Annotated in this window: 103 protein-coding genes, 1 tRNA gene and 1 riboswitch (2 of these 105 only partly in view); of the genes, 47 read left to right on the forward strand and 57 right to left on the reverse strand. The window is 70.6% G+C overall.

Annotation, left to right across the window (positions count from 1 at the left end):
• On the forward strand, positions 1-633 hold the final stretch of the coding sequence (locus tag QNO11_RS08835) for an ATP-dependent DNA ligase (RefSeq protein WP_257508632.1). The gene continues 1,788 nt to the left of window position 1, outside the view; only the last 633 of its 2,421 coding nucleotides appear in the window; its start codon lies beyond the left edge, outside the window; it ends in the stop codon at positions 631-633.
• A 6-nt stretch (positions 634-639) separates the two neighbouring features.
• Here QNO11_RS08835 and QNO11_RS08840 read toward each other — a convergent pair whose 3' ends face one another.
• From QNO11_RS08840 to murI, 4 genes are all read right to left on the reverse strand, one after another.
• Complete coding sequence (locus tag QNO11_RS08840) at positions 640-1,548, reverse strand: cation diffusion facilitator family transporter (RefSeq protein ID WP_257508631.1); 909 nt, start codon at positions 1,546-1,548, stop codon at positions 640-642.
• A 73-nt stretch (positions 1,549-1,621) separates the two neighbouring features.
• On the reverse strand, positions 1,622-2,239 hold the full coding sequence (gene rdgB / locus QNO11_RS08845) for an RdgB/HAM1 family non-canonical purine NTP pyrophosphatase (RefSeq protein WP_257508630.1): 618 nt from the start codon (positions 2,237-2,239) through the stop codon (positions 1,622-1,624).
• Positions 2,232-2,981: a ribonuclease PH gene (gene rph, locus QNO11_RS08850; RefSeq protein ID WP_257508629.1), complete on the reverse strand. Its 750-nt coding sequence runs from the start codon at positions 2,979-2,981 to the stop codon at positions 2,232-2,234. Before rph ends, rdgB begins: the two co-directional genes overlap by 8 nt.
• Positions 2,982-2,994: 13 nt before the next feature.
• Positions 2,995-3,813: a glutamate racemase gene (gene murI, locus QNO11_RS08855; protein WP_257508628.1), complete on the reverse strand. Its 819-nt coding sequence runs from the start codon at positions 3,811-3,813 to the stop codon at positions 2,995-2,997.
• 39 nt (positions 3,814-3,852) lie between these two features.
• Here murI and QNO11_RS08860 point away from each other — a divergent pair, with 39 nt between their 5' ends.
• On the forward strand, positions 3,853-5,205 hold the full coding sequence (locus tag QNO11_RS08860) for a nicotinate phosphoribosyltransferase (protein ID WP_257508627.1): 1,353 nt from the start codon (positions 3,853-3,855) through the stop codon (positions 5,203-5,205).
• Positions 5,206-5,218: 13 nt separating this feature from the next.
• Here QNO11_RS08860 and QNO11_RS08865 read toward each other — a convergent pair whose 3' ends face one another.
• The 3 genes from QNO11_RS08865 to QNO11_RS08875 are packed head-to-tail and all read right to left on the reverse strand — an operon-like array spanning position 5,219 to position 8,445.
• Entirely contained in the window at positions 5,219-5,485 is a 267-nt protein-coding gene (locus tag QNO11_RS08865; RefSeq protein WP_257508626.1) for a DUF3039 domain-containing protein, read from the reverse strand.
• 39 nt (positions 5,486-5,524) lie between these two features.
• Positions 5,525-7,087 carry a hypothetical protein gene (locus tag QNO11_RS08870; RefSeq protein ID WP_257508625.1) on the reverse strand — a complete coding sequence of 521 codons (1,563 nt, stop codon included), beginning with the start codon at positions 7,085-7,087 and terminating at the stop codon, positions 5,525-5,527.
• On the reverse strand, positions 7,063-8,445 hold the full coding sequence (locus QNO11_RS08875; protein ID WP_257508624.1) for an ABC transporter ATP-binding protein: 1,383 nt from the start codon (positions 8,443-8,445) through the stop codon (positions 7,063-7,065). The genes QNO11_RS08870 and QNO11_RS08875 overlap by 25 nt, the downstream gene beginning before the upstream one ends.
• Positions 8,446-8,642: 197 nt before the next feature.
• On the opposite strand from QNO11_RS08875, the gene QNO11_RS08880 reads away from it, so the two are divergent.
• The 7 genes from QNO11_RS08880 (at position 8,643) to QNO11_RS08910 (ending at position 15,608) form a co-directional block, all read left to right on the forward strand.
• A complete protein-coding gene (locus QNO11_RS08880) occupies positions 8,643-9,335 on the forward strand; it encodes a phosphocholine cytidylyltransferase family protein (protein WP_257508623.1) in 693 nt (230 codons plus the stop codon).
• Positions 9,336-9,384: 49 nt separating this feature from the next.
• Positions 9,385-10,362 (forward strand): hypothetical protein, encoded by a 978-nt coding sequence (locus QNO11_RS08885; protein WP_257508622.1) that lies wholly within the window; start codon positions 9,385-9,387, stop codon positions 10,360-10,362.
• Positions 10,363-10,476: 114 nt separating this feature from the next.
• Positions 10,477-11,664 (forward strand): DUF4192 family protein, encoded by a 1,188-nt coding sequence (locus QNO11_RS08890; RefSeq protein ID WP_257508621.1) that lies wholly within the window; start codon positions 10,477-10,479, stop codon positions 11,662-11,664.
• 39 nt (positions 11,665-11,703) lie between these two features.
• Positions 11,704-11,925, forward strand: coding sequence for an SCO4848 family membrane protein (locus tag QNO11_RS08895; RefSeq protein ID WP_257508620.1), 222 nt, complete (start codon positions 11,704-11,706; stop codon positions 11,923-11,925).
• 51 nt (positions 11,926-11,976) lie between these two features.
• On the forward strand, positions 11,977-13,467 hold the full coding sequence (locus tag QNO11_RS08900) for an HNH endonuclease signature motif containing protein (protein ID WP_257508619.1): 1,491 nt from the start codon (positions 11,977-11,979) through the stop codon (positions 13,465-13,467).
• A 34-nt stretch (positions 13,468-13,501) separates the two neighbouring features.
• On the forward strand, positions 13,502-14,170 hold the full coding sequence (locus QNO11_RS08905; protein WP_257508618.1) for a hypothetical protein: 669 nt from the start codon (positions 13,502-13,504) through the stop codon (positions 14,168-14,170).
• Between the two features lie 55 nt (positions 14,171-14,225).
• A complete protein-coding gene (locus tag QNO11_RS08910) occupies positions 14,226-15,608 on the forward strand; it encodes a maltokinase N-terminal cap-like domain-containing protein (RefSeq protein ID WP_257508617.1) in 1,383 nt (460 codons plus the stop codon).
• 10 nt (positions 15,609-15,618) lie between these two features.
• Here the strand turns inward: QNO11_RS08910 and QNO11_RS08915 are convergent, their stop codons facing one another.
• Positions 15,619-16,896 (reverse strand): CDP-glycerol glycerophosphotransferase family protein, encoded by a 1,278-nt coding sequence (locus QNO11_RS08915; RefSeq protein WP_257508616.1) that lies wholly within the window; start codon positions 16,894-16,896, stop codon positions 15,619-15,621.
• Positions 16,897-16,937: 41 nt separating this feature from the next.
• On the opposite strand from QNO11_RS08915, the gene QNO11_RS08920 reads away from it, so the two are divergent.
• Positions 16,938-18,038: a glycosyltransferase family 2 protein gene (locus tag QNO11_RS08920; protein ID WP_257508615.1), complete on the forward strand. Its 1,101-nt coding sequence runs from the start codon at positions 16,938-16,940 to the stop codon at positions 18,036-18,038.
• A gap of 7 nt (positions 18,039-18,045) precedes the next feature.
• Here QNO11_RS08920 and QNO11_RS08925 read toward each other — a convergent pair whose 3' ends face one another.
• From QNO11_RS08925 to QNO11_RS08935, 3 genes are read right to left on the reverse strand one after another with little or no spacing between them, the layout of a single operon-like run.
• Positions 18,046-19,497 carry a CDP-glycerol glycerophosphotransferase family protein gene (locus tag QNO11_RS08925; RefSeq protein ID WP_257508614.1) on the reverse strand — a complete coding sequence of 484 codons (1,452 nt, stop codon included), beginning with the start codon at positions 19,495-19,497 and terminating at the stop codon, positions 18,046-18,048.
• Complete coding sequence (locus QNO11_RS08930) at positions 19,494-20,753, reverse strand: CDP-glycerol glycerophosphotransferase family protein (RefSeq protein ID WP_257508613.1); 1,260 nt, start codon at positions 20,751-20,753, stop codon at positions 19,494-19,496. The genes QNO11_RS08925 and QNO11_RS08930 overlap by 4 nt, the downstream gene beginning before the upstream one ends.
• A 43-nt stretch (positions 20,754-20,796) precedes the next feature.
• Positions 20,797-22,329 carry a trypsin-like peptidase domain-containing protein gene (locus QNO11_RS08935; protein ID WP_257508612.1) on the reverse strand — a complete coding sequence of 511 codons (1,533 nt, stop codon included), beginning with the start codon at positions 22,327-22,329 and terminating at the stop codon, positions 20,797-20,799.
• Between the two features lie 110 nt (positions 22,330-22,439).
• On the opposite strand from QNO11_RS08935, the gene QNO11_RS08940 reads away from it, so the two are divergent.
• Positions 22,440-23,642: a pyridoxal phosphate-dependent aminotransferase gene (locus QNO11_RS08940; RefSeq protein ID WP_257508611.1), complete on the forward strand. Its 1,203-nt coding sequence runs from the start codon at positions 22,440-22,442 to the stop codon at positions 23,640-23,642.
• Between the two features lie 12 nt (positions 23,643-23,654).
• On the opposite strand, the gene QNO11_RS08945 is transcribed toward QNO11_RS08940, so the two are convergent.
• Together QNO11_RS08945 and QNO11_RS08950 are read right to left on the reverse strand one after the other, a co-directional pair.
• Positions 23,655-24,464: a carbon-nitrogen hydrolase family protein gene (locus QNO11_RS08945; RefSeq protein ID WP_257508610.1), complete on the reverse strand. Its 810-nt coding sequence runs from the start codon at positions 24,462-24,464 to the stop codon at positions 23,655-23,657.
• The gene (locus tag QNO11_RS08950; RefSeq protein WP_257508609.1) at positions 24,461-24,973 is read right to left on the reverse strand and encodes a DUF6328 family protein; all 513 of its coding nucleotides are present in this window, start codon (positions 24,971-24,973) and stop codon (positions 24,461-24,463) included. Before QNO11_RS08950 ends, QNO11_RS08945 begins: the two co-directional genes overlap by 4 nt.
• Before the next feature lie 100 nt (positions 24,974-25,073).
• Here QNO11_RS08950 and QNO11_RS08955 point away from each other — a divergent pair.
• A tRNA-Met gene (locus QNO11_RS08955) sits at positions 25,074-25,150 on the forward strand.
• A gap of 51 nt (positions 25,151-25,201) precedes the next feature.
• Here QNO11_RS08955 and QNO11_RS08960 read toward each other — a convergent pair.
• Complete coding sequence (locus QNO11_RS08960; RefSeq protein WP_257508608.1) at positions 25,202-25,672, reverse strand: MarR family winged helix-turn-helix transcriptional regulator; 471 nt, start codon at positions 25,670-25,672, stop codon at positions 25,202-25,204.
• Between the two features lie 70 nt (positions 25,673-25,742).
• Between QNO11_RS08960 and idi the strand changes: the two genes are divergently transcribed.
• From idi to QNO11_RS08995, 7 genes are read left to right on the forward strand one after another with little or no spacing between them, the layout of a single operon-like run.
• Entirely contained in the window at positions 25,743-26,297 is a 555-nt protein-coding gene (gene idi, locus QNO11_RS08965) for an isopentenyl-diphosphate Delta-isomerase (RefSeq protein WP_257508607.1), read from the forward strand.
• Complete coding sequence (locus tag QNO11_RS08970) at positions 26,294-27,355, forward strand: polyprenyl synthetase family protein (RefSeq protein WP_257508606.1); 1,062 nt, start codon at positions 26,294-26,296, stop codon at positions 27,353-27,355. Before idi ends, QNO11_RS08970 begins: the two co-directional genes overlap by 4 nt.
• Positions 27,352-28,218 carry a phytoene/squalene synthase family protein gene (locus QNO11_RS08975; RefSeq protein WP_257508605.1) on the forward strand — a complete coding sequence of 289 codons (867 nt, stop codon included), beginning with the start codon at positions 27,352-27,354 and terminating at the stop codon, positions 28,216-28,218. The genes QNO11_RS08970 and QNO11_RS08975 overlap by 4 nt, the downstream gene beginning before the upstream one ends.
• On the forward strand, positions 28,215-29,774 hold the full coding sequence (crtI, locus tag QNO11_RS08980) for a phytoene desaturase family protein (RefSeq protein ID WP_257508604.1): 1,560 nt from the start codon (positions 28,215-28,217) through the stop codon (positions 29,772-29,774). Before QNO11_RS08975 ends, crtI begins: the two co-directional genes overlap by 4 nt.
• Positions 29,774-30,112: a lycopene cyclase domain-containing protein gene (locus QNO11_RS08985; RefSeq protein WP_257508603.1), complete on the forward strand. Its 339-nt coding sequence runs from the start codon at positions 29,774-29,776 to the stop codon at positions 30,110-30,112. The genes crtI and QNO11_RS08985 overlap by 1 nt, the downstream gene beginning before the upstream one ends.
• Positions 30,109-30,414, forward strand: a complete 306-nt coding sequence (locus tag QNO11_RS08990; RefSeq protein ID WP_257508602.1) for a lycopene cyclase domain-containing protein — start codon at positions 30,109-30,111, stop codon at positions 30,412-30,414. Before QNO11_RS08985 ends, QNO11_RS08990 begins: the two co-directional genes overlap by 4 nt.
• Complete coding sequence (locus tag QNO11_RS08995; protein WP_257508601.1) at positions 30,411-31,277, forward strand: prenyltransferase; 867 nt, start codon at positions 30,411-30,413, stop codon at positions 31,275-31,277. Before QNO11_RS08990 ends, QNO11_RS08995 begins: the two co-directional genes overlap by 4 nt.
• A gap of 9 nt (positions 31,278-31,286) precedes the next feature.
• Here QNO11_RS08995 and QNO11_RS09000 read toward each other — a convergent pair whose 3' ends face one another.
• Positions 31,287-34,202, reverse strand: a complete 2,916-nt coding sequence (locus tag QNO11_RS09000) for a UPF0182 family membrane protein (RefSeq protein ID WP_257508600.1) — start codon at positions 34,200-34,202, stop codon at positions 31,287-31,289.
• Between the two features lie 67 nt (positions 34,203-34,269).
• Positions 34,270-35,391, reverse strand: a complete 1,122-nt coding sequence (locus tag QNO11_RS09005) for a YlbL family protein (RefSeq protein ID WP_257508599.1) — start codon at positions 35,389-35,391, stop codon at positions 34,270-34,272.
• Positions 35,392-35,508: 117 nt separating this feature from the next.
• On the opposite strand from QNO11_RS09005, the gene QNO11_RS09010 reads away from it, so the two are divergent.
• A complete protein-coding gene (locus QNO11_RS09010) occupies positions 35,509-36,951 on the forward strand; it encodes a zinc-dependent metalloprotease (RefSeq protein ID WP_257508598.1) in 1,443 nt (480 codons plus the stop codon).
• Positions 36,952-37,720: 769 nt separating this feature from the next.
• Here QNO11_RS09010 and QNO11_RS09015 read toward each other — a convergent pair.
• Both QNO11_RS09015 and nudC read right to left on the reverse strand, forming a co-directional pair.
• Positions 37,721-39,478: an ATP-dependent helicase gene (locus tag QNO11_RS09015; protein ID WP_257508597.1), complete on the reverse strand. Its 1,758-nt coding sequence runs from the start codon at positions 39,476-39,478 to the stop codon at positions 37,721-37,723.
• Complete coding sequence (nudC, locus tag QNO11_RS09020) at positions 39,475-40,380, reverse strand: NAD(+) diphosphatase (protein WP_257508596.1); 906 nt, start codon at positions 40,378-40,380, stop codon at positions 39,475-39,477. The genes QNO11_RS09015 and nudC overlap by 4 nt, the downstream gene beginning before the upstream one ends.
• 127 nt (positions 40,381-40,507) lie before the next feature.
• On the opposite strand from nudC, the gene QNO11_RS09025 reads away from it, so the two are divergent.
• Positions 40,508-41,701 carry a phosphotransferase gene (locus QNO11_RS09025; protein WP_285169088.1) on the forward strand — a complete coding sequence of 398 codons (1,194 nt, stop codon included), beginning with the start codon at positions 40,508-40,510 and terminating at the stop codon, positions 41,699-41,701.
• A 7-nt stretch (positions 41,702-41,708) separates the two neighbouring features.
• Here the strand turns inward: QNO11_RS09025 and QNO11_RS09030 are convergent, their stop codons facing one another.
• Together QNO11_RS09030 and QNO11_RS09035 are read right to left on the reverse strand one after the other, a co-directional pair.
• Positions 41,709-44,996 carry an ATP-dependent helicase gene (locus QNO11_RS09030; RefSeq protein ID WP_257508594.1) on the reverse strand — a complete coding sequence of 1,096 codons (3,288 nt, stop codon included), beginning with the start codon at positions 44,994-44,996 and terminating at the stop codon, positions 41,709-41,711.
• The gene (locus QNO11_RS09035; protein ID WP_257508593.1) at positions 44,993-48,148 is read right to left on the reverse strand and encodes an ATP-dependent helicase; all 3,156 of its coding nucleotides are present in this window, start codon (positions 48,146-48,148) and stop codon (positions 44,993-44,995) included. The genes QNO11_RS09030 and QNO11_RS09035 overlap by 4 nt, the downstream gene beginning before the upstream one ends.
• 135 nt (positions 48,149-48,283) lie before the next feature.
• Here QNO11_RS09035 and QNO11_RS09040 point away from each other — a divergent pair, with 135 nt between their 5' ends.
• Together QNO11_RS09040 and QNO11_RS09045 are read left to right on the forward strand one after the other, a co-directional pair.
• Positions 48,284-48,508: a DUF3107 domain-containing protein gene (locus QNO11_RS09040; RefSeq protein WP_257508592.1), complete on the forward strand. Its 225-nt coding sequence runs from the start codon at positions 48,284-48,286 to the stop codon at positions 48,506-48,508.
• 4 nt (positions 48,509-48,512) lie between these two features.
• Positions 48,513-48,803 (forward strand): hypothetical protein, encoded by a 291-nt coding sequence (locus QNO11_RS09045; RefSeq protein ID WP_257508591.1) that lies wholly within the window; start codon positions 48,513-48,515, stop codon positions 48,801-48,803.
• 21 nt (positions 48,804-48,824) lie between these two features.
• Here QNO11_RS09045 and QNO11_RS09050 read toward each other — a convergent pair whose 3' ends face one another.
• On the reverse strand, positions 48,825-49,472 hold the full coding sequence (locus QNO11_RS09050) for a ferritin-like fold-containing protein (RefSeq protein WP_257508590.1): 648 nt from the start codon (positions 49,470-49,472) through the stop codon (positions 48,825-48,827).
• Between the two features lie 221 nt (positions 49,473-49,693).
• Here QNO11_RS09050 and QNO11_RS09055 point away from each other — a divergent pair, with 221 nt between their 5' ends.
• Together QNO11_RS09055 and QNO11_RS09060 are read left to right on the forward strand one after the other, a co-directional pair.
• Positions 49,694-51,130, forward strand: a complete 1,437-nt coding sequence (locus QNO11_RS09055) for a DEAD/DEAH box helicase (protein ID WP_257508589.1) — start codon at positions 49,694-49,696, stop codon at positions 51,128-51,130.
• 118 nt (positions 51,131-51,248) lie between these two features.
• Positions 51,249-51,674: a PLDc N-terminal domain-containing protein gene (locus tag QNO11_RS09060; RefSeq protein WP_257508588.1), complete on the forward strand. Its 426-nt coding sequence runs from the start codon at positions 51,249-51,251 to the stop codon at positions 51,672-51,674.
• 51 nt (positions 51,675-51,725) lie between these two features.
• Here the strand turns inward: QNO11_RS09060 and QNO11_RS09065 are convergent, their stop codons facing one another.
• Entirely contained in the window at positions 51,726-52,634 is a 909-nt protein-coding gene (locus QNO11_RS09065; protein WP_257508587.1) for a PfkB family carbohydrate kinase, read from the reverse strand.
• Positions 52,635-52,647: 13 nt separating this feature from the next.
• On the reverse strand, positions 52,648-53,514 hold the full coding sequence (locus QNO11_RS09070; RefSeq protein ID WP_257508586.1) for a PHP domain-containing protein: 867 nt from the start codon (positions 53,512-53,514) through the stop codon (positions 52,648-52,650).
• A gap of 81 nt (positions 53,515-53,595) precedes the next feature.
• Here QNO11_RS09070 and QNO11_RS09075 point away from each other — a divergent pair, with 81 nt between their 5' ends.
• From QNO11_RS09075 to QNO11_RS09090, 4 genes are all read left to right on the forward strand, one after another.
• Entirely contained in the window at positions 53,596-54,612 is a 1,017-nt protein-coding gene (locus tag QNO11_RS09075; RefSeq protein WP_257508585.1) for an endonuclease/exonuclease/phosphatase family protein, read from the forward strand.
• Between the two features lie 37 nt (positions 54,613-54,649).
• Entirely contained in the window at positions 54,650-56,077 is a 1,428-nt protein-coding gene (locus tag QNO11_RS09080; protein WP_257508584.1) for an aminopeptidase P family protein, read from the forward strand.
• A 2-nt stretch (positions 56,078-56,079) separates the two neighbouring features.
• Positions 56,080-57,909 (forward strand): gamma-glutamyltransferase family protein, encoded by a 1,830-nt coding sequence (locus QNO11_RS09085; protein ID WP_257508583.1) that lies wholly within the window; start codon positions 56,080-56,082, stop codon positions 57,907-57,909.
• Between the two features lie 123 nt (positions 57,910-58,032).
• Positions 58,033-59,367: an HNH endonuclease signature motif containing protein gene (locus tag QNO11_RS09090; protein ID WP_257508582.1), complete on the forward strand. Its 1,335-nt coding sequence runs from the start codon at positions 58,033-58,035 to the stop codon at positions 59,365-59,367.
• A gap of 135 nt (positions 59,368-59,502) precedes the next feature.
• Here QNO11_RS09090 and QNO11_RS09095 read toward each other — a convergent pair whose 3' ends face one another.
• A complete protein-coding gene (locus QNO11_RS09095; protein WP_257508581.1) occupies positions 59,503-60,216 on the reverse strand; it encodes an alpha/beta hydrolase family protein in 714 nt (237 codons plus the stop codon).
• The gene (locus tag QNO11_RS09100) at positions 60,213-60,887 is read right to left on the reverse strand and encodes a YflT domain-containing protein (protein WP_257508580.1); all 675 of its coding nucleotides are present in this window, start codon (positions 60,885-60,887) and stop codon (positions 60,213-60,215) included. Before QNO11_RS09100 ends, QNO11_RS09095 begins: the two co-directional genes overlap by 4 nt.
• Positions 60,888-60,960: 73 nt before the next feature.
• Between QNO11_RS09100 and QNO11_RS09105 the strand changes: the two genes are divergently transcribed.
• The 3 genes from QNO11_RS09105 to QNO11_RS09115 are packed head-to-tail and all read left to right on the forward strand — an operon-like array spanning position 60,961 to position 63,955.
• Entirely contained in the window at positions 60,961-62,247 is a 1,287-nt protein-coding gene (locus QNO11_RS09105; protein ID WP_257508579.1) for a magnesium transporter MgtE N-terminal domain-containing protein, read from the forward strand.
• The gene (locus tag QNO11_RS09110; RefSeq protein WP_257508578.1) at positions 62,247-62,810 is read left to right on the forward strand and encodes a DUF1003 domain-containing protein; all 564 of its coding nucleotides are present in this window, start codon (positions 62,247-62,249) and stop codon (positions 62,808-62,810) included. The genes QNO11_RS09105 and QNO11_RS09110 overlap by 1 nt, the downstream gene beginning before the upstream one ends.
• Complete coding sequence (locus QNO11_RS09115; protein ID WP_257508577.1) at positions 62,807-63,955, forward strand: P-loop NTPase; 1,149 nt, start codon at positions 62,807-62,809, stop codon at positions 63,953-63,955. Before QNO11_RS09110 ends, QNO11_RS09115 begins: the two co-directional genes overlap by 4 nt.
• Position 63,956: 1 nt before the next feature.
• Here the strand turns inward: QNO11_RS09115 and QNO11_RS09120 are convergent, their stop codons facing one another.
• Positions 63,957-64,334 (reverse strand): twin-arginine translocase TatA/TatE family subunit, encoded by a 378-nt coding sequence (locus QNO11_RS09120; protein WP_257508576.1) that lies wholly within the window; start codon positions 64,332-64,334, stop codon positions 63,957-63,959.
• 71 nt (positions 64,335-64,405) lie between these two features.
• On the opposite strand from QNO11_RS09120, the gene QNO11_RS09125 reads away from it, so the two are divergent.
• Complete coding sequence (locus tag QNO11_RS09125) at positions 64,406-65,041, forward strand: O-methyltransferase (protein ID WP_257508575.1); 636 nt, start codon at positions 64,406-64,408, stop codon at positions 65,039-65,041.
• A gap of 55 nt (positions 65,042-65,096) precedes the next feature.
• Here the strand turns inward: QNO11_RS09125 and QNO11_RS09130 are convergent, their stop codons facing one another.
• The 3 genes from QNO11_RS09130 to dapE all read right to left on the reverse strand — a co-directional run bounded on the left by QNO11_RS09130 (position 65,097) and on the right by dapE (position 67,639).
• Positions 65,097-65,270 carry a DUF3117 domain-containing protein gene (locus QNO11_RS09130; RefSeq protein ID WP_257508574.1) on the reverse strand — a complete coding sequence of 58 codons (174 nt, stop codon included), beginning with the start codon at positions 65,268-65,270 and terminating at the stop codon, positions 65,097-65,099.
• Positions 65,271-65,354: 84 nt separating this feature from the next.
• Positions 65,355-66,581 carry a putative hexosyltransferase gene (locus QNO11_RS09135; RefSeq protein WP_257508573.1) on the reverse strand — a complete coding sequence of 409 codons (1,227 nt, stop codon included), beginning with the start codon at positions 66,579-66,581 and terminating at the stop codon, positions 65,355-65,357.
• Positions 66,563-67,639 carry a succinyl-diaminopimelate desuccinylase gene (dapE, locus tag QNO11_RS09140; protein WP_257508572.1) on the reverse strand — a complete coding sequence of 359 codons (1,077 nt, stop codon included), beginning with the start codon at positions 67,637-67,639 and terminating at the stop codon, positions 66,563-66,565. The genes QNO11_RS09135 and dapE overlap by 19 nt, the downstream gene beginning before the upstream one ends.
• 43 nt (positions 67,640-67,682) lie before the next feature.
• On the opposite strand from dapE, the gene dapD reads away from it, so the two are divergent.
• Entirely contained in the window at positions 67,683-68,630 is a 948-nt protein-coding gene (gene dapD / locus QNO11_RS09145) for a 2,3,4,5-tetrahydropyridine-2,6-dicarboxylate N-succinyltransferase (RefSeq protein ID WP_257508571.1), read from the forward strand.
• A gap of 3 nt (positions 68,631-68,633) precedes the next feature.
• Here the strand turns inward: dapD and QNO11_RS09150 are convergent, their stop codons facing one another.
• From QNO11_RS09150 to QNO11_RS09230, 17 genes are all read right to left on the reverse strand, one after another.
• The gene (locus QNO11_RS09150; protein ID WP_257508570.1) at positions 68,634-70,238 is read right to left on the reverse strand and encodes an L-lactate permease; all 1,605 of its coding nucleotides are present in this window, start codon (positions 70,236-70,238) and stop codon (positions 68,634-68,636) included.
• A gap of 95 nt (positions 70,239-70,333) precedes the next feature.
• On the reverse strand, positions 70,334-71,644 hold the full coding sequence (locus QNO11_RS09155; RefSeq protein WP_257508569.1) for a citrate synthase: 1,311 nt from the start codon (positions 71,642-71,644) through the stop codon (positions 70,334-70,336).
• A 100-nt stretch (positions 71,645-71,744) separates the two neighbouring features.
• Positions 71,745-72,851 (reverse strand): succinyldiaminopimelate transaminase, encoded by a 1,107-nt coding sequence (dapC, locus tag QNO11_RS09160; protein ID WP_257508568.1) that lies wholly within the window; start codon positions 72,849-72,851, stop codon positions 71,745-71,747.
• A gap of 1 nt (position 72,852) precedes the next feature.
• Positions 72,853-73,170, reverse strand: coding sequence for a ferredoxin (gene fdxA / locus QNO11_RS09165; protein WP_257508567.1), 318 nt, complete (start codon positions 73,168-73,170; stop codon positions 72,853-72,855).
• Complete coding sequence (locus QNO11_RS09170; protein WP_257508566.1) at positions 73,167-73,571, reverse strand: DUF6113 family protein; 405 nt, start codon at positions 73,569-73,571, stop codon at positions 73,167-73,169. The genes fdxA and QNO11_RS09170 overlap by 4 nt, the downstream gene beginning before the upstream one ends.
• A gap of 21 nt (positions 73,572-73,592) precedes the next feature.
• Positions 73,593-73,907 carry an AzlD domain-containing protein gene (locus QNO11_RS09175; RefSeq protein ID WP_257508565.1) on the reverse strand — a complete coding sequence of 105 codons (315 nt, stop codon included), beginning with the start codon at positions 73,905-73,907 and terminating at the stop codon, positions 73,593-73,595.
• A complete protein-coding gene (locus tag QNO11_RS09180) occupies positions 73,904-74,629 on the reverse strand; it encodes an AzlC family ABC transporter permease (RefSeq protein ID WP_257508564.1) in 726 nt (241 codons plus the stop codon). Before QNO11_RS09180 ends, QNO11_RS09175 begins: the two co-directional genes overlap by 4 nt.
• Before the next feature lie 25 nt (positions 74,630-74,654).
• Positions 74,655-76,565 (reverse strand): translational GTPase TypA, encoded by a 1,911-nt coding sequence (typA, locus tag QNO11_RS09185; protein ID WP_257508563.1) that lies wholly within the window; start codon positions 76,563-76,565, stop codon positions 74,655-74,657.
• A gap of 109 nt (positions 76,566-76,674) precedes the next feature.
• Entirely contained in the window at positions 76,675-78,369 is a 1,695-nt protein-coding gene (locus QNO11_RS09190; protein ID WP_257508771.1) for an ABC transporter ATP-binding protein, read from the reverse strand.
• A 5-nt stretch (positions 78,370-78,374) separates the two neighbouring features.
• On the reverse strand, positions 78,375-79,427 hold the full coding sequence (locus tag QNO11_RS09195; RefSeq protein ID WP_257508562.1) for an ABC transporter permease: 1,053 nt from the start codon (positions 79,425-79,427) through the stop codon (positions 78,375-78,377).
• Positions 79,424-80,944 (reverse strand): ABC transporter permease, encoded by a 1,521-nt coding sequence (locus QNO11_RS09200; protein ID WP_257508561.1) that lies wholly within the window; start codon positions 80,942-80,944, stop codon positions 79,424-79,426. The genes QNO11_RS09195 and QNO11_RS09200 overlap by 4 nt, the downstream gene beginning before the upstream one ends.
• 92 nt (positions 80,945-81,036) lie before the next feature.
• Positions 81,037-82,776 (reverse strand): ABC transporter substrate-binding protein, encoded by a 1,740-nt coding sequence (locus QNO11_RS09205; RefSeq protein WP_257508560.1) that lies wholly within the window; start codon positions 82,774-82,776, stop codon positions 81,037-81,039.
• Between the two features lie 171 nt (positions 82,777-82,947).
• The gene (locus QNO11_RS09210) at positions 82,948-83,505 is read right to left on the reverse strand and encodes a PH domain-containing protein (RefSeq protein ID WP_257508559.1); all 558 of its coding nucleotides are present in this window, start codon (positions 83,503-83,505) and stop codon (positions 82,948-82,950) included.
• On the reverse strand, positions 83,502-85,181 hold the full coding sequence (locus tag QNO11_RS09215) for a dipeptide ABC transporter ATP-binding protein (protein ID WP_257508558.1): 1,680 nt from the start codon (positions 85,179-85,181) through the stop codon (positions 83,502-83,504). Before QNO11_RS09215 ends, QNO11_RS09210 begins: the two co-directional genes overlap by 4 nt.
• The gene (locus QNO11_RS09220) at positions 85,178-86,125 is read right to left on the reverse strand and encodes an ABC transporter permease (protein ID WP_257508557.1); all 948 of its coding nucleotides are present in this window, start codon (positions 86,123-86,125) and stop codon (positions 85,178-85,180) included. The genes QNO11_RS09215 and QNO11_RS09220 overlap by 4 nt, the downstream gene beginning before the upstream one ends.
• Positions 86,115-87,044 carry an ABC transporter permease gene (locus tag QNO11_RS09225; RefSeq protein ID WP_257508556.1) on the reverse strand — a complete coding sequence of 310 codons (930 nt, stop codon included), beginning with the start codon at positions 87,042-87,044 and terminating at the stop codon, positions 86,115-86,117. The genes QNO11_RS09220 and QNO11_RS09225 overlap by 11 nt, the downstream gene beginning before the upstream one ends.
• 161 nt (positions 87,045-87,205) lie before the next feature.
• On the reverse strand, positions 87,206-88,834 hold the full coding sequence (locus QNO11_RS09230; protein WP_257508555.1) for a peptide ABC transporter substrate-binding protein: 1,629 nt from the start codon (positions 88,832-88,834) through the stop codon (positions 87,206-87,208).
• A 143-nt stretch (positions 88,835-88,977) separates the two neighbouring features.
• On the opposite strand from QNO11_RS09230, the gene QNO11_RS09235 reads away from it, so the two are divergent.
• Positions 88,978-89,823 (forward strand): CPBP family intramembrane glutamic endopeptidase, encoded by an 846-nt coding sequence (locus QNO11_RS09235; RefSeq protein ID WP_257508554.1) that lies wholly within the window; start codon positions 88,978-88,980, stop codon positions 89,821-89,823.
• Positions 89,824-90,042: 219 nt separating this feature from the next.
• Entirely contained in the window at positions 90,043-91,038 is a 996-nt protein-coding gene (locus QNO11_RS09240; protein ID WP_257508553.1) for a type IV toxin-antitoxin system AbiEi family antitoxin domain-containing protein, read from the forward strand.
• Between the two features lie 109 nt (positions 91,039-91,147).
• Here the strand turns inward: QNO11_RS09240 and gcvP are convergent, their stop codons facing one another.
• The 4 genes from gcvP to QNO11_RS09260 all read right to left on the reverse strand — a co-directional run bounded on the left by gcvP (position 91,148) and on the right by QNO11_RS09260 (position 97,041).
• Positions 91,148-94,030, reverse strand: a complete 2,883-nt coding sequence (gene gcvP, locus QNO11_RS09245; protein ID WP_257508552.1) for an aminomethyl-transferring glycine dehydrogenase — start codon at positions 94,028-94,030, stop codon at positions 91,148-91,150.
• Positions 94,027-94,410: a glycine cleavage system protein GcvH gene (gcvH, locus tag QNO11_RS09250; RefSeq protein ID WP_257508551.1), complete on the reverse strand. Its 384-nt coding sequence runs from the start codon at positions 94,408-94,410 to the stop codon at positions 94,027-94,029. Before gcvH ends, gcvP begins: the two co-directional genes overlap by 4 nt.
• 23 nt (positions 94,411-94,433) lie before the next feature.
• On the reverse strand, positions 94,434-95,543 hold the full coding sequence (gene gcvT / locus QNO11_RS09255) for a glycine cleavage system aminomethyltransferase GcvT (RefSeq protein WP_257508550.1): 1,110 nt from the start codon (positions 95,541-95,543) through the stop codon (positions 94,434-94,436).
• A 168-nt stretch (positions 95,544-95,711) separates the two neighbouring features.
• Positions 95,712-95,808: riboswitch (glycine riboswitch) on the reverse strand.
• A gap of 39 nt (positions 95,809-95,847) precedes the next feature.
• Entirely contained in the window at positions 95,848-97,041 is a 1,194-nt protein-coding gene (locus tag QNO11_RS09260) for a MarP family serine protease (protein ID WP_257508770.1), read from the reverse strand.
• Between the two features lie 119 nt (positions 97,042-97,160).
• Between QNO11_RS09260 and QNO11_RS09265 the strand changes: the two genes are divergently transcribed.
• Genes QNO11_RS09265 through QNO11_RS09290 form a run of 6 tightly spaced genes read left to right on the forward strand, consistent with a single transcriptional unit; the run spans position 97,161 to position 103,681 of the window.
• Positions 97,161-97,838 carry an NUDIX hydrolase gene (locus QNO11_RS09265; protein ID WP_257508549.1) on the forward strand — a complete coding sequence of 226 codons (678 nt, stop codon included), beginning with the start codon at positions 97,161-97,163 and terminating at the stop codon, positions 97,836-97,838.
• A gap of 10 nt (positions 97,839-97,848) precedes the next feature.
• Positions 97,849-99,177, forward strand: a complete 1,329-nt coding sequence (gene nadA, locus QNO11_RS09270; protein WP_257508548.1) for a quinolinate synthase NadA — start codon at positions 97,849-97,851, stop codon at positions 99,175-99,177.
• A complete protein-coding gene (gene nadB, locus QNO11_RS09275) occupies positions 99,174-100,724 on the forward strand; it encodes an L-aspartate oxidase (protein WP_257508547.1) in 1,551 nt (516 codons plus the stop codon). Before nadA ends, nadB begins: the two co-directional genes overlap by 4 nt.
• Positions 100,724-101,578: a carboxylating nicotinate-nucleotide diphosphorylase gene (gene nadC / locus QNO11_RS09280; RefSeq protein WP_257508546.1), complete on the forward strand. Its 855-nt coding sequence runs from the start codon at positions 100,724-100,726 to the stop codon at positions 101,576-101,578. Before nadB ends, nadC begins: the two co-directional genes overlap by 1 nt.
• A gap of 7 nt (positions 101,579-101,585) precedes the next feature.
• The gene (locus QNO11_RS09285; RefSeq protein WP_257508769.1) at positions 101,586-102,728 is read left to right on the forward strand and encodes a cysteine desulfurase family protein; all 1,143 of its coding nucleotides are present in this window, start codon (positions 101,586-101,588) and stop codon (positions 102,726-102,728) included.
• Positions 102,725-103,681, forward strand: coding sequence for a glycosyltransferase family 2 protein (locus tag QNO11_RS09290; RefSeq protein ID WP_257508545.1), 957 nt, complete (start codon positions 102,725-102,727; stop codon positions 103,679-103,681). Before QNO11_RS09285 ends, QNO11_RS09290 begins: the two co-directional genes overlap by 4 nt.
• On the opposite strand, the gene QNO11_RS09295 is transcribed toward QNO11_RS09290, so the two are convergent.
• Positions 103,646-105,598 (reverse strand): ABC transporter ATP-binding protein, encoded by a 1,953-nt coding sequence (locus QNO11_RS09295; protein WP_374113807.1) that lies wholly within the window; start codon positions 105,596-105,598, stop codon positions 103,646-103,648. The two genes, QNO11_RS09290 and QNO11_RS09295, sit on opposite strands and share 36 nt — an antisense overlap.
• Before the next feature lie 42 nt (positions 105,599-105,640).
• Between QNO11_RS09295 and QNO11_RS09300 the strand changes: the two genes are divergently transcribed.
• Positions 105,641-105,826 carry a hypothetical protein gene (locus QNO11_RS09300; protein ID WP_257508544.1) on the forward strand — a complete coding sequence of 62 codons (186 nt, stop codon included), beginning with the start codon at positions 105,641-105,643 and terminating at the stop codon, positions 105,824-105,826.
• Positions 105,827-105,830: 4 nt separating this feature from the next.
• Entirely contained in the window at positions 105,831-107,309 is a 1,479-nt protein-coding gene (locus tag QNO11_RS09305) for a DHA2 family efflux MFS transporter permease subunit (protein ID WP_257508543.1), read from the forward strand.
• 9 nt (positions 107,310-107,318) lie between these two features.
• Here the strand turns inward: QNO11_RS09305 and QNO11_RS09310 are convergent, their stop codons facing one another.
• Positions 107,319-107,447 carry a hypothetical protein gene (locus QNO11_RS09310; RefSeq protein ID WP_257508542.1) on the reverse strand — a complete coding sequence of 43 codons (129 nt, stop codon included), beginning with the start codon at positions 107,445-107,447 and terminating at the stop codon, positions 107,319-107,321.
• A gap of 125 nt (positions 107,448-107,572) precedes the next feature.
• On the opposite strand from QNO11_RS09310, the gene QNO11_RS09315 reads away from it, so the two are divergent.
• Positions 107,573-108,121, forward strand: a complete 549-nt coding sequence (locus tag QNO11_RS09315) for a type 1 glutamine amidotransferase domain-containing protein (RefSeq protein WP_257508541.1) — start codon at positions 107,573-107,575, stop codon at positions 108,119-108,121.
• Between the two features lie 223 nt (positions 108,122-108,344).
• Positions 108,345-109,364, forward strand: a complete 1,020-nt coding sequence (gene adhP, locus QNO11_RS09320) for an alcohol dehydrogenase AdhP (protein ID WP_257508767.1) — start codon at positions 108,345-108,347, stop codon at positions 109,362-109,364.
• A 43-nt stretch (positions 109,365-109,407) separates the two neighbouring features.
• On the opposite strand, the gene QNO11_RS09325 is transcribed toward adhP, so the two are convergent.
• Positions 109,408-110,622 (reverse strand): trans-sulfuration enzyme family protein, encoded by a 1,215-nt coding sequence (locus QNO11_RS09325; RefSeq protein ID WP_257508540.1) that lies wholly within the window; start codon positions 110,620-110,622, stop codon positions 109,408-109,410.
• A 112-nt stretch (positions 110,623-110,734) separates the two neighbouring features.
• On the opposite strand from QNO11_RS09325, the gene QNO11_RS09330 reads away from it, so the two are divergent.
• A complete protein-coding gene (locus QNO11_RS09330) occupies positions 110,735-111,220 on the forward strand; it encodes an Lrp/AsnC family transcriptional regulator (protein WP_257508539.1) in 486 nt (161 codons plus the stop codon).
• 4 nt (positions 111,221-111,224) lie between these two features.
• Here the strand turns inward: QNO11_RS09330 and QNO11_RS09335 are convergent, their stop codons facing one another.
• From QNO11_RS09335 to QNO11_RS09350, 4 genes are all read right to left on the reverse strand, one after another.
• A complete protein-coding gene (locus QNO11_RS09335; RefSeq protein WP_374113806.1) occupies positions 111,225-111,542 on the reverse strand; it encodes a metal-sensitive transcriptional regulator in 318 nt (105 codons plus the stop codon).
• A 4-nt stretch (positions 111,543-111,546) separates the two neighbouring features.
• Positions 111,547-113,808, reverse strand: coding sequence for a heavy metal translocating P-type ATPase (locus tag QNO11_RS09340; RefSeq protein ID WP_257508537.1), 2,262 nt, complete (start codon positions 113,806-113,808; stop codon positions 111,547-111,549).
• Between the two features lie 10 nt (positions 113,809-113,818).
• The gene (locus tag QNO11_RS09345; protein ID WP_257508536.1) at positions 113,819-114,028 is read right to left on the reverse strand and encodes a heavy-metal-associated domain-containing protein; all 210 of its coding nucleotides are present in this window, start codon (positions 114,026-114,028) and stop codon (positions 113,819-113,821) included.
• Between the two features lie 218 nt (positions 114,029-114,246).
• On the reverse strand, positions 114,247-115,343 hold the 3' portion of the coding sequence (locus tag QNO11_RS09350) for a long-chain-fatty-acid--CoA ligase (protein ID WP_257508535.1). It continues 601 nt past the right edge of the window; only the last 1,097 of its 1,698 coding nucleotides appear in the window; its start codon lies off the right edge, out of view; its stop codon occupies positions 114,247-114,249.

Raw genomic sequence — 115,343 nt, forward strand, 5'->3', positions numbered from 1 at the left:
CAGCGCACCCCGACCGCCTGGTACCTGTTCGATGTGATCGCCTACGACGGCATCGATGTCGGCGCCCTGCCGCTGGCCGAGCGGCGCGCGCTGCTGGAGGCGCTGCCGGTGGCGCCGCCGCGCATCGACACGCCCCCCGTGCTCGACGACCTCGACATCGCGCTGGCCACCGCCCGCCGGCACAGCCTCGAAGGCGTCGTCGTCAAGGACCCGCAGTCGACCTACCGCCGCGGGCAGCGCTCCGAGCAGTGGCTCAAGGTCAAGCTCACCCACACGCAGGAGGTCGTGATCGGCGCGATCCGCCCCGGCAAGGGCGGCCGCAGCGGGTCGATCGGCTCGCTGCTGCTGGGCATCCCGGGCCCCGATGGCCTGCAGTACGTCGGCCGCGTCGGCTCTGGGTTCAGCGACCGCACGATCACGCGGCTGACCGAGACCCTCACGCCGCTGCGCGACACCGTCAATCCGTTCGTAGGCATCCCTCGCGCCGACGCCTCCGACGCGCTGTGGGTGCGCCCCGAGGTCGTCGCCGAGGTGGAATTCGCCGAGTTCACTCCCGGTGGCACGCTGCGCCACGCGCGGTGGCGCGGGCTGCGGCCGGACAAGTCCGCCGACGAGGTGACGCGCGAGTCCTGAGCGGGCTCAGGCGTGCGCGTCGTGCTCGATGTGCCCGGCCGGCTCCAGCTGGAACGTCGAATGCGCGACGTCGAAGTGATCCGACAGGCACTCCTGCAGCCGCGTGAGGATCCCGATGGCCCGCCCATCCGCCAGGCACGCGTCCTCCACGACGACGTGCGCCATGAACACCGGCGCCCCGCGAGTCAGCTGCCACACATGCACGTCGTGCACGTCGACGACCCCCGGCGTCTCGAGGATGTGGGTGCGGATCTGGGCGACCTGCATGCCGCGCGGCACGCTCTCGCCCAGCACGGATGCCACCTCGCGCAGCAGCGAGATCGCTCGCGGCACGATCATCGCGGCGATCAGCAGCGACGCCACGGCATCCGCCTGCGTCCATCCAGTCAGCACGATGATCACCGCCGCGACGATGACCGCCGCCGAGCCGAGCAGGTCGCCGAGGACTTCGAGGTAGGCGCCACGCACATTGATGCTGTGCCGCTGCGCCGCGCTCAGCAGCCACAGCGCCACCGCGTTGGCGATGAGGCCCACGATCGCGACGACGAGCATGAGACCGCCGGCGACCTCGGGCTGCTCAGGGCGCATCAGCCGCTGCACGGCCTCGATCGCGATCCACACCGACAGCGCGATCAGGATCACGGCGTTCGCCAGCGCCCCCAACACTTCGGCGCGCTGGTAGCCGAAGGTGGAGCGGTCATCGGCGGGCCGGGCGGCCACGGTGCTCGCCACCAGCGCGATCACCAGCGCCGCCGCATCGGTGAACATGTGTCCGGCGTCGGCCAGCAGCGCCAGCGACCCCGAGAAGATCGCCCCGACCACCTGCGCGACGAGCACGACCGACGTGATCGTCAGCGACACCGCCAGCAGGCGCCGGTTGCCGGCGCCCCGGATGCCGGGTGCGTGGTCGTGCATGATTCCACGGTACGGCGGCGCGGCCGGCGGCGCGCCACGGACGGCTAGTCGGGAATGAGTCTGGTTCTCAGTTTCAGAGGTCGGCCAGCAGCGGCGTGAGCGCGGCGAACGCGCGGGCGCGGTGGGAGGCGGCGTTCTTCTCCCCCGGTTCCCAGTCGCCGACGGTGCGCTCGGCACCCTCGGGCTGGTCGTCGGGGATGAAGATCGGGTCGTAGCCGAACCCGCCCGCCCCGGAGGCCTCGGTCGCCAGTCGCCCGGGCCACACGCCCTCGACGACGTGCGAGGGTCCGCCGGGGATCACCAGCGCGATCGTCGACATGAACTGCGCGGTGCGGTGCGGGTCGGCGATGTCGCTCAGCTGGTCCAGCAGCAACTCGAGGTTTGCGGTGGCATCCTTCGCGTGCCCCGCCCAATACGCGGAGAACACCCCCGGAGCACCGCCGAGCACGTCCACGCAGAGCCCGGAGTCGTCGGCCAGGGCCGGCAGCCCGGTGTGCGCGGCGGCGGCACGCGCCTTGATCAGCGCGTTCTCGGCGAACGTGACGCCGTCCTCGATCGGTTCGGGGCCGTCGTAGCCGATGACCTCGATGTCGGGGCGGGTGGCCCGCACGATCGATTGGAATTCCTCGACCTTGTGCGGGTTGTGGGTCGCCAGAACCACGCGCTGCGGCCGCGAGGTTTCCTCACTCACCGGCGGCCTCCACGGCCAGGGCGGCGGCCTGCAGGTCGCGCAGGTCGGCGCAGCCGTTGACGCCGAGTTCCAGCAGGGCATCGAGCTCGCGCTTGTCGAACGGCGCGCCCTCGGCGGTGCCCTGCACCTCGACGAACAGACCACGGCCGGTGACGACGACGTTCATGTCGGTCTCGGCGCGCACGTCCTCGACGTAGGCCAGGTCGAGCATCGGCGCACCGTCGATGATGCCCACCGACACGGCGGCGACCGAGTCGATCAGCACGTCCGAGCGCTGCGCGATGAACTTCTTCTGCTTGCCCCACGCGATCGCGTCGGCCAGAGCGACGTAGGCGCCGGTGATCGCCGCCGTGCGGGTGCCGCCATCGGCCTGCAGCACGTCGCAGTCGATCACGATCGTGTTCTCACCGAGGGCCTTGGTGTCGACGACCGAACGCAGCGACCGGCCGATCAGCCGCGAGATCTCGTGGGTGCGTCCGCCGACGCGGCCCTTGATCGACTCGCGGTCGTTGCGGGAGTTGGTGGCGCGGGGCAGCATCGCGTACTCCGCGGTGACCCAGCCCTTGCCCTTGCCGGTGAGCCAGCGCGGCACGCCGTTGGTGAACGACGCGGTGCACAGCACCTTGGTGCCGCCGAAGGAGATCAGCGCCGACCCCTCCGCGTGCGCGCTCCAGCCGCGTTCGATCGTGATGGGGCGCAGCTGGTCGACGGCGCGGCCGTCGGCGCGGGTGATGTCGGTCATGTCTCTCCTGAGTTCAGCGGGGCAAGTCGATGGCGCCGGTCTGCACGAGGCGCACGGTGCTGACCTCGCGCCCCATCAGCCGGTGCGCGAGGCGCAAGAAATCGTCGGCCGAGGATCCGGTGGCCTGGTAGTCATGGTGCGCTCTGGCATCCGGACCAGCCAGCAGATCGCGGGAAACCAGCTGCCGGTACACGTCCTTGGCCGTCTCGGTGTCGCTGGAGACCAGCGAGACGTCCGGACCCATGACGTAGCTGATCGCGCCCTCGAGGAACGGGTAGTGGGTGCAGCCGAGCACGAGGGTGTCGACGCCCGCGTGACGCAGCGGCGCGAGGTAGTCCTCGGCGACGGCGAGCACCTCGGGCGAATCGGTGACGCCCGCCTCGACGAACTCCACGAACCGCGGGCAGGCCTGGGCCGACACGGTGAGCTTCTCGTTGACCTCGAGCATGTCCTGGTACGCGCGGGACCCGATGGTTCCCTCCGTGCCGATCACGCCGATGCGGCCGTTCCGGGTCGTCGACATCGCGGTGCGCACGGCGGGGCCGATCACCTCGACCACCGGCACGTCGTAGCGTTCGCGGGCGTCGCGCAGCATCGCCGCGGAGGCGGTGTTGCACGCGATCACGAGCATCTTCACGCCTTCGTCGACGAGGGTGTCGAGCACTTCGAGCGAGTAGCGGCGGACGTCGGCGATGGGCTTGGGGCCATAAGGCGAGTGGGCCGTGTCTCCCAGGTACAGGATCGACTCCCGCGGCAGCTGCGCCGAGACGGCGCGGGCCACGGTGAGTCCGCCGACGCCGGAGTCGAAGATTCCGATGGGGGCGTCGTTCACATTCCCAGCCTACGCGAGCGCCTGGATAGGCTGGCCCGCATGACTGCCGCGCCCGACGCCACCGCCCGCGTGGCGAGCACCGCCTTGTTCACCGACCGTTACGAGCTGACGATGCTCGACGCGGCGCTGCACGACGGCTCCGCGCAGCGGCGCTGCGTGTTCGAGCTGTTCGGCCGGCGCCTCCCCGGTGCCCGCCGTTTCGGCGTGGTCGCCGGCACCGGGCGGCTGCTGTCGCTGCTGCAGGACTTCCGCTTCGGCGATGAGGAACTGCGCTTCCTCAGCGACAACAGGGTGGTGGATGCTGAGACGATCTCGTTCCTCGAGAACTACCGCTTCACCGGCACGATCACCGGCTACCGCGAGGGCGAGCTGTACTTCCCCGGCTCCCCCGTGCTCACCGTCGAGGGCACGTTCGCCGAGGCGGTCGTACTGGAGACCCTCGCGCTGAGCGTGCTCAACCACGACTCCGCCGTCGCCAACGCCGCCGCCCGCATGAGCATCGCCGCCGGTGACCGGCCGTTGGCCGAGATGGGGTCGCGCCGCGCGTCCGAGCACTCCGCCGTCGCCGCAGCCCGCGCGGCGTACATCGCCGGCTTCGGCGCCACCAGCAACCTCGAAGCGGGGCGCACCTGGGGTATCCCCACGATGGGCACCGCCGCGCACGCGTGGACACTGCTGCACGACAGCGAGGAAGACGCCTTCCGCGCGCAGATCGCCGCCCTCGGCACCGGCACCACACTGCTGGTGGACACGTACGACATCCGCGAGGGCGTTGAAACCGCGATCCGGGTGGCCGGAACCGGCCTTGGGGGTGTCCGCATCGACTCGGGCGACCTGCCGACGGTGGCCGCCGAGGTACGCGCCCAGTTGGACGCACTCGGCGCGACAGGCACGAAGATCACGGTGACCAGCGACCTGGATGAGTTCGCGATCGCCGCTCTGGCGGCATCCCCGGTCGACTCCTACGGTGTGGGCACTTCGGTCGTCACCGGGTCGGGGGCACCGACGGCGGGGATGGTCTACAAGCTCGTGGCGCGGCAGGACAGCGCCGGATCCTGGGTCGCGGTGGCGAAGACTTCGACCGACAAGGCCTCCAAGGGCGGACGCAAGGCCGCGTTCCGCACGCTCGAGCGCGGTGTCGCCACGAGCGAGCTCATCGCCGTGGCCGACGGGTTCGAGACGGTGCCGACGGGCGCGGACCACCCCGAAGCGCGGGCGCTGCACGTCACGCTCGTCGAGGCGGGCGAGGCGGATGCCGCGTATCTCGGCCACGACGGCGTCGACGCCGCCCGCGCGCATCACCTGCAGGTGAGGGAGGAGCTGCCCGTGCGCGCCCTTGCGCTCAGTCGCTCCGAACCCGCACTGCCCACCCGCTTCATCGACGTGGCCTGAGGCCACGTCGGGGTCAGGTGTTCAGCGACTCGTAGATCTCTTTGCAGGCGGGGCAGACCGGGAACTTCTCCGGGTCGCGACCCGGAGTCCACTTCTTGCCACACAGGGCCCGCACCGGCTTGCCGGTGATGGCCGATTCGAGGATCTTGTCCTTCTTCACGTAGTGCGAGAAGCGCTCGTGATCGCCGGGTTCGAGGTTCTCCTCGCGGATGAGCTCCTCGAGCTCGCGGTCGAGGGTCGCGAGACCCCCCTGGTCGGGGCTGTCGATGGGCGTGCTCATGGTCAGTCAGTCTATCCGCGGCATCCGCACCAGCGGGCCTCACGTCGCTTCGGCGAACTCCATCAGGCGCGTGCTGCCGCGATCGAAGACGCGGCCACCGATCAGGATGCCGGCGACGAGCACGAACACGCCGACCCCGGCGCCGGCCCACAGCGAGATCCACGCGTCGTCCGCGTCGCCGGTCAGGGCCAGCCAGGCCCACCACAGCGAAGGGGTGGCGGCGATCAGCGCGCCGGCGAGCACGAGTCCCTGTGAGAGCGAGCCGCCGGTGCGCTGCGGCTGCTGGAACGGGCTGTCACCGGGCCGCGACACCGCATAGGGGGCGGCTGCAGAGGCGATGCTCGACAGGCCGAGGCCGGAGAAGAACAGCGCCGCGCACACGCCGACGAGCGCGGGCAGCATCTCCCAGCGGCCGTGCACCCAGATCGACAGCGGCACGGTGACCGCGAGCAACGGCACCGCGATGAACAGCACCGGCACGAGCCGGCCGAAGCGCTCGGCGGCACCGCGCATGGCGCTGGCGATGTGCATCCAGATGGCGGTGTTGTCGTAGGCGAGGTCGTTGTGCGGCAGCCAGCCCAGGAACAGCGCCATGAGCGGCACCGGCACGAGGGCGATGACCGATGCCGGCACCCCGACGACGGCCAACGGCACGATCGTGAGGACGGCGGCGAAGGGGATCACCGCGATGTTGACGAGGTAGCGCCGGTCGCGCAACCAGTAGACGAGGCTGCGCGCAGCCACCGCGCCGCCTGGCGTGCCGGGCATGACGGTGAACCAGCCGAGGCCTCCGCGCTCGCGCACCGAGACGGGCCGCGCCGTGGTGGTGAGCATGCGCCGCACCAGCAGGAACCACACCCCGACCAGCACGGTGAGAGTCCCCAGCGCCACCAGGAGCGGCATCCAGAGCGCTCCGGCATCCTGAGCTGCCACGGCGGCGAGACCGAACCCGGCGCCCAGCGGGCTGCGGGCCAGAGCGTCGGCGACGCCGGCCAGCCGACGCGGCACACGCCCGCCCCATTCGAGCGAGGCGACGAACACCACGACCGGCACGACGACCACGAGCAGGGCGAGCAGGAACATGCCGGTCAGCTCACGCGACCGCCGCGCGTTGAACACCAGCGCGGCCACCGCGTGGGCGACCCGCGCCAGCAGCGCGCAGGTGGCGAGCCCGACGACGACGGCTAGCACGGCGATCCAGGGCGCGACCCCGTGAGCGATCCAGACGATGACGAGACTCACTGCCAGTGGGAGCAGCGCGATCATCGGCACGCTCAGGAACCCGGCGGCGATGAGCACCCCCGACAGTGCGCCCGGCGTCATGCCGAACACGGCGAACCGGCGTGGATCGAGCGGATCTTCGATGCCGGTCACCAGCGGTGCGATGGCGAACGCGAGGGTCACCGCGGAGCCGCAGAGGACGGTGACGGCCAGCGTCACGTTCGTCGGTGCATCGGACTGACCCAGCAGTCCCCAGCAACCTACGGCCACGGCGACGGCGAGCCCGACGAGGCCTGCGACGGTGCGAACCACGTGGCCGGTGTCGCCGCGCAGCCCGCCGATCAGCAGCGCGAGCCTCAGCCGGAGAACGTGTGCAGCCACTCCAGGCCCTCCACGTCGCTCAGCCCACCCGTGAGCTCCACGAAGCGCTGCTCGAGGGTCAGTTCTCCTCGCACCTCGTCGACGGTGCCCTCGGCGAGCACCTGTCCTGCGACCATGACGGCGACCCGCGAGCAGACGCGCTCGACGAGGTCCATGCCGTGGCTGGAGAGGATCACCGTGCCGCCGTGGGCCACGTACGCCCCGAGAATGTCGAGGATCACGGCGCTGGAGACCGGGTCGACGGCCTCGAACGGCTCATCGAGCACAAGCACGCGTGGCGAGTGGATCATCGCCCCCGCCAGCATGATCTTCTTCGTCATGCCGCCGGAGTAGTCCGACACCGGGCGCGACAGCGCGTCGGTGAGGTCGAATGCGCGCGCGAGGTCGGCGGCGCGACTGTCGGTGACGGCGGCGGGGAGCCCGCGCAGCAGGCCGTAGTAGTGCAGCAGCTGACGCCCGGTGAGCCGGTCGAACGTGCGCAGCCGATCGGGCAGCACCCCCATCAGCCGCTTCGCGGCGGCGGAGTCGGCTGCGGTATCCACCCCGTTGACCTGGATGCTGCCGCGGTCGGGCCGCAACAGCCCCGCGATCATCGACAGGGTCGTGGTCTTGCCGGCGCCGTTGGGGCCGACGAGGCCGTAGAACGATCCGGCGGGCACGGTGAGGTCTATGCCGTCGACGGCGGGGGTTCCGCTGAAGATTTTGGAGACGCCGCGCAGGCGCAGTGCGGGCAGGGCTGTCTCGGACACCGCGAGCGGCTCGTCATCCAGACCGGAGACGACCGCCGCGACGGCAGCGGCATCCGCTGCCGCGTCGGCAATCGCCTCGGCGTCGGGCTCGGCGATGTCGTCGAGGGTGCGGGGACCGCGCGGCACGGTCTGGAGGTCGGTCGCGGTGTCGACCACGGTCTCCGGCTCGATGAGAGCCGTGGCATCTTCAGCAGTCTGGGGGGCGATTCCCAGTTCCGCGAGCACTTCGGCGTCGGTTTCGAGGCTTTCGGCGTCGGTTTCGGGCTGCCACTCCTCGACAAGCGGCTCCGGCGCCGGCTCGGGCTCGGCGACGACGGGCGGCTCGGGCGCGGCGACGGGCTGCGCCAGACGCGCTGCCACTTCGGCCGCCGACTCCGCCGGCTTGAGGGGAAGCGCCCGCTGCACTGCGGCGAGCTCGGCCGGGACGGGCGGCAGCGGGGGCGGCGTCAGAACCGCCGCTTGAGCGGCATCCGACGCCCCTTGCTTCGCCTTCCGCGGGCGGGGCTTGCGGGGCGCGGTCGCGGTGCGAGGCCGCGGCTGCGCCACAATGAACTGCTCCGGAGCATCGTCCGAATCAGAGTCGTGGGGCAAAGGCAGCGACGCTGTCACGCGTCCACGGTATCAAGGAGAATCTTCCGCGCGACTGTGTCTCTCGCGCGGCGTCACACACTCGGCCGTTTGTCACGAAACGACAACGGAGGCGCTGCATTCTGCGCCTTCTCAGGACATTTCGCTACCATGAACCAGGCACGAAGGGGTGTCCTTTCGGTGAACCGATAGTGAACACAGACTTCAGGAGCAACCCCGTGACTCTTCAAACCGTCATCCTCGCCGCAGGCATGGGCTCACGCCTCGGCCGCAGCCTTCCCAAACCGCTGACCGAACTCGGCGATGGCCGCAGCATCATGCAGCAGCAGCACGACAACATCCGCGCCGCCTTCGGCAAGGCCGCCCGCATCACCACCGTCGTCGGCTACCGCGCCGAGACCATCGTCGAAGCGTTCCCCGACGCCGACTACGTCTACAACGACCGCTACGACCAGACCAACACCTCCAAGTCGTTGCTGCGTGCCCTGGCCGCCACCGGCAAGAGCGGTGTGCTGTGGATGAACGGCGACGTCGTGTTCGACCCGCGCGTACTCGGTCGGGCGATCGCCCTCATCGAGGCGGAGCGCTCGTTCGTGACCGTCAACACCGCCAAGGTGAGCGACGAAGAGGTCAAGTACACGGTGGACGCCGCCGGGTACATCAACGAACTGTCCAAGACCGTCTCCGGCGGCATCGGCGAAGCCGTGGGCATCAACTACATCTCCGCCGCGGACAAGCGTGCGTTCATGCGCCAGCTGTCCCGCGTCGACGACCAGGACTACTTCGAGCGCGGCCTGGAGCTGGCGATCATCGAAGACGGTGTGCGCCTGCAGCCGCTGGACATTTCGGACCTGTACGCGGTCGAGGTGGACTTCGCCGAAGACCTCGAGCGGGCGAACCTCTACGTCTGACCCTTCGCGCCCCAGCGTGCGCTCAGGGCGGCGCGCATAGGATCGGCCTATGGCCGACAAGGTGCACCGCATCCACACGCTCCCAGAGGACGCGCCCTGGACGGGCGGACTTCCGCCGGTGGGTTCCGACGAGCATCCGCGCATGGTGCGGGTGCTCGATCGCGTGCTGGCGGTCCAGCGACCGGTCGTCGTGGCACATCTGCGCAGCATTCGCCTGCGGCATCCGGATGCCACTAACGCGCAGATCGTGCGCATGCTCGAGCGCCGCTATCTCGCCGCCGTCACCACCGGTGGCGCGGCCGTGGGCGCCACTGCCGTCGTCCCCGGAATCGGCACGGGGGTGACCCTCGCCCTCAGCGGCGTGGAGACGGTGGGGTTCCTCGACGCGACGGCACTGTTCGCGCAGTCGATGTCGGAGCTGCACGGCATCCCGGTGGACAACCCCGACCGCGCCCGGGCGCTGGTGCTGACCCTCATGCTCGGCAAGGAGGGCGTCGACCTCGTGTCGCAACTGGCCGGTCAGGTGGCGGGCAAGGGTGTGACGCGCGACAAGTACTGGGGCGAGATGATCACCAAGACGCTCCCCCGCGCCGCCGTGGGTCCGCTGGTGGATCGCTTGAAGACCTCGTTCGTGCATCAGTTCGCCGCCAAGGGCGGCGCGTCCGTCGTCGGCAAGGCGATGCCCTTCGGCATCGGCGCGGCGATCGGTGGCACCGGCAACCACATTCTCGGGCGGCGCGTGCTCGTCAACGCGCGGCGCGGCTTCGGCGTGCCGCCGGAGCAGTACCCGCCGGCCCTCGAGCCGAAGGAGGGTGCCGCACGCCTGGAGCACGCGGCGGTGCGCGGGGTGCGACGCGCCGGCGACGCGGTCGCGCACGCCGGCATCGGCGCAGCGCACGGTGTGCAGCGCGCGGCGAAGCGGGTCGGTGGCGCAGTCCGACCGCGGCGGCGGCGCGCGATCACCAGCACGACATCGGATGCCGAGGCGCACGACGCCGCAACGCCGGACGACCTCGGCGACGACTGACAGCCGCCCCGCAGCATCCAGCGCCTCCTCCACAGGCGCGAATGTGGCGACGTTGTCCACGGAACCGGGGTTCGCCCCGGTCGCGGCCGCGGCGGCACGCGCAGCATGGTCGCCATGCCCAACGCCAAGCCGCACATCCAACGCAATGCCTCCACCGCCGAGCTGATCGCTGCCATGCCGTCGCTCACCGGCGTGCCGGTGCACAACAGCGTCGTGGTCGCCCCGTTCTGGGGAAAGCTCACCTCCAGCGCGATGCGCATCGATCTGCCCCACGAGCACACCAAGAGCGCGTACCAGCGCCATGCCGGAGCGCTGCTCGCGCACCTCAGCAGGCTCGATGGTTGCGACCGGGTCGCCGTCGCCGTCTACACCGACGAGTCCTATGACGCGGCGCTGCGCGGGTGGGAAGACATGCTCAATCACCTGCTCGAGCGAATCCACGGCGCGGGGTTCCACATCGCGGAAGCGGCGATCGTCGCCGCCGACGGCTGGGGCTGCTTTCTCGACGGGGCGACCAAGCGTGCGCTCGCCGAGCTCGAGGCAGCGGCGAGCCGCGCGCCGGCTCTCCCCGATCGCCCTGCATTGCACACCCTCCCGCCGGTCGACCCCGAACTGATGAGGACCGTGTCGCGTCACGTCGTGACGAGGGTGCTGATCGACATGGAGCACGACGCCTTCGGCAGCCTGCATCCGGCGCCACACCCCGAACCCATCGACCATCTCGAGCGAGCGCTCGCGGGCGACCCCGACCGCGTCGGGCCGGCGACGCTGGCCCGCATCATCACGCTCATGCAGTCAGAGGGGGCGGTCGATCGAACGGTGCTGCAGATCGCCTTCGGGAAGGACGTGGCCGCAGCATCGTGGGAGCTGACGCTTGCGACACGCGAGCGTGCTCGCAGGGCCGGGTGCGAGCCGGCAACGCTCCTCGCACGCGACTACCTCCAAGGCGACAGAACCGGCGAGCGTTTCGGCTGGATGCTGCTCGGTGAGACCGATGAGCGACCGTCTGCAGCGCGGCTGCGCAAAGGCGCCCTGCTGCTGGGTCGCGCGATCGCGCATTGCAACATGCCCGAGCGGGTGTGGGCGATGTGCGCACTCGGGTGGATCCGTTGGGCGCTCGGGCTCACGGCGGCTGCGGAGGAGATGCTCGACTCGGCCGAGTCGGTGAACCCGGACAACACCATGGTGCCCGTCTACCGCACCCTGGTCACGCACTGCATTCCGGCGTGGATCTTCGACCGCGCCCCGCAGCCGGGACTCAACCGCGCGGCTCGGCGAGCGGCGGCGCGCCACCGGAAGTGACGGCGGCCGGGCGGCCGGCCACGCCGATAGGCTCGATCGGTGGCAATCCTCCTCATCGCACTGCTCCTGGCCAACGCCGTCTTCAACGTCGTGGTGTGGCCCACGTTCTTCCGCCGAGTGGCGAAGGACCCGCGCGCGAAGGATGCCGCGGGCAAGCCGACGAAGTTCCTGATCGTGCACGCCGTGCTGATCGGCCTGGCCCTGCTGCTCGCGGTGGCCTCCGCGGTGGTCGCTGTGGTCGCCCTGCTCAGTCGCGGCTGAGCCCGGAGCGACATTATATTCGAATGTCGGAGGCCCGTCTTACCATGAAGCATGGCCTTCTTCTTCGAGACACAGGGACTGCTGGACAAGCTCCACAGCACGCCTGAACTCGACGTCGAGCACGCCTGCTTGGCGGCCGCGCTGCGTGAGCTGGACAGCGAGCGGGTGCTCGGCGTGTTGGCCGACGCGACGGCGCTGATCGACACCCTTGAGCACGTGCGCATCGCTGCGGCCGGCGTCGCCGCCGAGCGGTCCTCCCGCGACCGTGGCTACGGCGGGCTGGCACAGACGAAGGGCCACCGCACGCCGACCTCGCTGATCCAGTCGATCACGGGCCAGAGCATCGGTGAGGTGAAGCGTCACGTGCGGCTCGGCGAGGCCCTGCTCGACGGTGCCGACGCCGCTCCCCCGGCGCCGGTGGGGGCTGCGGATGCGGCCGGTGCGCCCACGCCACCGCCGCCGCCGTGGCACGAACCGCTGCGGACGGCGATGCTCGGGGGCATCCTGACCCCCGCGCAGCACGACGCGATCATGCGGGGCCTCGGCACCCCGCCGACGCGCGGTGCGGACGCGGCGGCCGATGAGACTACCGCCGCGAGCGAAGAGGCACAGTTCCGCGAGATCTGGCGCGTCGCGGCCGAACAGCTCATCGAGGAGGCACGCGACTGCACGGCGGAGGATCTGCTGCGTCGAGCGCGGTACCTGCGCGATCAGCTGGATGAGAGCGGCGCGGCCGACCGCTTTCAGCAGCGCTACGAAGCCCGGTCGTTCCGCATGTGGCAGGACGAACACGGTCAGCACCGCGCCCACCTGGTGCTCGACGACGAGATGGCCGCGTGGATCCGCGCGATGGTCGACGCGGCACTGCGCCCGCGTCGCGGCGGTCCCCGGTTCGTAACCGCGGAAGAGCACGAGACCGCCGACCAGCTGGTGGCCGACCCGCGCAGCAATGAGCAGCTCGAGTACGACCTGCTGATGGACACGCTCAAGGCCGGGTCGCTCGCCGCTGCGGAGGCGGTCTTCGGAGCCCGCCAGCCGGGCGTGCGCGTCGTGGTGACGGTCGAGGCGACCGGCCGCCGCGATGCGTTCGGCAGGGCGATCGGCGTGGGGCATCTCGAGGACGGCGGCGCTGCGGTCGCAGGTCCCGTGATCGAGCGCACGCTGTGCACGACGGGCTACCGCGAGGTGGTCGTCGACGGCTGCGGCAACCCGCTGGATCTCGGGCGTGAGCAGCGCCTGTTCTCGGCCAAGCAGCGGATCGCCATGGCGGTGCGCGACGGCGGCTGCATGGCCCCCGGCTGCCCGGTGCCGGCGTCCTACTGCGAAGCGCACCACTGCAACCAGTGGCAGCGCGGCGGCCGCACCGACGTGGACGAGGGCATCCTGCTGTGTCGGTTTCATCACATGCTGCTGCACAACAACGGGTGGTGGATCACCCGCGACGGGCTCGGGCCCTTCGTGCTGCACGCGCCGTCGAGCCTCGGGAGGGGACCCGTCGTCCTCCGGTCGAAATCGCCGCTGTTCCGACCACTCGTCGCGTGAGAACGAGAGGTCGGACCACTGCTAGCGTGAGCCCATGCAGACACGCCGCACCACCTGGACCATCGGAGGCCTGGGACTGATTGTGTGCGGGCTGCTCGCGATCTTCGAGTACGCCATCAGCCGCGGCCCGGGTGCCGCTCTATTCACTTTTCCCGGGGAGCTGCCGTTCGCCGCCATGGTGCTGCTGTTCGCGATCGGGCTGTCGCGCGAGGCGAGCGTGGTGAACCGCAAGCCGCTCGGGATGGCGGCACTGATCGTCGTCGCGGTGTGGCCGATCATCGCCTCGATGTTGCTGCCGATCCTGATCCAAGAGCAGACGTCGCCCGGCAACGGGCCGACCGTCTTCACCTACATCGACCTCATCGTCCGGGTCGCCGCCGGCGTGATCGCCGTGATCCAGATCGCTCGCGCCGGCATCGTCCCGTCTCCGTGGCGCTGGGCGCCGCTGTGGGCATTCGCCGCACATGCGGCGGTGTGGGTCGTTCTGCAGATCCTCCTGGTGGGCGCCGGCACCGCCGATCCGCAGGGGCTCGTGAGCCTGATCCTGATACTCAGCCTGGTGGCGAATCTTGTGGGGACCCTCGGGCTCGGCGTGATCGCCCTGGTCCTTGCGCTGCAATCGGGCGCCGAGACCGTCGAGGTGAACCGCTCCCCCGCACCCGCCGTCCACCCCGACGCCACGCTGCACAACGACGCACGCTGACGGCGCGCCGGGCGCCGCCTCGACACCGCGCCACCGCGGCAATACGCTCACGACTATGGACAGCACGCTGGCGTGCCTGGCTGCATGGATGCCACGTCAGCGCTGGTACGCGGCTAAGGGTCGCACTCTTCACCTGCGCTACATCGCGTCGTGGGACATCCCCACCGCCGAACCGGGCGTGCGCGTGCGCACGCTGCTCGTGGTCGACGAGGGCGCGCTGCCCGCCGTCGTCTACCAGGTGCCGCTCGTCGCCCGCGCCACCAGCGCGGTCTCCGCCGCCGCGGCGGCGCACATCATCGGCCACCCGGAACCGGGCACCACCCTCATCGACGGCCCGCATGACCCGGCCTACTGCGCGGCACTGCTGGGCCTGGTCACCGCCGGCGGCACCGCGCGCGGCCCTCGCACCGTCGCCACTGGGCGCCCCGTGACTGCGGCGTCGTACCCGGCATCGGCCACCGCCGACCATCAGGCCGGTGTCGTCACCGGCGAACAGTCCAACACCTCGATCGTCTTCCACTTCGCCGATGACACCCCACCGGTCATCTGCAAGCTGTTCCGGCAGGTGCAGCCGGGCCTGAACCCGGACATCGAGCTGAACACCGCGCTGAGCGACGCGCGATCGCCGCATGTACCGCGTGCGGTCGGCTGGCTCGCATGCGAGTGGCCCGACACCGCCACATCCGCCGGGGCTGTCACCGGTTCACTCGCCTTCGCCCAGGAGTTCTTCCCCAGCGTCGAAGACGCGTGGCGCGTCGCGCTGCGTTCGGCGGCGCACGGCGTGGACTTCGGGCAATCGGCCTACGACCTGGGTGCGGCGACCGCCGATGTGCACCGGTCCCTCGCACACGTCTTTCCGGCGGCACCGGCCTCCGCCGGCAACCGCGCTGCACTGCGCGACACGTGGCAGCGGCGGCTGGCCACCGCGATCGCCGAGGTGCGCCCGCTCGCTGAGGCGCGGCAGGCGATCGAAGCGGTCTACGACCGCGCCCTCGAGGTGGATTGGCCGCCCCTGCAGCGGATCCACGGCGACTATCACCTGGGCCAAGTGGTCCTGGTGCCCGACCGCGGCTGGGTGCTGCTGGATTTCGAGGGCGAGCCGCTGCGCGCGATGACGGAGCGGATGCTGCCCGACCTGGCGCTGCGCGACGTCGCGGGCATGCTGCGCTCGTTCGACTACGTCGCCGGGTCCATCCGCCTGGACCACCCCGACCGCTCCGCCGCCGTCCGCGACTGGGCGCGCGTCGCACGGGAGGGATTCCTCGCCGGCTACAGCCACCGAGCCGGGAGCCGCGTCACGACCACGGGTCCACTGCTGGACGCGCTCGAACTGGACAAGGCCGTCTACGAGGCGACGTACGAATCCCGATCCCGCCCCACCTGGGTCACCATTCCGCTGCGCGCCATCGAGCGACTCGTCGCCGCTCCCGCGATCTGACGCCGGCGCGTCACTCCGCGTCGTCTAGCTCGGCGTCGTCCTGGTCCTCGTCGACCGGTTCCCCGGCCGTCAGTGCGTGCCAACGGTCCCACTCCGCCATCAGCTGGCGGATCGCGGCGTGGAAGCGCGCGGTGGCGGCCCCGGGCGTCGTGTCGCCGAAATAATGGCGCACCCAACCCTCGAGCCGAGCGGCGGACTCCGGATCGGACAGCACGCGGCCGGCCTCGACAAGGATTTCGCCGGCCTTGTCGGCATCCAACCAGTCGCAGGCCGACAGGTAGCCGTGCGTGTCGATGCTCGCCTGCGGATCGACCGGACGGGTCACCAGCAGCGGGCGACCGGCGGCCAGCCGGTCGTAGACCATCGCCGAGATGTCGACGACCGCCACGTCGGCCGCCGCGAGCTGCCAGCCGAGGTCGGGAGCGTCGTCGAAGACGTGCTGCGCGGTCGGGTCGGCGACATTGGCCGCCGCGATCGCCGCGATGATGCGGTTGTTGGCCGCGCCGTACTGGTCGTCCACGACGCCGGAACGCGGATGCGGGCGGTAGATGAGCCGGTGCGTCGAGCTGTTCAGCACCGCGCGGGCCAGTGCCTCGCCGTGCGACGCGATCGAGCCGTAGTGCGCCGAGGGGCGGTCACCCTCCCACGTGGGCGCGTACAGCACCACGATGCGCCCGTCGGGCGTGTAGGGCAGCACGCCGGAGTAATGGTCGGCCTGCGGCCGGCCGATCTCGATCGCGCGGCGCTCTAGGTCGTAGTCCCACAGCACCCGGCCGAGGCGCTCGCGGGCGGCATCCCCTGCCACCAGCGCGTAGTCGTACGCCTTGAACTGGTTGGTGGTCATGTACATCTTGTCGGACTCGCCGTGGTTGATGAACACGTGCCAGCGACGCCCGTAACGGAACATCTGGAAGTTGCGCGTGTTCTGGTTCACGTACAGCACGACGCGGATGTCCTGGTCGGCGATGAACCGCTCGAGGTCGCGGACGGTCGGCACGAACGCCACCGGCAGCGCGTCGTCGCCCACCAGCGCCCGCGCACCCGTCGCCGCGCGGCTGAGCACCACGACGGGCCACTGCTTGGCCAGCTCGGCGAGCGGCTTGTACCACTGCCGCATCTGGTACATGTTGACCGCACCGTCGGCGAAGTAGACCGCCACCCGGTAGTGCATCAACGGATGCGGTCCGCGTGCGGTCAGCTCGCGGCGCACCTCCCGCACGGCGGTTCTATGCTCGAGTGCCCTTCTCAGCAGCTTGGCGGCCTTGCGTCCATCCGATACGACACCCACCCCTCCAGCCTACGTCGCCGCCCGCGTGACATGATCGACTGATGCTCGACGACGCCCCGCACTCCGGCAAGGACGCGCCCGTCGTCCCCGCAACCGCCGGCGTCACCTTCGTCATGCCCGTGCTCAACGAACGCGACTACCTGGAACGGGCCGTGCGCACCGTGCTGCAACAGGACGTCGCCGGCCGACCCGTGGAGTTGGTGCTGGCCCTGGGACCGTCCACCGACGGTTCGAACCAGCTGGCAGCGCGACTGGCCGCCGAAGACAGCCGCATCGTGCTGGTGGAAAACCCTGCCGCCGACATCCCCGTCGGCCTGAATCTGGCCATCCGCGCCGGGCGGTACCCCACCATCGTGCGGGTGGATGCTCATTCCGAGCTGACCCCCGGCTACACGATCGAGGCTCTCAAGACCCTCGACCGGGTGCGTGCGGCCAACGTCGGCGGCATCATGCGCGCCGATGGCCGTACGCCCTTCCAGCGCGCCGTCGCCCGCGCGTACAACTCCCCCATCGGCCTCGGCGGCGGGGCGTACCACAGCGGCGGCGCCGAAGGCCCCGCTGAGTCGGCGTACCTGGGCGTCATGCGCCGGGCAGTGCTGGAGGAAGTCGGCATGTTCGACGAATCCATCCGCCGCGGCGAGGACTGGGAACTGAACCTGCGCATCCGCCGCGCCGGCTACCGGGTGTGGTTCGATCCGGAGTTGGCGGTGACCTACTGGCCGCGCGAGAGCTGGAAGCGGCTCGTGCGCCAGTTCTACGCCACCGGCAAGTGGCGCGGCGAACTGGTGCGCCGCTACGGACGGCGCAACTCGCTGCGCTACTTCGCGCCGCCGGCGCTGGTGGGACTGGCCCTCCTCGCCGTCGTGATCGCGGTCCTGCAGCTCACCGGGGTCATCGCCGGACCGTGGTCGCTCGCGGCATCCGTCGTCTACCTGCCGATCGCCGCCTACGCCGTGCTCATCACTGCGGTGGCGCTGGGCCCCGGCGGCGGCACCGGCTGGCGCGACAAGCTGTGGACGGCCGCGGTGCTGCCCTCGATGCACCTGTCCTGGGGCACCGGGTTCATCAGCGGCGTGCTGCGCGGCGCACACGACACCGTCGACACGTCACGCCTGGGCTCGCGCAACACCCCGCTGCCCTAGCCAGCGGTCAGCGCGCCACGTACCCCTGGTCGAGGATGCGGGCCACGACCCGCTCGGCGGCGTGACCGTCATCGCGCGGGTTGAACCGCTGGCGCCACGTTGCATACGCCGCCGCGTGGCGCTGCGGCCCCTCGTCGTCGGCCAGCGCCGCCACGAGTTCATCCGTCGAGCGCACCACTGGTCCGGGTGCGTGTGCGGCGAGGTCGAAGTAGAAGCCGCGCAGCTCGCCGCGATAGTGGTCGAGATCGGGCACCAGGAAGTACATCGGCTTTCCGGTGACGCTGAAGTCGAACATGATCGACGAGTAGTCGGTGATGAGCGCGTCGGCGGCCAGCAGCAGCCGGGCAGTGTCGGGGAAGGCCGTCACGTCGATGACGCGCGGACCCGACGCGTCGCGCCCCGGCAGCAGCGTGCGCGAGTGCCCGCGGACGAGCACGACGGCATCGGATGCCGCCGCCAGCGCCCCCGGATCGACGAAATCGACCATCTGCTCGCGGTCCTCCCGCCACGTGGGTGCGTACAGCAGCACGCGCTCGCCTGGGCCGATCCCGAGTTCTGCCCGGGTGGCCGCACCGTCGCCGGTGACGAGCACGTCGTTGCGGGGGTAGCCCTCCACCCAGATCGGGCGGGACAGGAACGCGTATGCCTTCTTCATGATGCGTCCGCCGTACGGGTTCTGCGCCAGCAGCACGTTCCATCGCCGCGCCTCGCGGACGACCGCCACGGTGCGCCGCGGGTCGAATCCGGGTCGGTGCAGCGCGAGGCGCTTCAGCGGCGTGCCGTGCCAGGTCTGCAGCACCACCTGCCCGGGGCGACGCTCGAAGCGGCGGCGCAGCCAATCGTTGACCACGAGCAGTCGTGAGGCCCCGCGCGCCCGCCACCACTGCGGCGATCCTTCGACCACCGCGATGGCGCCGTCGGGCACCGCGACCGACAGGTCCACCACGCTCCAGTAGCGCGTCACGCCCGGTGCCACCCGCGCCAGTTCGCGATCGATTGCGAGCGGGTTGCAGCTGGCGTTGCGGCCGTAGAAGCTCTCGAAGAACACCGCGTTCTCGAGGTCACCCGAGCGGGTCGCGTAGCGCCGCTCCAGCGCGGCCTGCCCGTCGCCGGAGTCGTAGGCGGGGTTCACCGGCGGACCCACCTGCAGCACGGTGCCCGCAAGCTCCGCCCGCAGCGTCCCCAGCATGGTCAGCGGCACGGCCGCCACCGCCTCCAGCCGCTCCCCGTCGGCACCGGTGACGACCACGTCGTACGAACCCGTCGGCAGCGGCAGTTCGGGGCCGCCCCACCGCGCCGCGCGCAGCGCGAACACGGCCCGCCACGTCGCACCGCGGCCGGTGAGCTTGGCCGCCACCCGCGCACGGGGACCCACCAGCTCGGCACCGGCCGGCCGGGCTCCGGTGCCCGAGAGCTCGAGCGCGGCACCGTCGTCGGCGATGAGACGTGCTCGGATCATACGGAACCCTTCGATCGTGCGGAAAGCCCCGCCCGGATGACGCGGTACACCCGCGCAGTGTTGCCGCCGTCACGATACGCGTGCACGCGCTCGCTCAGCCGCCGCGACCGCTCGACACGCTCGGCGCGGGCGGCATCCTCCCCCAGCACTGCGTCCAGCTGGCCACAGGCCTCCTGCCAGTTCGCAGCCGGATCTTCCCCGGCGACGTCGGCATACGTGCCGTAGAACCCCCGCCGCGCCGCATAGGCCTGCAGGTCCGGCGCGAGGTACAGCACCGGCAGCGGCACGAGCCCCGCGTCGTAGGCGAGCGAGGAGTAGTCGGTGATGAGCACGTCCACGCCGGGGAGGGCGGGCGTGACGTCGGCGACCATGTCGCTGCCCATCAGACGCACCCGGTCGGTGCCTGCCGGCGGTGCGTAGTAGCCGGCGCCCAGATGGTGCGGGCGCACCAGCAGCACCGCGTCGTGCCGGGTCAGCACGTCGACGATGCGCTGCCACTGCGCGGCATCCGGGATCGACGGGTCCACATCACCGTCACGCCACGTCGGCGCGTACAGCACGAAGCGGGTCGCGTCGGTGACCGGACCGGTGGCCGCAGCGATGAGCGTCCGGCCGGCGGCACGCCGGTCATCGGCGGTGCCCTGCGACAGCACGTCGACGCGCGGCTCGCCGGTGACGACGACGCGACCGTCCGGCAGGCCGAACGCCGATTCCAAGCGCCCGCGCACCAGGTGCGAGGCCGCGGGAAGCACGGCGATGGCCGCCGCGGAGTGGCGGAACATCACGCGCAGCAGGGTCCGCACCGCGCGTGAGCGCGGCAGGAAGCGGCTGCGGAGGGTCTCTTCGGAATCGAGCCCGATGCGCTTGAGCGGGATACCGTGCCACAGCTGCACGATGAACGCCCCCGACTGCGCGTACCGGTTGGCGTCGCCGAACCCGTGGGTGACGACCACGACGCGGGCGCGGGCGGTGCGCCAGAAGCCCGGGAAGGAGTGCTTGGGCACCCAGCGGATGCCGCGGCGTTCCGCCTCGGCCGCCTCGGCGGCGGTGCCGGTGAGCCAGGTCGCGCTGACACCGTGCCGCTCCACGGCTTCGCGCCACAGCGCCCACCCACCGTCGGCCAGGCCGGCCGCGGATCCGAAGACCCACTCGTCTCCGGTGCGCGGGATGACGATGGTGGCAAGACGGCCCGCCGCGTACAACGGGATGCGGGCCAGCTTTCCGGCGTTGCCTGCACCGAACGAGAAGGACGCCACCCCGCGAGCCTATCGCGGGGTGGCGTCCTGGTTCGGTCGTGGATCAGTCGGTCAGGTCACCGAGGGTCACGTCGACCGTGCGGGTCTCGCCGTCACGGATGACCGTGAGGCTCACTTCGCTGCCGCCGGCCACGGCACGCACCTGGGCGGTGAGGTCGGTGGCGTCGGTGATCGGCAGTCCGTCGAATCCGGTGACGATGTCGCCGGCGCGCAGGCCAGCCTCAGCGGCCGCGCCACCCTCGGTGACTTCGTCGATGTAGGCACCGGTCGTGGTGGCGCCTTCCACGCTGGCGGCCGGGGCGACCATGGCGCCCAGCAGCCCGTGAGAGGCCTCGCCGGTCTCGATCAGCTCATCGGTGATGCGCTTGACGATGTCCGACGGGATCGAGAAGCCCACGCCGATCGAGCCCGATTCGCCGGACGAGCCGGCCGTGGCGATCGCGACGTTGATGCCGATGAGCTTGCCCTCATCGTCCACCAGCGCGCCGCCGGAGTTGCCGGGGTTGATCGCGGCGTCGGTCTGCAGCACCGAGATCGAGATGGTCGAGGTGGCCTGCTGGGGCTCGCCCTGACCGAAGTCGAAGTAGTACGGGCCCTCTTCGCCCTCGCCCGGGGGCGTCTGCTCCGTGCCGTCTTCGGGCGTTTCGGGAGCGGCCGACGACGCGATCTGGATGGAACGGTTGAGCGCGCTCACGATGCCGTTGGTCACCGTGTTCGACAGGCCCAGCGGCGCGCCGACGGCGATCGCGACGTCACCGACGTTGAGGTCGCCCGATTCGGCGAACTCGATCGGGGTCAGGCCCTCCGCGTCGACGAGCTTGATGACGGCGAGGTCATACAGCGGGTCCAGGCCCACGATCTCGGCGTCGTACACGCGGCCGTCGGCCGTGGTGACCGACAGCGCGGCATCCGAGGTCGCGCCGTCGAGGGTGACCACGTGCGTGTTGGTGACGACGTAGCCGTCCTCGGTGAGGATCACACCCGACCCGGTGCCGCCGGCGTCGCCGGAGCTGGCCGCGATCGTGACGGAGCTGGGCACGACCTTCGCCGCGACCCCGGTGGTCTGGTTGACCTCATCAGGCTCGTTGATCGTGACCGAAGCCGGACCCGAGGCGGTGACCGGCTGCGAAGCGCTCCAGATGTTGACGCCCGCGTACGCGCCGCCGAGGCCCGCCGTGCCGCCCACGAGGGCTGCGGCGACCATCAGCGCGGCGACCTTGCCGGCGCCCACGGTCGACTTCTCGGACCGGGTCCCGCCGGACTCGGTGCCGCTCAGCGGCGCGGTGGGCTGGGTCGCCGACGCGTTGCCGGCGTACGACTGCTGCGGCGCACCGTAGCCGGGGGCGGGTGCACCGTACGGACGACCGGCCGGCTGTCCGGAGCCGTAGGGCGGCTGGACGCCGGGCCGCTGCGGCGCGCCGGGGTACGGCTGCCCGGCGTACGGGCCGGGCTGGGACGCGGACTGCGCCGCGGGCTGCGTCGGCAGCGGCGGGCGCTCAGGCGCGACCGGAGCCGGCTGCTCGGGTGAGCCCGAGGCAGGAATGTCTTCGGGGCGGATGCCCTCGTTCTCGTTCATGCAAATCTCCTTCTGGCAGGCAATCTGACAGGCAAGTACAGATTGCCGCCCGATGCTGTGTGTTGCTTATGCCCCGAATGGGATCACCCTATGCGTGTAGCGTGAGCGGGATGCGAGAGATTCCCGGCGCCTGGCGCCGCGCCGCAACCGGAGCGGGACTGCTGGCCGCAGACGGTACCGCAGTTCCCACCATTTTCGCCGAGATGAGCGCGCTGGCCGCCCGCACCGGAGCAATCAACCTCGGGCAGGGGTTCCCCGACGAGGACGGTCCGGCAGAAGTGCTCGAGGCCGCGCGCGCAGCCATCTCCCACGGCGTGAACCAGTACCCGCCGGGGCGCGGCATGCCGGAGCTGCTCGAGGCGATCGCCGAACACCAGCAGCGCTTCTACGGGCTGCACCTGGATCCGCAGCGACACGTGCTCGTCACAGCCGGGGCCACCGAGGCGCTCGCCGCCGCACTCCTGGCGCTCGTGGACGGGCCCGACGACGAGGTCGTCGTGTTCGAGCCCTACTACGACAGCTATGGCGCGTGCGTGGCACTGGCCGGCGCGCGCCTGGTGACGGTGCCGCTGCGCTGGCCCGACTTCCAGCCCGACCTCGACGACCTCCGCCGTGCGGTGACCGACCGCACCCGGGTCATCCTCGTCAACGACCCGCACAACCCCACCGGCGCCGTGTTCACCCGCGAGACGCTCGAGGAGATCGTGCGACTCGCCGACCGCCACGATGCGATCGTCCTCACCGACGAGGTGTACGAGCACCTCGTGTTCGATGCCGTACACATCCCCATCGCGACGCTGCCGGGCGCGTGGGAGCGCACGCTGACGATCTCGTCGGCCGGCAAGACCTTCGCCACCACCGGCTGGAAGATCGGCTGGATCTCGGGACCGGCCGATCTCGTGACGGCGGTGCTGACGGTCAAGCAGTTCCTCACCTACGTCAACGGCGCGCCGTTCCAGCCCGCCATCGCGACGGGACTGCGACTGCCCGACGACTTCTTCGCCGGTGCGGCGGCGACCCTGCGCGCCAAGCGCGACCTGCTCGGGCGGGGACTGCGCGCCGCCGGGTTCGGCGTCTCCACGCCCCAGGGCTCGTACTTCACCGTCGCCGATGCCGCGCCGCTGGGTGCGACGGATGCCGCACAGTTCTGCCGCGAACTTCCCGAACGCGCCGGTGTCGTGGCGATCCCGCTCACCGCGTTCGCCGCCGCCGAGCATCGCGACGACTACGCCACGCTCGTGCGCTTCGCCGCGTGCAAGCGCACCGAGGTGCTCGACGACGCGGTCTCGCGCCTGGCGGTCCTGGGCGGCTGAGCGGCGCCCGGGTCAGCCCCGCGGCTGCACGGTGAACCGGCGCAGCGCCAGCGACGGGTTCACCCGGCGCACCCGCGCGACGGCATCCACTTCCAGATGGGCCACGGCGACGTCGGTGGTCGTGCCGACGGCGGCCAGCTGCACGCCCTGCGGATCCACGATCATCGAGTGCCCCACCCCCAGCGGCGGCGGATGGTCGGATGCCGCGACGAACAGGGTGTTCTCGATCGCCCGGGCCGTCAGCAGCGTCCGCCAGTGGTGCTCCTTCAGCGCCCCGCGTACCCACTCGGCGGCCACCAGGATCACATCGGCACCGGCATCGGCCAGCAGCCGGGACACCTCCGGGAACCGCAGGTCGTAGCAGGTCATCAGGGCGAACCGCAGGCCGCCGACCTCGAACGTCTCCGGTGGGGTCAGCTCCCCCGGCTCCACCCAGTCCGACTCCCGCTGCCCGAACGCGTCGTAGAGGTGGAGCTTGCGGTAGCGGGCCAGCACCCCGGTGGCATCCACCGCCACGACCGTATTGCGCACCTTCTGAGCGTCCCGGCCCCGCTCCAGCAGCCCCGCGACCACGTGCAGGTCGTAGCGGGCGGCGATCTGGATGAGCCCCTGCACGAACGGGCCGTCGATGTCCTGAGCGTTGCGGGCGAGGGACTCGTCGAAAGGGTCGACGAAGTAGCTGGAGTACTCCGGGAACAGCACGACACGTGCACCGCGGTCGTGGGCGCGCGCGACGAGTTGCTCGATGTGCGCCAGGTTGGCGTCGGCTCCCGCGGTGGGCCCGAACTGCGCGACGGCGACGGCGACGGATTCGGCACTCATCGGCTCTCCCCTTCTCGGCGGGCGCGCACCACCAGCGGTACGACGATCCACAGCACGGCGATGAGGACGCTCAGCGCGATGCCCGCTGTCCATGATGCCGTGTCGCTGACGACCACGTCGAACACGAAGGCGACGACACCCACCAGCAGCAGCGAGACGGTCAGCAGCGAGATCAGCAGTGCGAGGTGGCCGTAGATGACCACGGTGCCCTTCGCCCGCTGCTGGAAGAGGAAGCGGTGCAGCGCCACCGGCGCCAGCGCGACGATGGCGCTGAGGGCGGCCAGCACGATGAGCACGAGGTAGAACACCCGCTGCCCGTCGCCGAGGTCGGCGAAAGCGGGCTGGAACGCCAGCGCGAGCAGGAACCCGGTGAGGATCTGGGTGCCCGTCTGCAACACCCGCAGCTCCTGCAGCACCTCGTTCCAGTTGCGATCGGCCCGTTCCGCCGGCGTTTCATCGCGCCCGTCCGGCAGGTGTCGGTGTGGTTCGTCGTCGGATGCATCGGGCATGCGTTCATCCTGGCCAGGCCGCCGGTCGGGGGCAACCCGCGGCGCCGGGCCCGCCCATGTCGCGGAGCCCTTCACAGCCGTGTTAGGCTATTAAACGTGCCGCGGGGTGGAGCAGTTCGGTAGCTCGCTGGGCTCATAACCCAGAGGTCGTAGGTTCAAATCCTGCCCCCGCAACCAAGAGAAGAAGGCCCTCGCGTCAGCGAGGGCCTTCTTCGTTCCCCGCCGGTCTCACCCCGGATCGAGCACCTGGGCGGTGCCTTCGATGAAGCGCGCGATCGCCTGCAGCTGTTCGTCGTCGAACTGCTCCGCCACGGCGCGCAGTTCCTGCATCCGCCGGCCGAAGGTGCGCTGGAACTCCTCGCGCGTCTGATCGGTGAGTTCCACGATGAGTGCGCGCCGGTCGCGCGGATGCCGCCGACGCTGCACATGCCCGGATTCGCTCAGCCGGTCCAGCAGTTTCGTCGTCGACGCGGTGGAGATCCGCAGGTGCCGGGAGACGTCGTGGGGACTCACCGGCTGCCCCCGCTGCTCGCGCATGATCAGCATCCGCAGCGCCGCCACGTCGGTGGCGTTCATGTCCATGTCGTCCTTCATGCCGCTGTGCATGCGGTCGACGGCGTCGCTGAACGTCCTCACCGCTTCCAGCGCTGACCGCACAGCGCGGTCATGCTCCGTGGACTGCCGGTGCTCCGCGGTCATGTGGACACCCCCGCTCACCATCGGTATCATCGTGCCAGATCGCTAGATAAACTAGCAACCAGGAGCGCTAATGAATGACGAAGAGCTGGTCGTGCTTCTCGACGACGACGGCCGAGAGATCGGCACCGCCGCCAAGTCCAGCGTGCACGGGACCGACACGGCGCTGCACCTCGCGTTCTCCTGCCATGTGCTCAACCCCGCCGGCGAGCTTCTCGTGACGCGCCGCGCGGTCACGAAGAAGACCTGGCCCGGGGTGTGGAGCAACTCCTTCTGCGGGCACCCGCGGCCCGCCGAACCCCTGCTTTCCGCGGTGCGCCGCCGCGCCGAATACGAACTCGGCCTCACCCTCACCGACGTCGAGCTGTCCCTGCCGCTGTTCCGCTACCGCGCAGTGGATGCCAGCGGCATCGTCGAGCACGAGCTCTGCCCGGTGTACACCGCCCGCACGAGCGCGGAGCCGGTGCTCAACCCGAACGAGGTCGCCGAGGCCCGTTGGGTCGACCCGCTTGCGCTGACCCGGTCGCTCGAGGCGACGCCGTGGGCGTTCAGCCCGTGGCTCGTGCTGCAGGCCCGCCAGCTGCACGTGTTCGATTCACTCACCGCGTCCGGGCGAGGTGCGACATGATCGCGCTGGAGACGGTCGACCGCACCGGCATCGACACCGCCATCGACGCGGCCTTCGACCGACTCGACGCCCGCATCGCGCCGCTGTCCGGCGACATCCGGCCCCTCGCCGGGGCGATGCGCCGCGCCGCGGCGGGCGGCAAGCGTTTCCGCCCGGCACTGGTGGCCGCCGCCTACCGCGCGTGCGGCGGGGAGACTCCCGCCGCGGACGGCGTGTACGAGATCGCCGCGGCGTTCGAGCTGCTCCACACCGCCTTCGTCATCCATGACGACGTCATCGACCGCGACACCGAGCGCCGCGGCACCCCGAACATCGCGGGCGAGTTCGCCGTGCTCGCGCGGGATCAGGGGGCGGATGCCGCGGGGGCGGCGCTGCTGGGTGAGACGGCCGGCATCCTCGCCGGCGACGTGCTGCTGCACGAGGCGACGCGCACGGTGTCCCTCACGGACCTGCCGGCGGCGAGCCGGGCGGCAGTGCTGGATCTGCTCGACGACGCCGTGCTGGTCTCGGCCGCCGGGGAACTCGCCGACGTCGCCAATACCGTGCGCCGGGACTACCCGGATGCGGACGAGGTGCTCGCGGCCACCCACGACAAGACCGCCGTCTACTCCTTCGCCTCGCCGCTGCGCGCCGGCGCACTGCTGGCCGGATCGTCGGGAGCCACCGACGCCGCACTGCAGCGTGCCGGCGGACTGGCCGGCCTCGCCTTCCAGTTGGTCGACGACCTCATCGGCGCGTTCGCACCGGCCGCGCGCGCCGGGCGTGTCGAGGGGGCAGACCTGCGGGCGGCCAAGCGCACCCCGCTGGTCGCGCTCGCACGGGAGAGTCCCTCCTGGGCGCAGGTCGACGTCGCCCTCTCGCTGGCGTGGACCGGACCTGTCGCCGTGCGACACGCGCAGCAGGCGCTGGATGCCAGCGGCGCACGGCGGCGCCTGGTGGTGCTGGTGGAGCACACCCTCGCCGACGCCCGTGCGGCCGCCGCCGACGAGGCGCTGCCGGCGCAGGCGACCCTGCTGCTGGCGCAACTGTGCGACGCGATCCAGAGACGCATCCCATGAGCACCGGCCTGGAACTGTACGATCGCGCCGCGCAGTCCGCCGCCGGCACGGTCATCACCGCGTATTCCACGTCGTTCTCGCTCGCTGCGCGGCTGCTGGGAGCCCGGGTGCGTCCGCATGTGCGCAACGTCTACGCATTGGTGCGCATCGCCGACGAAGTCGTCGACGGTCCCGCCGCCGAGGCGGGGCTGGCGCCGGAGACCCTGCGGCGGGTGCTGGACGAGCTGGAGGCGGAGACCCTGACGGCCATCACCCGCGGGTTCTCCACCAACCTCATCGTGCACGCCTTCTGCCGCACGGCGCGCGAAGCGGGCATCGACTCTTCCCTCGTGCGCCCCTTCTTCGCGTCGATGCGCACTGACCTGTCCGTCGCCGCCCACGACGCGCGCAGCCACGACAGCTACGTGTACGGCTCGGCCGAAGTCGTGGGCCTGATGTGCCTGCAGATCTTCCTCAACATCGGGGCCTCCTCCCCCGTCACCCCTTCCGCGGAGCTGCGCGATGGCGCCCGGCGACTGGGCGCCGCCTTCCAGGACGTCAATTTCCTCCGCGACCTCTCCCACGACGCCACCGCGCTGGGACGGGACTACCTCGGCGTGCGGGCGGGCGGCGCCGCACGCACCGAGGTGCTCGACCGCGTCGACGCCGATCTCGCGGCGGCGGCCGCCGTCGTGCCGCAGCTGCCCTCCGATTGCCGCCGGGCGGTGACCGTCGCCCACGACCTGTTCGCCGCGCTGGCCCAGCGTCTGCGCGCAGACGACGGCATCGGGCAGGACCTGCGCGTGCGGGTGCCCGACCCGGTGAAGGCGACCCTCGCCGCTCGCGCGATGCTGGGGTTCGGCCCGAGAGGGGCACGTACGTGACCCGCACGGTCGTCATCGGCGGCGGCATCGCGGGCCTGGCCACCTCGGCACTGCTGGCCCAAGAGGGGCATGATGTGACCCTCGTGGAGGCTCGCGACGATCTCGGCGGTCGCGCCGGATCCTGGGAGAGCGACGGATTCCGTTTCGACACCGGGCCCAGCTGGTATCTCATGCCCGAGGTGTTCGAGCACTTCTTCGCCCTGCTGGGCACGAGTGCCGCCGCCGAGCTGGATCTCGTGCCGCTGAATCCGGCGTACCGCGTGTACGGCGAGCCGACCGGCGGCCACCCCGCCGACAGCCTCGACGTCGTCTCGGGCCGCGAGGCGGCGACCGCGCTGTTCGAGTCGCGTGAACCGGGGGCGGGCGCCCGCCTGTCCCGGTACCTCGACTCCGCCGGGGACGCCTACGACCTGGCGGTCACCCGCTTCCTCTACGACACGTACGAGACGATGGCGGGGCTGCGCGACCCGGCGCTCCTGCGCCGGCTGCCCCAGCTGGCCCCGCTGCTCACCCGCAAGCTGGCGACCCTTGTGCAGCGGGAGTTCTCCGACCCGCTGCTGCGACAGGTGCTGGGGTACCCGGCCGTCTTCCTCGGCGGTTCGCCCTTCGAGGTGCCCAGCCTCTACCACCTGATGAGCCACCTCGACCTGGACGAGGGCGTGCTGTACCCGCGCGGCGGCTTCACCACCGTGATCGCCGCGATCGAGCGGCTCGCCCGGGAGCGCGGCGTGACGATCCGCACCGGCACCGGCGTGGCGCGCATCCGTGCCAGCGGGCGCCGCGCGACGGGCGTGGGCCTCGTCGACGGCGCGATCCTCGATGCCGACGTCGTCGTCTCCACCGCCGACCTGCACCACACCGAGACCGCGCTGCTTCCCCCCTCGCTGCGGGAGCGCCCGGAGCGGTGGTGGCGCACGCGCACGCCGAGCCCCGGTGCGCTGCTGCTGATGCTCGGCGTAGAAGGGCCGCTGCCGCAACTGGCCCACCACACGCTGCTGTTCGCGCGGGACTGGCAGGAGAACTTCGGCGCGATCTTCGGGGCGGACACCCGCATCCCGGAACCGGCGTCGCTGTACGTGTGTCGCCCCAGCGCGACCGACGACACCGTCGCCCCCGCCGGCAGCGAGAACCTCTTCGTGCTGGTGCCGATCCCCGCCGACCCCGCCCTGGGCCACGGCGGCGTCGGCGGCACCGGCGACGCGCTCATCGAGCGGGCGGCGGATGCCGTCATCGACCAGATCGCGTCCTGGTGCGACATCCCGGACCTGGCCGAACGGGTGCGGGTTCGTCGCACCGTCTCCCCCGCCGATTTCGCCGTCGACCTGCATGCCTGGCGCGGAAACTCGCTGGGGCTGGCGCACACCCTCGGGCAGAGCGCCCTGTTCCGCCCGCGCAACACCTCGAGCAAGGTCGAGGGCCTCTACTACGCCGGCGCCTCGGTGCTGCCGGGGATCGGGCTGCCGATGTGCCTCATCTCGGCGGAGCTGGTCGTCAAGCGTCTACGAGGCGACCGCACGACAGGTCCGCTGCCGGTCCCCACCGCCGCGGAGACGTGATGCCGGGGCTGTACCTGCTGGCGATCCTGCTGTCCGCCGCCGGGATCGCGCTGCTTGATGCCCGGCTGCAGCTCGCGTTCTGGGATGCGCCGGGCCGCACCGTGGCGGCGGTGGGCATCGGCACGGCGTTCTTCGTCGCCTGGGATGCCGCCGGCATCGCCGCCGGAGTCTTCATCAAGGGCGACAGCCCGCTGCTGATCGGCATCGATCTCGCTCCGCACCTGCCCATGGAGGAGCCGCTGTTCCTGGCCTTCCTGTGCTATCTCGCGCTGGTGTGCTTCCGCGGCGCGGAGCGCGTGCACCGGCGCCTGCGGCAGCGCCGGGAGGAACCGTCATGACCTACGCCTGGGTCATCCTCCCGTTCGCGCTGGTCACCCTCGCCGTCACCGGGGCCAGCGCCGTCCGGCCGCACTTCGGCAGCCGCATGATCGCCTCCGCTGTGGCCGCCGCCGTGCTCGTCGTACTCACTGCGGTGTTCGACAATGCGATGATCGCGGCAGACCTGTTCACCTACCCGGAGGACGACATCACCGGCATCCGCATCGGACTCGCGCCCATCGAGGACTTCTCCTACCCGGTGTGCGCGGCCTTCCTCGTCCCCGCGGTGTGGACGCTGCTCACGCCGCGGAGCCGCGCGTGAACACCGCGACGCAACTGCTGGTGTCCTCGCGCCCGGTCAGCTGGGTCAACACCGCCTACCCGTTCGCGGCGGCGTATCTGCTCACCGCCCGCGAGATCGACGTGGTCCTGATCGTGGGGACGCTGTTCTTCCTGGTGCCGTACAACCTGGCGATGTACGGCATCAACGATGTCTTCGACTATGAATCCGACCTGCGCAATCCCCGCAAGGGCGGGGTACACGGCGCGGTGCTGGAGCGCCGGCTGCACGCCACGACGCTGTGGGCGGCGGGGCTGACTTGCGCCCCGTTCGTGGTGTTCCTCGTGGTGGCGGGCTCGCCGGCGTCGTGGGCGGTGCTGGCGGCGAGCCTGTTCTTCGTCGTCTTCTACAGCGCCCCGCCGCTGCGGCTGAAGGAAGTGCCGTTCGCCGACTCGCTGACCAGCGCCATCCACTTCTTCTCCCCGGCCGTCTACGGGTTCGTGCTGGCGGATGCCACGTGGACGTGGCAACTCGTGCTCATCGTCATCGCCTTCGCGCTGTGGGGTGTCGCCTCGCACGCGTTCGGCGCCGTGCAGGACGTGGTGGCCGACCGCGAGGCGGGCATCGCCTCCATCGCGACGGTGCGCGGGGCGCGCTGGACCGTGCGTTTCGCGCTGGCCTGCTATGCGGCATCCGGTCTGGTCATGCTCGGCACGACGTGGCCCGGCCCGCTCGCCGCGGTCCTGGTGCTGCCGTACCTGGCGACGCTGTGGCCGTTCCGGTCGATCACGGACGAAAAAGCAGAGGAAGCGACGCGCGGATGGCGTCGCTTCCTCTGGCTCAATCAGTTCGCCGGCTTCGGCGTGACGGTGCTGCTCATCTGGTGGTGGCTGCTCACCTCATGAGCTGCCGGGTCACTCCCCGCCGGTCTCCTCCGCCTCACTGAGCTGCAGCAGCGTCTCCACCGCGGCGGTCAGGCGCTCGTCCGCCTCAGCGAACGCGGTGAGGTCGCCGGCCTGCAGAGCGGCCTGGCGATCGCTCATCGCCTGACGCGCCTGCTCGAGTGCTGCCTCGTAGTCAGCCGCCGGGACCGCCGGTGCCTCCGGCTCTGCCGGGGCATTCGGGTCGGCCGGCTCGGCCGGGTCGGTCGGGGTGACCCCCTCGTCCCCGGTGCTGGCACCGGAGTCGCCGCCGAACAGCACGTCAAGTGCCTCCTGCAGGGTGTCCTCGAACGCGACCTGGTCACCGAAGCCGACCAGCACCTTCTGCAGCGTCGGCAGCTTCGTGGCTCCGGAGGACTGCACGAACACCGGCTGCACGTACAGCAGACCGCCACCGACCGGAAGGGTCAGCAGGTTGCCGTTGAGCACCTGCGATTGACCCTGCTGGAGGATGTTCACGAACGACGACACCTCGGGATCGGCGTCGAAGGTGTTCTGCACCTGACCCGGGCCGGGCACCGGGGTCTCGGCATCGACCACCAGCATCCGCAGCTTGCCGTAGTCGTCAGCCTTCACGCCTTGCTCGCTGCCGGCGTCCGAATCGACCGCGAGGTAACCCATCAGCACGTTGCGGGTGTCCTCACCGCCGGGGATGAAGGTGGTGAACATCGAGTAGGCCGGTGCTTCCTGACCGGGCATCTGCATCGTCAGGTAGTACGGCGGCTGGAGCTGGCCGTCATCCTGGGGGTCGTCCGGGGTCTTCCACGCGTTGTCGCGCTGATACAGCGACTGCGCGTCGTCGACGTGGTAGTTGCCGAGCATGGCCCGCTGCACCTTGAACAGGTCGGTCGGGTAGCGCACGTGACTCATCAGCTCGCCCGACATCTCGTCGATCGACCCGACGGTCGTCGGGTAGATCTTCTGCCACGCCTGCAGAAGCGGGTCTTCCTCGTCCCACGCGTACAGCTTCACCGAGCCGTCGTAGGCGTCGACGGTGGCCTTGACCGAGTTGCGGATGTAGTTGATGTTGTCCAGCGCGACCGTCGGGGTCGGGTTGGTCGAGTCCGAGATCGCGTCGCTCAGGCTCACCGTGGACGAATACGGGTAGTTCTCGCTGAGCGTGTAGCCGTCGACGATCCAGACGATGCGCCCGTCCACGACGCTCGGGTACGGGTCGCTGTCCAGCTCGAGGTACGGCGCCGCCTTCTGCACGCGGGTGAGCGGGTCGCGGTCGTAGAGGATCTGCGACTCGTCGTTGATGGCATCGGAGAACAGCATGTCCGTCGCCTGGAACTTCAGCGCGTAGATGAGGCGGTTGAACATGTTGCCCACGCTCGGGCCGCCGTCGCCGGTGAACGTCGTCTTGGTCTCGTTCGCGCCGTCTTCACCGCTGGGGTAGTCCAGCTCGACGGGGGCCCGACCCTCGGGCGCCCCGACGATCGAGTAAGGCGGCGAGGTCTCACCGAAGTACACGCGCGGCTCGAAGCCGTCGCCGATGTCGCTGAGCTCGCCACTGACGGGGATGCCGCGTTCGATGAAGACCGGGTTGCCGTCGGCGGTGCGCTCGTTGCCCTTGGCCGCGACCATGCCGTAGCCGTGGGTGTAGACGAGACTCGTGGTGTACCACGATGCCGCGTTTCCCAGCTGGTTGAGGTTGAGCTCGCGCACCGACACCACGGTGTCCTGAGACTGCCCGTCGATCTCGTACCGGTCAACGTCCAGCGGGTCGGTGAACTGGTAGTACGAGCGGTACTGCTCGATCTGGCGCACCGTGGGGTTGATGATCGCGGGGTCCATGATGCGGATGGAGGCGGTCGTCTCGGCATCCTCGCGCAGCTGCCCGGGTTCCACGTCCGTGACGGCCTCGAACTCGGTGCGCTCGAGGGCGTCGATGCCGTACGCGGCCTGCGTGGCCTCGAGGTTGCGCTCGTAGAACGGCATTTCCAGCGTCTGCTGGTTCGGGCGCACCTGCACGTTGAGGACGAACCACGGGTAGGCCACGCCGACCACCAGCGACGACACGATCAGCAGCGCCGTCGCGATCAGCGGGTAGCGCCAGCGGCCGATGACGGCGGTGACGAAGAACAGCACCGCGACGAGCACCGCGATGACGGCGAGGATCGCCTGACCGGGGATGATCGCGTGGACGTCGACGTAGCTGGCACCGGTGATGCGGTCGTTGTCCTGCACGAGGTTCTTGTAGCGGTCCAGCCACAGGCTCACCGCCTGCAGCAGCAGGTACAGGCCCGCCAGCACCGCCAGCTGGATGCGCGCGGACTTGGAGATGCGCAGCTCCCGCTGGCCCACCCGCACCGAGCCGTACAGGTACGACACGACCGCGGTGACCAGCAGGCACACCAGGACGACAGCGGAGATGAACCCGAGTGCTGCCGAGTAGAACGGCATGGCGAACAGGTAGAAACCGGTGTCGAGACCGAACTCGGGGTCGGTGGTGTTCGTGGCGACGCCGTTGGCCCACAGCCACGTGGTCTCCCACTGCGACGAGGCGGCGAAGCCGGCGAAGAAGCCGAAGAACACCGGGATGCCCCACATCGCCAGGCGCCGCAGCGGCTCGACGACCTCCTGGTAGCGGTCCAGCTGAGAGCTCAGCCGCGCGTACACGGGGCGCAGGCGATACGCCAGCTGGATGGCGACCCACACCGGCACCGCCATGCCCAGGAACCCGATCGCGAACATCGATACCCGCGCGGTCCACTGCGTGACCAGCACGCTGTCGAAGCCGAGCTGCTCGTACCAGAGCCAGTCCGCATAGAGGGTCGAGAACGCGAAGAACGCCACCACGAGCGCTGCGATGACCGCGAGGGTGATCGTGATCGCGCGTCGTGAGGTGCTCGGCGTGGCCTGATTCGGCGCTGAGGTGGTGGTCACCCTGCAATCCTAGGCGTCCGGGTTCTGAGGAAACGCCGAGGAGATGCCGGGGACATCCTCAGCAGACTCAGGGCGTGCAGGTAGGCAGCGCCTCCAGGTCACCGTCGTCGCGGACCGTCTCGAGCACCTCGAGTGCGTCGTCGAGGGTCGCCACGGCGAACACGTCCAGCCCGTCGGGCACGTGCCCCACGACCTCGCCGCAGTTCGCTGTGGGCGCGAGGAAGATCTCCGCGCCGGCATCCTCCGCCCCCCACAGCTTCTGTCGGATGCCGCCGATGGGCCCGATCTCGCCGGCGCCGCTGATGGTGCCGGTGCCGGCGACCTGCGCGCCGCCGTTGAGTTCGCCGGGGGTGAGGGTGTCGATGATGCCCAGTGCGAACATCATGCCGGCGCTGGGTCCGCCGACGTTGTCGAGCTGGATCGTCACGTCGATCGGGAAGTCGTACGCGTTCATGAGGGTCACCCCCAGCAGCCACGCCGTCTCGCCGTCGATCTTCTGCTCGGCGGGCGTGACGGACACGTCGCGTTGCCGGCCGTCGCGCTCGATCGTGAGCGTCACCGGTTCGCCGGCGGCCTCGCCGACGATCTCGCGCACCTCCACGGCGTCGGCGACCTCGCGCCCCTCCACGGCAAGGATGACGTCGCCCTCTTCCAGCACGCCGTTCGCGGCCGAATCTTCGGTGAGGGAGTACACCGTCAGCTCGGCGCCGATGTCATAGCCCAGTTCGCCCAGCGCGGCGGCGGTGGCCTCCTGCTGGGAGTCGATCATCATCGCCGAACTCTGTTCGTTGCGCTGCTCGGTGGTCTGCCCGACGGGGAACACCTCCTCGATGGGGATCACCGCCCGGGTGCGGTCGAACCACGCCAGGACGAGCTCGAACCACGACGGGGGGTGTTCCCGGTTGCCGACCACCTGCACCGTCAGCAGATCCAGCGCGCCGTCGGTGGGGTAGGTCTCGGCCCCCGCCACCGAGATCAAGGGAACCTCCTCGCCGTCACCGGTCGTCGCCGTGCCGAGGGTGTCGTACACCGGGCCCGGCTGCTGGATGACGTACGCGGTGGGGAGGAACGTGAGGGTCAGCAGGATCACCAGGGCGACCACAAGGGACCAGATGCCGGCGATCATTCCGCGCGGCGGCTGTCGCCGGGGGGCCGGAACGATCGTGACGTTCTCATCGAAGAGGGCCAACGGGGGGCCTTTCTGTGCCGGGTCGTTCGCGACCGGCGAAAACGTGCCGGGTGGTGCGAGTCAAGGGTGCCACTAGCGTAGAGCGGGACACCCCCCACCTGCTGAAAGGCACCTGACATGGCCGACGGCGAAGACCGCTCCCCCGAGGACGAGTTCCAGGAGCTCATGCGCCAGCTGTTCGGCGGACAGCCCGGCGCGATCGATCCCGAGCAGCTCTCCCGGCTGTCGGGGCTGGGCATCGACCCCGCCATGATGCAGCAGGTGATGCGGCATCTGCAGGGCGCGTTCGCGAACGCCCCCGCAGAGGGCATCTCGTGGGACATGGCCAAACGGCAGGCGCTGCACATCGCCAACCAGGACGGGATGGGCATCACCAGCGGTGAGCGCACCGACCTCGGCGAGGCGTTCTCGCTGGCGGCGCTGTGGCTGAGCGAGGCGACGACCGTGCCGGAGCTCACGCAGCCGCCCCGCACCCTCACCCGCGGCGGCTGGGTCGAGGCGACCCTGCCGGTGTGGCAGGAGTTGGCCGAGCCGGTGGCCCTCAGCATCGCCGACGCCTTGACGGCGGCGCTGGATGCCCAGGTGCCCGAGGAGATGCGTGCCATGGTGCAGGGCGCCGGGCGCCTCATGCGCACCGTGGGCGGGTCGCTGTTCGCCGCCCAGCTGGGAGCGGTGGTCGGGCGACTGTCCACCGAGGTGGTCAGCGGCGGCGACGTGGGCCTTCCGGTCATGCCCGCCGGCGACGCGGCCATCCTGCCGCAGAACTTCGCCGACTTCGGCCGCGACCTCGGCATTGCCGACGATCAACTGGCGCTGTACCTGGCAACGCGCGAACTCGCCCACGCTCGCCTGTTCCGTCACGCCCGGTGGCTGCGGCTGCACGTCATCTCGCAGGTGACCGACTTCGCCCGCGGCATCCACGTCGACACCGAAGCGCTGGAAGACCTCGCGTCGCGGTTCGACCCGTCCCAGCCCGAGGAGCTGCGCCAGGCGCTGGAGAGCGGCGCGCTGCTGCCGCAGCGTTCCGAAGCGCAGACGGCGGCACTGGCGCGTCTGGAGAATCTGCTGGCCCTCATCGAAGGCTGGGTCGACGTCGTCACGGAAGCCGCCACGACGCGGCTGCCGGAAGCGCACCGCATCACCGAGGTCGTCCGCCGCCGCCGTGCGGTGGGCGGCCCGGCCGAGCAGGCGCTGGGGTCGCTCGTGGGACTGGAAGTGCGCCCGCGGCGGCTGCGCGAGGCTGCCGCGATGTGGCGGGCCGTCACCGACGCGGTCGGCATCGTCGGCCGCGACGCGCTCTGGGATTACCCCGACCTCATGCCCAGCTCGGAGGACATCGACGACCCCGCCGCGCTCGTGGCGCGACTGCAGGCGCACGCCCGCGGCGACGAGCCGCAGCGCGACGCGATGGACGACGCACTCGACGCGCTGCTGAGCCAGGCGGCGGACGACGCGTCCGCCGACAGCGCGGATTCCGGCGACTCCGGCGGCTCCGGCAGCGCCGGCGAGGATTCGGGCGATCCTTCCGGCGACGACCCGTCCGGTCCCCGCCCGGTCTGATCGGGGTCTCCTCCCCAGCCATCCCTCGCGCCGTTCCGGCGTGAGGTCTGTGGACAGCGCCGCCCGGGCGCTCACCGGGCGGCGCACAATCGGGGCATGCTTCGCCTCAATCCCCTCCACCCGCCGCTGTGGCGCAGCGACACGAGCCTGCAGTTCGGTGCCGCCGGCCTCGCCGTCATCGATCCTCTTGCCCCCTGGCAGACAAGGCTCATTGCGGCGCTGGGCGACGGCATCCCCTCGTCCGCATTCGACGCGTGCGCGCGAGCGTTCGGCGCGGATCCGAACGAGGCGGCGGCGTTCCGGCAGCTGCTGGAACCGGTGCTGTGCGAACGCGACGACCCGCCGGCGCCGGCAGTGCGCCTGGAGCTGCCCCACGATCTGCCGCCGCTGCTCGCCGACACCCTGATCGACGCGTTCGCGGAGACCGGGGCGGATGCCGAGGTGTCGCCGTGGTGGGATCTGGCTTCGCTGCCGGTGCCCGCCGGAGCCCCGGTGGTCGCCGTGGCACCCCACGTCCTCGACCCGCGACGATCGGCACGGTTCATGCGCGACGACGTGCGGCACCTGCCGATCGTGCTCGCGCACGACCGCGTCGAGGTGGGCCCGCTCGTCGTGCCGGGGGTGACGCCGTGTCTGGCGTGCCTTGCCGCCCACCGCCGCGACGACGACCCGGCGTGGCCGGCCATCGCCGCCCAGCTGCTGATGCTGCCGGCGCCTGCGACGCCGCGCAGCATCCTCTACGACGCGGCGATCCTGGCCCGGCGCATCGTCAGCTCGGGCTCTCGCTCCGTGTCGCGCTCTGTGACGATCCGCGCCCGGCACGCGCGCCCGACGTGGCACGAGCATCGACCACACGAAGAGTGTCGCTGCCGATCTCTCGCAGGAAGCGGGACACCGACCTCTCGCGTTGTCCCATTCCCCGAGCCCATGACAGCGACAGTGTCCGCGCGGCGCGCGTGATGCCGACGTAGGCCAGGCGCCGCTCCTCGTCGATGGTCTCCGGGGTCGTCGCGTAGGAAATGGGCAGCAGGCCTTCGGCCAGCCCCACCAGGTGGACGTGGTCCCACTCCAGGCCCTTGGCCGCGTGCAGGGTCGCCAGCGTCACGGTGCGCAGCGACGGCTCGTGCTGGTCCTTCGCGCGGGCGAGCAGGTCGTCGGTGAAGCCGCGCAGCGTGGTGCCCTCCGGCGACTCTTCCGCCAGGCGCAGGATCGCCGCCCGCGCCTCCCAGGCGTCGCGCACCGCGCCGCCGGCGGGAGGCGGCTCGTCGCTCAGGCCCGACCGGCGCAGGATGTCGCGCACCGTCGGCAGGAACGCCGTCTCCAGCGGGGCGACGGTCGCCGCCCGCAGTTCCAGCAGCGCCTGGCGCACCTCCGGCAGGTCGAAGAAGCGCTTGCCGCCCAGCACGGTCGCCGCGATGTGGCGTTCCGCGAGGGCTGCCAGCAGCGGTGCCGACTGCGAGTTGGTTCGATACAGCACCGCGATGTCGTGCGGGTCGGTGCCGGCGGCGATCTGCGCCGCGATGGCCCGGGCGACGCCGGCGGCTTCGGCCGCGTCGTGCGGGTAGGTGGTCGCCACCGGCGTCGGGCCGGGTTCGGCGCCGGAGGCGGCGACCAGCGTCAGCGCGCCGGGGCGATCGCGCATCAGGTCGTTCGCGACGGCGAGCACCGCGGCATCCGACCGGTAGTTGCGGTCCAGGCGCACGACTCTGGCATCCGGATGCCGGTCGGCGAAACCGAGCAGGAACTGCGGGTCTGCCCCCGCGAACGAGTAGACGGTCTGGCTCGCGTCGCCGACGACGCACAGGTCGCGTCGGTCGCCGAGCCACAGTTCCAGCAGCCGGTTCTGCACCGGCGAAACGTCCTGGAACTCGTCGACGGTGAAGTGGCGGTACTGCTCGCGCACGGCCGCCGCGACGTGGGGTTCGGCTTCGATCATGCCCGCGCAGGCCAGCAGCACGTCTTCGAAGTCGAGCTGATGCCGCTCGTCCTTGAGCTTCTCGTACGCGCGCTGCAGGTCCACCACCTGCTCCAGGTCGAGCCCGGCGACCCCGCGCGGGCGGGCGAGGGCGTAGTCCTCGATGGAGCGCATCGTGACCTTGCGCCACTCGATCTCCGCCGCGACGTCGCGCAGCGCCGCCGGGCCCGGGTCGAATCCCAGACCGTCGGCGGCATGGGCGAGGGCGCGTACCTTGCCGTTGACGATCGACGGCGCACTGCCGCCGGCCAGCTGCGGCCAGAAGAAGTTCAGCTGCGCCAGCGCCGTGGCGTGGAAGGTGCGGGCGGCCACTCCCGGCACCCCGAGCGCGCGCAGCCGGCCGCGCAGTTCGCCGGCGGCCTTCGTCGTGAAGGTGACCGCCATGACGCGGCCAGGCGAATACGCGCCGGTGTCGACGCCGTGCGCGATGCGGTGCGTGATGACGCGGGTCTTGCCGGTGCCGGCACCGGCGAGCACGCACACCGGTCCCCGCAGCGCCGTGGCCGCCTTCAGCTGATTGTCGTCGAGTCCTGCGAGCGGTTCGACGTTCACGCGAGTCCCTCGTGCCATTGGCTGATCAGGCGATGGGCGATCGAGGCGGTGCCGGGCAGCAGCACGTCGCCGCCGCCGGCGAGGGCGGCGCCGATCTCGTCGCGGGTGAACCAGCGCACCGCCACGATCTCCTCGCCGTCGGCACGCGCCGCCTGCTCGTCATCGGTGACGGCGTGGAAGCCGAGCATGAGCGAACGCGGATACGGCCAGCCCTGGGAGCCGGCGTAGCGCAGCTGAGTGACCCGCACCCCGGATTCCTCCTGCACCTCCCGCACCACGGCGGCCTCGAGGGACTCGCCCGCCTCGACGAATCCGGCGAAGGTCGAGTACCGGTTCTGCTGCGCCCACAGCGCGTTGGAACCCAGCAGCAGCCGCTGCCGGTCGGCGCTGGTGACGGCGACGATGACGGCCGGGTCGGTTCGGGGGAAGTGCTCCCGGCCGCATCCCTGGCAGGTGCGCGCCCAGCCGGCCGCGTGCACGCGGGTGGCCGCGCCGCACGCCGGGCAGAACGGTGCGTCCAGCAGCCAGCGGCCGAGGCTCAGTCCCGCGACGAACACCGCAGCATCGTGGGAGACGAGGTCGCCGCCCACGGCGCGCAGCGCGCCCCACCGCCCTTCCGGCAGCGGCGCGTCCACCGGCAGCGCGGCCAGCAGGAGGGCGACGCCCTGCGCGTCACGGCCGAGGAACGCCCACTGCGCCTGGCCTGCCACCTCGTTCGGGCTCAGGAACCGCAGCGCGGTGTCGCCGGCCAGCGGCGCACGGTCGCCGTGGACGACGAGCACACGGGTGCCGGCATCGGCTCGCGCGGCGTCGAGCAGGCCTTCGGCGGTGCGCTCCTCGGCGGCACGGTCCCACTCGAGTGGGGCGGTCGCGGGAGCCTGCGAACTGTCGGGCACCGTCATCCAGGACCTCTCTTGCGGGCGTGGCGCGGGGGTGTCGGAGCGCACGCGACCTACCCTTGGGGGCATGGCACGCTCACCCCTCACTCTAGCCGCGTCCGTCACGTCGGCCCTTCCTCGGGTCGCCGTGGTGGGAGTCGGCGAGCTGACGGAAGGATCGACCGGTCGCTTCGATACCGCCGTCGCCGATCTCGACGACGGCCGCCGCGTCGTGGTGCGCGTGCCGAACTCGCCGGAGGCCGCCGAAGAGCTCGCCGCCCAGGTGCGGGTGCTGCGTGCGCTGTCGGCGGGCGTGCGCGGCGTTCTGCCCTTCCGCGCCCCCGAGGTGCTCGGCGAAGCCGGCCTCGGCTCCTCCCGCGTGCTGGTGTCCGACCTGCTTCCCGGCTACCGCGTCGAGGCCGGCCACGTGCCGCCGGGCCCCGGGGTGGCCACGTCGCTGGGCGCAGCGCTGGCGAACGTGCACGCCATTCCCGTCTCCGTCGTCCGCGATGCCGGGCTCCCCGCACGCTCCCCCGCGCAGGTGCGCGACGAGGCCGAGCGTCTGCTGGACCGGGCGGAGGCGACCGGGCTGCTGCCGTTCGCGCTGCTGCGCCGGTGGAGCACGGCGCTGGCTGCCGAGCAGCTGTGGCGCTTCGAAGCGGCCGTCACCCTCGGCGGTGTCGAGCCGACCGCGTTCCTCCTCGAGGACACCGATTTGGGCCCGACCGTCACCGGCCTGCTGGACTGGCATGGGCTGAGCGTGGGAGACCCCGCCACCGACCTGCGGTGGCTGGCGTCTGCTCCCACCGCGGCGGATGCCGTCTACGACGGGTACCTCTCCAGCGCCCACCGCGCGCCCGATGCGCGACTGCGCGACCGTGCCCGGCTGTACGCCGAGCTCGAGTTCGCCAAGTGGCTCGTCCACGGGCACGCCGCCGGCAGCGAGAAGGTCGTGGCCGACGCGGTCGCCCTGCTGGAATCCCTCGCGGAGGGCGTCGGCGAGACCGCGCTGGTCTCGGCGGATGCCGTGGACGTCGACGACGCGCTGGCCCGTGTAGGCCGCATGTCGGATGCCACCGGTGAGATCGTCGACACCTCGATGCAGACCGACACCTACGACCCGTCGCTGATGTCGATGTTCACGCAGGACACCTCCGAGGACGACTCCCACCCGGCCGACCAGGTGACCCAGCCCATCGAGCTGTCCCTGTTCTCGCCCGACGAAGCGGCGACCGAGCCCGCCGCCCGCCCGGCGGTGGACATCACCGAGCAGTCGGATTCGCACGAGCAGGACCGCGACGACAGCGCGCGCAATGCGCTGCGCCGCTGGACAGCGACCGACTGACGCGCCGCTACCCGCGCAGCACCACACCGGCGCCGACGTACACCAGCGCCACGTCGATCAGCCCCATCGGCACACCGTGCTTCTCGTGGTAGGCGCGGCGGTACAGCTCCAGCTGCACCATGCGCTGCTCCCGCTCCGCGGCGCTGCCGGGAGGGCGGCCGGTCTTCCAGTCGACGATCTCGATGCGCTCCCCGCGGCGGTAGACCGCGTCGAGCTTGCAGATGATGACATGGTCGCGGCCATCCGGCCCGGTCATGGTGAAGTCGATCTCGGTCTCCACCGCGATCGGGCGCAGCGGCGCCCATTCGGTGGCGGCGAACGCCTCCTTCAGGGCCGCCATCGCCGCGGCGTCGTCGCCCGACAGCGGCGCGGATCCGTCGGCCGATTCGTCGTCGGACTCCCACAGTGCGTCGTCTGCGGAGGAGCCGGCGCCGACCAGGCCGGAGCGGTGCTCCACCCAGGCGTGGAAGAGCGTACCCAGCCGCGTCTGCCGGAAGGGTCGCTCCGGCAGCGGACGCGCGATGGCGGCGACCGTGCCGGCGAAGTCGGCGACGAAGTCCTTGTACCGCGACGCCGGGATGCGGGTGGGCGCCGACCGCACCCGGTCGGCGGCCCTGGCGGCGCGCTCGGCCAGCAGCAGCTCCAGCTCCGGGTGCGCAGCAGGGCGGTCGGCCTCGCGGGCGGCGGCGACCGTGGCCGCCGCGGTGCGGACGACCTCGGCGCGTGAACCCAGCGGGTCGATCGGCCAGGTCAACAGCCGCCGCTCCCCGAGGTAGGGGTTCTCGTCGGTCACCGGGGCGGGCGGCTCGATGCCGAGCGCGTCGGCCATCTCCACGAGGAACACGCTGGGGTCGCGGGCACTGCGCGTGCCGGACCAGCTCGACCCTGTCAGCAGCAGGTGATCGCGGGCGCGGGTGACCGCGACGTACGCGAGCCGCCGGTCCTCCTCCAGCTGCCGGGCGCGCTGGGCGGCGATGAAGTCCTCCAGCGCCAGCTTCAGCGCCTGCTGGGTGGGCGCGTCCTCACGCCCCCACTGCAGCCGCGGCAGCCACGGCGCGTCACCGCGGAACTCGTACGGCAGCACACCGAACGCGAGCCACCCCTTGGTGTCCTTCGCCGCCGACGGCAGCTCGTCCTTGACCAGGCGCACCACCGCGACGGCATCCCACTCCAGCCCTTTGGAGCCGTGGATGGTCAGCAGTTGCACCACATCGTCCTCGGGCGGCTCGGTGCGCGGGGCGAACTCGTCGAGCTTCTCGGCGTGGTCCAGCCATGCCAGCAGGCTCGTGAGCGACCCGGTCTCATCGGCGGCGAGGAACCCGTGCAGCTCGTCGACGAACGCCCGCAGCTGCTCCGAGGCGATGCGCGCCGGCCCGCGGGCTTCGTTGGCGGCCAGCTCCACATCCAGCCGCAGCTCCAGCTCGATCAGGCGCACCAGTTCCGGGATCGGCAGCCGCGCCGCCCGGCGGAGGCCCGCGAACACGGCACCGGCCTCGCGCAGCCGCTCCCGCGCGGCGGGGGTGAACTCCGCCAGCCAGCCGTGGTCGGCGGGGTGGCGCAGCACGAAGTCGAGCGCATCGATGAGCGACCCCTGATCCTCGCCCGCGGAGCCGCGCATCCGCTCGGCGACCTCGGGCGCCAGGGGCTTGAGGGCATGATCGTGGCGCACGATGCGGCGCGCCAGCTGGGCGAGGGCCCGAAGGTCGGCCAGTCCGATCGCCCAGCGGGGCCCCGACAGCAGCCGGATCAGCGCCGAGCCGGCCGACGGGTCGGCGATGACACGCAGCGCCGAGACGACATCGACCACCTCGGGCGTGGAGAGCAATCCGCCCAGGCCCAGGATGCGATGCGGGATGCCGCGTCTGGCCAGCGCATCGCCGTAGCGCACCATGTGCTTCTTGCTGCGGAACAGGATCGCGCCGGTGGTGGACTCCCCCGCCGCGGCACGAGCGGCTCGTACCTGTTCGAACCAGGCGGCCACCCGATCGGTCTCGGCATCCAGATCGTCATCGAACGCGATCTTCACGTCGCCGAGGGTCGCACCGGGTCGGGCGAGCAGTTCGTCCACCGGCACCGGTGCGCTCGAGGCGAGCGGGGCGAGCACGGCATTGGCCGCCGTGAGCACCCGGTGGCTGTTGCGCCAGCTGGTGCGCAGCGCGAACCGTCCGCTGACGCCGTCGGGGGCGAACGCGCGGGCGAAGTCGCCGAGGTTGCCGGCGCTGGCGCCGCGCCAGCCGTAGATGGACTGGTGGGGGTCGCCGACGGCCATCACCCCGGTGCCACGGAAGAGCGTCGCGAGCAGGTCGGTCTGCACGACGGAGGTGTCCTGGTACTCGTCCAGCAGCACGACCCGGTACCGGTCGCGCAGCTCCGCGGCGACCGATTCATGGCTCTGCACGACCTCCAGCGCGCCGGCGACCTGGTCTGAGAAGTCGATGACCCCCAGGCGCAGCTTCTGCCGCGCGTACTCCCGCGCGAGATCGGTCAGCAGCGCCAGCGCGCCCACCTTCTCGGCGGCGCGGGCGATGTCGGCGTAGACGACGGTGCGCTTGTTCTCCGACGGCCGCTCCAGCACGTCGGCGAAGCGCTCCGGGAAGGCGGCCAGCTGGTCCAGCGACACCAGGTTGTCGACGCTGTCGCGCGCGATGCGCAGGGCCGCGTCGATGAGGGTGCGCACCGACTCGCCCCGCTCCTCCAGTCGCGGGTCGTCCGAGGCCAGCACGACGCGACGCATCAGCAGCCACGCCGCGGAGTCGCTGAGCACCGCCGCCTCGCCGTCGCGGCCGATGCGCACCGCGTGCTCGCGCACGATGCTGTCGGCGAAGCTGTTGTAGGTCGCCACGGTGGGCCGGTGCAGCAGCGCCTCGTCGTCTCCGGCGGCGGGTTCCGCGCCGGTGTAGCCGACGAGATTGGCCAGCACTACCCGGCGTGCGGCATCCGTGTCCGCCGTGGCGCACGGGTCCAGCCGCCCCTCGGCGTGCAGCGCCGACAGGTGGGGCAGCAGGCCCCGCCGCTCGAACTCCGCCAGGCGCTGCAGGCGCTTGTGGATGCGTTCGGCCAGCTCCCCCGCTGCCTTGCGGGTGAAGGTGAGCCCCAGCACCTGGTCGCGGCGGACGAGGCCGTTGGCCACCAGCCACACCACGCGCCCCGCCATCGTCTCGGTCTTGCCGCTGCCGGCGCCGGCGACGACGAGTCCCGGCTGCAGCGGCGACTCGATGACGGCGGCCTGCTCGGCCGTCGGCGGGAATTGACCGAGGGCGGCGGCGATGGCGTGCGCGGAGATGAGCGTGGTCACGAGCTCACCGCCCCGATCGTGTGGATGCGGCACAAGCCATAGGAATGCTCATCGCGGCAGTGCTCCTCGTAGGGGGCGACGAACGCGCTGCCGCGCATCACGTCGACGGCCGCGACGACCCGGCCGACGAACGCGGTGCGCGTCTCGTCGTCGAAGGGCACCTGGCGCGGCGTGACGTACTCCTTGGATGCCGCGGTGGGCCGCAGCACCAGCAGCTTCGCGCCGCCGGGCCGCGCCCCCTCGGGCGCCTCGATCGCGCCGGTTTCGAAGGCGAGCTGGTACGCCGCCAGCTGCGGGTTGTCGGCGACGGCCTTGTCGGTCTGCGGCTCGGCCTTGCCGGTCTTCAGGTCAACGATGACGACCGACCCGTCGGGGCCGAGCTCCACCCGGTCGATGTAACCGCTGAGGACCGCGCCGTGCGCGCCGGCTTCGGGGATCTCGATGGGCACTTCGAAGTGCGGTTCCGCGCCCAGCAGCGTCACGCCGTCGCGTTCGGTGTCCCGCAGGTACCGGTGCAGCCGCCGCACCAGGTCGCGAGCGCGGGTGAGTTCGGCACGCCCCCGCCACTCGGCATCGAATTCCAGCTCGCCCCACCGTTGCTCCACAATGCGCCACAGGCCCGCTTCGTCCAGTTCAGAGCCGTGCTCGAGGGCAGCGTGGATGAGCGTCCCCAGCCCCGCCACCGACCCGCCGGGATCGCCGCCGAGGTCGCCGATCACCCAGTTGAGCTGGCACTCCTCGAGCGTGTGCAGCCGCGAGGGAGACACCCGCACCGCTTCGCGGGCGAGGTCGCGCAGCGGCGTGGTGGAGGTGGGGCCTGCCACGCCGTACCACTGCGCAGGGTCCGCCCCGGCGACGCCCGCGTCGGCCAGCAGCGCGAGCTGACCCGGGGCGGCCGCCCGCGCCGCGGCGGGGGCGCGCGGGTCCGTCAGCGCCCGTCGGTGCAGCGCCACGAGGCCTCGCAGCGTCAGCGGATGCTCCGCCTCGCGGGGTGCCGGCTCCGGGTCGGGCAGCAGTTCGAACAGCACGCTCGGCCCGGTGTCATCGTCATCGACGGCGGTGACGATGAGCCGAGCCGTGGCACGGGAGACGGCGCGGGCGAACAGGCGCAGTTCGTCGTGCATCGCCTGGCGCCGGCGGTCGAGGACGTCGGTGGCATCCTCCCCCTCCACTGCGTCGGCGAGCCGCCAGGTCTCCAGCAGACTGCCGCGCAGCCGGGTGTTGGGCCACACCCCGTCCTGCACGCCGCTGACCACGACGGTGTCGAACTCCAGCCCGAGCGAACCGGCGGGGGTGAGCACCCGCACCGAGGCTTCCGGCGGCGGCGCGGTCAGGCGGTCCTCAGCGACATCGCTGTCGAGGATGCCGCGTACGAATGCCAGCGGCGGGGCGCCGTCCTCCCGCTCGACGGCCCGCTTGGCGGCCTGGAACAGCGCGACCACCGCGTCCAGGTCGCGGTTGGCCTGCTCCGCCAGCGGCCCGTGACCGTTGGCCGCTTCGGCCCAGGGAGCCTGCAGGCCCGATTTCTCCCACGCCGTCCACAGCAGTTCGTGCACGGTGGCCCCGGCGGCGTGGTCGGCCGCCAGCTGCGCCAGGGTGCGTGCCACCCGCCCCGCACGACGCGCCTCACGGGTGTCGATGAGGTCCAGCTCCAGCGGCCGCACCATGCCCGACACCAGCAGCGCCTGCCCGCCGCGCTCGCCCTCGTGGGCCAGTTCGGTCTGCCGCAGCGTGGTGCGCAGTCGCCGCAGCTCCACCGGGTCCATGCCCCCTGCCACGCCGAGCAGCACGTCGGAGACGTCGTCGATGGTCCACTGGTCGCCGGGACGGGCGGACAGCTCCACCAGGCGCAGCAGGTCGCGTACGGGTCGCAAGACGCCCAGCGCGCGGCCGGGTCCGCTGGCACGCGCCGGCACTTCGCGTGCCGCCAACTCCGCCTCCAACGCGGCCACCTGACGGGTGTCGTGCGCGATGACGGCGCAGCGGTCCCACGGCACACCGTCGCGCAGGTGGCGTTCGCGCAGCAGCCGCGCGATGGCGTCGTACTCCTCCGACGGCGATCGCAGCGTGAACGCGCGCACCGTCGCATCCGCCGGTGCGGACTCCTCCGGCGCAGGCGGACGCAGCCGGTGGCTCACGATGCCGACGGCGCCGATGCGCTCGGTGACCGACGCCAGCAGCGCCCGCTGCGCGCGGCTGCCCCGATGCGCGGCGGTGAGCACGAGCGGCGGCGCGGTGGCGGCCAGGCGGGCGAAGTTGCGGGGCGAGGCGCCGCGGAAGGTGCCCGACCCGACGTCGGGGTCACCGAACGCCATGACCGCGATGCCGTGGGCGCGGCACGCCTCCAGCAACTCCACTCCCCCCAGGGTGAGCTCCTGCGCATCGTCGACGAGGATGACGCGCACCCCGGCGAACGCGCCGAGCACGGGCGCACCGGGGGCGCTGGAGCGGAGGATGCCGACCGCCTCGCGCACGAGACCCGCCGCGTCGCGGTGCGCACCGCGCATGTCGGCACGGACCCGTTCGTATTCGGTCGCGAACGAGGCCAGCGACGACCATGCCGGCAGGTCGAGCCGCTCCGCGAGCGCGCGCAGTCGGGCCGGCGTGAGACCCAGCGTCGTGCACTCCGCGAGGAAGGTGCGCACCTCGGCGCGGAAGCCGGCGGTACCGCGGATGGGAGCGGGGAGCCACTGTGGCCACCGGGAGGGGGCGGATGCCGCGGATGCCTCGTCCTCGGCGTCGCCGGCGAGCAGTTCCTGCACCAGCTGGTCCTCATCGGCCCCGGTGAGCAGCTGCGGCGGCTCGCCGCCGGCGTGCACCTCGGCCGCACGCACCAGCTGGAACGCCAGCGACGCCACCGATCTGGCAAGCGGACCCGCCGTCGCGCGGCCCACTGCCAGCGCGAGTCGATCGCGCAGCTCGGTGGCAGCGGTGCGACTGGAGGTGAGTACCACGATGGCGTCGGGGTCGACGCCGGCTTCCACGAGGGCATGCACACGTGCGATGAGCGTGGCCGTCTTGCCGGTCCCGGGCGCGCCGACCACCACCGCCGATGTCTGGGGTGCCAGATCCAGCACTCGCCGCTGTGCGGCATCCGGGACGAAGGCGGCGTCGGAGGCGGGCTCGGGTGCCCGTCGATCGCTGTGTCGCATCGAGCCCACGGTAGCCGCACCCGCCGACGTTCGCCGACAGCGAGCGCGGGCCCTCCGGCGGCCGGGCAGGCCCCGCCGTGTCGTAGAGTCGTGATGCGCCCGCGGCGACAGCCGGGGCCGGAAAGGCAGTCACCCGTGGAGATCCGCATCGGCATCGTCAACACCGGCCGCGAGCTCGGCTTCGAGACCAACGAGCCGGCAGAGGCCGTCAAGACCAGCGTCGCGCAGGCACTGGATTCCGGCGCCACTCACGTGACGTTCATGGACATCAAGGGCAACTCCTACATCGTGCCCACTGCGGTCCTGGCGTACATCGAGGTCGGCACCGAAGAGTCCCGCCGCATCGGCTTCGTCGGCTGATCGCATGCAGATCCTGCTCGCCCTCATCTTCGGAGCAGGGCTGGGCGTCCTCGCCCACTTCCTGGTCGCCGGTCGTGCCACGCGCGGGGCGGCCATCGGTCCCCTGCTGGGTGCCGTTGTCGGCGGCGCGGTCTGGCTGGCGCTGACCTGGGCAGGCCTGGGCATCGAGAACCCGTGGATCTGGGTCGCGTCGTTCGCGGCCCCCGCGGTCGTGGTGTTCCCCGTCCTGATCCTCCTCACCCGAGCACGCCGCACGCACGATGCGCACGAACGGGCACGACTGAAGATTCTCTGACCGCCGCGGTCGGGTCGGCGCTCAGGCGTCCAGGCCCATCGCGCCCATCCGGCGCGAGTGCGCCGCGAGCAGCCCGGTGAACACCGGCTCCACCTTCTTCTCGTCCGCTTCGTCCAGCGTCGTGGGGCGAAGCGCCGCGCGGGCGATCAGCAGGGTGTCGCCCACGAGGCGGCGCCCCCACATCGCCAGCAGCGACCGCCACTCCTCGTCGGCATCCACGGCCGCGACGATCATGTCCACGAGCGCCTGCCGGTCGTCGGCGGCGGCGAGGATCGCGGCGGCGCCCCGCCCCGTTTCGCCGTAGCTCGAGGACAGCGCCAGGTAGAAGTCGTCCAGCATGCCGGCGGTGATGTGCACCGACAGCACCGTCTCGAGGGGCCTCGCGCCGTGGGTGGCGCGGCGGAACGCGTCCAGCGGCTCCCGGAAGGGCAGCATGATCTCCAGCGCGTCGTCGCCTCGTTCCCGGATGAGGGTGACGAACCGGCGGTGCTTGAGCAGCGCCGCGCCGGCCGCGAGCGACAGCGATTCCTTCTGCGACAGTTCGGGGGTAGACGCGATCAGCTGGCTGAGCGTCTCGAAGTAGCCCAGCTGCAGGTAGGTGGCCTGCCCGAGGAACGTATCGACGTCGGGCGCGAGCGCCTCGAAGTCGACCCGGTGCGCGTCGCCCATGTCGCCACGCGACCGCAGCGCCAGAGGGCGCGCGGCAGGCCGCTTGCGTGTGAAGAACGACCAGGCCACGAGAGACCACGATACGCACCGACGGGCCCCTCAGGCATCTCCGGTAGGCTGAACGGGCCCCGGCAGTGGATCGGGGCCCCGCGCCTGCGGCTGAGTGAAGGGCGTGGAACGTTCTCCCCCGGCGGCATCTCACCGCCAGACAGGCTCGCATTGTGACGACTTTCGCCGAACTCGGCGTCGACCAGGACATCGTCGATGTCCTCGCCAGCAAGGGCATCGTGGACGCCTTCCCGATCCAGGAGCAGACGATTCCGCTGGGCCTTCCCGGCCAGGACATCATCGGCCAGGCCAAGACCGGAACGGGCAAGACCTTCGGCTTCGGCATCCCCGTCGTGCAGCGTCTGGGGCTCAACCCGGAGCCGGGCGTCAAAGCGCTCATCGTCGTTCCCACCCGTGAGCTGTGCGTGCAGGTCTACGAAGACATCGACATGCTGACGTCCGGCCGCGCCACCAGCGTCGTCGCGATCTACGGCGGCAAGGCCTACGAAGGCCAGATCGACCAGCTCAAGGCCGGCGCGCAGATCGTCGTGGGTACCCCCGGGCGCCTGATCGACCTGAACAACCAGCGTCTGCTGGATCTGTCGCACGCGACCGAGGTCGTCCTCGACGAGGCCGACAAGATGCTGGACCTGGGGTTCCTCCCCGACATCGAGAAGATCTTCTCGAAGGTGCCCGCCGTGCGGCACACGCAGCTGTTCTCGGCCACCATGCCGGGCCCGATCGTCGCGATGGCGCGCCGGTTCATGTCCAACCCGATCCACATCCGCGCGACCGACCCCGACGAGGGGCTCACACAGGCCAACATCAAGCACGTCGTCTACCGCGCGCACTCGCTGGACAAGGACGAGATCATCGCCCGCATCCTGCAGGCCGAGGGCCGCGGCAAGAGCGTCATCTTCACGCGCACCAAGCGCGCCGCGCAGAAGCTGGCCGATGAGCTGAGCGACCGCGGATTCAACACCGCGTCCGTGCACGGCGACATGAGCCAGGAGGCGCGCGAGCGCTCGATGGCCGCGTTCAAGGCGGGCAAGAAGGACGTCCTGATCGCCACCGACGTCGCCGCACGCGGTATCGACGTCGACGATGTCACCCACGTGATCAACCACACCATCCCCGACGACGAGAAGACCTACCTGCACCGCGCCGGCCGCACCGGCCGCGCCGGCAAGACCGGCATCGCGGTGACCTTCGTCGACTGGGACGACCTGCACAAATGGGCGCTCATCAACCGTGCGCTCGAGTTCGGCCAGCCCGAGCCGACCGAGACGTACTCGTCGAGCCCCCACCTGTTCAGCGATATGGACATCCCCGCCGGCACCAAGGGTCGCATCGTGACCGCGCCTCGTACGCAGACGGTCAAGACGCAGGAGTCCGCGCCCGCCGCCGACGGCAGCGCCAGCCGCAACCGTCGTCGTCACCGCGCCGGCGAAGCTGCGACGGCTACGCCCGACACCGCCGAGACGGCCCACACCGCCGATGGCGGCGGGACGCACGACGGTGGCGGCAAAGAGCACCACGACGGCAAGACCGCGCCCCGCCGGCGTCGTCGTCGTCGCGGCTCGGGCACCGGCGCACCGACTGCTTCCTGACCCGCATCAGGGCGCTTCGGGCGTCCGCAGGCAGGGCCATTCCGGTGGGGGCAACGCGTCGCTAGGGTGAGCCCTGACGGCGCGGCGGGCGTCGCTCTTCGTGAGAAAGGCGCGTATCGTGCGATTCTTCGACGTGGTGGAATACCAGGGTTTCTGGGGTTCGTTCTGGGACCTGGTGTGGTGGTTCCTGTGGGCGTTCGTGTTCTTCGCCTACCTCATGGCGCTGTTCTCGATCATCGGAGACCTGTTCCGTGACCACAAGCTCAGCGGCTGGTGGAAAGCGGTGTGGATCTTCTTCCTCATCTTCTTCCCGATCATCACCGCGCTGATCTACCTGGTCGCCCGCGGTGGCGGCATGGCCGAGCGCAGCGCGCAGGCCGCGCAGAGCTACCGCGAGCAGCAGGATGCCTACATCAAGACCGTCGCCGGCAGCGGCTCCAGCCCGAGCGAGGAGATCGCCAAGGCCAAGCGGCTGCTGGACGACGGCACGATCACCCCGTCCGAGTACGAGGCGCTGAAATCCAAAGCGCTCGCGGGCGGCTGACCGCCCCGCTCATCCGGCCCCGAAGCGTCCGCGCCCCGGGGCCGGACTGCGTCACGGGGTCGCCAGTTCGTGCGCCCACGGCGGGTCGGCGCCGGGCCGGGACACCGTGATCGCCGCGGCGGCGGCGCTGCGGACGAGCACCGCGGCGATGTCGGCGGCATCCCACCCGGCGATGCGCGCGCGCACGTCCGCGCCGGTGCGCGCATGCAGCTGCGCGATGAGGGCCGCCATGAAGGTGTCCCCCGCCCCGACGGTGTCGACCACGGCGACCGGGGCGGCCGCTGCCTCGACGACCCCCGCCGCGTGCACTGCGAACGAACCAGCCGCGCCCTCGGTGACGACCACGAGCGCAGGGCCGGCGCGCAGCCACTCCCGCGCGATGTCGCGGTGATCGCGCCCGGGGTGCAGCCAGTCGAGGTCCTCGCCGCTGACCTTGACGACATCCGACAGCGCCACCAGCCGAGCGACCCGCGCGCGCACGTCCGCCGCGTCCGTGATGAGCGAGGGCCGCACGTTCGGGTCGAACGTCACCGCCGCCGTCCGCCGCGCATCGCGCAGCGCCTGTTCGACCGTGTCGGCGCCGGGGTGCAGCACCGCGGCGATGGAGCCGGTGTGCACCACCGGCGTCACCGGCGCGCGCCACGGCGCGAGGTCCCACGCGATGTCGAACTCGTACGTCGCGGCCCCTTCGGCGTCCAGATGCGCGACGGCGGTCGAGGTGCGCGCCGGCGCACCCGGTACGTGGACCGTGACGGCCGACCGGTCCAGCCAGGCGCGCACCGCGCGGCCGTGGGAGTCGTCGGCGAGCTGCGTCACCAGCAGCGGCCGCAGCCCCCGACGGCCGAGGGCGAGGGCGACGTTGGCGGGACTGCCGCCGGGACTTTCCCGGGTGCCGTCCGGCGCGTGGACGATGTCGACGAGCGCTTCGCCGATCACGACGACGTCAGGGGCAGCGCTCATGCGGCATCCTCTCTCACGGATAGACCGGGGTGCTCCCGCTGGCACGGTCGATGATGCGGGCCACCATCTCGTCGGTGGTGGTGTGCTCGCCGGGGAGGTTGGGCTTTCCCAGGCCGTGGTAGTCGCTGGACCCGGTGACGATCAGGTCGTGGCGTGCCACGAGTTTGCTCAGCGCCGCGATGCCCGACGCGGTGTTCTCCCGGTGCCCGAGCTCGAACCCCGCCAGCCCCAGGCCGATGAGCTCCTCCAGCACCGGAACCGGCAGCATCCGTCCGCGCCCGGCAGGGTGCGCGATGATCGGCACGCCGCCTGCGGCGGCGATGAGGCGCACCGCGGTGGCGGCATCCGGGGCGTAGTGCGGCACGTAGTACCCGGCACTGGGGTGCAGGATGCCGGCGAACGCCTCGGCGCGGTCGGCCGCCAGCCCGCGTGCGACGAGGGCGTCGGCGATGTGGGGCCGCCCGACCGTCGCGCCGTCGCCGGTCTGGGCGACCACGTCATCCCAGGTGAGGTCGTAGTCTCCGCCGATGCTGGCGACGATCTGCTCGGCGCGTCCCATGCGCGCGGAGCGGATGCGGTCGGTCTCGGCGCGCAGCGCGGCGTTGTCGGGATCGAACAGGTACGCCAGCACGTGGACGCTGCGCCACTCCTGCGTCGCACTGAATTCCATCCCGGGCAGGAAGGTCATTCCCAGCGACGTCGCAGCCTCCGCCGCCTCCGCCCATCCGGATGTGGTGTCGTGGTCGGTCAGCGCGACAGTGCGCAGGCCGCGACGGTGGGCCGCCTGCACCACCTGGGCGGGCGGTTCGGTGCCGTCGGAGTGCACTGAGTGCAGGTGGAGGTCACTGGGTCCTTCGAACCGTTGCACACCTGAACGCATCCCTCGAGCGTAGCGGCGCCGTCGACGCATGACGGGTGTGGCATCCGTCGATCTCCCAGCCAGCGGGAATAGAGTCGCGACGTGCTGCGTCTGGTGGGGATCCTCGTCACGATCCTGTTCGCCATCGGCGCGGCGATCCTGACCTGGCCGGCGTTCTTCCGGGTGGAGCGCACGTTCCCGATCGTGCAGCTGACCTCGTTCCGCCCGCTCCTGGTGCTCGGGTTCCTCGCCGTGCTGGTGCTCGCACTGATGCTCGCGATCGCGCGGCCGATGCGCGGTTTCGCGCTGTCGATCGCCGGGGTGAGCGTCGTGGCCGCTGTCTGCGGCAGTGTCATCGTGCTGCAGCGGGGCACCGGCAACGCCGAACTGCCCGCCAAGGCGGACGACAGCGTGCGGGTCATGACCTGGAACACCGCCGGCGGCGACGCCACCTCGGCCGAGGCCATCGCGCAGACCGCCGTCACGATGGAAGCCGACGTGGTCGCGCTGCCAGAGACGACGATCGAGACCGGTGAAGCGGTGGCCATCGCGATGGGCCAGATGGGACACCCGATGTGGGCGCACCATACCGAGCAGGGCCAGTGGGATGCCGACTCCACGACGCTGCTGATCTCGCCGGATCTGGGCGCCTACTCCGTCATCGCCTCGTCGCGCGACGGCACCAGCGACACCTCCGAAGTGCCCAGCGCCGTCGCGATGCCGGTCGACGGGTCGGGGCCGATCATCGTCGCAGCGCATGCCGTCGCGCCCCGCCAGTCGGCGATGCAGGCGTGGCGGGATGACCTGCAGTGGCTGGCGGACCAGTGCGCCGCCGATAACGTCATCATGGCGGGCGATTTCAACGCCACGATCGACCACATGATGCGCCTGGGCATCGACGGCGCGCATCTGGGCCGCTGCCACGACGCGGCCGTCGCCGCCGGCAGCGGTGCCGTCGGCACCTGGCCCACCGATCTGCCCGCCCTGGCCGGCTCCCCTATCGACCATGTGCTGGCCACCGATCTGTGGACCGCGGTCGGCGCAGTGGTGCTGACGTCGATGGATGCCACCGGCAGCGATCACCGGCCTCTCGTGGTGCAGCTGGAGCCGACCGGCTGACTGTGTTCTCCCTGCCTCGGAGTGCGAGACTGGTGGTATGAACACGTCAGGCGACAGCGACACGACCACGACCACGGCCGAGCCGCAGCAGGCGGACTCCACGACGAACCGCCGGCAGAATTACGGCCAGGGTTTCCTCGACACGATCTCCACCGGGTGGGCCGTCCGACCGGCCTCGATGCCCACGTTGCGTGAGCAGGCGCCGTACGCCGCCGCGCGCCGCGCAGCCGTGTCGGCCGCGTTCCCCGGCAAGCGACTGGTGATCCCGGCCGGCTCACTCAAGCAGCGCAGCAACGACACCGACTACCCGTTCCGCGCGCACTCGGCGTTCTCCCACCTCACCGGCTGGGCCGCCGACAGTGAACCGGATTCCGTGCTGGTGTTCGACCCGACCGACGACGGCCACGACGTCACCCTCTACTTCCGCGAGCGAGCCGACCGCACGACGCCGGAGTTCTACTCCGACGCGTCGATCGGCGAGTTCTGGATCGGGCCGCGCCCCGCGCTGGACGGCGTCGCCGCCGACCTGGGACTGGCGACCGCCCACGTGGACGGCTTCGCCGCCGCCGAGGGCGACGTCGTGCTGGACGAGGACAGCGATCTGACCCGGTTCCTGTCCGAGCTGCGACTGATCAAGGACGAGTACGAGATCTCGCAGATGCGCCTCGCCGTGGAGGTCACCGCGGCGGGCTTCGACGACATCGTCGCGAACCTCCCCCGCATCATCGAGCACTCCCGCGGCGAACGGATCGTCGAGGGCGTCTTCCACCAGCGCGCCCGCAGCGACGGGAACACCGTCGGTTACGACACCATCGCCGCGTCCGGACCGCACGCCTGCTACCTGCACTGGACCCGCAACGACGGCGCGGTGCTGCCGGGCGATCTGATCCTCGTCGACGCCGGCGCCGAGGTCGACAGCCTCTACACCGCCGACATCACCCGCACCCTGCCGGTGTCGGGGACCTTCACCGATATCCAGCGTCGCATCTACGAAACCGTGCGCGAGGCGGCGGATGCCGCGTTCGCCGCGGCGCGGCCCGGTGTCACGTTCCGGACGCTCCACGAGACCGCCCTCGGCGTGCTGGCGCGACGCACCGCGGAGTGGGGGCTGCTGCCGGTGACGGCCGAAGAAGCCCTCGACGCCGACAAGGGCGGGCACCACCGCCGCTACATGGTGCACGGTACGAGCCACCACCTCGGCATCGACGTGCATGACTGCGCGCAGGCGCGGCGGGAGATGTACTACGACGGCATCCTGCAGCCGGGCATGGTCTTCACGATCGAGCCTGGACTGTACTTCCAGATCGACGACATCACCGTGCCCGAGGAGTACCGCGGCATCGGGGTGCGCATCGAGGACGACATCCTCATGACCGAGGACGGGCCGGTGAACCTGTCCGCCGGCATTCCTCGCACCGCCGACGAGGTCGAGGCCTGGATCGCGCGCGCGAGCGACGCTCGCTGAGAGTGAGCTTCACCCCCCCGGCGCCCTTCACGACGCGCCCGACGCTAGAGGGCACGTTCGGCATGGCCGCGTCCACCCACGCCACCGCGACGGCGGTCGCGCAGGCCGTGCTCGAGCGCGGCGGCAACGCGTTCGACGCCGTCGTGGCCGGTGGGTTCGTGCTGCATGTCGTCGAACCGCACCTCAACGGACCCGGCGGCGACCTGGTCGGCATCTTCCACGCCGCCGGCGCGGCCGAGCCTGAAGTGCTGATGGGCCAGGGCCCCGCCCCGGCGGCGGCCACCATCGCCCACTACCGCGGCGAGGGGCTCGACCTCGTGCCGGGCGCCGGGGGCCTGGCCGCCGCCGTGCCGGGCGCGGTGGACGCGTGGCTGCTGCTGCTGCGCGACCACGGCACATGGGAGTTGGGCGACGTGCTCGCCTATGCGATCGGCTACGCCCGCGATGGGCATCCGCTGCTCCCGCAGGCCGCGATGACCATCGCCCGCGTGGCGGAGCTGTTCACGGCGGCCTGGCCCAGCTCGGCCGACCTGTGGATGCCGGACGGTCGCGTGCCCGCGGCGGGCTCCCTCATGCGCAACCCGGCATATGCCGCCGTGCTGGAGCGGCTCGTGGCCGCCGGTGACGGGGCCGCGGGTGCGGCGGGTGCCGCGGGTGCCAGAGCTGCCGATCGGGGTGCGCGCATCGACGCCGCCCGGCACGAGTGGAAGATCGGGCTCGTCGCGCAAGCGGCATCCGCCTTCCTCGCCCGGCCGCACCGGCACTCGTCGGGCACCGACCACGCCGCCGTCATCACATCCGATGACTTCGCCGGTTTCGACGCCGGGTACGAGCCGGCCGTCACTGCGACGTTCCGCGGCCACACGGTGGCCAAGGGCGGCGCGTGGTGCCAGGGGCCGGTGCTGCTGGAGGCGCTGCGGATCCTCGACGGGTTCGACGACGCGCGTCTCGATCCTGCGACCGGGATCGGTGCGCACACGATCGTCGAGACGCTGAAGCTCGCGCTGGCCGATCGCGATGCCTACTTCGGCGACGACCCCGACGGCTCGGCCTTGACCGATGCTTTGCTGTCGGACGCGTACATCGCCTCGCGGCGCAGCGCCATCGGCGATCGTGCGTCACGTGAATGGCGCCCCGGCGACCTGCCCGGCCGGGTGCCGTTCCGCCCGCCCCTGACCGAGGCATCCGCTGCGCCCGCACCGGCCGGCGTCGGCGAGCCGACCGTGGCCAAGTCGGGCCAGACCCGCGGCGACACCTGCCATATCGATGTCGTGGATCGGTGGGGCAACATCGTGGCGGTCACCCCGTCCGGCGGGTGGCTGCAGTCGTCGCCCACCGTCCCCGAGCTCGGGTTCTGCCTCGGCACGCGGCTGCAGATGATGTGGCTGGACGAATCCGCGCCGTCGGCGCTGCGTCCGGGGGCACGCCCTCGTACGACCCTCACCCCGACCCTCGTGTTGCAAGGCCGGATGCCGGTGATGGCGCTGGGCACCCCCGGCGGCGACCAGCAGGACCAGTGGCAGCTGCCGATGCTGCTGCGGATGCTCGTCGGCGGGTACACCGCGCAGCAGGCGATCGACGCGCCGACGCTGCACACCACGGCACTGGTGGATTCCTTCTGGCCGCGCACCTGGACGCCCGCGGGAGTCATGGCCGAAGACCGGTTGGGCGACGACGTCATCGACGAGCTGATCGCGCGCGGGCACGATGTGACGCGCGCCGGGGACTGGACCCTGGGGCGGCTCAGCGCCGTCGGGATCGACCGTTCCCGCGGCGTGTTGTGGGCCGCGGCGAATGCTCGCGGGATGCAGGGGTACGCCGCCGGGCGGTGATTTGCGCGGCGTTTTTGTGCGCCGTTCCCTCCACAGGATCATTTTGTGTGACTTTTCCACAATGCCCGTGGGACCTGGCTTTTAGGCCTGTCAATGTCGGAGGGGGTCGGCAGGATTGGGGGTATGAACACCTCCCCGACCACCACCCCGACCGACGTGATGTCGGCGTTCGCGGTGGTCGCGGAGATGGTGGAGACCGACCGACAGCTCGCCGCGATCCAGGCCCGCCAACTCGCACTGCTGGGCCGCGCGGGAGACATCGCGGCGGCGGAAACTGCCCGCATCCCGCTCTCGTCGCAGCGGGAACGGGAACTGCCGCTGCGGTCGATCGCGGCGGAGCTCGCGGCAGCCACGCGCCGGTCGGATCGGGGGATGCAGAACCGCATCCACCAGGCGACCGTGATGCGCGACCGTTTCCCCGCCACCGTCACCGCACTGGCGGAGGGCCGCATCGACATCGGGCATCTGCGGGTGATCGAAGAAGCCGGCGCCCGGCTCACCGACCCCGACGCGCGGGCGATGTTCGAACAGGCCGCCCTCGCGGTCGCGGAGAAAGAAACCGCGGGCCGAGCCCGGCCGGCGATCCTCGCGCTCGCGCAACGCATCGACCCTGTTCCGTTCGTGCAGCGGTACGCGACGGCGGCCGAAGCCCGCCGGGTGTGGGTGCACGACCTGGCGGACGGCATGGCCGAGCTGGGTGCTCTGCTCCCCGCGCACCTCGTCCACGGGATCATGGACCGGATCACCCAGTGCGCCCGCATGCTCCTCGAACAGGACGGTGCCGCAGACGGGGCGGATGGGGCGGATGTGGCCGCCGCGGAGGCCGCGGACGCCGCGGAACCCGACGACCGCACGATGGACCAGCGGCGCGCCGACGTGCTCAGTGACCTGCTGCTCACCGGGCACGCCACCGCGGCAGCCTCCGACGCCACGGTGTGTGAGACGGATGCGATCGTCGCGCACATCCAAGTGACCGTGCCCGCTGCGACCCTCACCGGTGCGGATGTGCCCGCCACGTTCGTGGGGCACGGGCCGATGGACCCGGGCACTGCCCGCCACTTCGCTTCCCACGCCACTGCGTGGGACCGGATGTTCACCGACCCCCGCACCGGCGCGATCGACAGCACCGACACCTACCGGCCCTCCAGGGCGCAACGCCGGTTCCTGCGGGGCCGGGACGAGCACTGCCGGTTCCCCGGCTGCCGCGCCGCGGTGTGGCACTGCGACATCGACCACACCGTCGACTACGCCCACGGCGGCCCCACCCGGGTGTGCAACCTCGCCCACCTGTGCAAACGGCACCACATGCTCAAACACAACACCGCCTGGACCGTGGAACAACACCCCGGCGGGGTGCTGGTGTGGACCAGCCCCACCGGGAGGGTCTACCGCGACATCCCGCAGCGCACGTTGGAGTTCATCGCCGCGGCCAGCAGCGGCGCACCCCCACCGTTCTAGGTGCGGGGCACCCGCCCGCCTATCCGGCACTGCCGGACGGCGGGCCGTGGCGCTCGTGCCTGCTGCACTACGAGGGCTGTACCGCTTCACTCAGCCCCAGAGCCGAAATGAGGAGATCCTCCGGAATGCGGATGTTCAGTACTCAGGCATCCGCATTCCGGCAGATCTCCGCATCTCAGCGGCAGCGGAGCGTGCTCGCAACCATGCCACGACGACGTCCGCCAATCCCTCGCCGACCTCGTCGGCGGGGCGCTTGCGGCCCTTCACCTCGAACGAGTGGTTACCGCCGTCGACCCAGTGCACGGCGGCATCCCGGCAGGATGCCACGGCATCGTCCAGTTCAGCGTGCGGATCGACGAACGGGTCGTTGGTCCCCTCGACGAACAGCTGCGGCGGCGCAACATCGGGAAGGTGGGCGACGCGCAGCTTCTCGGGCTGCCCGGGTGGATGCAGCGGGTACCCCAGGTACACCAGCCCTGCAGGCGCGATCTCACCCTCCGCCGCCGCCATCGACGCCATGCGCCCGCCGTACGACTTGCCGGCCGCCCAGACCGGCACTCCGGGCGCCTGGGCGCGCAGCGCGGCATCGGCGGCACGCCAGGTGGCCACCGCGTGTGCGGCCGGTCCCGGCATCCGCCGCCCTGCTTCGACGTACGGGAAGTTGAACCGCAGCGTAGCCACGCCGGCGGCGCGCATGCCGCGGGCGAAACCGACGAGGAACGGGTGGGAGTATCCGGCTCCGGCGCCATGGGCGATTGCCATCGCCGCCCACGGATCGGCGGGCGTCTCGAATGCCGCCGAGACGGTCACCTCACCGGTCGGAAGTGCGACGGTGAAGCCCTCGGTCATGCGCGGCGGTCGTCCTCGCCCGCGTCGCCGGAATCCTCCGGCGCCGCGCCGTCCGCGGGTGTCGCCTGTGGCGGGACGATGCGCTCGCCATACCGCGGCGGCTCGTTCGGGTCATCAAGGGCGGGACGCGGTGCCGGCGCAGGCGCGGTTCCCGGCGCCGCGCCCGGAGCGACCGGGGTCGGGGCGACGGCGACGGCCGGTGCGTCCCCGCGCCCCAGCGCCTGGCGCGCGCGGTGCACGCTGCTGGGCAGCACGGTGAGGTCGTAGCGGTCGGCGACCACCTGAGTGATCGAGGCGTAGTCCCGACGGCGGCGCACGAACGAATACGTGATGATGCTCATCAGCATGCCCATCGCGATGCCGACGAACAGCACGCCGACGAACAGCTGGATCGGGACATCCGGCGTGCCGAGCACGAAGATCGCCGCGAACAGCAATCCGAGCAGCACGCCGTTGATGGCGCCTTGGCGAGCGGCGGTGGCGTAGCCCAGCCGCCCGGTGACCTTCTCGATCGAGCGCAGGTCCTGCCCCACGATCGCGATGTCACGCGCCGGCACGTCGGCGGCGATGAGCGCCGACACCGCCTTCTGTGCAGCCTCGTAGGTCGTGAAGGTCGCGACGGTATCGCCGACAGTGTTCCGCCCCGAACCGAAGGCCCCCATCATGCTCATCTCCCCATCTTCGCATGGGCACTCACACGGCGCTTCGGGGCCGCGCGCACGGCCCGCGCACTACGCTTGTGACGTGAGCACGCAGAGGGTTTTCGTCGCGCGGCTGGCCGGCTGTACGGTCTTCGACCCCGCCGGTGACCGCCTCGGCAAGGTTCGGGACGTCGTCGTCATCTTCCGAAAAGACGACCCGCCCCGGGTGATCGGCCTCGTCGTGGAGATCCCAGGCCGGCGCAACGTCTTCCTCTCGATCGGACGCGTCACCTCCATCGTGACCGGCCAGGTGATCACCACCGGCCTGATCAACGTTCGGCGCTTCCAGCAGCGCGGCGGCGAAGTGCGCGTCATGGCGGAACTGCTCGGCCGCAAGGTCTACCTCCGCGACGGCAGCGGCACCGCGGTGATCGAAGACGTCGCTATCGACCGCAACCGCATCGGCGAATGGGACGTGTCGCAGCTGTTCCTGCGGCGCCCGAAGACCAGCGCCTCCCCCTTCGCCAAGGGGCCGACGACGTTCGCCTCCTGGGCTGAAGTGCGCGAGGACCAGACTCCGGGCGAAGCCCAGTCCGCTGAGCAGCTGGTCGCGACGTATTCCGAACTCAAGCCGGCCGACCTCGCCAACACCCTGCTTGACCTCCCCGAGGAGCGCCTGTTCGAAGTCGCCGAAGAGCTGCCGGATGACCGGCTGGCGGACGCGCTCGAAGAGATGCCCGAAGACGAGCAGATGCACATCCTCGAACGGCTCGGTGACGAACGCGCCGCCGACATCCTCGACCACATGGAACCCGACGACGCCGCCGACCTGCTCGGTCAGCTGCCCGCCGGGCGCATCGCTCAGTTGCTGGGCCTCATGGAGCCCGACGAGGCCGAAGACGTCCGCGCGCTCCTGGAGTACGGTCCCGACACCGCCGGCGGTCTGATGACCAACGAGCCCATCGTGCTGTCGGCCGAGAACACCGTGGCCGAGGCGCTGGCCCTCATCCGCCGCCACGAACTGCACCCCGCCCTCGCTGCGTCGGTCTACATCACGCTGCCGCCGTTCGAGACCCCCACCGGGCGCCTCTTGGGTGTCGTGCATTTCCAGCGGATGCTGCGCTACCCGCCGCACGAGCGGCTGGGGGCCATCATCGACGACACCCTCGAGCCGGTGCTGGCAACCGCATCGGCGACCGAAGTGGCGCGCCTGCTGGCGACGTACAACCTGGTTTCCCTTCCCGTCATCGATCAGGCCCACCGGCTGGTCGGCGCGGTCAGCGTCGACGACGTGCTCGATTACCTGCTGCCCGACGACTGGCGATCGCACGATGCGCCGCCGCACGAAATCGGCCACGCCGCTCCCCCGTCGCGAATGGGACGCCGCTGATGGCCCGCGCACCAAAGGCGACCCTCGAGGCGCCGCTCGGACGCCCGGGGATGCTCACCCCCCGCCCCGCGCAGCCGTCGCGCGACACATTCGGCCGCTTCACCGAGTGGATCGCGCGTGCCATGGGCACGCCGATGTTCCTGCTGCTGCTCACCCTGTTCTGCATCGCGTGGATCAGCTGGAACACGCTGGTGCCGGCACATCTGCGCTTCGACTCGGCCGCGAACGGCTTCACCGCGCTGACCCTCATGCTGTCGCTGCAGGCGTCGTACGCCGCGCCGCTGATCCTGCTGGCGCAGAACCGTCAGGACGACCGCGACCGCGTGCAGATCGAACAGGATCGGCAGCGCTCCGAACGCAACCTCGCCGACACCGAATACCTCGCCCGCGAGATCGTCGCACTGCGCATGGCGCTGACTGAGGTCACCAGCGAAGTCGTCACCAAGGACGTGCTGCGCCAGGAGCTCAACCGCGCACTGGAACGCGTCGAAGGGCGCAACAGCGGCCAGGTCGGCCACGAAAACAGCGCCGTCGGCACCACCGACGAGGCGACGCCCGCGTGAGCACGATCGACGATGCCGTTCGCGCTGCGGTCGGGGCCGTCACCGACCCCGAGCTGCGCCGCCCGCTGGCCGAACTCGACATGGTGCAGGCCGTCGCCGTGCGCGAGGGCGTTGCCGACGTGTCCATCGCCCTCACTATCGTCGGCTGCCCCGCCGCGCAGCGCATCGAGTCCGACGTGCGTGCCGCCGCGGCCGCCGTCCCCGGCATCACCGGCGTGGCACTGACTGTCGGGGTCATGACCCCGCAGCAGCGCGCCGCCCTCACCGAGCGGCTGCGCGGCGGCCGGGCCGCACGCCAGATGCCCTTCGGCCCCGACTCGCTCACCCGGGTCATCGCCGTCACCAGCGGCAAGGGCGGCGTCGGCAAGTCGACCCTCACCGCCAACCTCGCTGTGGCGCTTGCCGCGCGGGGCGCGGCGGTCGGGGTCATCGACGCCGACGTGCACGGGTTCTCCATCCCGGGTCTGCTGGGCCTGGTCGGCCCCGACGGCCTCCCGCCGCAGCCCACCCGCATCGACGACCTCATGCTGCCGCCGGTCGCCTACGGCGTGAAGGCCATCTCCATCGGCATGTTCCTCCCCCGCGACGGTGTCGCCGGGGGCGGCGCGGTCGCCTGGCGCGGGCCGATGCTACACCGCACCGTGCAGCAGTTCCTCACCGAGGTGTACTTCGGTGACCTCGACGTGCTGCTGCTGGACATGCCGCCTGGTACCGGCGACGTCGCCATCTCGGTCGGGCAGTTGCTCCCCCACGCCGAAGTCCTCGTCGTCACCACGCCGCAGGCCGCGGCATCCGACGTCGCCGTCCGCAGCGGTCTCGTCGCCCGCCAGACCGGCCAGCGCGTGATCGGCGTCGTGGAGAACATGGCCGCGATGACCCTGCCCGACGGCACCGTGCTCGATCTGTTCGGCGCCGGCGGCGGGGCAGCGGTCGCCGCGGCGCTGTCGCTGGATGCCGCACCCGTGCCGCTCCTGGCGACCGTGCCGCTCAGCCCCGCGCTGCGCGTCAGCGGCGACACCGGGGTGCCGGTCGTCGCCGGCGCCCCCGCCGACCCGGCGGCGGCTGCGATCATCGGCCTCGCCGACGGCATCCTCGCGCAGGGCCGCAGCCTCGCCGGCCGTCCCCTGCCGTTCGCGCCGCGCTGACTCAGGTCGCTTCGGCGTCGAAGGGCGGCGGGCCCTCCGGGCGCACAGCTGCGGGCTGAGGCGCTGCGGACGCCGCGCTGATCGCCGCTCCCGCTGCCGCAGCGCGCACCGTGGGCGTCGGGGCGTCGTCCAGCAGCGCCTCCCGGATGATGCGCCGCGGGTCGTACTGACGGGGATCGAGCTTCCGCCAATCCACGTCGTCGAGTTCGCCGCCCATCTCGTCCTTGACGCGCGTCTTCGCGCCGGAAACCCACTCGCGGGCGCGCACGGTGAAGCGGGCAAGCCCTTCGGCGTACCGCGGCAGTCGCTCGGGACCGATGAGCATGCCGGCGATCACAGCGATCAGCAGCAGCTTCTCCCACGTGAGCCCGAACACCATGCGACCAGGTTACCCGTGCGCCTGCCTCGTTCGAGCGTTGCGCCCGCGTACGCTGACTGCTGGAGGTCCCCATGGGCGAGCACGACGCGAACCGCAGGTTCGCAGCCGAGGTCACGGTTGAACCTGACAAGATCGCGCGAGCACGCGCACACGCACTGGAGCTGGGTGCCGATCCGATCAGCGCACCCGTCGGCGCGCAGTGCGCGGTCATCGCCGCCGCGTCGAAGGCCCTCAATATCGTCGAGATCGGCACCGGGGCCGGAGTGTCGGGCCTGTGGCTCCTGCACGGCTCGCCGCGCGCGACGCTCACGACCATCGACATCGAGCGGGAGCACCTGGGCGCTGCCCGCCAGGCGTTCAGCGCCGCCGGCGTCGCCCCCGCCCGTGCCCGGTTCATCAGCGGCCGCGGATCCGACGTGCTGCCTCGCATGAACGAGGCCTCCTACGACATCGTGCTGATCGACGCCGACCCCGAGGGTGTCATCGAGTACGTCGAGCATGGCCTGCGCCTCGTGCGCGCCGGCGGCACCGTCCTGGTGCCCCGCGTGCTCGGCGGCGGCGCCGTCGCCGACCCGGTGCGCCGCGACCCGATCACCAGCGCCTACCGCTCACTCATCCAGGAGACGCAGTCCTCCGCCGCGGTGGTGGGCGCCCTGTCGATCACCGGCGAAGGCCTGCTGCAGCTGACCACGGTCTACACCCCGTGACCAACGACGAAGCGGCCGGTCGCAATGACCGGCCGCTTCGGACGTGCGTTGTGCGTCAGGCTGCGCTGACCACGCCGCCGAGGACGTTGTAAAGTTCTTTCGCCTCGTCGTCATTGACCGAGACCACCAGGCGACCGCCGCCTTCGAGGGGAACACGCACAATGATCAGGCGTCCCTCCTTCACGGCCTCCATCGGTCCATCACCGGTTCGCGGCTTCATGGCTGCCATTGCGGGCTCCTTTTCGTCGTAGGTCTGGTCCTGAGTTTATCCTGTGCAACCGACAGGGGATAATCCGGGCCGCTGGAAACATATTCAGGGGATACGCCAGAACGTGTTCCCGAGGGCGTACATGTTGTAGATCCACCACCATTGCCCCGCCAGGCACACCACGATCACGCCCACCCGCCACACCCGCGAGGGCGGCATCGCCACCGCTCCCCACAGCGGCGACAACGGCAGCAGCAGGCGAAGGATGCTCGACTGCGGGAAGAACACGGCCAGCAGGTAGAGCAGGTAAGCGGCCGACCACAGCCGCAGATCCACCCCCAACCGGCGCACATGCTTCCCCCGCCACAGCACCACGGCGACGAGCGCGACGGATGCCGCAAGGGCGATGTAACCGGCGACGGCACCCAAGCCCCACTGGCTGAACCAGAACGCGGCGGCCTGGACGAAACCCTCGAACGGCAGGAAGGTGCCACCCGCGTCCGGCACCCAGTTGCGCCGCCACGCCAGCTCGGTCGCGAGATAGGCATCCGCCTGTCCGGTGACCAGCGCCGCGATGACCATCCAGGACAACCCCACCGCGGCGCCGAGCAACCCGGAGGCGACGATGTGCACGATCTCGCGCGTCGTGAGCGGGTCGGTTCGGCGCTTGAGCCACCGCGCCACCCCGTGCAGCGCCAGGAAGAGGGAGAACGCGAGCACCCCGGGCCGGGTGAAGCCCATCAACGGGATCAGCACGTACAGCCACGCGTATCTGCGGCGCTGCACGGCCCACAGCGCCAAGAACAGCAGGAACAGGAAGAGCGACTCGGCGTAGCCGACGTGGAACAGCGCCGCCAGTGGAGCGCAGGCGAACATCAGTGCCGCCCACTGCGCCGCGCCGGCCCCGATGCGCTCGGTCAGCAGCCGGCACAGCACGTACGTCGCGCCGTAGCCCGCGACGAGGGACACCACCACCGCGCCCGCGACCCACGATGGGCCGAGCAGCGCGCCCACCCAGCCTGCCACGGTGGGATACACCGGCAGGAACGCCCACTGATTCTCGGCGACGAGGCCGGCGTCGGTCAGCGGAAGGGTCTGCGGGTAGCCGGCGAACGCCACCATCCAATACCACTGCGCGTCCCAGCCGGCCAGCAGTGCGCCCACCGTCGCGTCGGCGCCGAAGCGGGATCCGGGCGGGGCGAGTGCGGCGGCCAGCAGCAGCAGACCGTGGGTGATCAGCCGTGAGGCCAGATACAGCACGGCGATGCGCAGCGCGAGCGGCAGCGCTGCCACCCCCCGCGCCGGAGCGGTGATCAGGGCGCGGTCAACCACGCGCGAAGACCCCGCTCCACGGCATCGATCTGCGCGAGCGGCACCCGCTCCTGGTCGTGGTGGGCCAGGTGCGGGTCGCCCGGTCCGTAGTTGACGGCCGGTACCCCCAGCGCCGAGAAGCGCGCGACGTCGGTCCACCCGTACTTCGGCTTCGGCACCGCCCCGACGGCCGCGACGAACTCCTGAGCCAGCGGCGCGTCCATCCCGGGACGCGCGCCATCGGCAAGATCGGTGATCTCCACGTCGAACCCGGCGAACACCTCACGGACGTGGCGTTCGGCCTCGGCGCCGTCGCGGCTCGGGGCGAACCGGTAGTTCACCTCCACCTCGCACAGGTCCGGGATGACGTTGCCCGCCACCCCGCCGTGGATCGCCACGGCATTGAGCCCCTCGCGATAGACCAGTCCTTCGACCGGGACCTCCTCGGCGCGATACTCGGCCAGGCGGGTGAGGATGGGCGCCGCCGCGTGGATGGCGTTGGCCCCCATCCACGACCGGGCGCTGTGGGCACGGGCGCCGCGGGTGCGGACCACGGCGCGGAGCGTGCCGTTGCAGCCGCCCTCCACCTCACCGTTGGAGGGCTCCCCCAGGATCGCGAAGTCGGCGGCGAACAGGTCGGGGCGGGTGCGGGCGAGCCGGGTCAGGCCGCTGCGGGAGGCTTCCACCTCTTCGTGGTCGTACCAGAGCCAGGTGATGTCGACGCGGGGATCGGTCAACTCGGCCGCGAGCTTGAGCTGCACCGCCACCCCGGCTTTCATGTCGACGGTGCCCCTACCCCACAGGTAGGGCTCGCCGTCGACGTCGATCTCCCGCGTGGGCAGGTTGCCGTTGATCGGCACGGTGTCGATGTGGCCGGCGATCGCGACCCGCTGCGCCCGGCCGAGCCGGGTCCGCGCGACGATCGTGTCACCGTCGCGATGCACCTCCAGGTGCGGCAGCGCCAGCACCGCGTCGTGGATCGCATCGGCGAGGGCGGTTTCGTCGTCGGACACACTCGGAATGTCGCAGATCGCCCGAGTGAGTTCGGCGGAGGACGCAGTCAGGTCGAGCCGTGGCATCCCCCGAGTCTAGCCAGCCCGACACGGCGGATACGCTGGAGGGATGAGCGATGCACGACGGATCTGGGCAACAGGACTGACCACGACGGCTGCGGACGGCACGGTGCTGGACGCGTGGTTCCCGCACCCGCAGACCGGTCCCCGCCCCGTCGACATCGACGCCGTCGCCGACTTCGAGGGGCTGACCGGCCCGGATGAGCGTCGCAACGTCACCGTCGACGCCGTCTCGATCGAGATCGACCTGGATGCCGCTCCCGCGTCCACACCCGACGCCTACCTGCGCCTGCAGGCGCTCTCGCACCGGCTGGTCGCCCCCAATGAGCTGAATCTCGACGGCATCTTCGGTCACCTGCCGATCGTCGCGTGGACCAACGCCGGCCCGATGCTCCCGGACGACGCCGCCACGTTGCGCCCGGCGCTGCAGCGTCACGGCATCCAGGTGCACAGCCTCGACAAGTTCCCCCGGCTCACCGACTACCTCGCTCCGTCCGGCGTGCGCATCGCCGACACCGCACGGGTGCGCCTTGGTGCCTACCTCGCACCGGGCACGACCGTCATGCACGAGGGCTTCGTCAACTTCAACGCCGGCACGCTCGGCGCCTCGATGGTCGAAGGGCGCATCTCGCAGGGCGTCGTCGTCGGCGACGGCAGCGACATCGGCGGCGGCGCGTCGATCATGGGAACCCTCTCCGGCGGCGGCAGCCACCGCGTGTCGATCGGCGCACGCACGCTGCTGGGCGCCAACGCCGGCATCGGCATCTCCCTCGGCGACGACTGCATCGTCGAGGCGGGGTTGTACGTCACGGCAGGAACGAAGGTCACGCTCGCCGCCGAGCCGGTCACGCACGACGGTTCCCGCCCGGTCGTCAAGGCCGCGGAACTGTCGGGACGCAACGGCCTGCTGTTCCGTCGCAATTCCCTCACCGGCGCGGTCGAAGCCGTCAGCCGCGACGGCGCCGGAGTCACGCTCAACGAGGCACTGCACGCCTGAGCGTCAGAACGCCACGTACAGCGTGAAGCTCCACAGGCAGATGACCACGAGCATCCCGAAGCTGTAGAGGATCGACGCGCGCAGGATCTCGCTCTCGCGGCCGGACAGCCCCACGGCCCCGGCCGCGATCGCGATCGACTGGGGCGAGATGACCTTCGCGGTGTTGCCGCCGGCGGTGTTGCCGGCCACCAGCAGCGCCGGGTCGGCGCCGATCCCCTCCGCCGTGGCGACCTGGAGCGGGGCGAACAGGGTGTTGTTGTTGACGACCGAGCCGGTGAGGAACACCCCGATCCAGCCGATGATCGGCGCCAGCAGCGGCACCAGCACACCCATCGCGGCCAGGGCCGATCCCATCGAGGTGGACCCCCCCGAGTAGTTGGCGATGTTCGCCAGCGCCAGGATCAGCGTGATGAGCGCCAGCGCCTGCCACAGCGCCCGGACCGTGGCGGCGAACTCGCCGAAGAACGCACGGCGATCCAGGTTCGGCGTCGTGAAGAACGACACGATCACCGCCAGCAGGATCGCGGTGCCGGTCGCGTTGAGCGGCGTGAAGTCCCACGTCGCGGTCACCACCGACCCCGCCGCGGACGTGACCTCGTTCGTCAGCCCCGGGATGGGGACCTTCACCACGGCCCACGCCAGCGCGCCGCCCTCGGCGAACAGCGCTTTGAACGCCGGCAGGCTCCACACCAGGATGAACGCGGTGAGGATGTAGAACGGGCTCCAGGCCACCGCGATCTTGCGCAGCCCATGGTGCTCGATGGTCGGCGCCGCGCCGCCGTCCTCGCGGAACTGCCGCTTGGGCTGCCAGACCCGCCCGAGCAGGAACAGGGCCACCATCGCTCCCAGGCCCGCCCCGATGTCGGCCAGCTCCGGCCCCAGGAACCACAGCACACCTGCCTGGATGCCGCTGAACACGATCGTGACCACGAGGGTCGCCGGCAACGTCTCCTTCAGCCCGCGCCAGCCGTCGAGGATCATCACCAGCAGGAACGGGATCAGCAGCGTCAGCGGCTGCAGGATGACCACCATCGACTTCGACAGGATCATCACGTCGATGCCGGTGACCTGCGCCGCCACGATCACGGGGATGCCGATCGCACCGTACGCGCCGGCGGCGGCGTTGGCCACGAGCGAGATCATGGCCGCTTTCACGGGCCGGAACCCCAGCTGCACCAGCAGCGCGGCACAGATCGCGATCGGCACGCCGAACCCCGCCGCACCCTCCAGGAACGCGCCGAACGCGAAGCTGATGAGCAGCACCTGGATGCGCTGATCCGGCGAGATGCCGCCGATGGACGCGCGGATGACGTCGAACCGGCCGCTGATCACCGCCAGCCGGTACAGCCACACCGCCATCACGATGATGTAAGCGATCGGCCAGATGGCGTTGAGGATCCCGATCAGTCCTGCGCCGGCGACGACATCCACCGGCATCCCGAACGCCCACATCGCGACGATGATCTCGACAACCAGAGCGATCGCAGCGGCGTACAGCCCGCTGAGCTTGACCCCTACCAGCAGCACCAGGAAGACCACGATCGGAATCGCGGCGACGAGAGCCGAGAGCCAGAGGCTCCCGAAAGGGTCAGTCGACTGCTGCCACATGGAACGCCTCCGGTCGGTCGGGGTCGTGCCGTGGCCACGTTACGCGACAGGGGCCCTGTGGTCACCCCATCCCGTTGCGGGCGGTCCGGGGCGGCTCAGACGCCCGGGTAGTCGCGACGCGGGGCGCCGGTGTACAGCTGCTGCGGGCGGCCGATCTTCGTCTGCGGGTCGTTCTGCATCTCCTGCCAGTGCGCCAGCCAGCCGGGCAGCCGGCCGATCGCGAACAGCACGGTGAACATGCGCGTGGGGAACCCCATCGCCTTGTAGATCACGCCGGTGTAGAAGTCGACGTTGGGGTACAGGCGCCGCTCCTTGAAGTAGTCGTCGTTGAGCGCGATGTCCTCGAGCTCCTTCGCGAGATCCAGCAGCGGGTCGTGCACGCCCAGCTCGGTGAGCACCTCGTCAGCGGATTCCTTCACGAGCTTGGCGCGCGGGTCGTAGTTCTTATAGACCCGGTGCCCGAAGCCCATGAGCTTCACGCCGTCTTCCTTGTTCTTCACGCGTTCCACGAACCGCTGCACGCTCTCGCCGGAGTCGCGGATGCGAGCGAGCATGTCCAGGACCGCCTCGTTGGCACCGCCGTGCAGCGGCCCGTACAGCGCGTTGATGCCCGCCGAGATCGACGAGAACTGGTTGGCCCCCGTCGATCCGACGAGGCGAACGGTCGACGTGGACGCGTTCTGCTCGTGGTCCTCGTGCAGGATCAGCAGGCGCTCCAGCGCCCGCGACATCACGGGGTTGATCTCGTACGGCTCGCTGAGCACACCGAAGTTCAGGCGCAGGAAGTTGTCCACGAAGCTCATCGAGTTGTCCGGGTACAAGAACGCTTGCCCGACGCTCTTCTTGTGCGCGTACGTCGCGATGACGGGGAGCTTGGCCAGCAGTCGGATCGTGTTCAACTCGACGTGCTCGGGGTTGTTCGGGTCGGACTGGTGCTCGTAGTAGGTCGACAGCGCCGCCGTAGCCGACGAGAGCACCGACATGGGGTGCGCGGTGTGCGGCAGCGACGAGAAGAAGCGCTTGAGGTCCTCGTGCAGCAGGGTGTGACGGCGGATGCGCTCGTCGAAGGCCCCGAGCTGGTCGGCGGTGGGAAGCTCGCCGTACAGCAGCAGCCACGCGACCTCGAGGTACGTGCTGTTCTTCGCGAGCTGCTCGATCGGGTACCCGCGGTAGCGGAGGATGCCCTCGTCGCCGTCGATGTAGGTGATCGCGGACTTGGTGGCCGCGGTGTTGACGAACCCGTAGTCCAGCGTCGTGTGACCGGTCTGCTTGGTGAAGGTCGACAGATCGACACTGGACGTGCCGTCGGTGCCCCGCAGCACGGGAAGCTCGGCGGTGCGGTCCCCGATCGTAACCGTCGCAACGGGCCGGGGGGCGGTGGGCTGCTGGGTGCTGGCGTCGCTCACGAAGCCTCCTTGCGCTCGGGGTATCAGTGAATACAGCCTAACGGGCGGTGCGGCCTACTCCGATCGGCGCCAACGGATCATGGGATCCGATGGAGGAAATCTACGAGGAGTGCAACCGCCGCGCTGCTTCGGCGATGCGCTCATCGGTCGCGGTGAGCGAGAAGCGCACGTGCTGCGGGAAGTGCGGCCCGTAGAAATGACCGGGACCGGCGAGGATGCCGCGCTCGGCGAGGGCGGCCATGCTCTCCCAGGCGTCGCGGCCCTCGGTGGCCCACAGGTACAGCCCGGCCTCACTGCGGTCGATGCGGAAACCGGCCGCCTCGACGGCAGGGCGCAGCGTCTCGCGACGGTGCCGGTAGCGCTCCTTCTGCCCCGCGACGTGCGCGTCGTCGGCGAGAGCGGCAGCCGCGGCGGCCTGCACCGGCGCGGGTGGCATGAGCCCGAGGTGCTTGCGCGCGGTCAGCAGGCGCGCCACCAGGCTCGGGTCCCCCGCGAGGAACGCGGCGCGGTACCCGGCGAGGTTGGACTGCTTGCTCAGCGAGTACACCGCGAGCAGGCCGGTGAGGTCAGATCCTGCCACCTGCGGATCCAGCACGCTCGGCACGGGCTCGTCGGCCCAGCGGCCGTCCCAGCCCAGCTCGGCGTAGCACTCGTCGCTGGCGATCACCGCGCCCAGCTCCCGGGCGCGGGAGACCGCTGCGCGCAACTCGTCGTGGTCGAGCACGCGGCCGTCGGGGTTACCCGGCGAGTTGAGCCACACCAGCCGCGTGCCCTCCGGCCACTGGGCGGGCTCGTCGGCGGCGACGGGGGTGGCGCCCACCAGGCGCGCACCTACCTCGTAGGTCGGATAGGCGGCACGGGGATGCACGACGACATCGCCCGGACCGATCCCCAGCAGCAGCGGCAGCAACGCCACCAGCTCCTTGGACCCGATCGTGGGCAGCACGTGGTCGGGGGTGAGCGCCGATACACCGCGCCGGCGTGCGAACCAGCGGACGATCTCCTCCCGCAGCTGCGGGGTGCCCGCCGTCTGTGGGTAGGCGTGGGCGTCGGTCGCGTCGGCCAGGGCTGCCGCGACCACGGGCGGGGTGGGATCGACCGGGGAGCCGACGGACAGGTCGACGATGCCACCGGGGTGCGCCCGCGCGGTGGCCGCGTAGGGCGCGACGGCATCCCACGGGTAATCCGCGAGGTCTGCGACTGCCATGTCAGGCCTGCGGCGGCAGCGCGGCGATGATCGGGTGGTCGTGCTTGATGACGCCGGTCTTGGCTGCACCGCCGGGAGAACCGATGTCCTGGAAGAACTCCACGTTCGCGGTGTAGTAGTCGTGCCACTCCGCGGGAAGGTCGTCCTCGTAGTAGATCGCCTCGACGGGGCACACCGGTTCGCAGGCACCGCAGTCGACGCATTCGTCCGGGTGGATGTACAACGACCTCTCGCCCTCGTAGATGCAGTCCACAGGGCACTCGTCGATGCAGGCTCGATCCTTGACATCGACGCACGGGAGGGCGATCACATACGTCACTCCCCCAGTCTAGGCGACCTCTCGGCAACGGGACGGCGTGACAGATCCGGCCACGCCGCGACGATGGCCACCAGCAGCGGCACCGCGATCGTCCAGACGATGCCCACCGAGAACTCCCCCGGAGCGGGGGCGGGCACGATGATCGACCCGCCGGGGCCGGCGCCGGAAAAGACGAGGGTCGCGATCATCGCGCCGAAGCCGGCTGCCAGCGCGGCCCAGCGATCGGCGGTCAGCAGGCGCACGGCCAGCAGCAGCGCAGCCACACCGATGATCGCCAGGATGAGCCCGAGCGGGAACCAGCCGAGCATGAACGCATGAGCGACCGTCCCGGCGGCGCCGTAGACGAGCCCCACAAAGAGGGCGATGATCCACGTCAGCGCGCGAGTCCAGGAAAATCCCACCGTTTCAGTCTAGGCGGCGCCCTACGCCGCCCACCCCCACAGTCGCAGCAGCGCGGCGGTGAGCGCGGCCGCCGCCACGACGATGAGGAACGGGGCGCGCGCCAGCAGCAGGCCGGCCGCCACCAGGACTGCCGGCACTCGGGCGTCGATGACGATCGCCTGCCCCACGCCCAGGGTCTGCACCGCGACCAGCGCGGCCAGCAGCGCGACGGTCAGCAGATCGGCCACCCGTGCCGGGCGCGGCGCCTCCAGCACCTTCGGCGGAATGAGGTAGCCGAGCGCTTTCAGCGCGACGCAGATGATGGATGCCACCAGCACCGCGTGCCACAGGGTCACGGCCGGCCCTCCCGCTCGGGCGCGAACCAGTTGAACACCCCGACGAGGATCGCCACGACCGCGGCGACCAGCACCGGCATCCCGGGCATGAGCACCGGCGTCAGCACCGTCGCCACGACCGCCGCGGCCACACCGACCACGATCGCCTGACGCTGCCGCAGTCGCGGCCACAGCAGCGCGAGAAAGGCCGCCGCGGCGGCGGCATCCAACCCGTACGCCCTCGGGTTTCCCAGCAGGTCGCCCAGGAGCGCGCCGAGCAGTGTCGAGAGGTTCCACCCGACGTAGATGCCGATGCCGGTCACCCAGAACCCGAGGGTGCGGGCGCGGGGCGCCGTCTGGGCCAGCGAGACGGCCGTGGATTCGTCGATCGTGAACTGCGCCGCGGCGACGCGCCGCCAGATCGTCCCGCCGATCACGGGGGCCATGCGCATCGCGTAGGCGACGTTTCGCACGCCCAGCAGCGCCGCCGAAGCGATCGCGGCCGGCGCTGCGGCCACACCGCCGGCGGCGATGACGCCGACGAAGGCGAACTGCGAGCCGCCGGTGAACATCACGAGGCTCAGTACGCAGGTCTGCCAGATGTCCAGGCCTGCCGCCACCGCCAGCGCGCCGAACGACACCCCGTAAGCACTGGTGGCCACAGCCACCCCGAGCCCTTCGCGTGTCGCCCGCCGCGCCTGGCGGTCGGCATCGGCCTCAGCCGGCGACGGGTCGAAACTCACCCGTCGATGCTAGCGAGGCACAGTGTCAGGCGCTGGCGTCCTGGCGCTTGAGGCGCGAGGTCGCACGTGCGCGCTCGTTGGCGTCGAGGTTCACCTTGCGGATACGCACGATCTCGGGCGTGACCTCTACGCATTCGTCGTCGCGGGCGAACTCGAGGCTCTCCTCCAGCGACAGCTGGCGCGGCGGGGTCATCGACTCGAACGTGTCCGAGGTCGAGGAGCGCATGTTGGTGAGCTTCTTCTCCTTGGTGATGTTCACGTCCATGTCGTCGGCGCGCGAGTTCTCGCCGATGACCATGCCTTCGTAGACCTCCTGCGTCGGCTGCACGAAGAACGACATGCGTTCCTGCAGCGCGATGATCGCGAACGGCGTGACGACACCCGAGCGGTCGGCGACGATCGAACCGTTCTGACGGGTCACGATGTGACCGGCCCACGGCTCGTAGCCGTGCGAGATCGCGTTCGCGATGCCGGTGCCGCGGGTCGTGGTCAGGAACTCGGTGCGGAAGCCGATGAGACCGCGCGAGGGAACGACGAACTCCATGCGCACCCAGCCGGTGCCGTGGTTGACCATGTTCTCCATGCGGCCCTTGCGCGAGGCCAGCAGCTGCGTGATCGCGCCGAGGTACTCCTCGGGAGCATCGACGGTCAGGTGCTCGAACGGCTCGTACGTCTTGCCGTCGATCTTCTTGGTGACCACCTGCGGCTTGCCGACGGTCAGCTCGAAGCCTTCGCGGCGCATGTTCTCCACCAGGATGGCCAGCGCCAGCTCGCCGCGGCCCTGCACCTCCCACGCGTCGGGACGGCCGATGTCGACGACCTTCAGCGAGACGTTACCGATGAGCTCGCGATCAAGGCGGTCCTTGACCATGCGCGCGGTGAGCTTGTGACCCTTGACCTTGCCGACCAGGGGCGACGTGTTCGTGCCGATCGTCATCGAGATCGCCGGCTCGTCGACGTGGATCTGCGGCAGCGGGCGCACGTCGTCGGGGTCGGCGATGGTCTCGCCGATCGTGATGTCCGGGAAACCGGCGATGGCGACGATGTCGCCGGGGCCGGCGGATTCGGCCGGGTAGCGCTCGAGGGCGCGGGTCTTGAGCAACTCGGTGATGCGGGCGTTGCTGGTGGTGCCGTCGGCACGCACCCACGCGACCGTCTGGCCCTTCTTCAGCGTGCCGTTGAAGACGCGCAGAAGCGCGAGGCGGCCGAGGAACGGCGAGGAGTCGAGGTTGGTCACCCACGCCTGCAGCGGTGCCTCGTCGTCGTAGGCGGGCGCCGGCACGTGCTGCAGGATCGCCTCGAACAGCGGCTCGAGGTCGTCGTTGTCGGGGAGGCTGCCGTTCTCGGGCCGGTTGAGGGATGCCGCGCCGGCGCGACCGCTCGCGTAGACGACGGGGACGTCCAGGAGCGCGTCGACGTCGAGATCGGGCACGTCGTCGACGAGGTCGCTCGCCAGCCCCAGGAGCAGGTCGTGCGCCTCTTCCTCGACCTCCGCGATGCGGGCGTCGGGGCGGTCGGTCTTGTTGACCAGCAGGATGACCGGCAGCTTCGCCTCGAGCGCCTTGCGCAGCACGAAGCGGGTCTGCGGCAGCGGACCCTCACTGGCATCCACCAGCAGCACGACACCGTCGACCATCGACAGGCCGCGTTCGACCTCGCCACCGAAGTCGGCGTGGCCGGGGGTGTCGATGACGTTGATCGTCACCGGCACTTCGGTGTGAAGGCCGTTGTAGGTGATCGCCGTGTTCTTGGCGAGGATCGTGATGCCCTTTTCGCGCTCGAGGTCGTTCGAGTCCATGGCACGTTCTTCCATGTGCTCATGCGAGCCGAACGAGCCGGTCTGGCGGAGCATCGCATCCACGAGCGTCGTCTTGCCGTGGTCGACGTGCGCGACGATAGCGACATTACGGAGGTCCGGACGGAGGGCGTGCGCCATCAGTGTTCCTTGCGGGGAGAGGGAAAGAAGAGGTGCGACCCGCACCGAAACTCGAGGGGCCGACACTCCAGGATACCGGAAGCGGGCTGGGAGTCCCCGCGTGGTCGGCTCAAGCGTCGACGGTGGCCAGCAGAGCTCGCCTCGCCAGACGCCGCTCACGCTGCTCGACCGGGTCGGGCACGGGTGAGGCGGCCAGCAATCGTTTGGTGTACTCGTGCTGCGGGTCGTGCAGGACCGTCTTGGTCTCACCCTGCTCGACCGCGCGACCGTTCTGCATCACCAGCACGTGGTCGGCGAGCATGTCCACGACCGCCAGGTCGTGGCTCACGAGCATGCAGGCGAAGTCGAACTCGCGCTGCAGTTCGCGCAGCATCTCCAGCACGGCCGCCTGCACGGACACGTCCAGAGCCGAGGTCGGCTCGTCCGCGATGAGCAGCTCCGGCTTCAGCGAGAGCGCCCGGGCGATGGACACCCGTTGACGCTGACCACCGGAGAGCTCGTGCGGGTAGCGGTTGATGACATCGGTGGGAAGGTGCACGGCATCGAGGAGTTCCCGGGCGCGCGCCAGGCGCGAACGCTTGTCGCCGACGCGGTGCACGACCATCGGCTCGATGATGCAGTCGCCGATCGGGAAGCGGGGGTTCAGCGACGCTGCCGGGTCCTGGAAGACGGCGCCGATCTGGCGACGCGCGTCCTTGGCCGCCCGCCCCCGCAGCTTGGCCAGGTCCGCGCCGCGCACCTGAAGCGAGCCGGATGCCACCGGGAGCAGTCCGAGCACGGCCTTCGCGATCGTGGATTTGCCCGACCCGGATTCCCCCACCACGCCCAGCACCTCGCGTTTGGCCAGCTCGAAGGAGACGCCCTCGACAGCGCGGAACGTCTTTCCGCGCATGGTGTAGTCCAGCGCGAGGTCCTTCGCGACGAGCACGGGCTCCCGGTCCGCCGGGGGCGTGCGTTCCCGGATCTCGCGGATGGGGCCGGTCAGGGTCCCACCCGGTCCGGACAGGCGCGGCACGGCGTCGAGAAGCTTGCGGGTGTACGCGTGCTGCGGCATCGTGAGGACGTCCTCGACGGTGCCCTGTTCCACGATCTCGCCCTGATACATCACGACGACGCGATCGGCGAGGTCCGCGACGACCCCCATGTTGTGGGTGATCAGCAGGATGCCGGCGGCCAGGTCGTCCTTCAGCGATCGCAGCAGGTCGAGGATCTCAGCCTGGACCGTCACGTCGAGCGCCGTCGTGGGCTCGTCGGCGATGATGACGCGCGGGTTCAGCGCGATCGCCATCGCGATGACGATGCGCTGCCGCTGGCCCCCGGAGAACTGGTGCGGGTACTGTCCGATGCGGGTCTCCGGGTCGGGGATCCCGACCCGGCGGAGCAGCTCGACGGATCGCTGGCGCGCCTCGTCACCGTAGGCGACGTCGTGCAGCTCGAACACCTCGGTCATCTGCCGCTCCACCGTCAGCACGGGGTTCAGCGCGGACATCGGCTCCTGGAAGATCATCGCCACCTCGGTGGCACGCATCGCGCGCATCTTCTCGGGCGCGATCCCGACCACTTCGGTGCCGCCGACCTGGGCGGAGCCGGAGATCAGGGCGTTGTCCGGGAGCAGCCCCATGGCCGCCGCCGAGCTCACCGACTTGCCCGAGCCGGATTCCCCCACGATGGCGACGACTTCGCCCGGCTGCAGATCAAGGGTCACGCCCTTGACGGCGCGGACGAGTCCCGCCTCGACGGCGAAGTCCACCCGCAGATCCGTGAGCCGCAGGGCAGCGCCCGTGCCCGCCGTGTCCATGTCCATGTGTGTCACGACAGTCCTTTCTCCTCGCGCAGCCGTTGCAGACTGCGTCGGCTCCACTTGCGGGTCTGCCGCGGGTCGAACGCGTCGCGCAGACCGTCCCCGAGGAAGTTGACGGCGAGCACGATGACCAGGATGATCATGCCCGGCCACCAGAACAGCCACGGCCGGTTCGTGAACGCGCCTTGATACTGCGAGATCAGCAGCCCCAGCGACGTCTCGGGAGGCTGCACGCCGAATCCGAGGAAGCTCAGCGAGCTCTCCAGCAGGATCGCGCCGCCGATCGCGAACGTCGCGTTCACGAGGATGATGCCGATCGTGTTCGGCATCACGTGCTTGAAGATGATGCGGAACGAGCTGGCGCCCGTCGAGCGTGCGGCAGCGACGTAGTCGCGTTCCCGCAGCGAGAGCACCTCGCCGCGCACCAGTCGGGCAAGCCCCGTCCAGGAGACCAGACCGATCATCAGCGCCAGCGCGAAGATTCCTCCGCCGGCGTTGCCGGCGATCGCCCCGAGGACAGCAGCGAGCACGAGGAGCGGGATGACGATGAAGATGTCCGTGATGCGCATGAGCACGTTGTCGACCCAGCCGCGGTAATACCCCGCGACGGCGCCCATCACGGCGCCGATCGTGGTGGCGACGACGCCGACGACGAGCGCGATGATGAGGGAGCGCTGAGTGCCCACCATGACCAGGGCGAAGTAGTCCTTGCCGGTGCCGTCCTGACCGAAGGGGTGCTCCCCCCAGCGGATGCCCTCCCCTCCGAGCCACGTCGGGATGAGACTCAGCGTCGGGCGACCGCCGTCGATGACGTCGCCGGCGGCGAGATAGCTCTTGCCCCACCACCCGGGTATCCCGGCGAAGCCGATCGAGGTGAACGCGAGCAGGACGACGAGGATGAGAACGCCGACCGAGATGAGTGCCGCGCGGTGGCGGAGGAACCTCCGCCGGACCAGGCGTCCCTGCGAGAGCGGCTTGGTGTGTTTCGCGGCGAGGGCAGCGTCCTCGGCTTCGGCGAGGTCATAGATCGCGTCGGTGTCGGGTGCGGAGTTGGTGCTCATACTCGTATCCTCGGGTCGAGGTAGGCATAGGAAATATCGGCGATCAGGTTGAACAGCACGGCCACGCCGCCCGTGATGAGGAAGAACGCCATGACGGGTGCGGGATCGACGTGGTCCAGGCCGTCGGCGAACAGGTCTCCCATGCCCTTCCAGCCGAAGACGCGCTCGGTGATGACCGCGCCGCCGATGAGGGCCGCGAAATCGAAGGCCGCGATCGTCGCGATGGGGATGAGGGCGTTGCGCAGCGCATGCCGGAAGATGACGGTGCGCTCGGGTGCGCCCTTCGCCCGCGCGGTGCGGATGTAATCCTGCCGGTTGACTTCGAGCATCGAGGTGCGCGTGTATCTGCTGTAGCTGGCCAGGGAGATCACCGTCAGCAGCAGCGTGGGAAGCAGCATCTGCGTCCCGTAGTCCAGGAACGTCTCCCAGAAGCCTCCGCCGAAGTTCGGCGTCTGCGATCCGATGGTGGAGACCGGGCGAGGCTTGAGGTCGAGGAAGCCCGGCCACACGCGGAAGAGGTGGTCCAGAACCGTCAGGCCCGCGCCGACGACGCCCGTCACCGTGGCGGCGAGGATGGCCTGGGTGCGATAGCGCTTGCCCATGAACCGCCCGAGCAGCCACGGGACGGCGACGGCCACAACGGCGCCGAGAACGAGCACGCCCCAGTTCATGTAGTAGACGAAGACGTTGTACAGCACCACCTGCATGATGCTGACCACGGCCGCCGTGATGAGCGCGGGAGTGAGCACCTGCCGGTTGCGCAGACCCACGGTCATTGCGGTGACGCTCAGCGCGACACCGAATGTGAGGACGGCGACGCCCACCATGCCCAGCTGCGGGTTGCGGAACAGGTCGAGCGCGGCCAGTACGGGCAGCGCGACGGCGAAGAACACCGCCGTGGCGGCGAAAGTGAGCGCCCGCCTCTTGCCGGATCCCGCGAGGAGCACCTGCATCAGGAACCCGAGGACCACCGCTATCAGGCCGATCTGCAGCGGCGTGAATGCGGGTTCCTCCAACCAGTTGTTGAAGCCGATGGCCAGATACTCCTTCAGCAGCACCGCGGCCCAGAACACCGGAAGCGAGAAGAACAGGAAGGTGCCGAACGTCACGGCGTAGTCGAGGCCGGAGTACTGGCGGATGGCGGTGAGGATGCCGATCGCGATGCCGATGATGAGGGCGAGCACTGTCGCCAGCAGCACCAGCCGCAGCGTCGAGGCGGCGGCCAGGCCGAGCAGCGTGCCGACATCGACGCCCGCCCGAGTGGTGCCGAAATCGCACTGCCCGATGAGGCAACGGCTGACTCCGCCCAGCCAGGACAGATAGCGCTGCCACCACGGCAGATCGAGTTCCATGAACTCGGTGCGCTGCTGGATCAGGTAATCGCGGTTTTTCGCGTTGCTCTCGCGCAGGTCTTCGAGCGGGTCCCCGGCGTTGATGACGAGCACATACACCAGGACCGAGGCGCCCAGCAGGACGCCGAACGCCTGGACGAGGCGCCGCAGAATGAACTTCAGCACAAAGGTGCTTCCCTTCGGGTAATCGCAGACGGTCGCGAACACAGATGTGCGGGCCGGCCGCAGGCCGACCCGCACATCTGATTCATTGCTGACTACTCAGCGCTGGCCCACGCGTAGGCGTTCCAGGAGATACCGCTCTGGGTCGTGGTCCGCTCGACACCGTCGACGCTCGAGCTCGCCGCGTCCACGCCGGGGTGAGCGAAGATCGGGAGACCGAACAGGTCGTTCCACAGGAGCTCTTCGATCACCTTGGTCTGCTCCAGGTGCACTGCGGGGTCCAGGCTGTCCTTGAGCGTCGCCCAGGCTGCGTCGACCTCTGCGTTGGAGTACCCGCCGTAGTTCTGCGGCTTGTCGGTGGCGTAGATGTTCTCGCCCGAGGCGATCTGACCGGAGCCTGCCCAAGCGAACAGTGCGACTTCGTAGTCACCGCGCTCCTGCGTGCCGCCCGGGGCGAAGAAGTCTTCGCTGCCCGCGTCGACGATGTTGAAGCCGGCCTGGTCGCACGACGACTTGATCAGTGCGACCTCGTCGGCACGGCGCGGGTTGGGTGCGGAGTATCCGATGCGGACCTCAGCGCCCGTGGCGCCCTGCGCGGCGACGATGCTCGCGGCCTCTTCGATGTTCGGCTCGTCGTATTCACCGGTGTAGGACGCGTCCAGAACCTCCTGGTAGGTGTCCTGGAAGGGGAAGACCTCGCGGGCGTTCATCACGACCGCCTCGGAGTTGATCGGCCGGATGAGGTTCTCGACGATCTGCTCACGCGGGACGCACATGGCGAACGCGCGGCGCAGCTCCAGGTTGTCGGCGAAGAGGGACCCCTCGATGAAGTTGAAGTCGAGGTGCTCCCACGTCAGCGTCGAGCCCGTGAGGATGTTGGCGGCATCGCCGAGCTGCTCCAGCTGCGCGAGCGTGTCAACGGTCGGCTGCGGGGCGATGACGTCGAGGTCACCGTTGTCCAGCGCCTGAACCATGGCGTCCTGGCCGACGAAGCGGAAGACGAGCTCGGCGTTCTGCGGCGCGAGCTGCTCGCCGTAGTACTCCTCGTTCGCCACGAGGGTGACGGACTGACCGGCATCCCACGACGAGAGCTTGTAGGGGCCGGAGGAGGGCATCAGAGCCTCGTCGGGGAGCTCGCCGGGGTTGGTGAACCAGCCGGTGTTCCAGAACTCGGCCACGGGGGCGAGCGCCTCGCTGTCGCCGCCGAGGATCGCCTCGACGAGCTCTTCGGTCGACAGACCGGACTGCTCGGCCACCACGTGCGCGGGGTCGAGCATCCACGTCTGGATCTGCCAGTCCGGGTTCTTCACGGCGAACTCGACGGTGAACTGCTTGCCGTCCGCGTCGCCCTGGGGGCCCTCGGGCACCTCGTCGCCCAGATCGGCCGAGACCGAGTTGAACAGCGGGCCGTCGGCACCGGCGAGGTTGGTGTTCTGCACGCCCCACGCCAGCACGGCGTCGGCGACAGTGATCGGGGTGCCATCGGACCAGGCGGCATCCTCGGCGATGGTGTACTCCACCGTCAGCGGGTCCTCGGAGATCAGCTCGTAGGAGCCGAGGTCGGTGTTGGCCTCGACCGTGCCGTCCGGACCGAAGAACGTGAAGCCGGTCTTCAGCTGGTCGACGATCGACGAGTTGTACGTGCTGTACGTCTCGGGCGTGAACCCGTTGTAGCTGATGAAGTCGTTCGGCCCGACCGACACCGAGATCGACGCCGACCCAGTGGGCTCGGTCTCCGCGCCGTTGCCGTCATCGGCTGGCGGCGCACAGGCTGTGAGCGCCAGGGCGGTGACGCCGATGGCGGCCCCGGCGATAAGGGTTCGACGTGAACGCATTTCTTCTCCTACTTCGTTGTGTGCAAGGGGGGCGATGCGGCCGGCTTCGACCAACGTTCATCCCAGACGTTGATAGCGAACCTATTGGCACCTCAGAGGTGACGCATAACTGACACGTAAATAGTTACAAACCGTTAACTCGCCTGTGACCCCCGAAAACGGTAGCGGCGCTCAGGCACCGGCGCCTGCGATCATCGCCGAGGCCCCCGCACTCGCCACGAGCACCACCAGCGACACCACGACCCCGGCGTTCCACCGTCGCTGCACCGGACCCGCCGGTACGCCCGCGTCGCGCGCTGCGTCCCACTCACCACGGATGAGTGCCATGTCGGAGAACGGCGTCTCGCTCTGCTGCGCCGAACGCGATCTCGAGCGACGCAGGCTCGGCCCACCGAAGGCCGCCACCCGGGAACCGTCGTCGAGGTGCACGACCAGCTGCCACCGCGTGTCCATGTCGGTCACCCGCGGCCACGGCACCCGCGTGGTGCGCAGGACGTTGACGACGGTGATGCCTTCGGCATCCATTTCCACCCTCGGCACATAAACCACCGCATAGACGACCCACACGATCAGCAGCACCCAGGGGGCCAGCAGCAGGGTCTGTCCGAGGCCGCCGCGGACAAGGGCGTCGCCGAGCACCAACGCCCCCGCGACGCCGGCGACGATCAAGCTGATCGTCGCCGACGTCGCACGGAAGATCCGGCGCTCAGGCAAGTCGTTGCGACTCATGCACCCGTTTCGCCGACTCCGAGCGGGATTGACGCACCCGGGATGGCCTCGAGCAGTCGCCGGGTGTACTCCTCAGCGGGGTTCGCGAAGATCTCGTCGACGGTGCCCTGTTCGACGATCTTGCCGCGCTCCATCACCGACACGAAGTCAGCGACGACGCGCACCACCGCGAGGTCGTGCGTGATGAACAGGTAGGTCAGGCCCAGCTCGGACTGCAGGTCCGCCAGCAGCTGCAGGATCTGATCCTGCACCAGGACGTCCAGCGCCGAGACCGCCTCGTCGAGCACGACGATGTCGGGCTTCAGCGCGAGCGCACGCGCGATGGCGACACGCTGGCGCTGGCCCCCGGACAGCTCGTTCGGGTAGCGCGACGCCAGTTCCTGCGGCAGCGACACCTGGTCGAGCAGTTCCGCCACCCGCGCACGTCGCGACTTCGCGTCGCCGACGCGGTGCACGTCCAGCGGCTCCGCGATGGTGCCGCCGATGCTGCGCATCGGATCCAGCGAGCCATAGGGGTCCTGGAAGACCGGCTGCATCCGGCGCCGAAGCGCGAACGCTTCACGACCGGTGAGCCGGCCCACGTTGAGACCGTCGATCAGGATCGAGCCGGAGGTGCACTCTTCCAGGCCGAGCACCATTTTCGCGATCGTGGACTTGCCCGACCCCGACTCCCCCACCAGAGCCATCGTGCGGCCCCGCGGGATCTCGAAGGAGACGCCGTCCACGGCACGGAACCGCTCGCTGCGGAACGAGCCCTGGCGGATCTTGTACTCCTTGACCAGGTCCGCCACGACGATCGCGGGCTCGGCCGTGGCGAGGTCCGACTCGTGCTGGATGCCACGGTCCTCCGCCCGGGCCTGGATCCGCTGCGAAGCCAGGCTGGGAGCGGCGGCCACGAGCCGCTGGGTGTACGGATGCTGCGGGTTCTCGAGGATCTCCCGGCTCGGGCCGGATTCCACGATCTCGCCCTGATGCATCACCACGATGGTGTCGGCACGTTCTGCGGCCAGACCCAGGTCGTGGGTGATCAGCAGGACCGAGGTCCCCCTCTCGGCCGTGAGCGACGCCATGTGATCGAGAATGACCCGCTGCACCGTGACGTCCAGTGCCGAGGTCGGCTCGTCGGCGATCAGCAGCTTCGGATCGGCCGCGAGGCCGATGCTGATGAGCGCGCGCTGACGCATGCCGCCGGAGAACTGGTGCGGGAACTGGTGCAGACGCCGTTCGGCGTCTGCCAGCCCCGCCTGCTGCAGCACCTCGATGGCGCGGCGCTCGACCTCCTTGCGACCGGTGGCGATCCCGTTCGCGCGGATCGCCTCCTTCACCTGGAAGCCGATGCTCCACACCGGGTTGAGGTTGGACATCGGGTCCTGCGGCACGAAGCCGATGTCCCGACCGCGGATGCGCTCCATCTGGGCCCGCGTGGCGGAGGTGAGGTCGTTACCTTCCAGCACGATCGACCCGCCCGTGACGTGTCCGGTTCCGGGGAGCAGATTGACGATGGCCGATGCCGTCGTTGACTTGCCCGATCCGGACTCACCGACGATCGCGACGGTCTCGCCGCGGTGGATGTCCAGGTCGATGCCGTGCAGCACCTCGCGTGAGGTCTTGCCGGAGTCGAACGCGACCTTCAGACCGCGGATCGACAGCAGTGGTGTGCGGTTTGCCGAGCTCATCGCCGTGCCCTCGCCTTCGGATCGAGAGCGTCTCGCAGGAGTTCGCCCATGATGATGAACGCGAGCACCGTGATGGTCAGCGCGATCGAGGGGTAGATGAGTGCCATCGGCGCGACGCGCAGTGACGACTGCGCCTGGCTGATGTCCAGGCCCCAGGACATGGTGGAGCTGCCGAGCCCGACACCGAGGAACGACAGCGTCGCTTCGGCGGAGATCGCAGCGCCCAGGGTCAGCGTCGCCACGACGATGACCGGTGCCATGGCGTTGGGCATGACGTGTGTGAGGAGGATGCGGAACCGGGAGAGCCCGATGGCGCGGGAGGCGGTGACGAAGTCGGCTTGCCGAACCCGCAGCACCTCGGCGCGGATGACGCGCGCGGTGGACGCCCACGCGAAGCCACCGATGGCGAAAGCGAGCACGAGTGGCGTGCGGTTCTGCGAGAACACGCTCATGACGACGATGGCCGCCAGGATGTACGGGATCGCGAAGAAGATGTCGCCGAGGCGCGAGAGCACCGAGTCGAGCCAGCCGCCGTAGAAGCCGGCCAGCGCGCCCATGACGGTGCCGATGACGGTGCCGATGAGGGTGGCGAGGAACCCGACCATGAGCGAGGTGCGCGCACCCCACACCAGGCGGGACCAGATGTCGCAGCCCTGGAAGGTGAAGCCGAGAGGGTGGCCGGCGGTGGGCCCGGCGTTGCTGTTGGCCAGCAGGCAGTTGTTGTTCGGCGGCACCTGCGTGAACAGGGTCGGCCACACCGCCATCAGCCCGATGATGACGACCACGACAGCCGTGACCCAGAACGTCGGCCGACGGCGGATGTCCTGCCAGGCGTCGCGCCAGAGGTTGCTGGGCTTGGCGTCGACGCGCACGGCGTCGACGGTGATCTCGGTGTTCTTGACGGGGGCGACGAAGTGCGTCGCGGAAATCTGATCACTTGGCATAGCGGATCCTCGGGTCGAGCAGGCCGTAGAGCAGGTCCACGAACAGGTTGACCAAGACGTAGACGATGACGAACACGGTCACGAACGAGACGACAGTGGGCCCCTCTTGCCGGATGACCGCCTGGTAGAGGGTGTTGCCGACGCCGGGCACGTTGAAGATGCCCTCGGTGACGGTGGCACCCACCATCAGCACGCCGAAGTTCGTCGCGGTGTTGGTGATGACGGGGATGAGGGAGTTGCGCATCACGTGCACAGGGATCACACGGCGTCGCGGGAGGCCCTTGCTGTACGCGGTGCGCACCCAATCCTGGTTGAGCGTGTCGATCACCGACGCGCGGGTGAGGCGCATGCTGGTCGCGTAGAGGCTGAGACCCAGCACGATCGCCGGCAGCCACAGGTCCATCCAGCCGTTCTGCGCTCCGACGGTCGGGCGGAACAATCCCGCCTGTACGGCCAGGAAGTACTGCGCGAGGAAGGCGAGCACGAACACCGGGACGGCGATGAAGACGAGAGCCACGACGAGCGAGGCATTGTCGAAGAACTTGCCCTTGCGCAGGCCCGAGACGGTCCCGATCACGATGGCCAGCACGAGTTCGATCGCGATGGCCATCGCCGCGAGACGCAACGTCACCGGGAAAGTGCGGGCGAGTACCTCGTTGACGGGCTGCCCGGAGAAGCTGACGCCGAAGTCGCCTTGAAAGACGCCGGTGATGTAGTAGAAGTACTGCACGATGAACGGATCGTTCAGGTGGTACTGGTCGCGGATCTGCTCCAGCAGTGCCGGGTTGGGCGTGCGGTCGCCGAACAGCGCGAGGATGGGGTCGCCGGGCATGGCGAAGACCATGAAGTAGATGAGCAGGGTGGCGCCGAAGAACACCGGGATGACCTGCAACACACGTCTGAGGATGTAACCGAGCACGAACGCTCTCCCTCTGGGGTTTGGGGAGCCGCGTCGCCGCTAGTGGCGGCGAGGGGCTGCCGCGTGGGGCCGCCGCGATCTCGGGTGTAGCGCGGCCGGTGGGAACAGCCCGCGAGGCGGTGACGTGGTCGTCACCGCCTCGCGAGTGAGATCACTCGAGGTTACTCGGCCTTGGTGATCAGGTGGTAAAGCGGCACCGAGTTCCAACCGAACTCGACGTTGTCGACGTTCTCGGAGAAGCCTCCGGTGACGTTCGAGTACCACAGCGGAATGGCCGGCAGGTCCTGCAGCAGCACCGACTGGGCCTCGGAGAACAGCGCGTTGGCTTCCTCGGGGTCCGTCGCGGAAATGCCGTCGGACAGCAGCTGGTCGAACTCTGCGCTGGAGTAGTCGCCATCGTTCGAGCCGGCGTTCGTGGCGTACAGCGGGCCCAGGAAGTTGTACAGACCCGGGTAGTCCGCCTGCCAGCCGGAGCGGAACGCGGTGGTGATCGTGCGATTGTTCACGAGTTCACGCAGCTCGGCGAAGGTCGGGTACGGAGCACCCGACGCCTCGATACCGAGGGTGTTCTTGAGCGAGTTCGACACTGCGTCGACCCACTGGTCGTGGCCACCGTCGGAGTTGTAACCGATCTGGAAGGTACCCTCCCACGGCGAGATCTCGTCGGCCTCGGCCCACAGTTCGACTGCGCGCTCGGGGTTGAACTCCAGCACCTCAGCGCCCTCGAGCGAGTCCGACCAGCCGTCGATGACCGGCGAAGTGAAGTCGCTTGCGGGGGTACGGCTGCCCTGGAAGATCGTCTCGGTGATCTCCTCGCGGTTGATCGCCATCGAGATGGCCTGACGGCGCAGCGCGCCCTCTTCGCCCTCGAAGTGCGGGAGGGTCTGCGGGATCGTGAAGGACTGGAAGATGGCTGCCGCCTGGTTCACGGCACGATCCCCCAGGTCCGACTCGAAGCTGGCCATGGACGACGGCGGGATCACGTCGATCACGTCGACCTCGTTACCCTGCAGATCGGCGTACGCCGCGTCTGCCGAGGCGTAGACCTTGATCGTGAGGCCACCGTTCTGCGCCTGACGCACACCCTGGTAGTCCTCGTTCTTGACGAGGTCGATCTGCACGTCGTGCTGCCACGCGTCCTCACCGGCGAACATGTACGGACCGTTGCCGATCGGGTTCTGGCCATAGGCCTCCATGTCCTCGAAGGCCACGTCGGGCAGCGGGTAGAACGCGGAGTAGCCCAGGCGCTGTGCGAAGTCCGACGCCGGCTTGTTGAGCGCGATGGTGAAGGTGTAGTCATCGACCTGCTCGAGACCGGTCAGCTCCGAGTCGGCATCCCAGCTGAAGCCCTCGATGTCCTCGAAGAAGTAGCTGTTGGCGTGGGCGTTGGACAGCTGTGCGCCGTAGTTCCAGGCTTCGATGAAGTTGTCAGCCGTGACTTCTTCGCCGTTGGTGAAGGTCTGACCCTCCTTGAGCTTGACCGTCAGGTGCTGCGGGTCCTCGACCGTGATCTCTTCGGCCATGTCATTGACGGCGGTGCCGTCGCCCTCGTACGAGACGAGCCCGGCGAAGATCGCGTCGAGGATCTGGCCGCCGCCGACCTCGTTCGTCATGGTCGGGATGAGCGGGTTCTCCGGCTCGGTACCGTTGGTCGTGATGATGGCGTCCGAGGCGCCGGCGTCGCCGGTCTCCTCGGCGTCGCCGCTGTCGCCGCTGGCGCAGCCGGCGAGGGCGAGCGCGCCCACGGTCAGCAGCGCCAGGCCGGCGAAGGCAGTTTTGTTGCGCTTCACTTTTCCTCCTGTGCAGGGATGATGTGACCGCTTCTACGCAGGGCGTGCCGGCCACACGGGATGAGGCAACGATAAGCAACCCTGCCGCCATGATCAAAACTGAGGGCGAAAGCGTTACATGCTCTTTACTCAACGCGCCTCGGATGTGGCAATCTGACAACGTGACCGCTCCCAGTCCCCCGCTCGACAACGCATACTGCACAAGCAGTCCGCGACTGCGCTGGGAAATCGCTATCGTGCTCGCGATCTCGCTCGGCCAATCGGCCCTGTACTCGGTGCTCGCGCTCATCCGCCGGGAGCTCTCCCCCACCCCTCTCGGGCAGCAGCAGACCCAGCTGAATCCGTCCCTGGACGCCGCCGCGGCGTGGGATGCGCTCTACCAGACGCTCGACATCGTGTTCGACCTCGCGCTTGTGGCGCTGGTGGTCTATCTCCTGTGGGAACCGGGTGCCAACGCGCTCCGGCGCATCGGTTTGGACTTCACTCGCTTCGGCGGGGACCTCGGCCGCGGCATCCTGGTCACCGCCGTGATCGGCATCCCCGGGCTGGCGCTGTACGCCGTCGGGCGGATGCTGGGGTTCACGGTGGCCGTCGTGGCCTCGCCGCTGGATGCTGCGTGGTGGACCGTGCCGATCCTGCTGTTCGCGGCGCTGCGCGCGGCGCTGCTGGAGGAGGTCGTCATGATCGGGTGGCTCTTCGATCGACTCCGCCGTCTCGGGTGGGGGTGGTGGCCGATCATCCTGTCCTCCGCCGCGCTGCGCGGGGCCTATCACGCGTACCAGGGCTACGGCGGAATGGTCGGCAACTTCGTCATGGGGATCGTGTTCGGCTGGTGCTACCGCCGCTGGGGCCGGGTGATGCCGCTGGTGGTGGCCCACACGATCCTCGACGTGGTGTCGTTCGTCGGCTATCCCCTGGCCGCCGCCCTCTGGCCCACGATCTTCGCCCCCCTCCCCTCCCCGTCCCCGTCCCCGTCCCCGAGCCCCTGAAATCGCTGAGACCACAGCTGGTCGCCGAGACCGTGGGAACTTCCCATCGTCTCGGCGACCAGGTGTCGTTTCAGCGCCGGGGAGCGACGGAGGGGACGGGAGGGGACGGGAGGGGACGGGCGGGACGGGGCTTTCTCCACAGGGACGGGATCCGGCGATCTGGCCCGGATCGAGGGTGGCAGGCCCACGGCGGGTGCGCGCGGGCGGCAGGGTGGGCGGATGCCGCTCCTCACTCTCGGGGTCCTGCCGACCCCCGTCCCCCTGATCCGGCACGCGGACGTGCCCCATCCCGAGCGCGCCGTCGAGCGCGGGACGCTGGTCAAGGTGCGCCACGGTGTGTACACCCCCGGTGCGATGTGGCGCGACCTCGCGCCCTGGGACAGGTACCTCGCGCGCGTCCACGCGGTGGCGCTCGTGCACCCGGATGCCGTGTTCAGCCACGAATCCGCCGCCGTGCTGAGGGGCCTACCGGTGTTCGGCGATCCCGGGGTGGTGCACATTCTGGAGCACCCGCGCAGCGCGTCCCGGCTCGTCGGCGGCATCCGGACCCACGCCTACTCCGGCGACCGCACGATCATCGAGCTCGGCGGCCTGCTGATGACGAGCATCGCCGACACCGCCGTGGACCTCGCCCGGCACCGGCACCGCGCCGTCGGGTTGGCAGTGGCGGATGCCGCGCTGCGCACTGACCCCACCGCGAGCGTCGAACTGCTCGTCGCGCTCAACGAGGCCCGTACGAGCAAGCGGGGCCGCGCGATCGCGCGGTGGTCGCTGTCACGCGCGACCGCGCTGGCCGAGTCGGCTCTCGAGTCCATGAGCCGCGCCGTCGTCGAGTGGCTCGGGTTTCCCGCGCCGGTGCTGCAGGTGCCGTTCCGTCGGGGGTCCGGCGGCGAGGATCGCAGCGACCTGGTGTGGGAGAGCATCGGCCTCGCAGGTGAGTGCGACGGCGACCTCAAGTACGACGGCCGTTACGGACCGCCCACGGTCGTGCTGGCGCGGCAGAGCGAGCGGGACACGCGGCTGCGTCGGCACCTGCGAGAGGTGACGCACTGGGGATGGCGTGAGGCCTCGACGGTCACGCCGCTGCGCGGCATCCTCACCGGCGCCGGTCTCCGCCCCGAGTCCCCCGAGGATTCGGCCGCGCTGTTCTCGCTGCGCCGCGCCGTCTCCCCGCATCCCCCGCACCGCACCGGCGAGCCCCCGTCCGCCCGCTGAAACGACAGCTGGTCGCCGAGACGATGGGAGGTTCCCACCGTCTCGGCGACCAGCTGTGGTCTCACGGTATGGGGGGGCGGGCCGGAAGGGCCGCCACCCCGCTACCCCGCTACGCGAAGGCCTCGGGGGGCGGGCAGGCGCACACCAGGTTGCGGTCGCCGTAGGCATTGTCGATGCGCCGCACCGGTGGCCAGTACTTCGTGCGCACCTGGGACGGCACCGGATACACCGCGGTCTCGCGCGAGTACGGGTGCGACCACGACCCCGACACCACGGACTGCGCGGTGTGCGGCGCGTTCACGAGCGGATTGTCGGATGCCGGCCACTGACCGGCCGCGACGGCGTGCGCCTCCGCGTGGATCGCGACCATCGCCTCGATGAACCGCTCGATCTCGGCGAGGTCCTCCGATTCGGTCGGCTCCACCATCAGCGTCCCGGCGACCGGGAACGACATCGTCGGCGCGTGGAAGCCGTAGTCGATCAGGCGCTTGGCGACATCGTCGACGGTGACCCCAGTGGCCTCGCGCAGCGGCCGCAGGTCCAGGATGCACTCGTGCGCGACGAGCCCGCCCTCCCCCGCGTACAGCACCGGGTAGTGCTCGCGCAGCCGCGCGGCGATGTAGTTCGCTGCGAGCACGGCGGCCCCGGTCGCCTCGCGCAGCCCTGCGGCGCCCATCATCCGCACGTAGGCCCACGAGATCGGCAGGATCGAGGCCGACCCGTAGGGGGATGCCGAGATCGGTCCGCCGTCGAACACGAACCCGCCGGCGTGGTCGGCGCGCTGCGCGAGCGGGTGCGAGGGCAGATACGGCGCGAGGTGCGCCTTGGCCGCCACCGGCCCGACGCCAGGGCCGCCCCCGCCGTGCGGGATCGCGAACGTCTTGTGCAGGTTCAGGTGCGATACGTCGCCGCCCAGATCCCCGAACCGGGCGAAGCCCAGCAGCGCGTTGAGGTTCGCGCCGTCGACGTACACCTGACCGCCGGCATCGTGCACGGCCTGCGTGATCTCCAGCACGTCGTGCTCGTACACACCGTGGGTCGACGGGTAGGTGATCATCAGCGCCGCGAGCCGCTCGGCGTTCGCCGCGATCTTCGCGCGCAGGTCGGCAAGCTCCACGTTGCCCGCCTCATCGCACGCGACGACGACGACGCTCATCCCGGCCAGCACCGCGGATGCCGCGTTGGTGCCGTGTGCCGACGACGGGATGAGGCAGACCGTGCGATCGAGATCGCCGTTGGCGCGGTGGTACCCGCGGATCGCCAGCAGCCCCGCCAGCTCCCCCTGCGAACCGGCGTTGGGCTGCAGCGACACCGCGTCGTAGCCGGTGACCTCCGCCAGCCACGTCTCCAGCTGCTCGATCATCGCCAGGTAGCCAGCGACGTCGTCGGCCGGGGCGAACGGATGCACACGGGAGAATTCCGGCCACGACACCGCCGCCATCTCGCTGGCCGCATTGAGCTTCATGGTGCAGGACCCGAGCGGGATCATGCCGCGGTCCAGGGCATAGTCGCGGTCCGCGAGCTGCTTGAGGTACCGCATCATCGCCGTCTCGGACCGGTGGGTGTTGAACACCGCGTGCTCGAGGTAGGTCTCAGTGCGGTGCAGCGCGGATGCCACCGAAGCCAGCGGCTCCGCGTCGGCGAAGGCGAGCTCGGCGCCCGGCTCCTCCACCGCCCCGAATGCCCAGGCGACCGCGGCGAGGTCGGCGGCCGTCGTGGTCTCGTCGACGGAGACCCCGACGCTCGCGTCATCGGCCCAGAACAGCTGGTAGCCGCGCGAGCGCGCCCGCTCCACGATGCGGCCGGCGTCACCCGGCACGAACACCCGGATGGTGTCGAAGACGGCATCGGATGCCAGCGTCAGCCCGTACCCGCGCAGCTCGGCAGCCAGCGCCTCGGTCTTCTGCGCGACCTCGGTCGCGATGCGGCGCAGCCCCTCGGGCCCGTGATAGACGGCGTACATCGACGCCATGACGGCCAGCAGCACCTGCGCGGTGCAGATGTTCGACGTGGCCTTCTCACGGCGGATGTGCTGTTCGCGGGTCTGCAGCGCGAGGCGGTAGGCCGGGTGCCCCGCGGCATCCTGCGACACCCCGACCAGACGCCCGGGCAGCTGGCGCTCCAAGCCCGCCCGCACCGCCATGTAACCGGCGTGCGGTCCGCCGAAGCCGAGCGGCACCCCGAAGCGCTGCGTCGTGCCGACGGCGATGTCGGCGCCGAGCGATCCGGGCGAGCGCAGGAGCGTGAGCGCCAGCAGGTCGGCGGCCACGACGACCAGTCCACCCTGCGCGTGGACCGCGGTGATCACATCGCTGGGGTCCCACACGCGCCCGGTGGCTCCCGGGTACTGCACGAACGCGCCGAACGCGGCGGCGGCCGCGTCAGCGGCATCCGGAACCCCCGACGCGTAGTCGGTCTCGACGATCGTGATCCCCAGCGCCTCGGCGCGGTGAGCCAGCAACGCCTTGGTCTGCGGGAACGCATCGGCATCGACGAGGAACACGTTCGACGCGCCTTTCGACGCCCGCCGCGCCACCAGCATCCCCTCGACGACCGCGGTCGCCTCGTCGAGCATCGACGCGTTGGCCGTAGCCAGGCCGGTGAGGTCGGTGACCATCGTCTGGAAGTTGATGAGCGCCTCCAGGCGCCCCTGCGAGATCTCCGGCTGGTACGGGGTGTACGCGGTGTACCAGGACGGGTTCTCGAAGACATTGCGCTGGATGACCGCGGGGGTGTGGGTGTCGTAGTACCCCAGCCCGATCATCGCCTTCGCCGGCCGGTTGGATGCCGCGAGCTCCCGCAGCTCCGCCAGCGCCTCATCTTCGGTCGCAGCGTCCGGGATGGCGCTCGTGGTGCGCGGCTGCACGTGGATCGAGGCGGGCACGGCGCGCTGGACCAGCGCGGTCAGGCTGTCGTAGCCGAGCGCGTCGAGCATCTGCCGCTGGGCGGCCGCGGCGGTGCCGATGTGCCGGTCGGCGAAGGCCGCGCTCACGCCTCGCCGCCGGTGAGGGCTAGGTACGCGGCGCGGTCGAGCGTGCCGTCGAGGGATGCCGCGTCGACGCGCAGCTTGATGAGCCAGCCGTCTCCGAACGCATCGGCATTGACCGCCGACGGGTCCGCCACGACGGCGTCGTTGATCTCGATCACTTCGCCCGCGAGCGGCGCGTAGAGCTCGCCGACGGACTTGGTCGACTCGATCTCGCCGCACACCTGCCCGGCGGTGACGGTGGCGCCGACGGCGGGCAGGTCGACGAAGACCACGTCGCCGAGCTGATCGGCGGCGTAGTCGGTGATGCCGATCGTCGCGGTGTCGCCGTCGACGGCGATCCACTCGTGCTCGGCGGTGTAGTGCAGGCTGGCGAGGTCGGCCATGGTGTGCTCCCGAGGGTTCGGTGTTACTGGGCGCGCCGGTAGAACGGCAGGGCGGTCACGGTGGCGGGGAGGCGCGTGCCTCGCACGTCGATGGTCAGGTCGGTGCCGGGGGCGCTCATGGCGGGTGAGACGAACGCCATCGCGATCGGGTGCCCGAGTGTGGGGCTGAGCGCGCCGCTGGTGATCTCTCCGACCGCGCGGTCGCCGTCGTACACGGCGTAGCCGGCGCGCCCCGCGCGTTTGCCGTCGCCGGTGAGGCCGACCAGCACCGGCGCGTCGGCGGAGACCACGGCGCCGAGGCCCGCTTTTCCGACGAACGCGGGCTTGTCGGCCGCGACGACGCGACCGAGCCCTGCCTGGGCGGGCACGATGTCGAGCGAGAGTTCGTGGCCGTACAGCGGCATGCCCGCTTCCAGCCGCAGCGTGTCGCGGGCGGCAAGGCCCGCCGGAACCAGGCCGTGCGGCGCGCCGGCCGCCAGCAGCGCATCCCACAGGTCGCCGGCGACGGCGTTCGGCACCAGCAGCTCGAAGCCGTCCTCCCCGGTGTAGCCGGTGCGGGCGACCAGCAGCGGCTCACCGGTGAACTCCCCGCGGGCGGCGGCGTAGTACGGCAGTTCCGACAGCGGCCGGTCCAGCCCCGAGATGCCTGCGGTGGCTTCGAGGATGCCGCGGGCGGCCGGGCCCTGCACCGCGATGAGGCTGAAACTGTCGGTGGCATCCTCCACCGCCACGGCGAAGCCCTCGGCGCGCTCGGCGAACGCCTGCGCGACGGCGACGCGGTTGCCCGCGTTCGCGATCACGAGATACCAGCCATCGTCGAGGCGGTAGACGATGACGTCGTCGACGATGCCGCCCGATTCGGTGAGCACGAGCGAGTACTTCGCCTTGCCCAGCGGCAGCGTCGATACGCGTCCGGCGAGCGCGTAGTCCAGGAACGCCCCTGCATCATCGCCCTCGACGATGAACTCGGCCATATGGGAGATGTCGAACAGTCCCGCAGCGTGCCGCACCGCGTGGTGCTCGGCGAGGTCGGACGAGTAGCGCACCGGCATCATCCACCCGCCGAAGTCGGTGAACGCCGCCCCCAGCGCATCGTGCCGGTCACGGAGTGTCGTATAGCGGGGTCCGGTCATGAGTTCTCCCGAGATGGAACGGGCAGACGCCGGGACCGACGCCTGAGAACTCCCCCTCTGTCATCGGCCTGAGAGTTTCACGTCGCCATCCACGAGCGGGATGTCGGCGCTTTCACCGTCGGCGGACCCGCGCCAGCATGCGCGCGCGGATCGCTTTCCAGAGTGGCCCAGACCTGCGCGGTACGCGTACCTGAGAGATTGGCGGGGAGGCTTGCTCCTTCGGTGCCCGGCACACGTGGTGCCGGAGCTCTCCCGCGGGGGTCGTCGGGCCGATATCGACTTGTCCGGACAGCATAGCGGCGCGTCAGTCGGCGCAGGAACCCGACGACACCGCCGCCGTCAGCGCCGGGGCCTGCGCGACGACGGGCGCGAGCTTCGCGGGGGTCATCGCGTACCCGATGTCCTCCCCCGAATCAGCGCGGGCGAAGACCACCCCGGTGACGTCTCCCGTCGCCGTCAGCAGCGGCCCACCGGAGTTTCCCGGCCGCACGGCGGCGGCGAGCGCGTAGATCTCCCGCGGCGCCCTGGTGGCGTCGTGGATGTCGGGCACCTCGACGACCCCGACCGAGAGCACCCGGGCGCCGGTCATCGTGAAGGGGCCGCCGTACGGATACCCCTGCACCACACCCTCGTCGCCGGTCGCGAGGGTCGGCGCGACCGCGAGCGGGGCGACGTCCAGATCGTCCACGGCGATGACGGCGAGGTCGTCGACGGCGTCGAAGTACACGATGCGGCCCTGGCGGGCGGCTCCCCCCGGCAGTTCCACGACGGGATCGGTCACCCCGGCCACGACGTGCGCGTTGGTGACGATGCGGTCGGCTGCGGCGACGAACCCGGTGCCGGTGGAACTCGTGCCGCACGCATACGCCACTCCCGATATCCGGGCGACCGACTGCGCCGCCTCGTTCAGTGCGGGGTCGTCCAGCGCGACGTCGGGCGCCGGCTGCCCGGGGTCGACGATGACTCCGGGTCCGAACAGGTCGCCCAGGCTCGGCAGTCCCTCCTCCAGGAACGCACCGCGCACCTGCGCGAGCGCGGCGTCGACGGGTGCGGGGGTCAGCGAGTCGATGGCGCGCACGACCCGTGAGGAGGACACCGCGGCGGACAGATGAGGGATGCCGGCGACCACCAGCGTCTGGGCGATGAGCGACACCGCGAGGGCCGCGACGACCACGCTCAGCGCGCCCCCGAGGATGCGCTCGAGCCACCCCAGGCGGATGCGCTCGACGCCGCGGCGGCCGGCGGCACCGACGGCGGAGCCGGCCAGGGCGGCACCGGCCACCAGCGCGATCGATCCGACGACGATCGCGACGCTGCGCCACCCCGCCGAGGGCAGCACGTCGCTGAGCACCGGAAGCACCATCGGCACCACCCAGTACGCCAGGAGGGCGCCCAGCGTCAGGCCGATGAGTGCGCCCAGCGCCGCCAGCAGGCCGCTGCGCAGCCCCAGCGCCAGCGCTACGACCAGGACCGCGACCACCACGATGTCGATGACCATCGGCACGACCTCCCTCGTCGCGCCAGCGTAGGCGACGCGGCTGTGATCGCGACGCAGGCGGAGGGGTTGCACTTCAGGTCAGAGTGACATTAAGATCGGTTTCGAGACTTAGGGTCAATATGACACAAACATCGGACAGCCGCGTTGCCGTCTCCACGGTGATCTTCAGCCTGCGCCGCCTCCCCGGCGCGGACGCCGCGAGCGTCGTGCTGCCCCTGGTGCGGCGCACCCGCGACCCCTACGAGGGCCGGTGGGCCCTGCCGGGCGGGTGGCTCGACGTCACCGAGAACCTGGATGCCGCGGCCGCCCGCACCCTCGCCGAGACCACCGGTCTTGCCCCCAGCTATCTGGAGCAGCTCTACGCGTTCGGCGCGGTGGATCGATCCCCGAGCCGCGTCGTGTCGATCGTGTACTGGGCCCTGGTGCGCCCCGACGAGGCCGAGGCGGCCCAGGCACAGCACAACGTCGCCTGGTTCGACGCGGCATCCCTCCCGCCGCTGGCGTTCGACCACAGCCAGATCGTCGAGTACGCACTGTGGCGCCTGCGCAACAAGGTGGGCTACAGCCGCATCGCCCACGGTCTGCTGCCGGAGGAGTTCACCCTCGCCGAGCTGCGCGAGGTGTACGAGGCGATCCTGGAGCGCCGGCTGGACCCGGCCAACTTCCGCCGCCAAGTGGAGAACTCCGCCACCCTCATCCCCACCGAGCAGTTCCGCACCGGCAGCCACCGGCCGGCACGGCTGTACCGCTCCAACCACGACCTGGAGCTGGCCGACCGCGGCCCGCTCCCCCGCTGAAGGAACCGTCATGACCGCCACCATCCTGACGCTGCAGCCCCGACCGCCGGCCGACCCGAGCGTCGACCATGAGATCCAGTCGATCGTCGCCGGCACGGGTGCCGGCTCGACCTGCAACACCGACCTGGCCGCCGGCCCGTGGACTTTCGACACCCGCCCGGGCTACGGACCCGGCGCGTCCATGGGCGACGTCATCCCCACCGGCGCACCCCGCCAGGGCGAACTGCCGCAGCTGTATCGCGACGCACCCGACATCGAACTTCACGAGCGCATCCGCGCCGCCAAGGACGCTTTGGGCGACCGCGTGGTGGTGCTCGGCCACTTCTATCAGCGCGAAGAGGTCGTCCGTCACGCCGACTATGTGGGCGACTCGTTCCAGCTGGCCGGTGCTGCCAAGGCCCGCACCGAGGCGGAGGCGATCGTCTTCTGCGGCGTGCACTTCATGGCCGAGACGGCCGACCTCCTCTCCGGCCCCGACCAGGCGGTGATCCTGCCGAACCTCGCCGCCGGGTGCTCGATGGCCGACATGGCCGACATCGACCAGGTCGAGGAGTGCTGGGAGCAGCTCGAGGAGCTGTTCGGCGACATGGACACCCCCGGCACCGACGGGCTGGTACCGGTGATCCCGGTGACGTACATGAACTCCTCCGCGGCCATCAAGGGATTCGTCGGGCGCCATGGCGGCATCGTGTGCACGTCGTCGAATGCGCGCACCGTGCTGGAGTGGGCGTTCGCGCGGGGCCGCCGGGTGCTGTTCTTCCCCGACCAGCACCTCGGCCGCAACACCGCCAAGGCGATGGGCGTGCCGCTGGAGCAGATGCCGATGTGGAACCCGACCAAGCCGTGGGGCGGGACGGATGCCGCGACGCTCACCGGCAGCCGGGTGATCCTCTGGCACGGGTTCTGCTCGGTGCATCGCCGGTTCACCGTCGACCAGATAGACAAGGCCCGCGCCGAGCACCCCGGCGTGCGCGTGATCGTGCACCCGGAGTGCCCCATGCCGGTGGTGGATGCCGCCGACGAATCGGGATCCACCGACTACATCCGCAAGGCGATCGAAGCCGCCACGCAACCGTCCACCTTCGCCATCGGCACCGAGATCAACCTCGTGCAGCGGCTGGCGGCCGAGCATCCGCAGCACGAGATCTTCTGCCTCGACCCGGTCGTGTGCCCCTGCTCGACGATGTACCGCATCCACCCCGGCTACCTCGCCTGGGTGCTGGAATCGCTCGTTGCCGGGCAGATCGTCAACCGCATCACGGTGCCGCCGGAGGTCGCCGACCCCGCCCGCGTGGCGCTGGAGCGCATGCTGGCCGCCAGACCCGGGGCGGGGTCGTGACCAGCGTCGTCGTGGTCGGCTCCGGCATCGCCGGGCTGGCTGCCGCGCTGCACGCGACGGCGGCGGGATGCCGGGTGACTCTCGTCACGAAGGACACACTCGGGCACGCCAACACGCGGTTCGCGCAGGGTGGCATCGCCGGGGTGCTGTTCGACGACGACAGCGTCGACGCGCACGTGCAGGACACCCTCGCCGCCGGGGCCGGGCTGGCCGACCCCGCGGCGGTGCTGCTGCTCGCCACGGAAGGCCCGCAGCGCATCCGCGAGCTCGCGGAGCTCGGCGTCGCCTTCGACCGCGCCGCCGACGGGACCTACCTCAAGGGCTTGGAAGCGGCCCACTCGTACCCGCGCATCGTGCATGCCGGCGGCGACGCCACCGGGCTGGAGATCGAACAAGCCCTGGTCGCGGCGGTGCGCGCCGCCGACATCCGGGTGATCGAGCACGCGTTCCTGGAGGACCTCGTGGTGACCTCCCGCCGCGTCACCGGCGTCGACGTGCTGAAGGGTGACGGCGGACAGGTGCGCATCCACGCCGGAGCAGTGGTGATCGCCACCGGCGGGGTGGGTCAGCTGTATGCGCACACCACCAATCCCCTCGTGGCCACCGGCGACGGCATCGCTGCGGCGCTGCGGATCGGCGCCGCCGTCAGCGACCTCGAGTTCGTGCAGTTCCACCCCACCGTCCTGGCCGGAGGTGAGGCGTTCCTCGTCTCCGAAGCGGTGCGGGGTGAGGGCGCCGTGCTCATCGACGACACCGGCCGCCGGTTCACCTTCGACGCCCACCCCGACGGCGAGCTCGCGCCGCGGGACGTCGTCGCCCGCGCGATCGTGCGGCAGATGGCGGCGCAGGGTGGGCGTCCGGTGCGGCTGGATGCCACCGGCATCCGCGCGACCCCCGTTGCCACCGCCGCATTCCTCGCCGAGCGCTTCCCCACGATCGACGCCGCCGTGCGTGCCCGCGGCTGGGACTGGGCGCGCGAACCCATCCCGGTGACCCCGGCGGCGCACTACCTCATGGGCGGCATCGACACCGACCTGTGCGGGCGCACCGGCGTGCCCGGGCTGTATGCCGTCGGCGAGGCCGCGCGCACCGGCGTGCACGGCGCGAACCGGCTCGCCTCGAACTCGCTGCTGGAGGGCGCGGTGTTCGGCGCGCGTGCCGGCGACGTGATGGCCGCCGATGCCCTCCTCCCCTGGCCCGCGACGGCGCCCGCCGCCCCCGCACCCGAACCGCTCCCGGAGCCGCAGGAGCCGCAGCCCGGGGGCGAGCCGTTCGCACGGGCGGCGCTGCAGCGGGTGATGTGGACGGATGCCGGGGTCGAGCGTGACGAGGCCGGGCTGGCCCGCGCCGCCGCGGTCATCGCCGCGTGGCGCGACGCGGCATCCGCACCCCGCACCGTCTCAGAGCACGAGGACGCGAACCTGCTGCTCGTGGCCGAACTCGTCGTCGCCGCCGCCCGCGCCCGCGCCGCATCGGTGGGAGCGCACTTCCGCCGGGACGGCGTGACCGCACCCGACCCCATCCCCGCCCTGGAAGGAAGCGCCTGATGCTCACTCGCACCGTCATCGACCGAACCGTCCGTGCCGCCCTCGATGAGGACGCCCCGTGGGGCGACATCACCAGTGACACCCTCATCGTCGAGACCGCGAAAGCCCGGGGCGCCCTGGTCGCCCGGGAAGACGGCCTCTTCTCCGGCGGCGACGTGTTCGAGGCGGCGTTCCGCCTCACCGACCCGCGCTGCGACGTCGTGCTGCTGGTGGAGGACGGCGAGGCGTTCCGGGCCGGCGACCCCCTGGCACTGGTGACCGGACCGGCGCGTGCCGTGCTCACCGCGGAGCGGGTGGGGCTCAACTTCGCGCAGCGCATGAGCGGGATCGCCACCCTCACGGCGCTGTACGTCGCCGAAGTGGCCCACACCGGGGCTCGTATCGCAGACACCCGCAAGACCACGCCGGGGCTGCGGGCGTTCGAGCGTCACGCCGTGCGTAACGGCGGCGGCCACAACCACCGTTTCTCGCTGTCGGATGCCGTCATGGTCAAGGACAACCACCTCGCCGTGCTCACCCGCAACGGCATGTCGGTGACGGCGGCGCTGCAGGGCGCGATCGCGCGACTGCCGCACACCACCCATGTCGAGGTCGAAGTGGACCGTCTCGACCAGATCGAAGCCGTACTGGCGGCGGGGGTCGGCACGATCATGCTCGACAACTTCACGCTCGAGCAGTTGCGGCAAGGGGTCACCGCCGTCGCCGGCCGCGCCACGATCGAAGCCTCCGGCGGGGTGGACCTCCACACGGTGCGGGCGATCGCCGAGACCGGCGTCGATGTCATCTCGGTCGGCGCGCTCACCCACTCCGCCCGTGCGCTGGACCTGGGCCTGGATGTGAGCCTGGAGGACTGACATGCCGCTGCTGTACCTCGATCACGCCGCCACGACGCCGGTGCGTGCCGATGTGCTCGAGGCGATGATGCCGTACCTCACCGAGTCCTACGGCAACCCGTCGAGCCACCACACCGTGGGTGAGGACGCCGCCGCCGCTTTGACCGATGCGCGCGCCCGGGTGGCGCGAGCGCTGGGCATGCGCGCCGGCGACGTCGTCTTCACCGCCGGCGGCACCGAGGCCAACAACCTCGCCATCAAGGGCATCGCTCTGGCCGCCCGGGCAGCGCACCCCGGCAGGACGCAGCTCATCACGACCCCGATCGAGCACGAATCGGTGCTGGCCTCGTGCGACTACCTCCGGCGCCTGCACGGGTTCGACCTCACCCTGCTCCCCGTTGACGCGACCGGCCGCGTCGACCCGGGCCGGCTCGCCGCCGAGCTGGGGCCGCAGACCGCGCTGGTGTCGATCGGCTCCGCCAACAACGAGGTCGGGACGGTGCAGGATGCCGCCGCCCTCGCCGCCGCCTGCGCCACCCACCGGGTGCCGGTGCACCTCGATGCGGTGCAGGCCGCCGGCTGGCTGCCGCTTGCGGGCACCGGCGCGGATGCGCTGTCGCTGGCCGGCCACAAGGTCGGCGCCCCCAAGGGCATCGGCGTGCTCGCGGTGCGCGGCCGCATCCCGCTGGAGCCCCTCGTACACGGCGGCGGGCAGGAGCGGGGTCGGCGCAGCGGCACCGAGAACGTCGCCGGCGCCGTGGGGATCGCCCACGCGTTGGAGTCGGCAGAGGCCGAGCGAGCGGATGCCGCGTCGCGCGTCACCGCGGTGCGTGACGCGTTCATCGCCGCGGTGCTCGCCGCCGTCCCCGCCGCCCGGCTCACCGGCCACGCCACGCACCGTCTTGCCGGCACGGCGAGCTTCACCTTCGCCGGGACCAGTGGCGAGGCGGTGCTGCTGCAACTGGAGCGGCGCGGCGTGGTGACCTCCAGCGGGTCGGCGTGCGCTGCCGGCAGCGACGAGCCCTCCCACGTGCTGCAGGCGTTGGGCGTCCCCGCGGACCTCGCCCGCACCGCCGTGCGCTTCACCTTCGGCCACGGCCCGCTCCCTGAGCCCGCGACGCTCTGCGCCGCGGTGGCCGCCGCCGTCGCGGCGGTACGATCGGGCTCGTGAACGCAGCGATCACGGTCATCGTGCCCGGTTTCGACGTGGCCGAGTACGCCATCGAGGCCCTTGATTCGCTGCGCGCGCAGACCCTGCCGGATTGGGTGGCGATCCTCGTCGACGACGCGTCGACGGATGCCACCGGCGACGTGTTCGCCGCCGCCGCGGCATCCGACCCGCGCTTCCGGCTCGTGCGTCACGACGAGCGCCGCGGCCTCGCTGCCGCCCGCAACACCGGGCTCGCCCACGTCGACACGCCCTACCTGGGGTTCCTCGACGCCGACGACGTGCTTGCCCCCACCGCGCTGGAGCGGCTGGTGGGCGTGCTCGAGCAGACCGGCAGCGACTTCGCCGTGGGAGCGTATGTGCGCCTGAGCCCGGATGCCACCGGCGGCTACGCCCCCGGCCCGGTGCAGCCGTGGGTGAGCGCTGCCACCGATCCGGCCCGCCACGGCACCACCATCGACGAGCATCCGGAGGCCTCCGGCAACATCGTGGCGTGGTCCAAGGTGAGCCGCACCGACTTCTGGCGCCGCGCGGGACTTCGTTTCCCGGACGGGCGCCTGTACGAGGACCAGATCGTCGCGCAGCAGATGTACAGCCGCGCCCGCCGATTCGACACGGTACCCGAAGTGGTGGTGCAGTGGCGCGAACGCGCCGACGGCTCCTCGATCACGCAGGGCAAGAGCGCGCTGCCGGTGCTGCGGGACTACCTGGCCGCGATGGTCGAGGGTCTGGATGTGCTCGATGCCGCCGGTCACGCCGCCGCGGTGCGCTCGCGAGTGCGACTGATCCTGGCGATGGACCTGCCGCCGCTGGTGGAGATCGCCCGCATCCACCCCGACGACGCGTACCGCCGCGCGCTGGGTGCGTTCACCCGCGAAGTGTGGTCGCGCGGCGGCGCGCACACCGACCTGGACGAGCGGTCATCGCACCTGGCGGGGGCCGCGCTGCTGCTCTGAGCCCGCTTCCCGGCTCAGCGCCTGCTCGCTCTGCAGCACGCGGGACGCGGCGACCTGCTCTTCGGCGAGCTTGGCGTACAGCCCGTCGGCCTCCAGCAGCTGTGCATGCGTGCCCGACTCCACGATCCGGCCCGCCTCGACGACGTGGATGACGTCGGCGCCGATCACGGTGGAGAGGCGATGGGCCACCGACAGGGTCGTGCGGCCGCGCGCCGCGGCATCCAGCGCGTCCTGCACGACGCGCTCGGACACGGTGTCCAGGGCGGAGGTCGCCTCGTCCAGCAGCAGCACCGGCGGGTCCTTCAGCAGCACCCGCGCGATCGCGATGCGCTGCTTCTCGCCGCCGGAGAGGCGGTAGCCCCGCTCCCCCACGATCGTGTCGTAGCCGTCGGCGAACCCGGAGATGATGTGGTGGATGTTCGCCGCGGTGCACGCGGCGGTCAGTTCCTCATCCGTGGCGTCGGGCTTGGCATAGCGCAGGTTCTCGCGGATCGTCGCGTGGAACAGGTAGGTCTCCTGCGAGACGATGCCCACCTGGTCGATGAGCGACTCCTGCCGCAGCCGCCGCACGTCGGCCCCGGCGAACAGCACCGCGCCGGCGGATGCCTCGTACAGCCGCGGCGCCAGGTACAGCACCGTGGTCTTGCCCGCCCCCGACGGTCCGACGAACGCGACGTGCTGGCCCGGCTCGGCAACGAACGACACCCCGTCCAACGTCGGGCGGCTATCGCCGGCGGCATCCGGATAGCGGAACACCACGTCGCGGAACTCCACCCGCCCGGCCGGTCCCGGCGCCGCGGCGACGTCGATCGCGTCGGGGGCGTCGCGGATGGCGGGCTTGAGGTCGAGGTACTCGAAGATGCGCGCGAACAGCGCCGCGGAGGTCTGCAGGTCCAGCGCGACGCGCATGAGCCCGATCAGCGGCTGCAGCAGCCGAGCCTGCACCGTGGTGAACGCCACGATCGTGCCCGCCGTGATGTCGGGGCTGCCGCCGACGATGAGGTAACCGGCGACGAGATAGATCACCGCCGGCACGCTTGACATGAGCACCTGCACGACGGCGAAGAACCCCTGGCCGCTCATCGCGCGCCGCACCTGCAGTCCCACCTGATTGAGGTTCTCGGTGCGGTAGCGGGCCGACTCGGTGCGCTGGCGGTTGAATGACTTCGACAGCAGGATGCCGGAAACGCTGAGGGTCTCCTGCGTGATCGAGGTGAGCTCCGACAAGGACTCCTGCGTTTCACCGGCGATCCGCGCCCGCACCTGCCCGATCTTGCGCTGCACGAGCACCAGCACCGGCATGATCACGACGGCGATGATCGTCAGGCGCCAGTCGATGAGGATCATCGCCACCAGCGATGCGACGACGGTGACGGCGTTGCCCAGGATGCTGGTGACGGTGTTGGTGAGTACCCCGGAGACCCCGCCGACATCGTTCTGCAGGCGGGATTGGATGACCCCGGTCTTGGTGCGGGTGAAGAACGCCAGCTCCATCGCCTGCAGGTGGTCGAAAAGCCGCACCCGCAGGTCGCCGGTGACCTTGTTGCCGACGGTGGCGGTCAGCCACGTCTGCACCACTCCAAGTCCCGCCGAGGCGAGGAAGAGCGCGATCATGAGGGCAACGAGCCGCAGCAGCAGCGACAGATCCGGCCCGCTGCCGTCCACCGGGAACAGCGCGTCGTCGAAGACCCGTTGCACCAGCAGCGGGGGCACCACGGCCAACCCCGCTCCGAGGACCACGAGCACTCCGGTGACCGCGATGCGGCCGCGATAGGGCTGGAACAGCGCCAGCACGCGATTGCCCAACCCGGGGATGCGGGGTGCCTGGGCGTTGAGCCTGCGCTGGGCCGATTCGTCGACGCCGCGGAATCCGCCGCCTGGGCCGCCTGGTCTGCCTCCGCCGCCGCCCATACTCATCCGTCCAGCCTACGACGCACGCTGCAGGACTAGGGTGTCGGCATGACCTCCACCCCCGATGAAGCGGACCGGTCGGCCCTCGAGGAACTCCGCGCGGAGATCGACGCGTTGAAGCAGATCCCGGAAGAGGAACTCGTCAGTCCCTCGCCGGCCAAGCTCAACGAGGATGCCCCCGAGCCGACCCCCACGGACGCGCCCGGCTCCCAGGACTTGGATACCACCGAGTAGCCATATGACCGCGGCCATTGCGGCAACTTCCGATCGGGCGCAGGCAGGCGCGGAGCGAGTGATCTGGCTGCTGCTGGCAGCGGCATTCGTCGCGATCCTCAACGAGACCACGATGGGCGTGGCCATCCCGCACCTGATCGCGGATCTGGGCATCACCGCGGTCGCGGCGCAGTGGCTCACCACGGCGTTCATGTTGACGATGGCGATCATCATTCCCACGACCGGGTTCCTGCTGCAGCGACTGACGACTCGCGCCGTGTTCGTCACGGCGATGAGCCTCTTCTCCGCGGGCACCGCGGTCGCCCTGATCGCACCCGGGTTCCCGGTGCTGCTGCTCGGGCGCGTCATCCAGGCATCCGGTACGGCCATCATGCTGCCGCTGCTGATGACCACGATCATGACGGTCGTCCCGGCGAACCAGCGCGGCCGCATGATGGGGCGGGTGACCGTCGTGACGGCGCTGGCCCCCGCGATCGGTCCCGCGCTGTCCGGCTTCCTGCTGGACGCGCTGTCCTGGCGATGGAACTTCGGAGTCGTGTTGCCCATCGCCCTGATCACGCTCGCGGTCGGGGCGCGCTGGATCCACAACCTGGGCGAGCCGACCGCGGCTCCCCTGGATGTGCTGTCGGTGATCCTGTCGGCGTTCGGCTTCGGCGGGCTCGTCTACGGCCTGAGCCGGATCGGCGGCGGCGGGCACGGTGCGGATGCCGCGGCCGCCGCAGCGGCATCGACGGTGACCCTCGTGGTCTCGTTGGTGATCGGTGTGAGCGCGCTGGGCTTGTTCGTCTGGCGCCAGCTGCGGCTGCACCGCGTGGACGACGCCCTGCTGGATTTGCGGGTCTTCCGTTCGGCGAATTTCTCGCTGTCGATCGCGCAGTTGGCGATCATGGCGATGGCGTTCTTCGGCGTGATCACGGTGCTGCCGCTGTACGCGCAGGGCGTGCTGGGGCTGTCGGCACTGGAATCGGGGCTCGTCGTGCTTCCCGGCGCGCTCGCGATGGGCCTGGCGGGACCGGTGATCGGCCGCATCTACGACCGCTGGGGAACCCGGGTGCTCTTGATCCCGGGGGCGGTGATCGTCGTGTCTGTCCTGTGGCTGTTCACACTGCTGTCGCAGACCACGCCGGTGTGGCTGCTGACGATCGGTCAGACCGCGCTGTCGCTGGGACTGGCGCTGTCGTTCACGCCGCTGTTCACCGCGTCGCTGGGTTCGCTCCCGCCGCGCCTCTTTTCGCATGGCAGTGCGGTGGGGGCCACCGTGCAGCAAGTGGCCGGAGCGGCTGGGATCGCCGTGCTCATCACCACGATGTCCGCCGCATCGACCGCCGCCGCTCAGGCAGGCGCGACCGATGCCGCAGCGGGCGCGGCCGGATCACGGGCGGCGTTCCTCGTCGCGGCGATCATCGCCCTGCCCCTGCTCGTGGGGGCGGTGCTGATCCGCAAGCCCGCCGACACGCTCGAGGAGGTGCCGGTCGGGCATTGACCTGTCGGGTCAGTTGCCGCCGCAGCCGCCACCGTTTCCACCGCAGGCGCACGTGCTCTCCTGTGCGGGGGCAAGCAGGTTCTTGTCGTCGCTGACGGGCTGGAGGGGCTGCGTGGTGGAAGGGTTCGTGGTGGTCATGTCCTCATGCTAGTCCCGGCGTAGGCCACCGGCTCGCCGCACGCAACCCCTCGGCATCCGAGGCGTCCCGTGTCTACCGTGGCGGTGCCGGGAAACGCCCGGCCATCCGACGAGAGGACGACGAGATGACTGACATCACCGGCAAGCGCGTGGCGTTCCTGCTGACCGACGGATTCGAGGACAGCGAGCTGACCGCCCCCTGGCAGGCGGTGACCGATGCCGGAGCAACCGCGGTGCTGGTCTCCCCCGCAACCGGGAGCATCGCGGGCAAGAACGGCCATGAGCAGGACGTCGACCTGCCTGTCGCAGACGCGAGCGCCGCGGAGTTCGATGCGCTGGTGCTCCCGGGCGGTGTGGTGAACGCCGACCACCTGCGCATGGACGAAAAGGCTGTCGCGTTCGCCCGTGACTTCTTCGTGCAGCACAAGCCCGTCGGAGTCATCTGCCACGGCGCCTGGATCCTCGCCGACGCCGCCGTGCTCGACGGACGCATCATCACCAGCTACCCCAGCCTGAAGACCGACCTGCGCAACGCCGGCGCGACGTGGCTCGACGAGGAGGTCGTGGTGGATGCCGGACTGGTCTCCAGCCGCACGCCCGACGACCTCCCCGCCTTCACCGCGAAGGTCGTCGAAGAGATCGCAGAGGGCGCGCACTCGGGTCAGACCGCCTGACCCGACGCGTACCTCGGAAAGCGGCGGCCACGGGTGGGCCGCCGCTTTCGCGTCCCGGCACCGAGTCCACTGTCTCGTGGGCATCCATTGCTGTGGTCTGACCACGCGAGTATACTGCGGGGTCGAGGGACGGCGACCGTCCGTCCGAAGGAAGTGACTTGTCATGAACCCGATGACGAACGCGGCCGGGACCACCGACCGCGGCTCTGTCCCCGGCGGCATGATGCGTGCCGCCGTCGTTACCGCCCCCGACCAGCCGCTGACGGTGACCGAGGTCCCCATCCCCACTCCGGGACCCGGCCAGGCGCTCGTGCGTGTGATCACCAGTGGTGTCTGCCACACCGACCTGCACGCCGCCCGCGGTGACTGGCCGGTGCCCCCGAAGGCTGACCTCATCCCCGGCCACGAGGGGTACGGCGAAGTGGTCGCACTCGGCGAAGGTGTCACGACCCTCGCGGTGGGCGACAAGGTCGGAAACGCGTGGCTGTGGAGCGCCTGCGGCGTGTGCGAGTTCTGCCGCACCGGGTGGGAGACCCTGTGCCCCGAGCAGCGGAACGGCGGTTACTCCGTCGACGGCAGCTTCGGTGAGTACATGCTCGTCGACGAGCGTTTCGCCGCCCGCATCCCCGAGGGCGTGGACCCCGACGAGGTCGCCCCCATCCTGTGCGCGGGCGTCACCGTGTACAAGGGGCTGAAGATGACGGAGGTGAAGCCCGGCGAGTGGGTCGTGATCTCCGGCATCGGCGGTCTCGGGCACATCGCGGTGCAGTACGCGCGGGCGATGGGCATGCGCGTCGCCGCCGTCGACATCGACGACGACAAGCTCGCCCTCGCCCGGCACCACGGTGCCGAGGTGACCGTCAACGCCGCCACCGCCGACCCCGCCGAGGAGATCCAGCGGCAGGTGGGCGGCGCCCACGGCGTGCTGGTGACCGCGGTGCACCCGAAGGCATTCGCACAGGGCACTGGCATGGCCCGCCGCGGCGGCACCGTCGTGTTCGTGGGTCTGCCCCCGGGGCAGTTCCCCGCCGACATCTTCGACACCGTGCTGCGCGCGCTCACCATCCGCGGCTCGATCGTGGGCACCCGTCAGGACATGGTGGAGGCGCTGGACTTCTTCGCCCGCGGCGAGATCCACCCCACCATCAAGGTGGAGAGCCTCGACGACATCAACGACATCTTCCACCGCATGGAGGAGGGCAAGATCGAGGGCCGCATCGTCATGCGGTACGCCTCGGCGTGAGCCCGGTGCGGGGCGGCCGCGATATGGCCGCTCCCGCACAGGGTCACACCTCCAGCGGCTGACGCTGCGTCACGGGGGACGGTGCGACGGCGCCGTGCAGTGCGGCGTCCAGGTCGCCTCGGAGATCCTGCACGTCCTCCAGTCCGATCGACAGGCGCAGCAGCGCCGCTGACGGCCGCGCCGTCGCCGCGACCGGACGGTGAGTGAGGGCCGCCGGATGCTGGATGAGGGAATCCACCCCGCCCAGCGACACGGCGTGGGTGAACAAGCGCACCTCCCCGGCGACCGCCGCGGCCGCCGGGGAGCCGCCCTCCAGCTCGATGGCGATCATGGCGCCGCCGCCGTGCATCTGGCTGCGCAGCAGGCCGCGGGGGTCGCCGTGCAGGCCCGGGTAGTGCACGCGCGCGACCGCGGGGTGCGCGTCGAGCCAGGTGGCGAGCTGACGCGCGCTCTCCTGCTGGGCGCGCAGCCGTACCGGGAGCGTCGCGAGGCCGCGGTGCACCAGATAGGCGCCGAGCGGATGCAGCAGCGCACCGGTGATCGCGCGCACGCGGCGCAACCCCTCTGCCGTCGCTTCCGAGCACGCGATGACACCGGCCATGGCATCGCCGTGACCACCCAGGTACTTCGTGCCGCTGTGCAGCGACATCGCTGCGCCCAGGGCGAGCGGCTGCTGCAGCACCGGGGTGGCGAACGTGTTGTCCACGAGCACCGGCACGTCCTGTGCCTGAGCGACGACGCCCGCGATGTCGACGAGGTCGAGCGTCGGGTTCGCGGGGGTTTCCAGTACCACCAGCCCCGTGTCGGTTCGTATCGCCGCCGCAACGCCCGCCTCGGTGCAGTAGGTCACCTCGGTGCCCAGCAGACCGCTGGCCAGCAGGTGATCGGTTCCGCCGTAGAGCGGGCGCACCGCGACGATGTGCGGCCGCCCGACGGCTCGCGTGTGCGCCAGGATCGCCGCTGTCACCGCGGCCATGCCCGAGGCGAACGCTACGGCGGCCTCGGCGCCCTCCAGGCGAGCGAGGGCGTCCTCGAAGCGGGCGACGGTGGGGTTCCACAGTCTTGCGTAGACCATGCTGCCGTCCTCGGGCGGGCGGCCACCGGTGGCGAGGGTCTCATAGGAGTCGCCGCCCCGCTCGATGCCCGGCAGCGGGTTGGTGGTGGACAGGTCGATGGGCGGGGCGTGCACGCCCAGCGCGGCGAGGTCGTCACGTCCGGCGTGTACGGCAACGGTGTCGGGATGCCAGTGCGGGTGCATGCCGCCATGATGCTCGGAACGCGGCAGGTCGGCGCGAAGTCCGCACACTACGCTGTTGCCACCCCCGGATGCCGCGATTCGTGCGGCGTCCGTTGCTCGAGGAGGCGCGCCGTTGCCCAGATCACAAGCCGATGCCCACGACATCGACGACATCGATCTCGCGATCCTCGCCCTTCTCAGCGACCGCGCCGACATCACGAACAAGGCCCTCGCCCGCCGTCTGCACCTGGCCGAGTCGACGTGCGCGCATCGCGTGCGCACCCTGCGGCGGCGGGGACTCATCGTCGACACACGAGCGCGTGTGGACACCGCGGCCCTGGGATTCCCCCTGCGCGCCGTCATCAACGTCCGCCTGGGAAGCCACACCAAGGCGGGTGTCACCCAGCTGTTCCAGGCGCTCACCGAGATCCCCGGGGTGATCGAGGTCTTCCACGTCGCCGGTGAGGACGACTTCGTACTGCACGTGGCGGCCGCCGACGCGCACGCCCTTCGCGACCTCGTGCTCGAGCACATCACTGTGCATCCGAGCGTGCGATCCACCGAGACGCATCTCGTCTTCGAGCGGCGCGACGGCGTCGGCGTGCTCGCGGCACGCTGAGAAGTCAGGACCGCACGAGCCGGGCGATCGCCGCCGTGGCCTCGGCCACCTTGGCATCCGCCTCGTCTCCTCCCAGACGCGCCGCGTCGACCACGCAGTGCTTCAGGTGGTCATCGAGCAGACCGACCGCGACGGAGTTCAAGGCGCTGGTGAGCGCACTGATCTGCGTGAGGATGTCGATGCAGTACTTCTCCTCCGCAATCATCTTGTGCACCCCCCGGGCCTGCCCCTCGATGCGCTTGAGACGGTTGAGGTACTTGTCCTTGTCGGTGATGTAACCGTGCGTGTGTGAGTCGTGTGCGGTGGTGGACATGGCATCCATCCCTTCAATGCGGGGTGCTCGCCGGCGCGGCCACGAGCGATCGGAAGCGACGCAGCCGCAGGCTGTTGCCCACGACGAAGACGCTGGAAAAGGCCATGGCGGCGCCGGCGATCATGGGATTGAGCAAACCAAGCGCAGCCAGCGGGATCGCGGCGACGTTGTACGCGAACGCCCAGAAAAGGTTCGCCTTGATCGTGCGGAGAGTCTGTCGCGACAACCGCACGGCATCGGCGGCGGCACGCAGGTCGCCGCGGACGAGGGTGATGTCTGCCGCCTCGATCGCGGCGTCGGTGCCGGTGCCCATCGCCATGCCCAGGTCGGCCTGGGCGAGCGCCGCAGCGTCGTTGACGCCGTCACCGACCATCGCGACGACCTTCCCCTCGGCCTGCAGCCGGGCGATCACCGCCACCTTGTCGGCGGGCAGCACGTCACCGATCGCCTGGTCGATTCCGACCTGCGCGGCGATATGCGCGGCGACCGCCTGGTTGTCGCCGGTGAGCAGGATCGGGGTGAGCCCGAGCCCGCGCAACTGCGCGACGGCGGCGGCACTGGTGGGCTTGGGCTTGTCGGCGACGACGATCGCCCCACGCAGCTGCCCGTCCCAGGCCACGAGGACCGCGGTCTGACCTCGTTCGCCCGCCGCAGCCACGACCGCGTACATCCGGTCATCTGGCTGCAGCCGCTCCGCCGGCAGCGACGCACGCCCGACCAGCACGGCGTGCCCGTCGACGATGCCGCTGACGCCCTTGCCCGCAGTATTGCGGAAGTCGGTGACCCCTGCCAGCTCCCCGATTCGGTCCGCCGCGGCCTGCGCGATCGCCCTGCCGATGGGGTGCTCGCTGGCGTGCTCGACGGCACCTGCCAACCCCAGCACGGTGTCGGCATCCTCCCCGTCCGCCGGCACCACGTCGATCACGCTCATGCGTCCCGTCGTGACGGTGCCCGTCTTGTCGAGCACGATCGTGTCGACGCGGCGGGTGGACTCGAGAACCTCGGGTCCCTTGATCAGCACACCCAGCTGCGCGCCGCGGCCGGTGCCGACCAGCAGCGCCGTGGGGGTAGCCAGCCCCAGCGCACAGGGGCAGGCGATGATGAGCACCGCGACGGCGGCGGTGAAGGCATTGCCCAGCGGAGCACCCACGATGATCCAGCCCGCCAGGGCGAGCAGCGCCAGGACGATGACGATCGGCACGAACACCGCCGAAATGCGGTCGGCCAAGCGCTGCACCTCGGCCTTGCCGGACTGCGCCTGTTGCACCAGCTGCGCCATCTGCGCGAGCTGCGTGTCAGCACCCACGCGGGTGGCGCGCACGATGAGGCGGCCGCCGGCGTTCACGGTGGCTCCGGTGACCGCATCGCCCTCGGTCACCTCGACGGGCAACGACTCACCGGTGAGCATCGATTCATCCACCGCGGAGGACCCGGACACCACCACGCCGTCGGTGGCGATCTTCTCGCCTGGTCGCACCACGAACTCGTCAGCCACGCGCAGATCGGTCACCGGGATGCGCACCTCGACGCCGCCGCGGCGCACCACGACATCCTTCGCGCCGAGCTCGAGCAGTGCCCGCAGTGCCGCACCGGCGCTGCGCTTCGCGCGCTTTTCGACGTAGCGTCCGGCGAGGACGAACATCGTCACCCCGGCGGCCACCTCCAGGTAGATGTCGCCGGCGGCATCCGCCGTACCTACGGTGAAGGAGAACGGGTGGGTCATCCCGGTCATGCCTGCGGTGCCGAAGAACAGCGCGTACAGCGACCACAGCAGCGCCGCGGATGTGCCGAGGCTGATGAGCGTGTCCATCGTGGCCGCACCGTGGCGCAGGTTGATCCCCGCGGCGCGGTGGAACGGCCACGCACCCCACACCACCACGGGAGCGGCGAGCACCAGCGAGAGCCATTGCCAGTTCGGGAACTGCAGGGCAGGGATCATCGCCATGAGGATCACCGGCACGGACAGCACGATCGAGCCGACCAGCCGCTGGCGCAGTGAGCGCAGGTCGGGGTCCTCGTCGGCGGCCTCGGCGTCGCTCTCAGGCGCCGCGGGCAGCGTCGCGGTGTAACCGGTGCGCTCCACCTCGGCGATCACGGTTGCGGCATCCAGCGCGCGAGGACCGGTGATCTGCGCCGTCTCGGTGGCGTAATTGACCGTCGCCGACACTCCGTCGAGGCGGTTGAGCTTCTTCTCGATACGGGCGGCGCACGACCCGCAGGTCATCCCGCCGATCTCGAGCTCGAAGCGCTGCAGGTCACCGCCCAAGGTCGTCATGCGGCCCCGATCAGACGCGGGTGGCGACGTAGCCGGCCTCGTCGACCGCGGCGATGATGTCGGCGTCATCCAGCGCCACCGAAGATGAGACGAGGAGTCTGCCGCTCTGCGCGCTCACCTCAACAACGTCCACGCCCGCGATCTTCGCGACCTCGCCGCGCACGGCGGCCTCGCAGTGGCCGCACGACATGCCCGTCACCTGGAATTCGCTCGTCATCATCCGTCCTCGCTGTCGACGTGATTGATACCCCAGAGGGGTACCAACACAGTCTACTGCCGACATACCTCCCCAGGGTATATATTCGGCCTAGCAGAGCGTGGCCGCCAGGTCAATCCAGTACCCCGCGCACTGCGCCCCCTCTAATCTGGGAACACCCGCTAAAGACCCCGGTTGAGGCGGCGACGTTCGGGTCGTCGCCGCCTCCCGGCCTTCCGGTGCTACGGCGAGACGATCCGCTCGCGCACCTCGCGTCGCAGCACCTTTCCGATGAGCGAACGGGGCATGTCGGTCATCTGCACGATGCGCTTGGGAACCTTGTACGCGGCGAGCCGGGTGCGACAGTAGTCCCGCAGGGCTTCGGGATCGAGCTTGGCCCCGTCGCGCAGGACGACGGCGGCGGCGACGTCTTCGCCGCCGTGTGAACGCGGGAGCGCGACCACGGCGGCCTCCTCGACGTCCGGGTGGGACTGGAGCGTGTCTTCCACCTCACTGGGAGACACGTTGAAGCCGCCGGTGATGATGAGTTCCTTGATGCGGTCGACGATGGTCACGAACCCGTCGGGTGACACCGAGGCGATGTCCCCGGTGCGCAGCCAGCCGTCGGGGAGAAGCGTCGCCGCAGTCTCCTCCGCACGACCCCAGTATCCCTGGAAGACCTGCGGGCCGCGCACGAGCAGTTCGCCGGTCTCGCCCAGGGGCCGGTCGGTGTCGGGATTGTCCGGGTCGACGATCCGCATCTCGGTACTCGGGAAGGGAACCCCGACCGTGCCCGGTCGGCGCGTGGGGCCCATGGGGTTGCCCAGCGCCACCGGCGATGATTCGGTCATGCCGTAGCCCTCGACGAGCAGCCCTCCGGTGGCCTCTTCCCAACGCCGCACCGTGGCCACCGGCAGGCTCATGGCGCCGGAGATCGCGAACCGCACCTTGGAGAGGTCCACGGTGCCCCGCGACGCCGCGCGTGACAGCTGATCGTAGATGGGCGGCACAGCAGGCAGGAACGTGGGCGGACTCTTGCGCGCGGCATCCGCCACCAGGCCGACGTCGAACTTGGGGAAGAGCACCAGCTTCGCGCCCATGCTCATAGCGAAGGTCAGACACAGCGTCATGCCGTACGCGTGGAACAGCGGGAGCACCGCGTAGAAGGTCTCCTGGCCATCGACGAGGCCCGGCACCCACGCCCGGCCCTGCATCGCGTTGGCGCGCAGATTCGCGTGCGTGAGGATCGCCCCCTTGGGGGTGCCTGTCGTGCCGCTGGTGTACTGCAGCACCGCGATGTCCTCCAGCGCCGGGCCGGCGACGCGGTGCGACAGTCGGG

The sequence above is a fragment of the Microbacterium sp. zg-B96 genome, from assembly GCF_030246865.1.
Taxonomy (GTDB): Bacteria; Actinomycetota; Actinomycetes; order Actinomycetales; family Microbacteriaceae; genus Microbacterium.

Bases quoted from the DNA above. Each gene is read 5' to 3' on its own strand.
- QNO11_RS09100 (WP_257508580.1), bottom strand. From the start codon at position 60,887: ATGAGCATGATGGGGGCCTTCGGTTCGGGGCGGAACACTGTCGGCGAT.
- idi (WP_257508607.1), top strand. From the start codon at position 25,743: ATGAATGACGAAGAGCTGGTCGTGCTTCTCGACGACGACGGCCGAGAG.
- QNO11_RS09240 (WP_257508553.1), top strand. From the start codon at position 90,043: ATGCCGCTCCTCACTCTCGGGGTCCTGCCGACCCCCGTCCCCCTGATC.
- QNO11_RS09315 (WP_257508541.1), top strand. From the start codon at position 107,573: ATGACTGACATCACCGGCAAGCGCGTGGCGTTCCTGCTGACCGACGGA.
- nadC (WP_257508546.1), top strand. From the start codon at position 100,724: ATGCTCACTCGCACCGTCATCGACCGAACCGTCCGTGCCGCCCTCGAT.
- QNO11_RS09065 (WP_257508587.1), bottom strand. From the start codon at position 52,634: ATGAGCGCTGCCCCTGACGTCGTCGTGATCGGCGAAGCGCTCGTCGAC.
- dapD (WP_257508571.1), top strand. From the start codon at position 67,683: ATGAGCGATGCACGACGGATCTGGGCAACAGGACTGACCACGACGGCT.
- QNO11_RS09300 (WP_257508544.1), top strand. From the start codon at position 105,641: ATGACCTCCACCCCCGATGAAGCGGACCGGTCGGCCCTCGAGGAACTC.
- QNO11_RS08935 (WP_257508612.1), bottom strand. From the start codon at position 22,329: ATGAACGAGAACGAGGGCATCCGCCCCGAAGACATTCCTGCCTCGGGC.
- QNO11_RS09090 (WP_257508582.1), top strand. From the start codon at position 58,033: ATGAACACCTCCCCGACCACCACCCCGACCGACGTGATGTCGGCGTTC.
- QNO11_RS09120 (WP_257508576.1), bottom strand. From the start codon at position 64,334: ATGGTGTTCGGGCTCACGTGGGAGAAGCTGCTGCTGATCGCTGTGATC.
- nudC (WP_257508596.1), bottom strand. From the start codon at position 40,380: ATGACGGTGCCCGACAGTTCGCAGGCTCCCGCGACCGCCCCACTCGAG.
- QNO11_RS09205 (WP_257508560.1), bottom strand. From the start codon at position 82,776: ATGCGTTCACGTCGAACCCTTATCGCCGGGGCCGCCATCGGCGTCACC.
- QNO11_RS09190 (WP_257508771.1), bottom strand. From the start codon at position 78,369: ATGGACATGGACACGGCGGGCACGGGCGCTGCCCTGCGGCTCACGGAT.
- QNO11_RS08900 (WP_257508619.1), top strand. From the start codon at position 11,977: ATGGCCTTCTTCTTCGAGACACAGGGACTGCTGGACAAGCTCCACAGC.
- QNO11_RS09215 (WP_257508558.1), bottom strand. From the start codon at position 85,181: ATGAGCTCGGCAAACCGCACACCACTGCTGTCGATCCGCGGTCTGAAG.
- QNO11_RS08940 (WP_257508611.1), top strand. From the start codon at position 22,440: ATGCGAGAGATTCCCGGCGCCTGGCGCCGCGCCGCAACCGGAGCGGGA.
- QNO11_RS09265 (WP_257508549.1), top strand. From the start codon at position 97,161: ATGACACAAACATCGGACAGCCGCGTTGCCGTCTCCACGGTGATCTTC.
- QNO11_RS09210 (WP_257508559.1), bottom strand. From the start codon at position 83,505: ATGAGTCGCAACGACTTGCCTGAGCGCCGGATCTTCCGTGCGACGTCG.
- QNO11_RS08890 (WP_257508621.1), top strand. From the start codon at position 10,477: ATGCCCAACGCCAAGCCGCACATCCAACGCAATGCCTCCACCGCCGAG.
- QNO11_RS09305 (WP_257508543.1), top strand. From the start codon at position 105,831: ATGACCGCGGCCATTGCGGCAACTTCCGATCGGGCGCAGGCAGGCGCG.
- rph (WP_257508629.1), bottom strand. From the start codon at position 2,981: ATGACCGACATCACCCGCGCCGACGGCCGCGCCGTCGACCAGCTGCGC.
- QNO11_RS08860 (WP_257508627.1), top strand. From the start codon at position 3,853: ATGACTGCCGCGCCCGACGCCACCGCCCGCGTGGCGAGCACCGCCTTG.
- QNO11_RS08960 (WP_257508608.1), bottom strand. From the start codon at position 25,672: ATGACCGCGGAGCACCGGCAGTCCACGGAGCATGACCGCGCTGTGCGG.
- dapC (WP_257508568.1), bottom strand. From the start codon at position 72,851: ATGGCAGTCGCAGACCTCGCGGATTACCCGTGGGATGCCGTCGCGCCC.
- QNO11_RS08975 (WP_257508605.1), top strand. From the start codon at position 27,352: ATGAGCACCGGCCTGGAACTGTACGATCGCGCCGCGCAGTCCGCCGCC.
- QNO11_RS08985 (WP_257508603.1), top strand. From the start codon at position 29,774: ATGCCGGGGCTGTACCTGCTGGCGATCCTGCTGTCCGCCGCCGGGATC.
- QNO11_RS09235 (WP_257508554.1), top strand. From the start codon at position 88,978: ATGTGGCAATCTGACAACGTGACCGCTCCCAGTCCCCCGCTCGACAAC.
- QNO11_RS09340 (WP_257508537.1), bottom strand. From the start codon at position 113,808: ATGACGACCTTGGGCGGTGACCTGCAGCGCTTCGAGCTCGAGATCGGC.
- adhP (WP_257508767.1), top strand. From the start codon at position 108,345: ATGCGTGCCGCCGTCGTTACCGCCCCCGACCAGCCGCTGACGGTGACC.
- gcvH (WP_257508551.1), bottom strand. From the start codon at position 94,410: ATGGCCGACCTCGCCAGCCTGCACTACACCGCCGAGCACGAGTGGATC.
- QNO11_RS09095 (WP_257508581.1), bottom strand. From the start codon at position 60,216: ATGACCGAGGGCTTCACCGTCGCACTTCCGACCGGTGAGGTGACCGTC.
- QNO11_RS09325 (WP_257508540.1), bottom strand. From the start codon at position 110,622: ATGCACCCGCACTGGCATCCCGACACCGTTGCCGTACACGCCGGACGT.
- QNO11_RS09220 (WP_257508557.1), bottom strand. From the start codon at position 86,125: ATGCCAAGTGATCAGATTTCCGCGACGCACTTCGTCGCCCCCGTCAAG.
- QNO11_RS08905 (WP_257508618.1), top strand. From the start codon at position 13,502: ATGCAGACACGCCGCACCACCTGGACCATCGGAGGCCTGGGACTGATT.
- QNO11_RS09070 (WP_257508586.1), bottom strand. From the start codon at position 53,514: ATGCGTTCAGGTGTGCAACGGTTCGAAGGACCCAGTGACCTCCACCTG.
- QNO11_RS08910 (WP_257508617.1), top strand. From the start codon at position 14,226: ATGGACAGCACGCTGGCGTGCCTGGCTGCATGGATGCCACGTCAGCGC.
- QNO11_RS09035 (WP_257508593.1), bottom strand. From the start codon at position 48,148: ATGCGACACAGCGATCGACGGGCACCCGAGCCCGCCTCCGACGCCGCC.
- QNO11_RS08970 (WP_257508606.1), top strand. From the start codon at position 26,294: ATGATCGCGCTGGAGACGGTCGACCGCACCGGCATCGACACCGCCATC.
- gcvT (WP_257508550.1), bottom strand. From the start codon at position 95,543: ATGACCGGACCCCGCTATACGACACTCCGTGACCGGCACGATGCGCTG.
- QNO11_RS09125 (WP_257508575.1), top strand. From the start codon at position 64,406: ATGGGCGAGCACGACGCGAACCGCAGGTTCGCAGCCGAGGTCACGGTT.
- QNO11_RS09010 (WP_257508598.1), top strand. From the start codon at position 35,509: ATGGCCGACGGCGAAGACCGCTCCCCCGAGGACGAGTTCCAGGAGCTC.
- QNO11_RS08840 (WP_257508631.1), bottom strand. From the start codon at position 1,548: ATGCACGACCACGCACCCGGCATCCGGGGCGCCGGCAACCGGCGCCTG.
- QNO11_RS09295 (WP_374113807.1), bottom strand. From the start codon at position 105,598: ATGAGTATGGGCGGCGGCGGAGGCAGACCAGGCGGCCCAGGCGGCGGA.
- QNO11_RS09110 (WP_257508578.1), top strand. From the start codon at position 62,247: ATGGCCCGCGCACCAAAGGCGACCCTCGAGGCGCCGCTCGGACGCCCG.
- QNO11_RS08990 (WP_257508602.1), top strand. From the start codon at position 30,109: ATGACCTACGCCTGGGTCATCCTCCCGTTCGCGCTGGTCACCCTCGCC.
- QNO11_RS08920 (WP_257508615.1), top strand. From the start codon at position 16,938: ATGCTCGACGACGCCCCGCACTCCGGCAAGGACGCGCCCGTCGTCCCC.
- dapE (WP_257508572.1), bottom strand. From the start codon at position 67,639: ATGCCACGGCTCGACCTGACTGCGTCCTCCGCCGAACTCACTCGGGCG.
- QNO11_RS08925 (WP_257508614.1), bottom strand. From the start codon at position 19,497: ATGATCCGAGCACGTCTCATCGCCGACGACGGTGCCGCGCTCGAGCTC.
- QNO11_RS09050 (WP_257508590.1), bottom strand. From the start codon at position 49,472: ATGGGCGACGCGCACCGGGTCGACTTCGAGGCGCTCGCGCCCGACGTC.
- QNO11_RS09150 (WP_257508570.1), bottom strand. From the start codon at position 70,238: ATGTGGCAGCAGTCGACTGACCCTTTCGGGAGCCTCTGGCTCTCGGCT.
- QNO11_RS08885 (WP_257508622.1), top strand. From the start codon at position 9,385: ATGGCCGACAAGGTGCACCGCATCCACACGCTCCCAGAGGACGCGCCC.
- nadA (WP_257508548.1), top strand. From the start codon at position 97,849: ATGACCGCCACCATCCTGACGCTGCAGCCCCGACCGCCGGCCGACCCG.
- QNO11_RS09310 (WP_257508542.1), bottom strand. From the start codon at position 107,447: ATGACCACCACGAACCCTTCCACCACGCAGCCCCTCCAGCCCGTCAGC.
- QNO11_RS09195 (WP_257508562.1), bottom strand. From the start codon at position 79,427: ATGAGCACCAACTCCGCACCCGACACCGACGCGATCTATGACCTCGCC.
- QNO11_RS09335 (WP_374113806.1), bottom strand. From the start codon at position 111,542: ATGGATGCCATGTCCACCACCGCACACGACTCACACACGCACGGTTAC.
- QNO11_RS09130 (WP_257508574.1), bottom strand. From the start codon at position 65,270: ATGGCAGCCATGAAGCCGCGAACCGGTGATGGACCGATGGAGGCCGTG.
- QNO11_RS08950 (WP_257508609.1), bottom strand. From the start codon at position 24,973: ATGCCCGATGCATCCGACGACGAACCACACCGACACCTGCCGGACGGG.
- QNO11_RS08865 (WP_257508626.1), bottom strand. From the start codon at position 5,485: ATGAGCACGCCCATCGACAGCCCCGACCAGGGGGGTCTCGCGACCCTC.
- QNO11_RS09345 (WP_257508536.1), bottom strand. From the start codon at position 114,028: ATGATGACGAGCGAATTCCAGGTGACGGGCATGTCGTGCGGCCACTGC.
- QNO11_RS09260 (WP_257508770.1), bottom strand. From the start codon at position 97,041: ATGGTCATCGACATCGTGGTGGTCGCGGTCCTGGTCGTAGCGCTGGCG.
- QNO11_RS09080 (WP_257508584.1), top strand. From the start codon at position 54,650: ATGAACACGTCAGGCGACAGCGACACGACCACGACCACGGCCGAGCCG.
- QNO11_RS09045 (WP_257508591.1), top strand. From the start codon at position 48,513: ATGCAGATCCTGCTCGCCCTCATCTTCGGAGCAGGGCTGGGCGTCCTC.
- QNO11_RS08945 (WP_257508610.1), bottom strand. From the start codon at position 24,464: ATGAGTGCCGAATCCGTCGCCGTCGCCGTCGCGCAGTTCGGGCCCACC.
- typA (WP_257508563.1), bottom strand. From the start codon at position 76,565: ATGGCGCACGCCCTCCGTCCGGACCTCCGTAATGTCGCTATCGTCGCG.